The following is a 115343-nucleotide window of genomic DNA, read 5'->3' as shown; positions in this document are numbered from 1 at the left end:
TAAAACGGACTTCTAGTTTCGTTGGATGCACGTTGACATCAACTAAAATAGGATCCATCTTAATCGAAAGGACAACAATAGGTGACCTACCAATAGGTAATAACGTATGATAACCGCGAATAATAGCTTGTGATAATGGAATACTCTTAATATATCGTCCATTAATAATGGTAGAAATATAGTTACGGGATGCTCTTGTTACTTCAGGTTTAGCGATATACCCTTCAATCGAAAAATCTAATGTTTTATGTTTTATGGGAAGCATATTTTTAGCAACATTCATTCCATATACTTGTGAAATCACTTGTAGCATATCACCAGTACCAGCAGTTTTGAATAGTCCTTTTCCATTATGAGTTGCTTCAAATCGTATATTTGGATGTGATAGTGCAAGACGATTTAGTAGGTCTGTTATATGACCTAATTCCGTATGAATTGTTTTCATATATTTAAGACGTGCAGGTGTGTTGAAAAATAAATTGTCAACTGTTATTTCTGTACCTTTTCTCGCATCACTTTTCTTTTTTTCGATGATTTTTCCGCCTTCTAATAAAAGACTCGCTCCTGCTCCTATACCTTCAGAAGTTTTAATAGTTAACTTGCTTACGGAAGCAATACTAGCTAATGCCTCTCCACGAAATCCTAGTGTTTTCACATGAAATAAATCATTCTCATCTTTAATTTTACTTGTAGCATGAGGAAGAAAAGCCCGTTCACAATCTTCCTCACTCATTCCTTCTCCATTATCCGTTACTTTTATTTGTTCAAGTCCTGCTTCTGAAACATCAACTTTAATCCACGTACTGTTTGCATCAATACTATTTTCTACTAATTCTTTTACTACCGATGACGGCCGTTCAACAACCTCACCTGCTGCGATTTTATTAGCTAAAGCATCAGACATTTGAACAATTTTCATGCAAACAAAACCCTTTCCATTCTTAACCTTCTATTTTTTTGCCTCTTTTTGCAAACGATATAACTCATTCATTGCTTCCATAGGAGTCATATCAAATAAATTCAATTCTTTTAGTGATTGAAGGACCCCTGCCTTCGAATTAGTAACATTCTCTTTTTGTTTTTCATCTGGCTGCTCCTCTTCCACAAAAAAAGATAGCTGACCAGATTCTAATTTTTCTGTTGTCGGCTCTGCCTTATTTCCCGTTTCTAACTCTTGTAAGATTGTACTCGCTCGTTCAATTAATAAATCGGGAAGATTAGCCAGTTTTGCAACATGAATACCGTAACTTTTATCTGCTGCTCCTTCATTTATTTGGTGTAGGAAAACAACATTACCCTCATGTTCTTCTGCTCTAACATGAATATTTTTTAATCTTGGTAATGATTGTTCTAATGCTGTTAATTCATGATAGTGTGTTGAAAACAATGTTTTGGCATGTATGTTGTTGTGAATATACTCTACTATTGCTTGAGCTAATGCCATCCCATCATAGGTACTTGTCCCACGACCGATTTCATCTAGTAAAATTAAACTCTTATCTGTGGCATTAGATATTGCATGATTCGCTTCAAGCATTTCCACCATAAAAGTACTTTGTCCTGAAACCAAATCATCTGCAGCACCTATTCGAGTAAAAATCTGGTCAAAAATTATTAGTTCCGCTTCATCAGTCGGTATAAAACATCCGATTTGGGCCATTATCACTGTCAAAGCAAGTTGACGCATATACGTACTCTTACCAGACATATTTGGTCCGGTAATCAATAATATATTGTTATTTTCATCCAATGATATATCATTAGGAACATACAATCCATCTTTCATTACTTGCTCTACCACAGGATGACGGCCATTTTTAATATGAAGCTGTTTATCTCCAAAGGTTGGACGTTTATAGTTGTTCTTCTCACTAACTGTAGCAAATGCCTGTAATACATCAATTTGACTTACCACATCAGCAAGGTGTTGGAGCTCAGGAATATGTTCCTTAATTCTATCGCGTATCTCTATAAATAACTGGTATTCTAATTCCACACTCTTTTCTTCAGCTTCCAGAATTAATTGTTCCTTTTCTTTGAGTTCTGGAGTAATAAACCTTTCCGCGTTAGTTAAGGTTTGCTTACGCTCATACTTACCTTCAGGCAATAAATGTAAATTAGCTTTCGTCACTTCAATATAATAACCAAATACTCGATTATACCCAATTTTTAGTGATTTAATGTTTGTCTCTTGTTTTTCTTTTTGTTCTAATTCCGCAATCCATTTCTTTCCATTCCTAGAAGCATAACGGTAAGAATCCAATGTCTCATGATAACCATCTTTAATAATAGAACCTTCTTTAATGGAAGTTGGTGGGTCATCCACAATTCCTGCTTCAAGCAACTCCACGATATGTTCTGGATAAATTAAACTATCAGCTAATTCTTGAATCTCCTTCTGTTCGAATTGCTTTAAGATTATTTTTAACTCAGGAATTCTTTCCAAGGAATGTTTGAGTTGAATTAAGTCTCTCGCATTTACATTACCAAAAGCAATTCTCCCGGATAATCTCTCCAAATCATAAACTGATTTTAACGTTTCTCTAATGGAGTCTCTTTCCATAAAGCTTTGGTAAAGTCCTTCTACCATATCTAATCTGTCTTCAATACGCTGTCTATCTAATAATGGACGCTCCAGCCATTTTTTTAGCATTCTGGAGCCCATCGCTGTAACTGTTTGGTCAAGCACCCATAATAAACTTCCATGCTTCCCTTTTTTTATAATAGTTTCTGTTAACTCCAAATTGCGTTTGGAATACATGTCCAATGATAGATAGTCTTTTAACTCTATTACTTCCGCTTTCTTCAGGTGATCCAATGAACGCTTTTGTGTATATTGGATGTAGTTTAACAGTCGGCTGAATCCTTTCATTAAACGTTCATCATTTAAGTTCTCACTTAGATTGCGGTATTCTGCATTAAAAGTAATTTCATTCTGATAAGATAGTGTTACATTCAATCGATCCTTTAACTGTGTTTGCAAACTCTCCGGTAAATTAGAGGAAATAACAATTTCTCTAATTGGTTGATTGTATAACTCATGAATTACCGCATCCCAACCATGAGATATTAGCGCAATACGATTCTCACCAGTGGACAGGTCATTATAAACAATAACAAAACTCCCATCTTGAAAATGAGAAAGACTAGCAATATAGTTGTTTTCACTTTCACTCAGCATATTACTTTCCATTACCGTTCCTGGTGTAATAAGCTGTACAACTTCTCTTTTTACAACTCCTTTAGCCGTTTTAGGATCTTCTACCTGCTCACAAATAGCAACTTTATAACCTTTTTCAATTAACGTTTTAATGTAATTCTCTGCTGAATGATATGGTACCCCACACATTGGAATTGATTCACTATTACCATTTCCACGTTTTGTCAGTGTGATTTCTAATTCTCTTGCTGCTTTAATTGCATCATCATAAAACATTTCATAAAAATCACCTAAACGATAAAACAAAAAGGAATCCTTATAATCTGCTTTAATCTTCATATATTGTTCCATCATTGGTGTTAGCTTCGCCATTAAATAATCCTCCATTAGAAAACTCACATTCGCCCTCGTCTATGTCGAATGTGTTTAATAGATACTTAGTATTTATGTTTACCTTGTTATTCTACATTAACATCCTTAACGTGCAAAAATCGATAATTACTTATACAATTATAGCATATTTCAGTGGAGTTAGAGAAAGGGAGATTTTTTTATAAATAATTTAACATGTAGATTGAGATGTTTGTTGAATTGGCTCTTTTCTAATTGATTGTTGCTTTTTATAGTTAGGGTACATTTTATATAGACTCCTGATTAATTTAATTAAAGATAAATGTGTAATGTAGTGCGTTGTTGATTTCCGCTCCGGGCAGTCGCTTTCCGTAGCGGGTAATAGCACTATTCTTAATTACATATATCAACAGTTTCTATCAACTTCGACATAATTAAAAAGAAACAAAACGTGCGGTAAGAGCCATATATAATCAATCGTTTGTTCAGAACAAAAGTGCTGCATCCTGTACCTGCCTATTTTTTATATCGCAGACAAAATAAAAAATACGAGAGAATACTCCCTCGTATTTTTTGCTAATCTTTCTTGCCTAAGAAATTAGGTTTAACCCCTTCTAGTTCATCGTCTGTTACGTGATGATCCCACGCATCATCATCATCGTCATCATCGTAATCCCAATCTGGATCTACTCTCACAAATACTTTTGTCTCTCCAATTACTTGCACAATAAATTCTCTTTCAATTTCTACAACAATTTTATGACCGTTGCTTGCGATTTTGCATTCTAAGCAATTAGGCTGTTGAATTACTTTGGCAACAACATCGTATTCGTCGCTTATTGTATTTTTATCTTTAATAGCTAGTGGGATAACATCTGTATAATTCACTCTTTCAGTAACTACTTCCGTTTTCGTATTATCATTGTACGAATACCAAATATTGATATCGTAACTTCCACTAATTTCTACTGTATCTTCAGATTTCTTCTTTGCATTATATAAATGATTGATTACCCAGCATCCTAGAATACTTGAAGGTCTATGTGACGGTGTAATGGAATGAGAATCCTGTGCAAATTTACGGCCTTTCCCACAGACTGCTTTTGTGATGATTTCTCTATATTCTTTATCAAGAAAAGTCATAATTACTTTTACCTCCTCTTTTTTCATAGTCATTTTATGCAAGACAAATACCTAAAGTGCATAGCTATTTTTTTATCTCAATAATGAGCTTGAAATTGTACATATAAAATACTGCGAATCGATTAAGATTTACTATAGGTAAACGCGGATAATACATGATACGCTTTTAATTTTTAAGTGTGAACGAACTATAGTTAATTTTTTGTTATTATCCGAGGATAAATATAAAACGTATAAAGAAAAGAACCAGATAAGAAGTATCACTTCTTATCTGGTTCTAATATTAGTGTGAACAGCCTATTTTATTGCTCGATTTCGCTCCAGTTTCACCAGCTAAAACGTCTCCGCCAGTGGATTCAATAACACTATTAGTTACTTCCCTGGCAATAGTTCCAGAAACTAATTGTAAAACATCATTTACAACAACTTGCGTTTCCTTAAATTCCTGTACGACAGGTATTTCATCAATTTCATTTTGTAATCGATCGATTTCTTCATCCACTTTTTTTAGTGCTTCTTGCTTTCCATAAGCTTGAAAATTAACTGCTTGTTTTTGCAGTGTTTTTATTTTTTGTATTAATTTTTGAACCTTTTGATTTTCGTTTAATTTTGCTTCAACTTGTTTGAAACGATCTATTTCGTCTGTACCGGAGAGCATTTCTGCCAGTTTCTTCGCTTCTTCCAGCACGTCTTTACGTGTGTATTTAGCCATGTTAGTTCACCTCAATTGTATTTTCGACCATTGTACCATCTAAGGACCATGTTTTTGTTTCAGTTATCTTAACATCTACTATTTTTCCAATGGCAGATTTAGGTCCCTTAAAGTTTACTAGCTTATTCTTTTCAGTATAGCCTGCAAGAACATCTGGGTCTTTTTTACTTTCACCTTCAACCAATACTTTTACAACTTTATCTTTGTATTGTTTCATGGATTCAGCTGATTGCTTATTAACTAATTCATTTAAACGATAAAGCCGTTGTTTTTTTACTTCTTCAGGTACATCATCCTTCTTACGAGCTGCTGGTGTCCCCTCACGTGGAGAATAAATAAATGTGTATGCTGACTCAAAACCAACTTCTCTTACTAGAGACATGGTCTCTTCAAATTGTTCCTCGGTTTCATTTGGAAACCCTACAATGATATCAGTTGTAAGCGTAGCATTAGGAATCGCCTTCCGTATCTTACGCACTAATTCTAAAAAGTCTTCTCTCGTATATTTACGATTCATCTTCTTAAGAACTTCACTGCTTCCTGATTGTACCGGGAGATGTATATGGTCCAGTAAATTTCCACCTTTTGCTAAAACTTCAATTAGACGATCATCAAAGTCTCTAGGATGGGAGGTAGTAAATCGAACTCTCGGTATGTCAATCTTATGAATATCGTCCATTAAATCGCCAAATGTATAGTCCATATCCTCAAAGTCTTTGCCGTAAGCATTTACGTTTTGGCCAAGTAATGTTACTTCCTGATACCCTTCAGCAACCAAGTGTCTGACTTCTTGAATAATATCTTCTGGTCTGCGGCTTCTTTCTTTTCCTCGAGTCATAGGTACAATACAATAAGTACAGAATTTATCACAACCATACATAATATTAACCCATGCCTTAATTTTGCCCTTTCTGGCCTTAGGAAGGTTCTCTATGATATCGCCTTCTTTAGACCATACTTCAACTATCTGTTCTTTTCCAAACATCGCTTCTTTCACTAACTGGGGTAATCGATGGATATTATGCGTACCAAATATTAAATCAACATGTGGATGTTTCTTCATAATACGATTTACGACTGATTCTTCTTGTGACATACAACCGCATACACCAAGAATTAAATCCGGTTTTTCCAACTTAAGTGGTTTAAGGTGGCCAATTTCACCAAATACTTTGTTCTCAGCATTTTCACGGATAGCACACGTATTAAGTAAGATAATGTCCGCTTCATTCGTATCAGTTGTAGATTCATAACCTAATTCATTAAGTATACCGGCCATAACTTCTGTATCATGTTCATTCATTTGACATCCATATGTACGAATTAAAAACTTCTTCCCTTTCCCTATTGAGGCCATATCTTCAGGTATAGAAAAGTCATAATGAAATTTCACGTCTTCTTTGAAACGTTTTCTTGCCTTATTTATGTTAGGTGTTTGATTGCTTTGAAAATATTTTGTTATTAATTCATCACTGGAGGTGTTTTTTATTCGTTCCATATTTTCATTGTTATCATGAATAGAATCTACTTGTCTAATTTGTGCCTGCTCTTTACGCTGTTGTTCATTCATTTGCCAAACTCCTTCCTTAAGTTGCCTTATTAAAGGTTGTTCGCTTATTATGTCTGATTCCTTTACAATAAGGATCTTCGACTTAGCTAAGTGGTCCTATATCTGGATAAGAACACTCATTAATATGTATATAAGTTTACAATTTAACAGTATAACCCTTAATTATAAATTTAACAATAAAATGAAAGATGGGCAAATAAAAACCTTCCATCAATTAGGAAGGTTTCAAAACAAGATTAAAAATCTGATAGATAAGAACCATGAGGTCTATGTTGAATGAACAAGATAGTCTATCTAGGTTCAACAATCAATTTAATTGCTGTTCTTTCTTCGTTATCAATCATAATATCTGTGAAGGCAGGGATGCAAATTAAGTCTACTCCACTAGGTGCTACAAATCCTCTCGCTATAGCAACAGCTTTTACAGCCTGATTTAGCGCACCTGCCCCTATAGCCTGAATCTCCGCTGTACCACGTTCACGTAAAACATTCGCAAGTGCACCCGCTACTGAATTTGGACTTGATTTCGCTGAAACCTTTAATACTTCCATGACTAGTACCTCCTTCATTTGCTATTGTAGTTCTATTGCTACTATATTCTTGGAGATGTTAGCTTATTCCCTATTATGCATCAATTTTTCATAAGATTCAATTTAATCACCTTCATGAAGCCCTTTATAATAAATTTATGATAGATATTTTTTTACCCGAAGAATGGATGATCATCATTTATTAGTATTCTCTCAACCTTGGATGTCTGTCCAGTTTTATTATCAAGTGTCACTAGTATTGCTCCAAGCTGTGTTCTTCCGTTTTTGGTAACCTCAAATCGTACTGGTAATGAAGTTTTAAATTTTTTAATTACTGCATCTCGATCTACCCCAAGAATTCCATCATAGGGTCCTGTCATACCTACGTCAGTTATATATGCAGTTCCTTGAGGTAATATGCGTTCATCAGCTGTTTGAGTATGCGTATGTGTTCCAACAACCGCGCTCACACGACCGTCTAAATACCAGCCAATAGCTTGTTTTTCACTAGTTGTTTCTGCATGAAAATCCAGAAAAATAAGATTTGTACGTTTTTTTGCTTCCTCAACTAGTTCATCGGCCTTTAAAAAAGGATCATCAATTGCTGGAAGAAAAGTTCTTCCCTGCAAATTAATAATAGCTACTTCTACTCCATTAACATTTACATAGACAATTCCTTTTCCTGGCGTTCCTTCTGGGAAGTTAGCAGGACGAATCATGTATTTAGCATCATCAATAAATTCAAATATCTCTTTTTTGTCCCAAGTGTGGTTTCCCATTGTAATAACCTGGGCTCCCCATTCCATAAATTGCTTATATATCTTTTCGGTAATTCCTTTACCTGCTGCAGCATTTTCTCCATTAATGATAGTTAAATTGGGCCGATATTTTTCTTTTAGCTTTGGCAAATACTCTTTTACCATTTCTCTTCCAGGCGACCCAACAACATCACCAATAAATAATATTTTCATAAAAAATCATCCTATCTATTATAATACCTATAGTTTTTCATATAGTTTTTTTAATGTCAAAATTTAAGGAAACTCCGTATACCTTTAGCAATTATATCTTCTAAGTTGATAGCAACTCCTGATTTATTTCATTCAGAATAAATAACTAATGGAGCAATTCGTTAGCACCGCTACGGAAATACACTCCGCTTTCCGCGGGGAGCTTATGAGCCTCCTTCGTGCTGAAAGCGTTTGCGCCTGCGTCTTCCAGTAGTGCTTCGAAGCGGGCTTTCTCGGCGCAAGGGAACGAGGAAGATTATTCAAGTAGTTCCCTCACTACGTAGTCTCACCGATGCTCTTCTTCCCGCAGGACAAGGAACGCTTCGGCAGGTTACATCGCACGCAGAAAAAAGTGGTCTTCTTTTTTCAAGGAGTCTCCGTGTATTTCCTACGCTAAGTTCCTGCTCTACTTGTATTTAACTTCGAAAATTCTGTTTAAACAACGAACAACTACCTCAAACTTGACGTTATGGTCTATAGCCTTAAAGCTATCAAGAGCTTATAACATAGCGGAGGCAGAATACGAAGACTCCTCGAAAATGAAAAGCACATTTTCTTCGTGCGATGCTTCGCTGACGTAGTCTTCTTTGTCCTGCGGGAAAAGCACGTGTCCGAAGACCCCACAGCGAGGGTACTACTTGACGAAGCTTCTTTGGCCCTTGCGCCGAGGAATCCTACTTCGAAGCGTTACTAGTAGACGCAGGCGCAGGTATAGTCTTTCCGCGAGGAGGCTGAGGCCGTGCCCGCGTACCGCAAGTATTCTGCCGGAGCGAATGATCGCACAAATCAAACATAAGTGTGAGCGATAGCTACATTATTCTGAATTAAAGATATTACCAATCTATATATTTATGACATGAAAAAGTCTATCAAAAAAACAAAAGCAGTCATAGGACTGCTTTTGTTTGCTTATTTCGCATATTCAACTGATCTTGTTTCTCTGATTACTGTGACTTTTATGTGTCCTGGATAATCAAGTTCACCTTCAATCCGTTTGCGTATATCCCTTGCAACACGTACGGATTCTAAGTCATCTACTTCATCCGGTTTGACCATGATTCTAATTTCGCGGCCAGCCTGTATTGCGAATGATTTCTCAACACCTTCAAATGATTCAGAGATTTCCTCAAGTTTTTCTAATCTCTTGATATAGTTTTCAAGTGTTTCACTTCTTGCACCAGGTCTAGCAGCAGATAACGCATCCGCCGCAGCTACTAATACAGCAATAACGGAAGTAGCTTCTTCATCTCCATGGTGAGAAGCAATTGAATTTATAACAACTGGGTGTTCTTTATACTTCAAAGCTAACTCTTTACCAATTTCAACATGGCTGCCTTCTACTTCATGATCAATTGCTTTACCTATATCATGAAGCAAACCAGCTCTCCTTGCTAACGTTACATCTTCGCCTAATTCAGCAGCAAGTAAACCGGAAAGGTATGCAACCTCAGTAGAATGCTTCAGCACATTTTGACCATAGCTTGTACGATATTTCAAACGTCCAAGTATCTTCACTAAGTCTGGATGTAGACCATGTACACCAACCTCAAATGTTGTTTCTTCTCCCACTTCGCGTATATATTCATCAACCTCGCGTCTAGCCTTATCCACCATTTCTTCAATACGAGCAGGATGGATACGACCATCTTGAACAAGTTTTTCTAATGCAATACGAGCAATTTCTCTTCGAATTGGATCAAAACCAGATAATACAACTGCTTCAGGGGTATCATCAATAATTAGATCAATACCAGTTAACGTTTCCAGTGTACGTATATTACGACCTTCACGTCCAATGATTCGACCTTTCATCTCATCATTTGGAAGATTTACAACAGATACTGTTGTTTCAGCAACGTGGTCTGCAGCACAGCGCTGTAAAGCAAGTGATAGAATACTTTTTGCTTTTTTATCAGCTTCTTCTTTCACACGATTTTCTGCTTCTTTAATCATTACAGCAGAATCGTGTTTTACTTCGTTTTCGATACGTTCTAAAATAATCTGTTTTGCTTGGTCTGTAGTATAACCAGAAATGCGCTCAAGCTCCGTTTGCTGCTTTTCTTTCATAGCTTCCACTTTGCTTTTCATTTCTTCAATTTGTTGTTGTTTTTCTGCTAGTGATTGCTCTTTGTTCTCTAACAACAGTTCACGCTTGTCTAAGGTTTCACTTTTTCTGTCAAGACTCTCTTCTTTTTGCAACAGCCGATTTTCTTGCTTTTGTACTTCCATACGACGATCACGCAATTCATCTTCTGTTTGCTGACGAAGTTTATGATTTTCATCTTTCGCCTCAAGAAGCGCCTCCTTCTTGGAGGCTTCTGCATTTCGGCGTGCTTCATCCACAATCTGTTTTGCTAAGTTTTCCGCACTAGAAATTTTAGCTTCTGCAATAGATTTACGTATCAGATAACCAACAACAATACCGACGATCAGAGTAAGCAAAATGGAGATGACTACATAAATAATGTCCATAATTTCACCTCCTATTGCCATAGGTTTTCATTCATATTGTCGGCATGTAACATTTTAGGTGCATAATCTAACAATTAATCTTATAAAAATTATAAAATTATACAATATCAATTGTAATTGTCTGTATTACAAATGTCAAGAAATCGTCATAAGAACTGTCTAATATAATATCGATTATTTTTGAAAAAGAGGTTTCTTTTACAAGGAATCCCCGTGTATTTTCTCCACTAGTCTGTAACTATTCAACTATTTGCGTGAGTATTGTGAACATTGTTTGAATCAGTCTAAAGCCGTTCCTGCCGAAAGCGTAATATTCTTCTGTAACGAACGGAAGATGCTAACTCCAATAAAATAAGGGAGAGCACAGATGATAGGAATTCCAACTATGTCGCAGTTTCTATCAATCTCGAAACAAATATATAAAACTTTTGAAAGCAGTCTTTTGAGATGAAAAAGAGGCTGGGACAAAAGTATTTCCTCAAAGGAAAACCTGAACATGATTGGTGCGTAAATACCGCTCTGGAAATATACTTCGCTTTCCGCGGGCGGCTGATGAGCCTCCTTCGTGCTAACGCACTGCGGTGTCTCATCTAGGCCTATCATCCCGCAGGAGTCTACGTATATCTCCGCTAAGTAGCACATTGTTCGTTTCCTGAGTTAAAAACTTTAGTTATGTCCCAGCCTCAAATTGCGTCTTCAATTTATTTATACATCAAGTGTTTCTTGACCTGTTTTCTCGGTTTCTTCAGGTTCAGCATCTAAATTGTAACTTTCTCGTATTTTTTGGTGAATTTCATTCATAATTTCTGGATTCTCTCTAAGGAATTGTTTTGCATTCTCTCTTCCTTGTCCGACTCTTTCACCATTATATGAATACCATGCACCGCTCTTATCAACAATATCAAGGTCAGAACCGATGTCAATAAGTTCTCCTTCTTTAGAAATTCCCTTACCATACATAATATCTACTTCTGCTTGTTTAAATGGTGGTGCAACTTTATTCTTCACCACTTTAACTCTAGCTTTACTACCTACCACTTCATTACCCTGTTTTAATTGTTCGGCACGACGAACTTCGAGTCTAACTGAAGAATAGAATTTAAGTGCACGTCCACCTGGTGTTGTCTCTGGATTTCCGAACATAATACCAACTTTTTCACGAATCTGGTTAATGAAAATAGCAGTAGTTTTTGATTTGTTAATTGCACCAGAAAGTTTTCTTAATGCTTGTGACATGAGTCGCGCTTGCAATCCAACGTGCGCATCTCCCATATCACCTTCAATTTCTGCTTTTGGAACAAGTGCTGCAACGGAGTCAACCACAACGATATCGACTGCACCACTACGGACTAGTGCTTCAGCTATTTCTAAAGCTTGTTCTCCTGTATCTGGTTGTGATAACAGTAACTCATCTATATTTACACCTAACGCACGTGCATAGATTGGATCAAGCGCATGTTCAGCATCAATAAAAGCAGCTTGTCCACCTTGTCTTTGTGCCTCTGCGATGGCATGTAGTGCTACGGTTGTTTTACCCGAAGATTCTGGGCCATAGATTTCTATTACTCTACCTCTTGGATAACCACCAATTCCCAATGCAACATCTAGTGCTAGAGAGCCACTAGGAATCGTTGCGATTTTTTGTGCTTCTTGATCACCGAGTTTCATAATAGAACCTTTACCGAATTGTTTCTCTATTTGTCTTAAAGCCATATCTAAAGCTTGTTTTCTATCACCCAACGAGACTACCTCCTTAAATTAACTACTTCCATCATACATTGTTTTTGATCATTTGCCAAGAAAAAATCGAATAAACGTTCTTATATTTTAGACAAAGAAATACGTCAAAAACTTAATTTCAGACTAGTAATAGTGCAGATTTTTATATTTAAATAAATAATAGGCCCTGTTTTATGATTTTAGGAAATTAAAAATAATTTCTAATCCTTTTAGTGTTGCTCTATTACGTATTATATTTCGATTTCCCATAAACTCAAACCTCTGAACAAGTTGATATCCATCTTTAGAAATAAGGGCAATATATACTGTTCCAACTGGTTTCCCTTCCACTCGGTCAGGTCCTGCTACACCAGTAAAACTAATCCCAATATCTGAATCTAGCTTCTGAGAAACATTTTGTGCCATTTCAATAGCACACTCTTCACTTACCGTCCCCTTATTTTTTATAGTTTCTGGTGCTACACCTAGTATATTTTGTTTAACTTTTTTATCATAACTAACAATACCACCAGGGCATACACTGGATGCACCATTAACAGAGATAAGTTTATTTGTGAACATTCCGCCAGTAAGACTTTCAGCCGCTGCAATTTTTTTGTTCTGCTCTTGTAGAAGTCTTACTACTTCTTGTTCAATGGTCTGATCATTTTCCCCAAAAAAGTAATCTCCAACTTTAGCAAGAATTTGACTTTTGGTTTTATCCAACAGTTCATCTACATACTTCTCAGACTCTCCCTTCGCTGTAAGTCGTAAGAGAATACCATTATTTTGCGCTAGTGGAGCAATTGTTGGGTTTTGCTGTGATTGTATAAGACTTTTTAATTCATGTTCTAAAGCAGATTCGCCTATTCCGATAAATTTTAAGACAAGCGATTTAATTAATTCCTTATTACCAGTTTCTTCTTGTAAAAATGGCAAAACATCATGGGTTACTATATCTTTCATCTCTCCTGGTACACCTGGTAGAAAGATCCATGTATTGGACTCGTGTTTAACAATCATGCCTGGAGCCATTCCTACACGATTAAAGAGAACTTTACTCCCTTTAAAAACACGTGCTTGCCTTGAATTATTTGGTGTCATGTTTTGGTTGTGTCTGCTAAAGTAATTTTTTATTTTTTTCATGGATGGCGCATGTTCTGTCATCTCCAAGTTACTCATAAGTTGGAAGGCCTCTCTAGTTAGATCATCTTCCGTTGGCCCCAATCCCCCAGTCACTAGGATGATATCCGAACGATTTTGTGCCTGTTCAAAGACTTTTTTAATTCGTTGCAAGTTATCACCAACTACAGTGTGATGATAAATGTTAATTCCCTGTAGAGCGAGTTTTTCCGATAACCACTGAGCATTTGTATTTGCAATTTGCCCTAATAACAATTCTGTACCTACTGCAACAATTTCAGATTTTAATTGTTTTGTCATTTAGAATCCCTCATTATATGCCAATTTTTTATAAAATAATCAAAACCAGATAAAATCGTAAAAAATAGTGCTATATATAACATGATGCTCCCAAAAGGAAATCCAATATAAGAGAATGGAAAATGATGCAATAACAAAACCGCAATAGCAATCATTTGTGTAGCAGTTTTAATTTTCCCCATGTTTCCAGCTGCTAAGACCATTCCCTCACCAGCTGCAACTAATCGTAACCCGGTTACAGCAAATTCTCTACTTATAATAATGATAACAACCCATGCAGGTGCTAAACCTATTTCAATTAATAAAATTAATGCAGCTGATACTAATAATTTGTCAGCCAGTGGATCCAAAAACTTCCCAAGATTTGTCACTAAATTATATTTTCGGGCGTAGTAACCATCTACCCAATCTGTACCAGATGCAATAATAAAAATAAGAGCTGCTATAAAATGCGACACCGGTAAATCGGTATGCCCAATATTCCATGTCCCCCATTCAAATGGGATACTTAATAAAATAATAAATATAGGAATGAGTAAGATTCTTGAGATAGTGAGTTTATTGGGTAAATTCATGTTTTTAATTCCTTTCTGTTTTTGAATAAGATGCTTTTTTTACAGAGTTTATTTGCTGAATAGATAGAAATTCCATTCTAAGAAAAGATTCGGTCTTGAATAAAATAATATCAATAAACGTTACTAATTGCATTTCCAATATGATAAACCCTTCCACTTAAGCTATTAGGAAGGGTTTATCATAGGTTACTTTATCCGTCTTTTATTCATTTGCTTGTTTAATATTAATCGTTATTCCTTGGTGAACAAATTTTTCCGGATCAACTGGGTATTCCATTTCAACCCCATTAATCGTTATTTTTAAATCTGCTGCATTTCCTATATTAAGAAACATTTCACTTGTACCACTCAGATCTACTTCTAAAGGGGAATTTTCAGCAACGAATTTTTCACTAATGACGCTTGTACCCTCATCGTTAATAACATCAAGCCATGTTTCCCCGGCTGTTTCAAAAACAACCTCTATTTCTTCCCCTACGTTATTAAGTTCCAGTGTAGATTTTGGACTAGATCCTGTTCCTTCTTCTACTATCGTAAATTCAGGCTGAGTCTGTTCTTCTTCTGTATCTTCCTCAACTGTTTCTTCATCCGATGGTTGTTCGTCGGAAGACTCATCTTCATTCTCCGTTTCTTCTCCAGTAGTATTGGCGTCATCCCCGCCATTCGTCTCATCAGGATTGCTAATAATAATCTCATTATCATTAAGTCCTTCTTCTTGTACTTCATTTCCATTATTTGTTAAGCCATCTCTAAAGTACCAAAACACAAAGAAAATACCTATTATTAATAACACAACAATAATGGTAGGAAAGACTGAAAACACTTTTGAACTTTTTTCTACACTGTTATCTTTTCTAGACCGTTGCATTCGGCTATATTGGACTTCAGACTCATCTTCATTCTTTGGAATCTCTTCCTTATGCTCTTCCAAGAGTTCACTAGGATCAATACCTACAGCATTTGCGTATTCCTTTATAAAAGCTCTGGCATAAAATTTCCCTGGTAGAATCTCAAGTTTTCCTTCTTCAATTGCTGCCAAATACCGTTTTTGAATTTTTGTTTCTTCTTGTAGTTCTTCTAATGATAATCCCTTTGAAACTCTAGCCTCTTTAAGCCTAGCCCCAATATCCATTAAAAACACCTTCCGTTCTTAAAAAACTTAGACTTAGCTATGTTTTTAGCAAAGCCTTAGTCGTTACTTATGCAGGAATAAAGCATAACTTTTTTCTAACTCTGTTAGAAATCAAACATCGATAAACCACTCTCTCCACTGAATTGCTGCTGTTCAAATGTTTCATATGTAATCTCTTCCTCTTCAAAGTTCCGTAACTCGATAATATAATCAAAATCGTCCAAAGAATACTCAGTGGTTTGTACGAAAATATCAGGATGTTCGACAATTTTCACTGCAGGTAGCTGCATGATTTCACGAATTAATTGCCAGTGCTTCTCATTTGCACGTCTAGTGGATACAATCCCGTCCATTATGTACGTAGTATCAGCACCATATTCACCATCAATTAACTGGTTCCTAACTGTTTGCTTTAACATGGTACTAGAAACAAAAAGCCAACGCTTATTTGCACAAACACTAGCAGCAACTACTGATTCTGTTTTACCAACTCGTGGCATCCCGCGAATTCCTATTAATTTATGCCCATCCTGTTTAAACAATTCTGCCATGAAATCAACTAATAATCCTAATTCATCTCTTACGAAACGAAATGTTTTACGATCATCGACATCTGTATGAATATATTTTCCGTGACGCACCGCCAATTTATCTTTCAATTTCGGCTTGCGTATCTTGGTTATTTTTATCGTTTCCATCATCTGCAAAATGGTTTTAAATCGAATAATATTCTCATCAAATTCGGAAAGAAGAAGCATTCCTCTACGGGAATTTTCTACACCATTAATTGTAATAATATTTATAGACAGCATTCCTAATAAGGATGTAATTTCTCCCAGTAATCCAGGGCGATTCTTTTGAATTTCATACTCAAAGTACCATTCATTTTTCTCCATAATAAGCCCCTTTGTATATGCTAATTCATCCACAAACTTATTGCAATATAATTCTATCATAAATGATTTTTATGATAGTGAAAAGTAATATTATGAAACTTTTACCAATTTATTAAGAAAGTGACAAATCCTTATAGAATAAAAGAAGCTGTACCTCGTGGAGTATACAGCTTCTACAGGTCTAAAATTAATTGGAATTCCCTTGAACAAGCTTCACCATTGTACTTGCAATAGCTTGTTGCTCTTGCTCAGAAGCAGCATTCCAAAGTTCTTTTAAAACCGCTTCTTCTTTGTTTTTAGCATCTACATTCTGAGCTAAGTAATCCCCAACTTCTGACGCGATACTAGTTATAGTCTGCTGATCCATCCCTTGCGATTGAGCTTGTTGCAAACGATTGGATAAGAACCCTTTCCATGTGTCAAAATTATCAAGAACTGACATACATCTGCCTCCTTGGAATTAGTACATGCCTAGTATTTGATTTTATTGATTGTTTATACATAAAAAGGATAGAATTTTTTACCAACCGCCTGTTAGGTTAATTATTTCTCCTTGTATATAGTTTGATCTCTTATCCATCAAAAAGCTTACAGTATGTGCAACTTCTTCCGGTGAGCCAGCCCGATTCATTGGGATTTCAGAAAAGAGAGATTCTTTTTCTTCCATCGATAAATGCTTATTCATTTTAGTGTCGATAAACCCTGGGCTAACAGCATTTACTGATATTCCACTCGGCGCAACCTCTTTAGCCAAAGCCTTAACAAAGCTATTCTGTGCACCTTTCACTGAAGAATAGACAACTTCATAACTTGCACCAACTTCCCCCCAGATAGAGGTTACAAAAATTATTTTTCCATATTGTTGCTGAATCATCCCCGGCAAGACATGTTTGGTTATTTTCCAAGGAGCTTTTACATGTAGATGGAGCATTTGATCCATCACAAGGCTAGATGTTTCCTGAAATAAACCAAATTGAGCTTTTCCACCAGCAAATATGATCCCATCTACTTGAAAGACAAATTGCTTAATAAAATCATCTAATTCGGTATCTTTACTTAAGTCAGCTTGAAGGACACTTAGAATACCTTTATCTGAAATTTCATTCCTTAAGTCACTAATAGCTTTACTATTGTTATTATAATGTAAGATGATTTGGTAACCTTCTTTAGACAACCTTTTAACTATAGCCTGCCCAATATCTCCACTTGCGCCTATAATTAGTACATTTTTCCCCATAATTATCTCCTTATTCGGCAGCTATCGTACAAATAGCTAATCGCTCTTCTTCAATCCAATTTTGAATAAAGCTATTTGCTTCATTTAAATGCAGTGATTGAATAGTTGGGATTATATCAAATAAATTGATTCCAGAGGTATGGTAGTGTATATACTTGTTCGCGATATATTCCAAAGAATTCATGGACCGTAATAATTGCCCTATTTTCTTTTTCTTCATCCTATTGAATTCTTCTTCCGTTAAACTTGTATTAGAGGTAGAAATTAATTGCTCCATGACTTTTTTGGAGAACTTATCCGGATTTTCCGTATTGCTTCCGATTAACGTGTAACCGAAGTTTTTGTCTAAAGTAGTTTCAAAATAAAAACTACCATCAATTAGTTTATCTTGATACAATTCTTGATAAAAAGAACCACCTTTTGAGTAATAATGATCGAGAACCATATTTTGTAACAAGTCTTTTTTTAAAAATTCATCCCCGTGTAATTCACTAGACGATTCTTTAATCCCGATTGTACACTTTGGTATCGAAATAGGCATATTAATTTTATGTTCTTTTATCGCAACTTCTTTTGGTTCCTCTGGAAAATCACGTTTTAACTCTTCCATCTTTTCGAATTTTTTTGATTCTTGATTTGCTTTAATTAGTTCCATCATCTTTTCTACTTCGAAGTTACCTGTTATGAATAGTGTCATATTCTCCGGGTGATAAAAAGTGTTATAACATGTATATAAATCATCTTTCGTAATTTGAGTGATTGATTCAATAGTTCCAGCAATATCGATATTTACTGGATGGTTTTTAAACATCGCTTTGATGGTACCCATAAAAGCTTGCCAATCAGGCTGATCATCATACATCTTAATTTCTTGACTAATAATCCCTTTTTCTTTCTCAACTGATTGTTCAGAAAAATAAGGGTCTTGTACAAAATCGATTAATGTTTTAACATTTTTTTCAATATGATTGGTTGCTGAAAAAAGATATGCTGTCTTAGTAAAAGATGTGAAAGCGTTGGCAGATGCTCCTTGTTTTCCGAAGTCGGTAAACACATCATGGTCTTCCTTCTCAAAAAGTTTATGCTCCAAAAAATGAGCAATCCCTTCAGGAACGGTAATTTTCTCTTTTTGTCCAATAGGTACAAATGTTTGATCAATGGACCCATAATTAGTTGAAAAAATGCCATATGTTTTTGCCATTTCATTCTTTGGAAGTAAGAAGACTGTTAAACCGTTATCTAGCTTCTCCGTATAAAGTGTCTCGGCAAATTCATTATATGTTTGTTTATTCATTTGCTTGGCCTCCTTCACTCGTTAGTAAATAAACAGTGTCTTCCTTAATCTTCTGGGCCACTTCAATTACCTGTTCTTTTGTGACATGTTTAATATTATTTAGTAATTCGTTTGGTGACATTTCTTTTTCACCTAATACCTGTTGATATAACAGTTCAATTAATCCCTGTGGATGATCCATAGTCTCGAGCAATTGGTTCGTAATTAAATCTTTTGTTTCAGATAATGCATCATCTTTAATATCTCCATTTTTCATAGCCGTCATTTGTTCTCTAATAATGTCTCTTGCCTTTTCAAAATCAGTTGGAGCAATACCACTGAACACAAAAAGCAAGCCTTTATGACTTTCCATACGAGAAGATGCGTAATATGCTAAGCTATTTTTTTCTCTAACATTGATAAATAACTTGGAGCTAGGGAATCCTCCGAATACACCATTAAAAACCTGAAGTGCTGCATAATCATCGTCTTTATATGTTATATTTGTTCGATAGCCAATATGCAGTTTTGCTTGTTGAACATTTTGCTTTTCTATTACTTCATTTGGTTCTCTGTCTTTATGAACTGGATATTCTACAGTTCTATTTGCTGTTTTTATGCTGTCTCGCTTCATTAACAAAGTAATATGATCACGCATTTTTTGCTCATCAAAATCTCCAAGCACATAAAGATCGAACTGATTATCGTTTAACAGTGTTTGATAGTAATTATATAAACTTTCTGGTGTGATACTGTTAAAATCTTCTTCATACCCATGTACGTGAAGAGCATATGCTTCCCCTTCACACATTTCATCAATAAGTCTCATATTTGCATATTGCATTTTATCATCTTTTATGGAATTTATTTTCTGCTTTAATGTATCTTTCTCACGGTCAATAATTTTTTCATCGAATGCATTATTTATTGCATACGGATGAAACAAGAATTCTCCAAATAAATCTATCCCCTCTTCTATGATAGAGGTTTCTTCAGGAATGAATTTAGGGTTTGCTAACTCCATTCTATAAGTTAAGATATGATTTTCTCCTTTTTTACCACTGTCGATTGAAAGAATCGCACCGTATAAATCATCCAGTTTCAGTTGTAAGTCCTTTCTAGAAGGATGGTTTTTTGTACCTTGTTTTAAAACGTAAGGAAGCAGAGCCCTTTTTGTTACTGTCTCTCTTTCTAATGGAGCTTTCAATTTTGCAATAAAATTTATGGTTTTATACTTTTTACTTTGAATAAAATGTATATTAATCCCATGTTCATTCAAACGTTTTTCAGTTATTTGCTGCATGAATGATCCTCCCAGACAAAATAGTTTATTACTATAATATATTGCACAATTTTACCATTTATCATCCATTATACGTTAAAAAAAACAGACGTGCTATGATAACAAGTCTGTTTTTGTATTATTGACTATTTTTTTATTTTTGTAGGAGTTTATAGAAAGTGATATTAGTTACGCCGGATTATAAACAAAAATGAAATAGGGCTGCAAAAAAACTTGTATAAGAGTTTCCTTGTTACAAATTCGACATAAAGAAAGCAATAGAGCTAGATTGTATAGCTCTACTGCATTTTATAGTTTATATATTTAGATATATTAAGATGTTTTTTCCTCTTTTGGCTGTGACACAAGAACTGTTCTTGGTTTACTTCCTTCATATGGTCCTACAATACCTCTATCTTCCATTGCATCAATTAAGCGTGCTGCCCTGGTATAGCCAATTCGGAATCTCCGCTGAAGCATAGAAACACTGGCACTTTGCATCTCTATTATCAATTGAACAGCATCATCGTATAGATCGTCATCAACTTCTGTATGAACTTCATCATTCTCTTCAGGAATCATTTCTTCCTGATACGTAGCTTTTTGCTGATCTATACAATGGTCAACAATTCGCTCGACTTCATCATCTGATAAAAATGCGCCTTGGACACGTTTCGGTTTGGATGCACCGACTGGTAAAAATAGCATATCCCCTTTTCCTAACAGTTTTTCTGCTCCACCAGAGTCAAGAATAGTCCTTGAATCCGTTTGAGATGAAACGCTAAAAGCAATACGCGAAGGTATATTGGCTTTTATCACCCCTGTAATGACATCAACGGATGGCCTTTGTGTAGCAATTATAATATGGATTCCTGCCGCCCTTGCCATCTGAGCCAGTCTTGTTATAGCATCCTCTACATCGCTGGAAGCAACCATCATAAGGTCCGCTAATTCATCAACTATCACAACTATATATGGTAGGTGGGGCTGGGACTCTTCTGATGTTACATTATATTTTCGGATATATTCATTATACCCCTCGATATTTCTTGTTCCGGTTTCTGAAAATAGATCGTATCTTCTTTCCATTTCAGCAACTACTTTTTTCAATGCTCTTGATGCTTTCTTAGGATCGGTAACGACTGGAGCTAATAGATGTGGAATCCCATTGTAAACATTTAATTCAACTTTTTTCGGATCAATCATCATCATTTTAACTTCGTGTGGTTTTGCTCGCATCAAAATAGTAGTAATAATTCCATTTACACAAACACTTTTACCACTGCCGGTAGCACCAGCAATTAATAGATGTGGCATTTTGTTTAACTCTGCAACTACTGCATCTCCAGAAATATCTCTTCCTAATGCAACGAGTAATTTGGAAGTTTTATTAGTCCAGGTACTGTCCAATACTTCTCGAATCGATACCATAGCAACTTCTTGATTAGGAACCTCAATACCAACAGCAGACTTTCCTGGTATTGGTGCTTCAATTCGTAAGTCTTTTGCAGCAAGAGCCAGCGCTAAGTCATCGTGTAAATTAACAATCTTACTTACTTTCACACCTGATTCTGGAGAAATTTCATATTTTGTTACAGCTGGACCTACATTTACCTTTGTTACTCTCGCACGAACTCCAAAGCTCTTAAAAGTACGTTCTAATTTTCTAACGGTAGCTTGAATCTGAGACTTTTCATGTTGTTGGGTGTTATGAGCAGGTTCCGATAGTATATCTGGTGAAGGGAGAATATATTCGTAATTCTCGGGCTCTGTCATTGGCATAGGATATTCAAGTTCATCACTTTCTGTATTTTCCTCTTCGGAGACCGTTTTTTCTGTTTCCAATTCTGGTTCTTCATTTTGAATATCCGGAACAGTATAGGCAACATCTGAAAAGTCATTAATCAGTGGCTCCTCAGCTGGAACTTCATCCATAGCTATTTCTGGTTCTTCCATCAAATCAAGCTCTTTTTCTTTCCGATTTATTCTAGTATTCTTTAAACCTTCACCGACACGCTGAAATACTGCTTTTGTTTTTTTCAGTATCTTTGCAAAGATGTCTCCAATTGAAATCTCTGTGATATAGATAATTCCAATAATCATTGAGAAAACAGCCACAATCTTAGCTCCTGCTATGGAAAATAAATAGTTAGTAAAAGTAAGTAAAATACCTCCTAGCATTCCTCCACCTGTTTGAACAGATGTTCCCTGCCCACTAATAAAGGAAATAAAATGGTTCCATGTTGAACCTATTACAGAGACATCTTGAATTAATAGTCTTTCATAAGTCTGAATATGGGTTATAAGTAAAATGCCTGAGAACAAAATATAAAAACCAACTAATTTTTTATTTGAAAAGTCTGGGTACCTTCTTTTTACTAATAGGATAATTCCTGTAACTAGTAAAAAAACAGAGGCTACAAAATACCAGATTCCTAGAAAAAATCGAAATAAATATTCTAATCCACCTGGGATGGCACCGTCACTTATAGCACTTGCTCCACTTCCAAATATAGCTAAAGCAATAAATAACAAACCAAGCAATTCATTTTTTAATTGCTTTGACTTCTTGGTGTTTTTTCTTTTTTTACGTTTCTTTGCCATGTTTTCACCTCTATTTCCCCTTTTATTTTAGGCAATAGAAATCAATAAGATTTTTTCGGTAGTTATTTCCAATTATTACCCTCTTTGTCATGATTATAGTAGAAAGCTAGAGGATATCCAAGTTTTTCTATAATATTGGCTCTTTTCGTATATTTTGTTGCTATTTAAACAAACATCATAGTTGATAGAAACTCCTGATTTATTTAATTAAGAAATACTAAATTAAGAGTAGTGCTTTATATCCGCTACGGAAATACACTACGCTTTCCGTGGGCGCTGATGAGCCTGCTCCGAGCTATCGCTCTCCGTAGTCTCACCTAGGCTTTTCTTAACACAGGAGTCTCCGTGTATTTCCTCTGCTATATTGTCTGCTCTACTTGTATGAACAAGATATATGCTGTTTATTAGAATAATAATAAACTTAAACGTGATTTCATGAGCTATAATCTCAAAAATAAAAGGCAGTTTTATTCGTGTGATACAATGCTGATGTAGCCTTCCTTTTCCTGCAATACTATTCTGAATTAAATATATCAATAGTCTATACAATATATGAATCAATATTATGTTTCAAAAAGCAACAATCTTTTAGAAGGGAGCTTTAATATTAGACCTACTGCTCACGGGTTAATATATTATAGAAAAGGAAACCCCTGCCAAAATTGGCAAGGGTATCTACATTATTTCTATTATATCATACTTAAGAGAAAGTTAATCAAGATAATATGGAACCAGGTAAATATTTTTCATTCAAAAAGTCTTGTGGATCTGTTGACATTAACTGAACCAATTGAAAAGTTCCGTCGTTGTTCTTGTCTGCAATCATTAATTTCCCATCATAAGAAATACATTGTCTATTTTCGTATGCATTATCTGTGTGTGGAAAAATGTCACTTTCTGATAAAGGGGTATAGAGTATCATTGGATCACCTGATTTTCTGTGTTTTTATTATTATTAATAAGCTCGTTTAATTTCTTCATAGCTTCATTTACCCCACCAACCTCATTAATAAGACCATAATCAACAGCATCTGCCCCAACTACATTTGTGCCTATATCTCGAGTCAAGTTTCCTTTAGCAAACATCAAATCTTTGAATTTTTCCTCTTTAATATTTGAATGACCTATTACAAATTGTATAACCCTTTCTTGCATCTTATCTAAGTATTCAAATGTTTGTGGTACCCCAATAACTAAACCAGTCAATCGTACAGGATGAATAGTCATCGTTGCTGTTGGGACGATGAACGAATAATCAGTAGAAACTGCGATTGGTACGCCTATAGAATGACCGCCACCTAAAACAATAGACACCGTTGGCTTAGACATTGAGGATATCATTTCTGATAGTGCCAGACCTGCTTCTACATCTCCTCCTACTGTATTTAGTAAAATTATCACGCCTTCAATTTTAGGGTTTTGTTCAATGGCGATTAATTGAGGCAAAAGATGTTCATATTTAGTTGTTTTATTTTGAGGGGGAAGCTGCATGTGCCCTTCAACTTGCCCAATAATTGATAGAACATGTATATTCGAATCAGGAGCTTGTGGCACATTGGTTTGTCCTAAAGCCTGGATTTTTTGAACTAATGAAGACGAATTAGATTGGTCTTCTTTCTTTTCTTCTTCTTTTTTCATTTACGTTCACTCCTTAAAATGGTCATCAGTCATGATTAGTATGAACGAAAATAAGATTACAATGCAGAAAAAGGTATCATAAATTTTATAGAAAAAGCATGAAAAAATATCGACCAAACTTAGCCGATATTTTTTCATGCTAATCTTTACGTGTTTATAACAGTTTAACTATGCCTTTTCCTTTTTATGACTATCTACTAGAGTCTATCTTATTCAGGTTGTTCAGGGTAAACACATTGTGTAAGGCATTTACTGCTGTTTTTAAATCTTTTTCATGCACAAGTACCCATATGGTTGTATGACTGTCAGCTGACTGTAGTATTTGAACCCCGTTATCAGTCAATGCTTGAACAATCTTCGCAGCAACACCTGGTACTCCGGTCATTCCCGCTCCAACTGCAGAAACTTTAGCACATTTCTCTGTTATTTCTGGATGAAATCCTAACGTTTCAAGAACGTGCACAGCTTTATTAGCTAAATGATCTGGAACAGTATATATAACACCTGCTGGAGATATATTGATGAAATCAACGGAAATTCCAGACTCCGCCATTGCTTTAAATACATCCGATTGAAGTCGGTAGGAATCTTCCTTTGTTTGCACTTTTATTTGAGTTACTTGCGACATATGAGCAATACCCGTTATTAGTCTATCTGGTATATCTACTCCCATCTCCCGTTCTCTAGACGAAGTTACTAACGTGCCTGGTTCTAGAGAATATGTCGAACGGACTCGCATGGGAATTTTCGCTTGCATAGCGATTTCAACCGCTCTCGGATGGACTACTTTTGCTCCTTGGTATGCTAGATTACATATTTCTGTATAGGTAACGATATCTAAAGACCTGGCATTTTCTACCATTCTTGGGTCAGCGGTCATTATGCCATTCACATCCGTAAATATTTCTATGGTTTCGGCTTGTAATGCTGCTCCAAGTGCAGCAGCTGTTGTATCACTGCCACCACGTCCAATGGTTGTAATTTCTCCTGATTCCGATTGACCCTGAAATCCTGCAACTACTACCACATCATGTGACTCTAATTCTTTGTATACACGATCAGGCTTCACTTGTTTGATTTTAGCTTGAGTGAAATCCTCAGTTGTGACAAATCCAGCTTGAGCACCAGTTAAAGTAGTTGCAGCTATATGATTATTTTGTAATTCATTCGATAATACAACGGAAGAAATAATCTCTCCGCAAGACATGAGTAAATCAATTTCACGATTCGTATTACTATTTGCTGGAAAATTTACTAAGTCTAAAAGTGTATCCGTTGCATATGGGTCTGGTTTCCTTCCTAATGCAGAAACAACTACAACCAGTTTGTAGTTTTTTACTAAAGCATTTTTTATATGTTTAATTACATGTTGTCTATTTTCTTCTGACTGCACAGAAGTACCACCAAATTTTTGAACTAGGATTTGCATCATAACACCTCTGAATTATTAACCTTGCAACCAATTATTTTTAATCAATGATTGAGCAATTTGTACGGTATTCCAAGCAGCACCTTTAAGAAGATTATCGGAAACAATCCATAAATGGAAGCCTTTATCATTATCTAAATCCTTTCGTACTCGACCAACAAATACTTCTTCTTTATTAGCAGCACTTAATGGAGTAGGGTAGGATTGCGTAGATGGATCATCTTCTAATATAATTCCTTCAGCATTCCTTAATTCCTTCCATACATCTTCTACAGTTACTCCTTCTTTATCCACTTCAATATATACACTTTCTGCATGAGATGTGAAGAATGGTAATCTTACACATGTTGCAATAACAGATAACTCTGGATCATGCATTATTTTCTTTGTTTCATTTATCATTTTCATTTCTTCAAATGTATATCCATTATCTTGGAAAACATCGATTTGTGGTAATGCATTAAACGCAATTGGATAATGTTTTTTATCTCCTTTAACTGGTAAAATATTAGCTTCTAATTCTTCGTTATTCAAAAACTGCTGTGATTGATTTTCCAACTCATTTACAGCATTTACACCTGCTCCAGAAACCGCTTGATAGGTTGATACAATAATACGTGATAATCCATAGGCATCTTTAATTGGTTTTAATCCTGCAACCATTTGAATAGTAGAACAGTTAGGATTTGCAATAATTCCATTATGCTTTTGGATATCTTCATTGTTAACTTCTGGAACTACTAATGGAACATTTTCAGCCATTCGATAAGCACTCGTATTATCTACTACCACTGCTCCGCGCTTCACAGCTTCTGGTGCAAGTTGTTTGGAAACTGATCCTCCTGCAGAGAATAAAGCAATATCAATTCCTTCAAAACTTTCTGGTTTCGCCTCTTCGACTATAATTGTTTTACCATTAAACACTAGTTCTTTTCCTGCAGAATTGATAGATGATAATAGTTTTAATTTATTAATAGGAAATTCCTTTTCCTCTAATATTTTCATAATTTTTTGTCCTACTGCTCCTGTTGCTCCAACTATTGCTACATTATAAACTTTTTTTTCTGTCATGTTAAGTTCTCCCCTCACAAGTAAAAATAATTCTCTTAGTTTGATATTGTAACATACTTTAATCAGTAAAAGGAATAATAACAGGCTGAAGTTGTTCTCCTGTTAAAGCAGATTTAATGGAATCCTCTAACAGATCTAAATTTGCAACTAATGAATTTGGTTTTTTGGCAGGATTATCCTGACCGAAAGGAATAAAGTAAATATGCTTACTGTTCATTAAACGCATTAAATTAACACCATTTAAACCTAAAGCATCGTTTGTTGTTACCCCTAAAACTACTGGACTTTGATTTCTTATTGTAGATTTCGCTGCCATTAAAACAGGATTATCCGTAATCCCATTTGCCATTTTTGCTAAAGAGTTCCCAGTTAATGGAGCAATAACCATACAATCCAATGGAATTTGTGGGCCGAATGGTTCTGCTTCCGGCATACTTGTAATTACTTTGTTACTCGTAATGGATTCTAACTTTTCTAGATGTTCTCTTGCTGTACCAAATTTTGTATCTGTATTTTGTACGGTATATGAAACGATTGGGATAACTTCCACATTTTTCTCCACTAAGGATTCTATTTGCGTAAAGACTTTACTAAAAGTATGATGCGAACCAGTTAAGCCAATTCCTATTCGTTTTCCTTCCAAAATCATGATAAACTCCCCTCATTACGTAAAATTTGCTTAATAACATCTGCCAGTATTTTGCCAGCAGTCTTTGGTGCAACAATGCTAGGCAAACTACCGGTTAGAATAGCTTGAATTCCACGTTTTTTAGCATAATCAAAATCTGTTCCTCCAGGTCTTGAGGCAAGGTCAATTATAATAGCATTTGCAGGCAAATTCTGTATAGCCTTTTCATCGACTACCAAAGCTGGTACAGTATTTATTATTATGTCACTTTGTTCCGTGTGTTCGTAAAGTTTATCAATTGGAATAGCAGGAAATCCCATTTCTGTTATTCTTGCTAATTCAGTCGTATTGTTCGCACTAACAGATACCTTTGCTCCCAGTGCTGCGAATCTTCTTGCAACCGTTTGGCCGATTCTTCCGAAACCTGTAACAATTAATCTTGATGAATGAATCGTATAATCTGTATGTTCAATTGCCATCATAATTGCCCCTTCTGCAGTGGGAATAGAATTATATATGGCTACATCATCTCGATTTAATAAAGGAATTAATGAAATACCTGCCTCTCTAGCCACTTGATTCAAATAGTCATTGGTAATTCCAGTAAATACTTTTACTGATTTATTTAAATGGTTAAACCACTCATTTGTAAGTTTTATTTTTTGGTCAGAGAATACTGTTTCTACATTTCCTTCTAGATCTGTTCCGGTAATTGGTAAAATAACACAATCTAACTTATCTAAATCTAACTCATGAAATTCCGTTTGTTTTAATCCTGTAAAACCTTGTTCTAAGTGATCGAATCCAACAAGAATTATTGTAGTTTCAGGCACTAATTGTAATTGCCTAATTAATTCCAAATATCTTGCATCGCCACCAATTACTGCAATCGTTTGATTCATGGTTGTTTTTAACCCCCAGACATACTGTTGCTAAATCTGCTCTTTATAGCTTATGATTTTCTACTATGGGAGTGATTCGTTCATGAAAAAACCATGAAAAAGGACTAATATCACGGGGGATATTAGCCCTAAACCATCTATTTAAAATTTGTCCATTTCCACCATAATCATATCTTCTCCTATCTTTTTCACAGCTTTCCATCGAATTTTTGTAAGATCGCCTTCTTTTTTTAATCCAAACCATTTATAGGTAGGGATGATAAATGCTTCAATTTGCCCCGTCTTTTCATCAATTTCTAAGTCCGTTTGCCCAATTACCCCCAGTCTCATGCCTTCATTAATATTGACAATTTCCTTTCCACTAATATCCTTAAATCTCATTTTATGTACCCCCTATAAATGTAGATAGTACATATATATGTGAATTAGAAATAAGTATAACCTTTTGTAGGACTGTCAGAGTTTCAGAACTTACCACAAGACTCTTTATTAATGGCTCTTTTTGTATAGATTGTTGCTTTTTGAAGTTTTACAGTTGATAGAGATTGTTGATTTATTTAATTAAGAATAAATAACTAATGGAGCGATTCGTTAACACCGCTACGGAAATACACTCCGCTTTCCGCGGGGAGCTGGTGAGCCTTCTTCGTGCTGACGCACAAAGCAGTCTCACCGATGCTCTTCTTCCCGCAGCGGTGGTTTTTTCGCGAGGAGGCTGAGGCCGTGCCCGCGAACCGCAAGTATTCTGCCAGAGCGAATGACCGCATAAATCAAACATAAGTGTGAGCGAGAGCTACACTACTCTGAATTAAAGATATCAACAATCTATACAAATATAATGTAAAGTCATGTTAAAAAGTGATCCATTAAAAACACGCATGGATTAATTAGCAAATCCATGCGTATCTTTGTATGATTGTTATTCGCAAACTCATCTATTACGATAATTTTGGTGCTATTAAAGCAGTTGATGGTGAGCTGTTAAAGGTTGTATCAATGACATTTCTGATTTTCTCATGATTCACTCCATCAATCTCTTTAATCATATCATCTAATGTTCGATGACGTTTCAATAAGAGCTCATTTCTGCCATTCCTACTCATACGACTATTAGTGCTTTCAAGGCTTAGCATTAGACCTCCTTTTAGCTGTTCTTTACTATTTTTCAGTTCCTTATCAGTTAAACCGTCTTTAATCAGTAATTCAAGCGTATTATTTATGGTATCTTGCAGTATTGGCAATTGTTCTTTACCAGTTCCTGCATATATCGTTAATAACCCATTATCTAAGAAAGATGAATGATAAGAGAAAACAGAATAAGCTAAGCCCTGCTTTTCTCGAACATCCTGGAAGAGTCTAGAACTCATACTGCCACCAAGGACATTATTCATGACAACTAAGCTATACGTATTCTCATCTCCAACTTTTAAGCCATTATATCCAAGGCATAAATGAGCTTGTTCCGTGTCTTTATTACGTTCTATATTTTCGGCTAAAAAAGCAGGTTTGCTAATATTACCTTTTTCCTTCTCTGCTTGATAAGAGCCGAAAAGACTTTCCACATCTTTTATAAATGAGTCATCTACATTACCTGCAACAGAAATTACAACATTGTTAGGTGTGTATCGTTCTTTTATGTATGTTCTTAGAGTATCAGGAGTGAATGATTTCAAATGTTCCTCTGTACCCAGAATTGGATAGCCAAGTGGATGTTCTCCAAAAGATGCCCTTGCTAGTAAATCGTGGACAATATCGTCAGGTGTATCTTCGTACATTTTTATTTCTTCATATACTACTTTTTTCTCCCGCTCCATTTCTTCCTCATCAAAGGAAGAATTAAAGAACATGTCTGCCAAAATTTCCAGCGCATAGTTCTTATGAGTATCTAATACCTTGGCATAATAACAAGTATATTCTTTTGAAGTAAACGCATTTATCTGGCCGCCAATGGAATCAAACGCTTCAGCAATTTCTTGGGCTGTTTTTGTCTTCGTACCTTTAAAAAACATATGCTCTAAAAAGTGGGAAATCCCATTATTTTTATCGGTTTCGTTTCTGGATCCTGTTAAAACCCAAATACCGATTGTTACTGATCGAACAGCGGGGATATTTTCTAGAACTACTCTTAATCCGTTTTCACAAGTATGTCTTTGTATCAAAGTATGTCCTCCTACTAAGTTATTTGATGCTCTACAACACTAAAAATGTAATGAAGGTATGCGTTAACGCTCTTCACTTAACAATTTTTCTATTGTCCCGATTTGATACCCATTTTCCTTTATATTTTTTATCAAACCATCCATTCCTTTTGCAATTGCAGAAGTGGGATGCATTAAAATGGTAGCACCTGGGTGAATTTTACCATTTACTCGGTTTATCATAACATTAACAGATGGATTCTTCCAATCAATCGTGTCTACAGTCCATAGTATTGTTTCCATTTGTAGGTTACTCGCAGTTTGGACAACTTGTTCGCTATAGTTACCACTTGGCGGTGCAAACCATTTAGGAGTTTTATCTGTTATCGCTGTTAAAATTTCATTTGTTTGTGATATTTGCTCCACTATCTTCTGATTAGATAGTCTTGACATATCTGGATGATTATAGGCGTGATTTCCGATAATATGTCCTTGTTCATCTATCATTTTTACCAATTCCGCATTATCTTTAGCCCATTTTCCTTCAATAAAGAAAGTTGCTTTTACATTATTATCATGTAACGCTTTTAAAATATCGGGAATATATTCTGTCCCCCATGAGACATTAATTAAAAATGCTACCATCTTTTTATCAGGGTGGCCACGATATATTGGTGCTGCGGGCAAATCTTCCATTTTAATATCAGGAGGAATTTGTTTATATACTATTAGTGATTCATCAAAGTTCCCATTTTTTTTCATTTTTACATAAGATTTCTCAATATCCACATCTAATCCATTTCTGCCTGGTGTTTTTTTCCACACTTCATCTATGTAAGCATTCTCAGGAGGTTCCTGAAAATCTATGCTTTTTTTCTCAATTTCCTGATATAATTCATCTTCTTTCTTTATTGCTTGTGAGAGCGTTGTGGTTACCTCGTGATTAATTTCTATCGGATTATGAACAGTGCTGTAAGATAGTAACACAATAATAATAAATAAGCATAAATTTATATATTTTTTATAATGATACATCCTCACCCCTCCTCCTTATACAACTGTATGCAGGAGTGGGACAAGGTATGACCTATTGACAGCTAGTGAATAAAAGAAAATCAATAGGAGAAGGACAAATTCACCTTTAAAAATTTGGCTCTTTTCTAAAAAATTGTAGCTTTTAGCATGACCTTACCTTGTATTTTATATAGATTGTTAATATCTTTAATTCAGAATAATGTAGCTATCGCTTACACTTATGATTGATTTGTGCGATTATTCGCTCTGGCAGAATACTTGCGGTTCGCGGGCACGGCCTCAGCCTCCTCGGAAGAAAACCACTTCCTGCTCAGGTCTGGACACGTGCTATTCCCACAGGACAAGGAAGGCTTCGTCAGCATTACATCGCACGAAGAAAATTGCCTTTTATTTTCGAGGAGTCTTCGTATTCTGCCTCCGCTATGTTACATACTCTAAAAATTTCTAAAACTATAGTCCATAATGTCACGTTTGGGGGAGTTTTCCCGTAACAAGAGATATTTCCTAGTTAAAATCAAGCATAGCAGGAACTAAGCGTAGTGTATTTCCGCAGCGAAAGTTAAGCACATTACTCTGAATTCAGATTATCAACAGTTTCTATCAAATGTCAAACTTCAAAAAGCAACAAACTATAAAGTAGAGCCAAAATTTATTACATAAAAAAAGAAACTGTTTGTACAGCTTCTTTCTCATAAATTATTGTTTAGCTTTTTCCTGTCTTTCCTTTTCTTCCTTTATTACGGCTTTTCTGGAAAGATTTACTCTTCCTTGGCGATCAATTTCCTTAACCTTCACTAGAATTTCATCCCCAATGGATACTACATCTTCTACTTTGTTCGTTCGCTCCTCAGCTAGTTCAGAAATATGAACTAATCCATCTTTTCCTTTAAACAGTTCAACGAATGCACCAAATTTTTCAATTCGCTTTACTTTACCAAGATAGATTTGTCCTACTTCTACTTCACGAACAATATCTTCTATAATTTTTTTAGCTTTGTCATTCATTTCAGGGTCAGTGGAGGAAATAAAGATACTTCCATCCTGTTCAATATCAATCTTAACACCAGTTTCATCAATGATTTCATTGATTTGTTTACCGCTTGGCCCAATGACTGAACGAATCTTGTCTGGGTTGATGGACATAGTCAGGATTTTAGGTGCATATCTTGAAAGCCCATCTCTTGGCGTATTGATAGTTGCTAACATAGAGTCTAAAATTTGCATACGACCTTTTTTCGCCTGTGTTAATGCTTCTTCTAATATTTCTCTTGAAAGCCCATCAATTTTTATATCCATCTGAAGTGCAGTTACACCTTTTTCAGTACCAGCTACCTTAAAGTCCATATCTCCAAGAGCATCTTCCATCCCTTGAATATCCGTTAAAATCGTGTAATGTTCTCCTGATTTAACAAGTCCCATCGCAATTCCAGCTACTGGTGATTTAATAGGAACTCCTGCATCCATCATTGCTAAGGTACTTGCACAAATACTAGCTTGCGAGGTTGAACCGTTAGATTCAAGAACTTCAGATACTAATCGGATTGTATAAGGAAATTCTTTTTCCGATGGAACTACTTTTTCAAGGGCACGTTCTCCTAATGCTCCATGACCTATTTCACGACGGCCAGGTCCTCTAATTGGGCCAGTTTCCCCAACACTGTATTGTGGGAAATTATAATGATGCATAAAGCGTTTGGATTCTTCCAAATCTAATCCATCTAAAATTTGAACATCACCTAATGCGCCTAACGTACAAACACTTAAAGCTTGGGTTTGTCCACGAGTAAATAAACCAGAGCCATGTGTCCGAGGAAGCACGTTAACACGTGAAGATAAAGGGCGGATTTCATCTACTTGTCTTCCATCAGGGCGGATTTTTTCAACTGTAATCAATCGTCTGACTTCAGCTTTTACCATCTTGTCCAAGATAGATTTTACTTGACTGATTACTTCTGTTTCTTCTTCTTCATACTCTTGAAGAACTTCATCTTTCACTTGTTGAATAGCTTCTTCACGAGCATGTTTTTCTTTTACTTGAATTGCAGCAACTAATCTTTCTTTAGCATCAGCTTCTACTTTATTTGTTAAATCTTCATCGTTTTCTAGAAGTTTAAATTCTGATTTTTCTACTCCAATTGCTTGAATAATCTCTTCTTGAAAAGCAACAAGACGCTTTATTTCTTCATGCCCAAACATAATTGCTTCAAGCATTGTCTCCTCTGGAACTTCATTCGCCCCTGCTTCAACCATGTTAATAGCATCTTTTGTTCCTGCAACAGTTAAATCGATATCGCTTAGTTCATCTTGTTCAATAGTTGGATTGATAACGAACTCTCCATTAATCCTTCCAACATGAACACCTGCTATTGGCTGTTCAAAGGGAATATCTGATACACATAGTGCAATAGATGATCCGACCATAGCCGCAATTTCAGTTGAACAGTCTTGGTCAACACTCATTACAGTGCTGATAACTTGAACTTCATTTCTGAATCCATCAGGAAACATCGGTCGAATTGGACGGTCAATTAGTCTGGAAGTTAGAATGGCCTTCTCACTTGGTCTTCCTTCCCGTTTAATAAAGCCACCAGGGATTTTCCCGACTGCATATAAGCGTTCTTCGTAATTTACTGTTAATGGGAAGAACGGTAAATCTTTTGGTTCTTTTGATGCTGTTGCTACGGCCAATACAGAGGTATCACCATAATGTACCATACATGCACCATTGGCTTGCTTTGCTAATTCTCCAATTTCTACGGTGAATTTCTTACCGGAAATTTCAGTGGAGAAAACTTGTTTTTCTTCTGCCATTCGATAAAGTGCTCCTTTCATACTACATTCTACCTTACATTTTATAGTTTATAGTCATAATTGTAAATTTTATCCCCTTTAAAACACGGAGAAAAGCTTATATTTATATCAGGGATAGGATCAATAAGTTTGTACTCCTGATATTCCTACATTTATGTATAGTTTGTTTAGATAATAGAAGAAGCAGGATTTCTCCTGCTTCTTTCAACATCATTATCGACGTAAACCAAGTTTTTTAATTAATTCACGGTAACGAGTAACGTCTTTGTTACGTAGGTAATTAAGTAAGTTACGACGTTTACCAACCATTTTTAATAAACCACGACGTGAATGATGATCTTTCTTATGAACGCGTAAATGTTCATTTAACGTATTGATTTCTTCTGTAAGGACAGCGATCTGTACTTCTGGAGACCCAGTATCCGTTTCATGAACTTTATATTCATTGATAACTTCATTCTTACGTTCTTGTGTAATAGCCATTCGGCACACCTCCTATAGAAATTTCAGTATCCCCAATCTCCTAGCAATCGTCGGAGTTTCGTATTGCCAAGGGACGGTTTCACGATTACTAGCATAACGCTTTTAAGGTAAAAATGCAAGAACAAATTATACTATCTTTCAGCAAAATAGTTTCGTATATTTTTCTCGTCCATATCGATTTGATCAATCAATTCTTGAACACTGTCGAACTTTTCTTCATCTCGCATAAATTTATACCATTCTACTGTTAATTCTTCCCCATACAATTCTTTTTTATAATCAAGAATATTAACTTCTACGGACAAATCTTCTTTATCTTCTGTAAAAGTTGGATTAGTACCGATGTTGGCCATTCCATTAAGGATTTCATTATTATATAAAACTTTGACTGCATAAATTCCTTGTTTTGGTAATAATAAATCTGGATCCACTTTAAGATTAGCAGTAGGGTACCCTATTTCCCTACCACGCTGATCCCCTTTAATAACCAATCCATCTAATCTAAAAGGACGATTTAAAAGATAGTTTGCTTCTTCTACTTCTCCATCTTCTAATAGCTTTCTAATCCTTGTAGAACTAACTTTGTCATTTTCAGACATAACTTTAGCAATCGTTGTATATGTAAAAGCTTCTCTTGAATAATTTGATATATTCATCATATTACCACTGCCTTTATGCCCAAATGTATAGTCAAAGCCAGCTACAAGATGTTTTATGTTTAATCCGATAATAAAATGATCGATAAATTCTTGTGGTGACAACTTAGAAAGCTCTTTACTAAATTCGATTATATATAGTCGGTCGACCCCTAATTCTTTTATAATTCTAGTTTTCTCTTTCATGGTTGTAATATATTTTACTTGATGGTTACCTTTTCTTAGAACAACAGAAGGATGTGGGTGAAAGGTTATTACTGCGCTCTCCATCTTTCTTTCTTTCGCTTCCATAATTGCGGACTTTATTACTTTTTGGTGCCCTCTATGTACTCCATCAAAGAATCCTATAGCAGTAACCGTTTCTGGGATATTCATTACTTCTAAGTTATGTGGATAGGTTAACTCAAATGTTCTCATATTCATTCACCTGCACTTTTTCAACTATTAAAAACTCGAATCGGTTTAATTTGTTCCTTGTTTTCGGGATGGATTTGGTAAATTGCAAGAAGTTGTTCTTCATGTATGACTGCAAATGGATCTGGTTTCACTATCTCTTCAGGTCTAGAAAGTTTTTGTCCATTTAAAATCTGAGCCTTCGTTTTTTCATCAACTTTTAATCTACCTAAATGCTCTACTCCTTTTACTATTGGAAAAAGTAATTGATTTTGGTTATTTACTTTTACCGCCTCTTCTATAGTAGCAAAATCTACTGAATTTTTCTCTGAAAAAGAAGCAGTTTCTATTCTTGTTAAATCGGACATATGAGCAGGATACCCTAATTTTTTTCCGATATCAACACAAAGTGTACGTATATATGTACCTTTTGAACAAACAACTTTCAAACGAAAACTATCTATTCCCAGTGACAGCAACTCTATCTCATAAATAGTTACCTGACGCTTGGGTCGCTCCACGGTTTTATTTTCCCGAGCATATTCATATAATTTTTTTCCATTTACTTTAACGGCAGAATACATCGGTGGAATCTGCGTAATTGTCCCTGTGAAATCTTCCAGTACTTCGCGAATCACTTCATCAGAAGGTAATTGACAAACTTTTTTTTCATCAATTACAGAACCTTGAGCATCTTCCGTGTCGGTCGCTGTACCTAACTTCACTTCCGTTATATAAGTTTTCTTTGTATTTGTCAAAAAAGGAACTATCTTGGTAGCTTGACCAATACAAATCGGCAGTACACCTTCAACTTCAGGATCCAATGTACCAGTATGACCAACTTTCTTCGTCTTAAATAGTCGTCTGCACTTCATAACACAATCGTGTGATGTCATTCCTCTTGGTTTCCATAATGGCAATATTCCATCCAACTTGATTCAACTCCATTTGAAGATATTACTATTCTATATTACTAAATCAAGGTCGTTTATATAAAGCATGGAAAAAATCTGACTCGCTAAATACGAGTCAGATTATTCCTTTAAGCTCCAGCATACGTAGTTAGTATACTAAAGATTTTTGTTTATTTGTTTAAATCTCGTAAAATTGCTTCGATGTGGTTTCCATATGCATATGCTTCATCGAATTCAAATGAGAGTTCAGGTGTTTTTCTCAATCGGATTCTTTTTCCAATTTCAGATCTGATAAAGCCTTTAGCTTTTGCCAGTCCGAGCAACGTGTCTTTCTTCTGTTTCTCATCACCCAAAACGGAGATGTAGACAGAAGCCTGTTGTAAATCTCCAGTAACCTCTACATCAGTTACAGTGACAAAACCTACTCGTGGGTCCTTTATCTTTCTAGTAAGTATTTCACCTAACTCTTTTTTCATTTGTTCTGCTACGCGATTTGCTCGTAATTCAGCCATTATATTCACCTCGTAAATACTATAATGTAAGAAGTGATACTTTAAATTCTTTCGACATCCGTAACTGTACGTTCCAGTTCAGGAAACGTGTCAATTACACGTAGCACCTCTTGAATAACTTGTTCAGCATGAGTTAGATTGGTTGAAATTGTAACAATCCCCAACTTTGTACGCTGCCATAAGTCATGATAGTCCAATTCCGTAATAGCTACATTAAAGTCATTCTTTAACCTGGCCATTAATCGTTTAATAATCGAGCGCTTGAACTTTAATGAATGTCCTTCATACATCATACACTCAACCTCGGCATAGACTATCATGATCGAGCAATTTCCTCCATAACGAATGCTTCAATGATGTCTCCAACCTTAATATCATTAAAGTTTGTAATTGTTATACCACATTCATAATTTTGTGCCACTTCTTTAACATCATCTTTAAATCGTTTAAGTGTATCAATTTCACCTTCAAATAATACAACACCATCACGAATGACTCGAACACCAGCATTACGAGTGATTTTACCATCAGTCACATAACTACCGGCAATCGTACCTATTTTAGATACTTTAAATGTTTCACGTACCTCTGCTTGACCGATTACTTTTTCTTCAAATTCAGGATCTAATAAGCCTTTCATCGCTGCTTCGATTTCCTCAATTGCTTTATAAATCACTCGATGAAGACGAACATCTACTTTTTCTCTATCTGCTGAGTTCTTCGTATTTGCGTCCGGACGAACATTAAATCCGATGACAATCGCATTAGATGCAGAGGCCAGGATGATATCTGATTCCGTAATCGCACCGACTCCTGTATGAATAATATTTATTTTAACACCCTCAACATCTATTTTTTGTAAAGAGGAAGACATTGCTTCAGCAGAACCTTGTACATCCGCCTTAATGATGATATTTAGTTCTTTCATCTCGCCTTGTTTAATCTGTTCGAATAAATCATCCAGACTTACTTTTGTTTGTTCACTTCGATTTTGAACAATGGCATCTTGCTGACGAGCCTCACCTATTTGACGAGCTTTCTTCTCATCATTAAAGACTAAGAATTGATCCCCAGCTTGCGGTACATCATGCAAACCTGTGATTTCAACCGGCATAGAAGGTCCAGCTTCTGTCACACGAGCACCAGTATCATTAATCATCGCTCGAACACGACCAAATGTGTTTCCAACCACAATGGAATCGCCGACCCGAAGTGTTCCATTTTGAACGAGTAAAGTCGCAACACTTCCACGGCCTTTATCTAACTCTGCTTCAATCACAGTACCAAATGCATTTGCCTTTGGATTTGCTTTTAATTCTTCTACTTCTGCAACTAAAAGAATCATCTCTAATAGGTCATCAATACCTTCATTTTTGATTGCTGACATATTTACAAAAATTGTACTGCCGCCCCAATCTTCCGGTATAAGTTCATATTCCGTCAGTTCTTGCATTACTCGATCAGGATTTGCAGCTTCTTTATCCATTTTATTGACTGCAACAATTATAGGAACTTCTGCAGCTTTGGCATGATTTATTGCTTCTACAGTCTGCGGCATTACTCCATCATCAGCTGCTACAACAAGAATTGCAATATCAGTAACTTGGGCACCTCGAGAACGCATACTAGTAAACGCCGCATGTCCTGGTGTGTCTAAGAAAGTTATTTTCTTTCCTTCAACTTCTGCTTGATATGCACCAATATGCTGGGTAATCCCCCCTGCTTCACCGGCTGTTACCTTCGTATGACGAATAGAATCAAGCAAAGTAGTTTTACCATGGTCTACGTGACCCATAATAGTCACTACTGCTGGCCTTTCGATTAAATCTTCTTTATTATCTTCTACTACATATTTATCAAAATCAGTATCTTCTAAAATAATTTCTTTTTCAACTTCTACATTGAACTCACCACAGATTAATTCAATTGCATCGTCATCTAAGTCTTGGTTTTTGGTAGCCATTACTCCAAGAAACATTAGCTTTTTAATAATTTCTGCAGGCTCCTTATTTAGTTTTTCTGCTAAGCCACTAACTGTAAGTGTATCACTATAAGTGATTTTTTCAGGTGTTTCTTTTTTTACAACTGGTTGTTGTTGTTTCTGGTTAGGAGCCTTTCCTTTATTTCCTTTTTTAGGACCTTTTTGATTTTTATTTTTATTCCTATTATCCGTGTGGTTTTTGGTTTTAGATCGATTGGTGTTCCCTTTTTTATCTTGTGACTTCTTATTGGAATTTGTATGATTTGCTTCTTGTTTAGCTTTTGGTTGACTATTTTCTTTTTTATTAGCTTTCGCATTAAACTTTTTATTTAATGCTTCTACTGTATCTTTTGAAATGGTGGACATGTGATTAGATACTTCCACATTTATCTCATTTAGATAGTTAATTACATCTTTACTTGTTGTATTATTTTGTTTTGCATATTCATATACACGCATTTTGCTCATACGTTCACCCCCGAAATTAATTACCCGAGTAACGATTTAATCTTATTAGCGAAACCATTATCTAATATAGCTACAGCTACTCTTTGGGATTTTCCAATTGCACTAGATAATGTCTCACGATCATCTACTATTACAAATGGTACATTATAAAACTTACACTTGTCAGTTAATCTTTTTTTCGTTTGTGGACCGACATCATTTGCTAGAAGAACTAATTTTGCTCTATTTTTCTGAATATCTTTTATGATGGTTTCTTCTCCTAAAGAGCATTTTCTAGCTCGGTATGCCAAACCAATCATATTTAAGTAATTATTTTTCATTGGCCTTACCAACAATCATCTTTTTCAAATCCTCATATACGGAAGGACTAACTTCTGTATTTAAATGTCTATTGAGAACATTAGATTTTTCTGCTTGCAGAATAACATCCATATCTCTTGAAAGATATGCCCCCCGGCCATTTTTCTTTCCGGTTGGATCAACAAATACTTCCCCTTCCTTGTTACGAACAATTCGTATAAGGTCTTTTTTGGGCTTCATTTCATTTGTTATAATGCATTTGCGTTCAGGTACTTTTCGTTTTTTCACCACTACCATACCCTCCCTATTCGAACAAATCTTCCTCATCGTAAGAATAAGTTTCTTGGCCTTCTTCTAATAATCCCTCTTCCCTAGCTTCTGACTCACTCTTTATATCAATTTTCCAACCTGTTAGTTTAGCAGCGAGTCTTGCGTTTTGGCCTCGTTTTCCTATTGCTAGTGATAGTTGATAATCGGGTACTACAACTGTTGTTGCCTTATCTTCCTCATCTACCAGTACTTCTACCACTTTAGAAGGACTCAGGGCATTAGAAACATAGACTTTTGGATCCTCAGACCATTCCACAATGTCAATTTTTTCCCCTTTTAATTCATTGACAATCGTTTGAACTCGTTGACCTTTTTGTCCCACACATGAACCTACTGGGTCCACATCAGGGTCTGGAGCATGAACAGAAATTTTTGAACGGTCTCCAGCTTCTCTTGCAACTGACTTTATTTCAACTGTTCCATCATATATTTCTGGAACTTCCATTTCAAACAAACGTTTTAATAAACCAGGATGAGATCTGGAAATAAAGATTTGTGGTCCTTTACTTGTGTTTTCAACTTTCGTTACATAGACTTTGATTCGGTCATGGATATGATATTCTTCCGTGGGCATTTGTTCTGCCTCTGCCAACTTAGCTTCTACTTTTCCTAAATTAACATAAACAAACCGAGAATCCTTACGCTGAATAATCCCAGTCATTACATCCTCTTCTCTATCTATGTACTCAGAGAAAATCACACCTCGCTCGGCCTCTCTGACACGTTGTGTAACAACCTGTTTTGCAGCCTGAGCAGCAATCCGCCCAAAATCTTTTGGTGTTACTTCTACTTCAATAATATCATCAACTTCATGATTTGGGTTCAATTCTCTTGCTTCATCTAAAGAAATTTCCTGTTGTGAATCATCTACTTCTTCTACTACTGCTTTTCTAGAAAAAACACTCATTCTTCCTGTTTCCTCATCAAGCTCTACTCTTACATTGGAAGCAGATTTAAAATTCTTTTTATATGCGGAAATTAGAGCAGCTTCTAAAGCTTCTAAGAGAATTTCCTTTTCAATTCCTTTTTCTTTTGACAAATTGTCTAACGCGTCAAATAATTGACTGCTCAATTTTCTTATCCCCCTTTTAGAAAACATTCGTCCGTTACGAATGTATTATTTTAATAAGATTTATCCTTGAACCTGATATGGTTCAAATGCAGCAACTTTTATACTGTCACCGTGTTAAAACACTACCGCAAGTCTTGCTTTAGCAATTTTCTCAAAAGGTATTTCAACTTGTTTCGTTCGTGTTTTTTCTTTGTACTCTATTGTCAGCATATCATTGTTAAATTCTTTAAGAATTCCTTCATACTCTTTATTACCATTAATTTGTTCGTAGAGTTTAAGATAAACATTTTGATTAATATTTTTTTCAAAGTCTTCCTTTGACTTTAATGGTCTCTCAACACCTGGAGAGGAAACCTCTAAAAAATATGGATCTTTTATCGGATCAGCTTTATCCAATTTATCACTTAATTGTTCAGATACTTCGCCACACTCTGTTATATCAACACCACCAGGTTTATCAATATACACACGCAGAAACCAGTTTTTTCCTTCTTTTACATATTCAATATCGACTAATTCCAAATCCTTCCCTTCTAGAATTGGTTGGACTAATTTTTCAGCCGTTTCTGTAACTTGAGAACTCATCATAATCCTCCTTTGTCAAAAGATGTATTTGTTTGATTATGTTGTTCAAAGCTCCTATTCCTGTTAACTAATACAAATTTCAAGTCTTTAGCGAAATATTATCAAAAATCATAACTTCAAGCTACCAGATACTCCGAATGTAGTTTGTACGTCGCTGCCTAAACGCATCGCTTTCTTTCTTATTATGAACCAAGCTGACAAATACTATCTATTCAATATAAAACCCCTGCCTAAATTGATGGCAAGGGAGAAGCACAGTTCATGAAGGATAGGTATGAAGAAAGAGTGGGCAAAAACCCACTCTTTTAACAATTCGTATCATTGCTTACCAATAAAAATATATCATAAAATAGTATTCGTTGCAACAATTTCCATTTTTAAGTGCTCTACAGCAAAAACTACTAGTTAAAGGTTGTAGATTCACTTGGCAAAAGTAACAATATATGTATGTGTTTTCTTCACTTGGTTTTTCTTATGTTTTTTATTACTTATCTGAGATGATATAATCTTTCAAAGCTTGCTGTAATGTAGCTCTTACCTCTGCTTTCCCCTTAAATGATGTATCTATGTTTACAATATTTTTTACAACATCTGGACGGATTCCTGTTAAGATTGTTTTACAACCCATCATTGAGATTCCATCTAATAATTTAGTAAAGAGATGCACTGCTTCGTCATCCATCCTTGCAATGCCCGACAAATCCATAATAAGAGTTTGAATACCTTTTTCTCCAATTTCCAATAATACCTTTTCTTCCATAGTATTTGCACGCAATTCATCCATTTTTCCAATCAATGGTAAGATACTTTCTTTAGAAGATATGGGAATTATGGGAACGGAAAGGTTTTCTACCAACTTTCTTTGCGTTTCCAGTAATTCATCTTTAAAATTAGAATAACTAATAAAAAATCCTTTGAAGAATTCATCCATTAGACGGTTCGTTTCTTTAGTCATCATAAAAAAATCTTTACTATTTATGCTTTTATCACTTAATTTGTCATATTCATATAAAAACTTCCATAACGTAGTTCGGATTGCTTGTATCCACTCCAGCTTAAACGCAAGGGTTAAGTTGTGCTTAGCCCATGCAATTCCCTCTTGTTTGCCAAAGGATATAACTTCTGCTTCTCTGTTATCAACTACGTACAATACAACTTTATGAGCATTTTCCAATAAATTAATATTCCCTAATAATTTAATTTCTTCTATCTTATCTTTTACATTTATAGCTTCATTTAACAGTTCATCTTCAAATGCCCATTGATTTTCTATTAAAAATTGTTTAACTCCGTTATCTGCATTAAAACTTAACTTCAAAATATCCACTCTCCTAACTAGGCTGACATAAAATCATTTGTTTAAAAAATGCAAATAATTGCTAGATTATATATTATAGCACAAGTTGATAAATACAAAAATTTTTATCCCTTATTTTTCCATCTATACATATAAGAAAAAAGCAAGCGATCACGCTTGCTTTTTAGAGGACTTGATCAAAAAGGCGTTGCCACAGGACGGACAATTGTAATCTGTATCTCCCGATTCGAACTAACCTAAAACAAGGATAATTGATTTTTTTCTGCCATACCTTCCAGACATCCGAGATTATCAAGATATTCTAACACTGTTTTCGAAATCCTGCTTCGTTCTCTTAAGTCTTCTTTGGATAGGAATTCTCCATCCTCACGTGCTTTTACAATATTAATGGCAGCATTAGTACCTAAACCATCAACTGCATTAAATGGAGGGATTAAACTGTCGCCATCCACAATAAAGTCGGTTGCGCTAGATTTATAAAGGTCTACTTTTTTAAATGAAAATCCACGTTCACACATTTCAAGTGCAACTTCTAGCACGGTCATTAAGTTCTTTTCTTTTGGTGAAGCATCATTTCCTTTTGCTGCTATACCTTCAATTCTATTCCTAATTGCTTGAGAACCTTTTGCCATCGTTTCTAAATCGAAATCGTCTGCTCTAACGGAAAAATAGGTTGCATAAAATAGGATCGGATGATGTACTTTGAAATAAGCAATACGAATTGCCATTAATACATATGCAGCTGCATGGGCTTTTGGAAACATGTACTTAATTTTTTTACAAGATTCAATATACCAATCTGGTACATCATGCTTTTTCATCTCAACAATCCATTCATCTTGCAGACCCTTTCCTTTACGGACGAATTCCATAATTTTAAATGCAAGTGAAGGTTCTAGTCCTTTATGCATTAAATAAACCATAATATCATCACGGCAACCAATTACATCTGCTAATTCACAAATTCCTTGATCAATTAATTCTTGAGCATTTCCTAGCCACACATCTGTTCCATGGGACAAACCTGAAATAATTAGTAACTCAGAAAACGTAGAAGGTTTTGTGTCTTCTAGCATCTGTCTTACAAATTTCGTTCCGAACTCAGGAACCCCTAATGTCCCTGTTTTACAATTGATTTGATCAGCTGAGACACCTAATGCTTCTGGACCTGAAAATATTTTCATAACCTCTTTATCATCTGTAGGAATCGTTAATGGATCTATTCCGCTTAAATCCTGTAACATCCTTATAACCGTTGGATCATCGTGACCCAGTATATCTAGTTTTAAAAGATTATCATGAATAGAATGGAAATCAAAATGGGTAGTTCTCCATTCACTATTGCGATCATCTGCTGGAAACTGAATTGGTGTAAAATCATATATTTCCTTATCTTCTGGAACTACGATGATACCTCCCGGATGTTGTCCAGTGGTTCGCTTTACTCCTGTACACCCTTTTACTAAACGATCTACTTCAGTATTCTTGTATACAAAATTATTATCAGATGCATATCCCTTCACATAGCCATAAGCAGTCTTTTCAGCAACAGTACCAATCGTTCCAGCACGATATACATAATCGATACCAAACAGTTCTTTCGTATAATTATGTGCCCTTGGCTGGTAAGCACCTGAGAAGTTTAAATCAATATCAGGTACTTTATCCCCTTTAAACCCAAGGAATGTTTCAAATGGAATGTCTTGTCCATCTTTCGTTAATGATGTTCCACATTCCGGACATGCCTTATCAGGTAAATCAAATCCGCTCCCTACTGAACCATCGTTAATAAATTCATTATAGTGGCATTCCATACACACATAATGTGGGGGTAGTGGATTTACTTCTGTAATTTCCGTCATCGTTGCGACTAATGATGAACCTACTGATCCACGGGAACCTACGAGGTAACCATCTTCTAATGATTTTTTTACTAGCTTTTGCGAAATTAAGTAGATAACAGCAAATCCATTACCGATAATACTATCCAACTCTTTTTCTAAACGATCACTAACAATTTTTGGAACTGGATCTCCATAAATACTCATCGCCCGATTATAAGAGAGGTCTCTTATTTCTTGTTCAGCACCATCAATGGTTGGTGTAAATAATCCATCCTTAACTGGGGCTATTTCATCAATTTGTTCGACTATCTCATTCGTATTTTTTACAACAATTTCTTTTGCCTTTTGCTCACCTAGAAAGCTAAAGCAATCCAGCATTTCATTTGTAGTACGGAATGGAGTATCGGGTAATGTTTGACGATTTAGCGGATTACCTGCCTGTGATTTAATTAATATTTGTCGATATATTTTATCATGTTCATCAATGTAATGAACATTCCCTGTGGCTACTACAGGCTTATTCATTCGATCTCCTAAGTCAACTAGCTTCGTTAATATATCATAGATTTGTGCTTCGTTTTGCACCAATTCTTTCTCAATTAAATGAACATAGTTGGCTGGTGGCTGGACTTCAATATAATCATAGAACTCAGCAACTTTTTCTGCCTCTTCTGCAGACTTTTGCATCATGGTTTCAAAGACTTCCCCTTTATCACAAGCTGTGCCTACCAAGATACCTTCCCGATATTTTCGTAACAAAGAACGCGGTATTCTTGGTACACGATAAAAATAATCAATATGGGCATGTGATACAAGCTTATAGAGGTTCTTTAATCCTACTTCTGTTTTTGCTAACAATGTACAATGGAATGGTCTGGAACGCTGATATGCATTCCCTTCCCCCATATGATTATTCAATTGATTGTGATTGATGATATTCATGGATAGTAACTTCTTAACTTGTTTCCAAAGAATATACCCAGTTGCCTCCGCATCATAGATAGCTCGGTGGTGCTGTGTTAGTTCAACATCCAAATGTTTGCTTAACGTATTCAGACGATGGTTTTTCAACTCAGGATACAGAAATCGTGCAAGTTCTAATGTATCAATAACTGGATTACTTGCTTTTTCATAATCAATTTTTTTGAAACCTTGATTGAGGAACCCCATATCAAAACTTGCATTATGTGCTACTAGTATGGAGTCTTCCATCCAAGCATGGAAATCCTTTAATACTTCCTCTACTTCTGGAGCATTTTGTACCATATCATCTGTTATTCCGGTTAAGTCAATAGTGGTTTGTGATAAAGGATGATGTGGGTTTGCAAAGGCTTCAAAACGATCAACAATATCCCCTTTATGAATTTTCACCGCTGCTAATTCAATAATTGTATCATAAACCGCGGACAGTCCAGTGGTTTCAACGTCAAATACAACATAGGTTGCAGACTCTAAATCAACATCATGTTCGTTATAGGCAATTGGTACACCATCATCAACCAAATTCGCTTCAACACCATATAATACTTTAATATTATTTTTCTTACCTGCTGCAAAAGCTTCTGGGTAACCTTGTACACCAGCATGGTCAGTAATAGCGACAGCTTTATGCCCCCATTTTGCTGCTTGAGAAATTAAAGCTTCTGGGGAAACCACTGCATCCATCTGGCTCATTGTAGTATGTGCGTGTAATTCTACTCGTTTTTCATCTTCTGGAGATACGTCTTTTCTCGACTCTACTTTAACTTCATGAATGTCATTTGCCATCATGGATAATTCGTTTGTGTACATGTCTGTCTGGATACTACCTCTGGCCTTAATCCACATACCTTCTTTAGCTGACTTAAATTTCGCCGCGTCTTCATCACCTTTAGAAAACATTTTAATTGTTAAAGAATCTGTATAATCTGTGGCTTTTAAAATTAATAAACTTCTACCTGAACGCAATTCTCTAATTTCTGAAGAGAATATATATCCTTGTACAACAACACGACGTTCTTCTTCTAGAATATTTTCCATTTGAATAGCTTCGTCTTGAATCTTGTATCCAAGCATTAATGGTTTATTATCATCATGACTTGCTTTTTCTTTATCTCTTTTCTCCTTTTCCTGTACTGTTTTTAATACTTTCTGTTGATCTTCCATTGCTGTTTGCTCTTTAAATTTCTCTAGCACTGCCATATCTGGTTTTGCTTCAATTTCCAAAGGATAAGACAGCATCCCAACCTTTTTACAATACACTTTAAAACTATCTTCTAACCTTTTTTTCAGAGCACTTGCTTCTGCATCATTTCTCGCAGTTAACATAATCTTATTATTTGCAACCTTTGGTGTCTGATTGTGAACTAAATCCTTATATGCTGGAGAAAGGTTCGGTATAGAAGCTATAAAATTTTGCCAATAACCAATAATTGTTTCTTCTTCACATACATTGTTTTCTACATCTATTGACAATTCAACTTGAGCTATAGGTTCGAATGTTTCTTTTAGTTTTGAGGTAAATAAAAGATATATAGTTGGTGGTAACACTTGTTTAAGATGAATATAAAAATGCCATTTTTTCGTCTTTTTGTATACTTCTAACTTATCAAGGTAACTTTCAGAGAAATATTTAAGTATATCTTCTTCAGGTATTTTCAATTGCTCTAGCAATAAACCCATTTTTTCTTTTTTCGTAATATCCATTTATTTAATATCCCCCTAGAAAAGGTGTTTCTTATAGTAGTATCTCTGATTATATGATGAAAAGTAAAGGATTAATTATTACCAAAAATAGCTTATAATCATGGAGAACCCTTGCCACTGTCGACAAGGGTTCTTCTAACCGTTATTTCATATAATCCTTACAGGAATAAACGTTGAATATCATTCCACGTAACAACAATCATTAATAACATGAGAAAGGCAAATCCAATAAAGTGAAAAATTCCTTCCTTTTCTGGTGGAACTGGTTTACCACGTAACTTTTCAACTCCGACAAATAGTAAACGACCACCATCTAGCGCGGGTAATGGAACTAAATTCACTATACCTAAGTTTACACTTAACATTGCAGTCCACATAATTAAGTTCATAAAGCCAGATTGAACTACTTCATCTGTTGCATCATAAATCCCAACAGGACCTGACAAAATTTCAAGTGGTACCTGACCAGTAATTAACATACCTAAATTAGTTAATACCATTCTGGTAATTTGGTAAGTCTGCTCAAATCCATATTGTAATGTACCAAGTATTGATTTCTCGAAGCCTTGGTATACGCCAATTTGACCAACTAGAATGGTTTCACCTTGCTGATTCATCGCTTCTACTTCTCTGGGAACGACCGTGATTGCCTCTTCTTTTCCATCTCTAAGTACCGTCATATCCAGTTCTTGACCTGGATTATCACGAACAATGGAAGTAAATTCCTCCCAGGTTGAAATAGAATTGTCCCCTATTCTTATAACCTCATCGTTTGCCATCATACCAGCCTCTTCAGCTGGTGTATCAGGTTGAATTTCACCCATTTTTGCTTCATCTACTGGAATACCTTGTACAATTCCTAAAATCACAAAAAGGAAAATAGCGAGTACAAAGTTCATTAATGGACCAGCAAATAATTGCATAGCCTTTTGTCCTGCTGTCTTTGAGGCAAATTGGCGATCATATGGAGCTATTTGTGTTTCCCGTTCATCCATGATAAAAAAGGCTTTAGAATCCACTTCAAAGCGAAGTCTCTCATCTTCATCATCAATCTCATAGCCTTCGATGATTAAATCATGATCCAAATCTACATGTTCCACTTCTATCACTCTTGCATTTGGATGCTTTGATTTATTATTAACTATAATTTTATCTACTTTTCCAAATTCATTAAATTCTAGCCCTACATGATGGCCCGGTTTTAATTCAATTATCTCCGGATCTTCTCCTGCCACTCGAACGTAACCACCAGCAGGAATTAGACGAATCGTGTATAAGGTTTCATTTCTGGTAAATGAAAAAACTTTTGGACCAAAACCAATTGCAAACTCTCGTACAAGCATTCCAGCACGCTTTGCAAATATCATATGTCCCCACTCATGAACAAACACAAGTAAGCCAAACATAAATATAAACGCAATAACAGTGGTCAAAAAAAGCACATCCTTTACTGGTAAGATACTAAATGAAATATCGAAACTAACATGACATTTTTAGTTAAGTTTAACCTGTCTATAATTATTTGTTCAAGTTTAAAACACGTAATGAAAAAATTAATTGTCTTCTTAACCAGAAAAAAACTGGATAATATGTAACAACGGAAGAACAAATAATACACTATCAAAGCGATCTAGGATTCCTCCATGACCTGGCAATATTTTACCAGAGTCCTTCACACCATAGTTACGTTTCAAGGCCGATTCGACCAAATCACCTATTTGTCCAAATATAGATGCAACAATCGTAACTACTACAACTATTAATAAATGATGTGGAAAGGGATTAATCAGATGAAATATAAATGTCACAACACATGCTAGTATTATTCCACCTATAGCGCCCTCTATCGTTTTATTTGGACTTATGGTTGGCCATAATTTCCTCTTACCAAAGGCTCGTCCGAAAAGATATGCTCCAGTATCTGTTGACCAAACAATTAGAAAAGCAAAGAAAATATTTTTCAAACCTTCAGCTGCTGAACCATCTCTGGTTTCCAGTAAATAAAAAAATCCTATTCCAACATAGAAGGTTGACAAAAGAATGAACCCTACATGATCAAACGTAAATTTATTTTTAACTAATACAGTATAAGCCAGTAGCAAAAGAATTATGAGAGTTACCCATTCAAACTTAGGATAGTTGGATAAAAACGCAGCATCACGGATTAATATTATCCATAACATGAGAACAGCTAAAATTGTTGGAAACAAATAACCTTCCGTTTTTCTCATATGAATTAATTCTAACAATCCTATCGTTGCAATAAGATAAATAAACAACTCAAATGGCCAGTCCCCGATAATAACAAAAGGAATGAAGATAATTAGTGCTACTAATGCTGTAATTGTCCGTTCTTTCATACACTAATCACCATCCTATAATCCACCATATCGTCTTTTTCGCTGTTCAAATTCATGCAATGCTTCCCATAATACATTCTCATCAAAATCTGGCCATAAAACATCTGTAAACCAAAATTCTGTATAAGCAGATTGCCAAAGTAAAAAGTTACTTAAACGCTGTTCACCACTCGTACGTATTAATAAATCTGGATCCTGTAACCCATCTGTATATAAATACCTGGAAAACAGGTTTTCATCCAACGAATCCATTGCTATTTTGGAACAATCAATGTCGTTTACAATGTGTTTGATTGCTCGCACAATTTCAGATCGCCCTCCATAATTTAAAGCAAAGTTTAATAACATCCCATCATTATTCTTCGTCTTGTCAATAGCATACTGTACTGCCTCTTTCGTATGTTGTGGTAAATCATCGAATTCACCAATTGTTTCTATTTTTACATTGTTCTCCATTATTTCTGGTAAGTAAACATGCAAAAATTCCTTTGGCAGTTTCATAAGAAAATCTATCTCTGTCTTGGGACGCCTCCAATTTTCTGTAGAAAATGCAAACAAAGTAAGCACTTCAACGTTCGCTTTTGCAGCTGCTCTAACAACCCTATTAACGGCATGTACACCTTCTTTATGCCCTGCTACACGAGGTAATCCTTTACTCTCAGCCCAGCGGCCATTCCCATCCATAATAATAGCGACATGTCTTGGTATATTTTCTAGTTCACTCTGGTTTTCTTCTTTTTGTTTCTTTTTTAAAAAAGGAATCTTCATAGACATAATTTGTCCTCCGAATATTGTTATTGCATACATTCCTTTTACTAATATTATGAGGGAAAAAGGAAATATATTACGTACCTTTTATAATGTATGTTAGCAATCATTCATTTTGACTATATTATAACTTTATATTGCTACGAATACAAAAGCCCCCTTATAGAAGAGGGCTTTTACTTATTTTACACTTTAATTCTGTATAAATAAAGATACTACAAGAAAAAATTAAACTTCCATTATTTCGTCTTCTTTATTTTTGCTCAGTTGGTCAATCTTATTAATGTGATTATTTGTTTCTTTTTGAACTTCATCTTGAAGATTTCTTAACTCATCTTCAGTGATATCACCGTTCTTTTCTGCCTTTTTCAGTTGATCATTCGCATCTCTGCGGACATTTCTAACCTGAATACGGTATTCTTCAGCATACTTCCCAACTACTTTAACTAAATCTTTCCGTCTTTCTTCCGTTAACGGTGGAATGCTGATACGTATTATATTTCCATCATTTGATGGTGATAGACCTAAGTCCGCTTTTTGGATCGCTTTTTCAATATCTGAAAGTGCCGATTTATCATATGGAGTAATAACTAACATTCTTGCTTCTGGTGCAGAAACGTTTGCTAGCTGGTTAAGTGGTGTAGACGCACCATAATAATCCACATAAACACTATCAAGTAAATTCGGATTCGCACGTCCTGCTCTTACCGTTGCTAAACTTTTCGAGTAAGCCTGGACAGCTTGAGCCATTTTTTCACGCATTGATTTTAAAATTGCTTCTGACATCTTTTATTTCCCCCTTATAACTGTTCCTATGTTATCGCCTTGAACAACCTTTTTAATATTTCCTTCTTCTGTAATAGAAAAGACAATTAACGGAATATCATTATCCATACACAGGGAAGAAGCGGTAGAATCCATTACACCGAGACCCTCATTCAACATTTCCATATAAGATAGGCTTTCATATTTTTCAGCATCTTTATTCAACTTAGGATCATCCGTATAAACGCCATCAACATTATTTTTAGCCATCAAGATCACTTCTGCTTCCACTTCAGCTGCTCTTAATGCTGCCGTAGTATCTGTTGAGAAATATGGATTCCCTGTACCAGCTGCAAATATAACCACACGTTTCTTCTCAAGATGACGTATAGCTTTCCTTCTTATGTATGGTTCTGCAACTTGACGCATTTCAATTGATGTTTGGACACGAGTTGGTATCCCAATTGTTTCTAAACCATCTTGAAGCGCAAGTGAGTTCATAACCGTTGCTAGCATTCCCATATAATCAGCAGTAGCACGATCCATTCCCATTTGACTTCCGACTTTTCCACGCCATATGTTGCCACCACCGACAACTACGACTACTTCAACTCCTAATTCAACAACTTCTTTCACTTGACTAGCTATTGACTGGATTACTTTAGGATCTATACCATACCCTTGGTCTCCGCTTAATGCTTCTCCACTTAATTTTAACACAATTCGACGGTATCGTGCTGATGTCATAATAACCTCCAAGAATTTGATATATTTATGTTGTATGCTTACATGAGGAAATAGGGAACAAAACACATGTTCCCTATCAACTATTTATTATTTTTTAATTTGACTCATTACTTCATCCGCAAAGTTTTCTTCACGTTTTTCTAGGCCTTCGCCAACTTCATAACGAACAAAACCTTTCACAGATGCACCTTTATCTGCAACATATTTTTTAACTTTTTGATCAGGGTCTTTAACAAAGTCCTGCTCTAATAAACAAATTTCTTGGAAGAATTTGCCTAAACGACCTTCAACCATTTTTTCAACAATTTTCTCTGGTTTTCCTTCATTTAATGCTTGTTGTTTTAACACTTCGCGCTCATGACTTACTTCTTCCTCACTTACAGCATCACGAGAAACATAACGTGGGTTTACTGCAGCTACGTGCATAGCTATATCTTTTCCAAGTTGCTCATCATTTGTGCCTTCAAGTAAAGTCAATACACCAATGCGGCCACCCATATGTAAGTAAGCACCAAATGCATCATTATCTGTTTTTGTAAAGATAGTAAAACGTCTTAAAGTAATTTTTTCGCCAATTTTAGAAACAGCAGTATTAATATAAGATTCTAACGTGTCTCCATCTCCATGAAGTTTTTGTTGTAATGCTTCTTCTACGTTAGCTGGCTGTTGTTTAACCAAATGCTTACCTAGTTCAGATAATAATTCTTTGAACTGATCATTTTTAGTAACAAAGTCTGTTTCACAGTTTACTTCAAGTAAAACTGCATTATTATTATCAACTTCTATATGTGTAAGTCCTTCTGCAGCGATACGATCTGCTTTTTTCGCAGCTTTCGCAATTCCTTTTTCACGTAGGAAATCTACTGCTTTTTCCATATCACCATCAGTTTCTTGAAGTGCTTTTTTACAGTCCATCATACCTGCACCAGTTTTTTCACGTAGTTCTTTAACCATTTTTGCAGTAATTGCCATGATATTTCCTCCTTATATTGTACGTATAAATATTCTTTTAAAAAAGGTGATAAAAGGCTCATATCCTCTTATCACCCTCACCTTTTTAAAATTACTCTTGATTTGCAACTGCCTCTTCAGCAGGTTGTTCTGATTGAACTTCTTCAGTAACTTCCCCTTGTTTCACTTCTAAAATAGCATCTGCCATTTTTGAAGTCAAAAGTTTAACAGCACGGATTGCATCATCATTTGCTGGAATTACATAATCAATTTCATCAGGATCACAGTTAGTATCCACAATTCCGATAATTGGAATGTTTAATTTATGTGCTTCAGCTATTGCAATACGTTCTTTACGTGGGTCAATAACAAATAAAGCATCTGGAAGACTCTTCATTTCTTTAATTCCACCTAGGAATTTAACAAGACGTTCTTTCTCTTTTAGTAAGTTTACCACTTCTTTTTTAGGTAAAACTTCAAATGTACCGTCTTCTTCCATACGCTCAATGTCCTTTAGACGATTAATACGTTTGCGAATTGTTTGGAAGTTAGTAAGCGTTCCACCTAACCAACGTTGGTTTACATAGAACATACCTGAACGTGTTGCTTCATCGCGAACAGAGTCTTGTGCTTGTTTTTTCGTACCGACAAAAAGAATAGAACCACCATTTGCCGCGATATCTTTTACGAAATTATAAGCTTCATCAACCTTCTTAACTGTTTTTTGTAGGTCAATGATATAAATACCGTTACGTTCTGTGAAAATGTATTTTTTCATTTTCGGATTCCAACGGCGTGTCTGATGTCCAAAATGCACACCAGCTTCTAAAAGTTGCTTCATAGAAATTGCTGACATAAATATTTCCTCCTAATTGGTTTTTTTCCTCCGTTTAGATCATTTTTATATAGAGACCATATTAAAATAAACACAGCACCGACCATATAAATCACTAAACGTGTGTTTTTAATCTCACTTTTTCGTATCTACAAAACATGAGCATTTACACCAAAAATTAATATAACATATCAAGGTTATGGAATCAAGCTTATTTAGAAACTTTTTTATGTAATCTAATAATAAGATCTGCTTCTGTTTTTCCACAATTAAGTTTTTTAGCTATTTCTGTTACGCTTTTCCCCTCATGATAAAGTTGTAAGACCTTTGCTTCTAGAGAGGCTTCGATTGAATCTTCCATATCGTCGACTTTTAAGTATGGTTCATGTAAAGGCATAGATTTATACTTAGTATTCATATCTAACTCATTTTCTTTCGTATCATGCGGTTCTGCTATATCTACTTTTTGACCTTTCTGGATTTCTTTTTGTAGTCGAAGATTCTCTTCTTGAATTTCTTGTATAAATTCTTCAAAAATCTTTGTAATTTCCCTCACGTCATTTTGTTTATTCGTTTGATGTTGTTTATATAAGAAGAAAACAGCATAAAGTGTTATTATATGCAGTAAAAAACTTATAATTAATAAAAAAGATACCATAACCTCATCCTTTCTATTCGTTAGAGTTAATGGACCTACGTCATAGAACGATGGCGATATTATTTTTGAAGTAGTTCTTTTGGTAAGTTGTTTATAATCACCAATGCATTTAGAAACTCCAAACTTATTCCATGATAGGTTCCATGGTGATTTCGTTCTTTATAAGCCTAAGTTGTACGTAGTAATTATCTTCATTGATAAATCGTTTATACTTCCCGAATGTTACGAACACATTTTGATAAATTTTATCCCTGACGATTAATTTAGATTGATTCATATCTCCCATTTGAGAATTTAACGTATTTATTATCGTGTTAACCTTATCCAGTTGTACTTGCGTATTTTGAAAGGAATTTTTTATTCGAAGCAAAGTGATACGAACCTTGTGGTTTTCAGCAGGTTTTTGTTCTTTTAATTTTTCTTCCAATAAAGTCAATTTTTTTAGTGTTTCTATAAGTTCCTGTTTTTTGGTTAATAATAACTTTTTATTTTCAAGTTTGCTTTTATCAAATCCGAAAGATATTTCTGTCTTAATGTTTAATGGATTCCCAACATTATTTACTTCCATCGACGCTCCAGCAGAAATTTTGCCTCCTATAATACTGCCTTTTTTGACAAGTACATGATTATTTGCGACACACTCACTATGTAAGATAGAACCTTCTACTATTAAGTCCTTTCCCGCATGTACATAACCTTGATTGATATAGCCGATCGTGATATTTTCATTTGCCTTTATATAACCTGTTCTTTGTCCAGCTAATCCTTTAGATATATAGACAGATCCTAAAGATATAATTTTAGCACCTTCAACCATTCCGAAAACTGAAATATCTCCTTCAGCCTTTACTACATAACCAGTTGGGACATCCCCGTGAATTACAATGTTCCCTGTAAAATCTAAATTACCTTCTTTCATTGATAAAGTTTCATTAACTTCAAAAACTGGATAGATATGAATAAAATTTCCCTTGATACAAAGTTGACCATTTGCAGTAGCAAAAAAAGCCATTTTGTCTTTAGCAAATTCTACATTTTCCCCAGGGTGTATTGTGACAGTTTTACCAGGTTTGGGCTGAAGTATATTTCCATGAATGTTAATACCAGGAGTTCCCTTTGTTGGATTCGAGATAGTTATTATCTTTTGACCGACCTGTACATTTGGAATTCTCATTACATCGCGGAAATTCCGATTATTAGTACGTTCTAATTTAGAACTGGTATTTAGCTCGTAATTTATGGTACCGTCTTTACCATGTATAGCAGGCTGACCATTGGCAATAGTTATAGGAAAATCTTCTTTTTTTATCTTCTTGTTTATAATAAGCTTTATTTTATCAAAATTTATTCCATAGATAACTTTATTTTTTTCTAGTAAGATTGTAAACAAATCTAGATTCCAGTCTTCATTCCTAATGCTCGAAAATGTATACGTATCTGTACAGTGGATTTGTGCTGACATTTTATCTTTAGCAATTACAATATAAAAGAAAGTCTCTAGTTGTTCCATTCTATAACCCCCTTTACTAGACTTTAGGAAATATTTTGTATCTTCAACAATGTTTCCCGCAATTTTACTATTGCTCGTTTATGAATCTGGGATATACGAGAAGTTGTTAAGTTTAAAACTTTTCCAATTTCTGTTAATGTTAATTCATCAAAATAAAACAAGCTAACTACCATTTGTTCATTCTCGTTTAAATCTTTTATCGCTTCTGTTAATTCACCCTCGAGTTCCATTTGCATAATTTTTGCTTCCGGAATAACTGATTTATTACCAGCAATGGTATAGCCGATACCTTCTTTATCTATTTTATCACTATCTTTCGATTTATCTTCTATAGAAAGTACATTAGCAAAAAGGGAATCTTTGATGGTTGATTCTACTTCCTGAATAGTCATTCCTACATCTTGAGCTATTTCTGCTGCAGTAGGTGTACGATGGTATATTTGTTCAAGGGTTTGGTGACTCTTTTCTATCTTTTTTACCTTGCCTCTCATTGATCTTGGCAACCAATCTTCTTTTCGTAGGCCATCCATAATTGCTCCACGAACACGGATTGAAGCGTATGTATCAAACTTTAAATCACGACTTGGATCATATTTCTTAAGAGCATCGTACAGGCCAAGTAGACCAAGACTCTTTAAATCTTCTTTATGAACATTGTTTGGGAGATGAATGGAAATTCTTTCGACATGAAAATTAACTAAATACATATAGTTAGTAATTAACTCGTTTGCAGCATCATTACTATTATCTTCTATCCAATCATTCCAAAGCTCTTGTTCAAGAGGAGAATGAATCTTTGACATATGAACCGGACTCCTCCTTTTCTTAAAATAGAGCGAATGTAAACTTCAACATTGCCAACGTCTAATATTATTTTAAATCTAGTTACTTTTCTAATAGATTGTTGCTTTTATAGTTATGTCACATTTTTATTTAGACTATTGATTACTTTAATTAACAATAGTATTGCTCTCGCTCACACTGGTGATTATTTTGTGCAGTCATTCGCTCCGGCAGCATACTTATTATTTTTATAAACAGCAAATTTGCTGTTTATACAAGAAGAGCAGATACACAGCGGAGGAAATACACGGAGACTCCTTGAAAAAAGAAAACCACTTTTTTCTGCGTGCGATGTAACCCTGCCGAAGCGTTCCTTGTCCTGCGGGAAGAAAAGCCTAGGTGAGACTACGGATAGCGTTAGCTCGGAGTAGGCTCAGCAGCGCCCGCGGAAAGCGTAGTGTATTTCCGTAGCGGATGTAAAGCACTATTCTTAATTAAATATATCAGGAGTTTCTATCAACTTCGACATAGTTAAAAAGCAACAATACTTACGAAAGAACCTAAATATAAATTTCTTCTTGGTTAATTTTTCGTACTTTTAATTGACATGTTATGGGATCAAATTCAATGGTTCTTCCAACATTGCCACCCACATCGGAAGATACAATCGGTATATGAAACTCATTCAATTGGTTTCTCACTGCCTCAATATTACGTGCGCCAATCCTAATAGAATCAGATGAAGATGTAAATTGGAACATTTGCGCCCCTCCTGCTAGCTTTGCCTTAAGAGCAAATCTCCGCCCTCCATTTACTAGCAATTCATTTATAAGTATAGAGACGGCTGTGTCTGCATATTTATGTCGATTAAAATTCTCTTGCTTGGTTGATTTAGAATCAGGGAGCAATACATGGGCAAGTCCAGCAACCTTTTTTATACTATCATAAATAACCACACCAACACATGAACCAAGACCAGAAGTACGTATCACATCTGGAGGTGTCACTATTTTTAAATCCGCAATACCTACTTTGACAACTGTTTTATCCTTACACATGATCGTTAATACCTAACGCATCAAATAATTTATCTAACGACTTTGGCTCTGGCGCTAAAAAGAAATGACCGTGTATTCTCTCATTAAGCCCACTGGAAATACTTGTATCAATGATAATTGCATAATCCGATACTTGAGATATTTCCAGTAGTCCTGCTGTTAAAATCGCTCCCGCCATATCGATGCTTAAATACGGAACAGACGGTTGCATGTTAACACCAGTAAAATCAGATAGAGCAGATAAGTATGATCCTGTAACAATATTACCTAACTCTTGTAATGCTGAAATTGCAATCTCGTTCGTATTTTCGTCAGCTGATAAAGAAAAATTATTATCTTGGGTGATTTTCTGTATAAGATTTTCAGCTTCTTCAATAGACAATATAAAATAAACGGTACTGGCAGCATCACCTTTTATTCGAAAGAGCATGGCAACGATTAATTCTTCTGGTCCACCTATTAGGTCCATCATTTCATCAAAGCTGACAATTCTAACAGAAGGAACTTGCATATCTATTTGTCTATCAATCAATTTTGACATAGAAGTTGCCGCATTCCCTGCACCTATATTTCCTATTTCTCGTAATACATCCAATTGCATACTTGATAATTTCATATAATCCATAACTTTACCCTTCCGCGAGTTCTTCCAATTTTTCTTGATATAAAACTTTTGATATATCTAGCAATATTAGTAGTCGATTATCTATTTTTGCTACTCCCTCCAAGTAATCATCCTTCACAGAACCAATAACCTCTGGTGTCGATTCAATCATATCCATTGGTATATCTAGAACATCATTTGCTGAATCAACTATTAGTCCAACATTCATCTCTTCTATACGAACAATAATAATGCGGGTACTATCATTTATCTCTAGTGCTCCTAATCCAAATCGTTGCTGTAAATCTATGACCGGTATTATGACTCCACGAAGATTTATGACACCTTTAATGAAATTAGAGACTTGTGGAACTCTTGTAATAGGCACCATTCTCTCGATAGATCCAACTTGTTGAACATCTATCGCATATTCTTCTTCTCTCAGCTGAAAAACGATTACTTTTCGACTATTTAATCCATTATTCATCATTTGCAAGGACCCCTTTTATCCTATTTTAATCACTACCATATGATAATGATAGGCATATTTTCTAAAACATTGTTACAGTTTAATACAGAATTTATTTAGACTATTGATTACTTTAATTAACAATAGTATTGCTCTCGCTCACACTGGTGATTATTTTTGTGCAGTCATTCGCTCCGGCAGCATACTTCGCTTTCCGCGGGCACGGCCTCAGCCTCGGAAGAAAACCACTTCCTGCGGGGTCTTCGGACACGTGCTATTCCCACAGGAGTCTTCGTATTCTGCCTCCGCTAAGAAAGATGCATAAGATATTTTTGAGATGAATGGTTCTTGAAATCACGTTTAAGACCATTATTATTCTTGAAAAAAGCCTATTTTTTATTTATACAAGTAGAGCAGACACACAGCGAAGGAAATACACGGAGACTCCTTGAAAAAAGAAAACCACTTTTTTCTGCGTGCGATGTAACCCTGCCGAAGCGTTCCTTGTCCTGCGGGAAGAAGAGCATCGGTGAGACTACGTAGTGAGGGAACTACTTGAATAACCTCCCTTGCGCCGAGAAAGCCCGCTTCGAAGCATTACTGGAAGACACAGGCGCACACGCTTTTCAGCACGAAGGAGGCTCACCAGCTCCCCGCGGAAAGCGTAGTGTATTTCCGCAGCGAGAGTTAAGCACATTACTCTGAATTCAGAATTATCAGGAGTTCCTATCAACTCTGAATTTGAAAAGCTGAAAAATGTAAATATATTTAATTTCTTTTTAATAGATGCCCAAGCTTTTTACCGATTTGATAGATAGGAAAAATGTAGTCAACATAAGTTGTATGAATAGCTGCTTTTGGCATGCCGTTTACAATAGCTGTTTCCTGAGATTCGGCTATTACTGTAGTACCGTTATCACAATGCTTTAATGTATTGATTCCTTCTGAACCATCATTTCCCATACCGGTGAGAACAACAGCGATCTTTTTATAGCCTAGTAGATTCGATACAGATTCAAAAAGTATATCCACAGAAGGTCTATGTCCATTTCTAGGCTGTTCATTTGATAAACTTATATACAAATGTTGTTTCTTTCTTTTAACTCTCATATGGTTATTTCCTGGAGCAACATATATAGTATAATTTTTGACTATTTCTCCATCTTCTGCTTCTTTTACATGCAGGTCATTTATAGAATTTAACCTTTCTGCAAGCGATTTCGTAAAACCTTCAGGCATATGCTGTACAATAAAAATAGGGGAAGAAAAATTATCCGGCAAATCACTTATTATTCGATGCAGAGCTCTTGGGCCACCTGTTGAGGCACCAACAACCACAATAGTTTGGTATTGTACACACTTTTTACCATCATAGATTGAAAGAGCAGCCTTTTCTTTCATGTAACTTTCCTTATTCAGTCTAACAGTGGATGCAGCAATTACCTTATGAATAATTTCTCTCCTAATAGACTCAAGATTAAGAGAGATGGGTCCAGAAGGCTTTTGTATAAAGTCAACCGCCCCTTTGGACATCGCCTCAACGGTCTTTACTTTTCCTTCTTCTGTTAGACCGCTTAGCATTATTACTGGTAACGGCTTATTTTTCATAATCCATTCTAACGTATTAATTCCATCCATAACTGGCATATGAATATCCAAGGTAACTACGTCAGGAGAATATAGTCGTATTTTTTCTAATCCTTCCCTACCGTTTTTAGCTGTACAAATAACCTCCATTCGATCATGACTTTGTAAAATATCCGTTATTACTTTTCGCATAAATGCAGAGTCATCTATAACAATTACCCGAATACGTCCCATGATGATTACCTCTCTGTTAGTAGTTGTTTTAATTTCTGTATAAAAGTGGTTGGCGTATTAGTTGATTCAAAATCTGTTATGTTATGAAGATAATTTGAAGTTATTTGCTTCATAGCTTTTGTTATAGTAGCTTTTTCATTAAATATATATGGCACCTGATTAATTACTGCAGTGTTTACAGCTTTATCCTCTGGTAGAATTCCCATCTTCAGTATGTCCACCTGTAAAAATTGGTGAACTACTTGTTTAAATCTTTCCAATGTTTGTTCCCCATTTTTTTGAGAGAAAGATCTATTCATGATTACTTGAATAGGCATGTCTTCTTTGTTATTCACTATATGCTTAATTGCACTATAAGCATCCGTGATAGAAGTTGGTTCAGGGGTAGTTACAACAATACATTCATCTGCAGCTAGTACAAAAAAGAGGCTGTCACTATGCAATCCTGCACCCATATCAAAAATAATATAATCATATAAATTAGTTAATTCACTAAATTGATTCAAGAAATATTCTCTTTTTGTATCATCCATTAATAAAAATTCATTCAGTCCAGAACCAGCTGCTATATAGGCTAGACCATAATTTGTTACTTCAATAATATTATGTATAGACTCGTCGTCATTTAACATATTTAAAATTGTTTTATTGGCATTAAGGCCAAGTAATATATCAATGTTCCCCATACCAACATCTAAGTCTAGCAGTAAGACCTTTTTGTTTTTATTCATTAATTCTAAAGAAAAATTCAAGGCGATGTTTGACTTACCGACACCACCTTTTCCACTTATTACACAAAGTGTTTTAGCATGCTTGGGGTTTTTAGCCATTTCAATTTTTCTTCTTAATCTAGCAGCTTGATCATTCATCGACTATATCACCTACGATAAGATTAGCAATTTGTTCAGGGGTTGCCTTTACAATATCATTTGGAACATCTTGCCCATTTGTTAAATATGCAATACCCACTTGCTTTTCCAAACAGGTATTTAGAATACTGCCATACTGTCTTGTTTCATCAATTTTAGTAAATATGACCTCTTTTATAGCTACATGGTGAAATTGATCGTAAATTTCGGATATATCTTGTGGTTTAGATGTAAGAGATAAGACAAGATAGGTCACTATATTTATATTCGAATCCAGACCTTCTAATAAATCTTTCACATATTTTTCTTCCCTAAAATTTCTTCCAGCTGTATCCACAAGAATTAAGTCATATCTTTGAAACTTTTCTATGGCTTTCATATAATCACTTGTTGTATACACAACCTCTAAAGGTACATTTAAAATTCTTGCATATGTTTTTAATTGCTCAACTGCTGCAATTCGATACGTATCAGTGGTAATAAAGGCAACATTTTTTTTATCATTTAAAATACAGTTAGATGCGATTTTTGCAATGGTAGTCGTCTTACCTACACCTGTAGGACCAACAAATTGAATTACTTTATTTTTATAATTAATTCCTTCATATGAACAATCTCTTAATCTCTCTGCTATTTGGGCTTTTATTTTGTGCAAAATATCATTGGTACTTACAGACTCTTCATTGAATATGGGTGCATCTAAAATCTCCTGAATTATTTGCTTAGCAATAGTCTGGTTTACTTCCTGGTCAAGTAATTGCTGATACGCCAGATTCACTTCCACTGGATAATTATTAGATGATTGATTCGATTGTACTTCCATTAATTTCTTTAATTGTTTTATTTCCTTTAAAATATCATCTTGAGAATTAGTTTTTTGCTTACCTTTCATACCATCAGTTAGAGAACTTTCACTTATCTTTTCTGATTTGGTTGGAAGTGGATGTGGGTCTAATGCCGCAACGACTTCTATTTTTTTCTTTTTAAATAAACCCAGAAACCCACCTTGCTGAATTTGTTTGGAATTTAGAATTACGGCATCTGAACCTAACTCTCTCCGAATTTGTTTCATTGCTTCGGGCATGGTTGGTGCTATATATTTTTTTATTTTCATTCTACATTCACCACTCCAACACTTTGAACTTGAACATTTGGTTCTAACTCGTTATAAGATAATACGACAACTTGAGGTAAAAAGCGATCTAACAATTGCTTCAGATACATTCGGATAGCTGGAGAACAAAGAACAATCGCTGTTTCCTCTTGAAGGGATAATTTCTCTACCTGTTCATGAATAGATGTAATAATTGTTTGCTGTGTTTCTGGATCTAATGCTAAATAATTTCCATGTTCGGTTTGTTTGACATTTTCGGCTATTAGTTTTTCCACTTTACCAGAAACAGTTGCTACGTGGATGGACATATCTCCTTTAGCAAATTGCTTGGTAATCTGAGCTGATAACGCTTGTCTTACATACTCACCTAATAACTCCGTGTCATTAGTAAGTTTTGAAAAATCTGCTAACGTTTCAAAGATAACCGGCAAATTTCTGATAGATATATTTTCTCGTAAAAGTTTTCCAAGTACTTTTTGAACATCTCCAATAGCTAATGGTTCTGGGGTAACCTCTTCTACTAAAATTGGATAGTTTTCTTTTAAATGATCAATAAGCTGTTTTGTCTCTTGTCTCCCAAGTAAAGTATGTGCATGATTTTTTATCACTTCTGTTATGTGGGTAGACACAACCGATGGTGGATCAACTACTGTGTAACCAGATAATTCAGCTTCGTCTTTCATTTCTTCACTAATCCATTTGGCAGGTAATCCAAATGCGGGTTCTTTTGTATCAATGCCTTCTATATCATCATCTTCGTCCATTCCTGGTGCCATGGCCAAATAGTGATCTAATAAAATCTCTCCCGCTGCAACTTCATTCCCTTTTATCAATAAACGGTAATTATTCGGTCCTAACTGAATATTGTCACGAATTCGTACTACCGGAATTACTATTCCAAGTTCTAAGGCTAATTGTCTACGTATCATCACAATTCTGTCCAATAAATCTCCGCCTTGATTCGCATCTGCTAAAGGTATCAGTGCATACCCAAATTCAAATTCAATTTGATCCATACTCAGAAGATTAATCACATTTTCCGGTGATTTCATCTGAGAACTTTCTGTTTGTACTTCATCTTCTGTATCCGGAATTTCTGTAACCTTCGTTTGATTTTGAAGATAATATCCACTTGCAACTAACAATAAAGCAATCACAGTGGTAAGTACAAAATTAATCGGTGTAAATCCTAAAAAGAAAATAGTTGCAGCTGCAATATAAAGTAATTTTGGGTATTGCAGAAGCTGATTCGTTACATCTGAACCTAGGTTTTCATTTCCGCTTGAGCGTGTCACAACTATTCCTGTCGCTGTTGAAATTAACAGAGCAGGAATTTGACTAACTAAACCATCCCCAACCGTTAATCGGGTAAATGTATTAATAGCGTCATTAAATGGCATTCCCATTTGTACCATACCAATAATAATTCCAAAAAGAATATTAATCAGAACGATAATAATACCTGCGATAGCGTCACCTTTTACAAATTTACTTGCACCATCCATGGAACCATGAAAATCAGCTTCATTTTCAACTTTTTCTCGTCTTTCTTTTGCTTCTTTTTCAGAAATCAAACCAGCATTTAGATCTGCATCAATACTCATTTGTTTACCAGGCATTGCGTCAAGAGAAAAACGAGCAGCTACTTCTGACACACGCTCAGATCCTTTTGTAATAACTAGAAAGTTAATTATAACCAGGATGATGAAAACAACAAATCCAACTAGTGGATTATCTCCTATAACAAATGAGCCAAAGGTTTCTACCACTCCACCGGCACTTCCTTCAGAAAGAATAGATCTTGTTGTAGAAACATTTAATGCCAGACGGAATAATGTTAACAATAACAAAAGCGTTGGAAAAACAGAAAAATCTAATGCATCATTTGTATTCATTGCTACTAAAATAACAAGTAAAGCTAGGGAAATATTTAATAAGAGAAGTATACTTAAAAGACCCCCTGGTAATGGGACTACAAGCATAACAATTATAATAATAACACCTATAAGAACTGATAAATCACGTGCTTTCATGGGGGTCTCTCCTCAAATTACTAAACATTTTTTTCTAAACGGTAAACATATGCCAATATTTCTGCAATGGCTTGATAAAACTCCTCTGGAATCGAGTCTCCAATATTAATAGCTTGATATAAAGATCTGGCTAGGGGTTTATTTTCTACCATATAAATATCATGAGCTTTTGCAACTTCTTTCATTTTCTGTGCAGTATAGTCAGTTCCTTTTGCGAGAACATAAGGTGCCGGGGCAACTGTCTCATCATATTTAATTGCAATTGCGAAGTGGGTTGGATTGGTGATAACTACATCCGCATTGGGCACTTCACTCATCATACGGCGAGTTGCAATCTCCTTTTGCCTAGCTTTCCTTTTAGATTTTATTAAGGGATCACCCTCCATATTTTTATATTCATCTTTAATATCCTGTTTTGACATTTTCATGTTTTTTTCAAAATCATAGCGTTGATAAGCATAATCAAAAACAGATAAAAATAATAAAATAAAAATGGCGACAATTCCCATAATCATTGTAGTATTAGAAAAGAAATCGAACGCATTTTCTGCATTTGTGAAAGCGGTCATTAACATCTCATCTTTATACATCCAAATAATGATAAAAGTAACTGCTCCTACCAATACAATCTTAAATAGGGATTTCAATAATTCTACTAACGCCCTCAATGAAAATATTCGTTTCGCACCTTGAATTGGATCAATACGTTTTAAATCAAACTTTAATGATTCAGTTGTGAACAAAAATCCAACTTGCAATAAATTGGATGCCAATCCTCCAATAATTGCTAATATCATAACAGGAGCTAGCATTTTCGCTGTGTCCCATAAAACCTCATGAACTATTTGTTTCAATGTATTCTCTGTTATTTGCCAATGTATGAACTCTGTGAAACTATGTTCATAAAGTTTAATCATCGAATTTAATATAAAGTCTCCAAATACAATGAGAGCGCCCATGCTAAATAAAAGAAGAATGGCTGTATTAACATCCTGGCTTTTGGCAACTTTTCCTTTTTTTCGTTCATCTTGTCGTTTTTTCGGAGTGGCTTTTTCTGTTTTTTCTCCTGCAAAAAACTGCAAATCCAGTTTAAGTTGTAATTTAACCACCTCCAAATAACTGCATTAGTTCTCTCATTGCAAGAAACATTGATTCAAACAATTTCTGTGCTAGTGTCATATAAAGACTTAAAAAAACGAATATCGCTAAAAAACTTACAAGTATTTTCAACGGCAGACCAACTACAAATACATTCATCTGTGGTACCGTCCTTGCAATTATTCCTAAAGCAACATCTACTAGAAACAGGCAACCTACAATAGGAACAGACATTTGGAAAGCTATTAAAAACATATGATTAAAGCTATTTATTATAAAATCTGCTATGGATCTATTTTCAAAGGGAATAAATCGATCTAATTCAATGAAATGATAACTATTCACTATACCGTCAATAATGATATGGTGCCCATCAACTGTTAATAAAAATAATAAAGATATCATGTAAAAAAACTGACCTGTCATCGGGCTTTGCGCCCCAGTCTGAGGATCCATTACGTTAGCAATAGCAAACCCCATCTGAAAGTCAATAAATCCTCCAGCCACTTGAATAGCTGACACAATGATAAAAGCAATAAGACCTATTAATAGACCGACCAATATTTCTTTTGCAAGCAAGAAGAAATATATTTCATTAAAGACCAATCCACTGCTATCTACGGTATTAAACATGATAAGAGCGACAAAAAAACTTAATCCTATCTTAAATGGCATTGGAATGGTTCGATAGGAAAATAAGGGCATGGTGACAAAAAAAGCTAGGACTCTAACGAATATCAACAAGAAAACAGGAAGACTGTTTATATATATAGCATCTAACATAAACTTTACCCTACAAACTGATTAATATTTTGAAAAATATTGGTGGTAAATTCGACAATTGTTGTTAGCATCCATGGTCCTAAAAATACTAACCCCACTAGTACCGCAATAATCTTTGGTACAAAGGCTAATGTTTGTTCTTGTATTTGCGTAGTTGCTTGAAAGATACTAATAATTAGCCCTACAGCAACAGCCAAGATAAGTAAAGGTCCTGTTACAAGGAGTAAAGTATAGATAGAACTCTCAGCTAAAGCTAATACATTTTCACTGTTCATAAACGATGCCTCTTTCTAAGTTCAAAATCCTTGTAATAAAGAATTGGTAATGAGATACCAGCCATCAACTAATACAAATAATAAAATTTTAAATGGTAGTGAAATCATAACAGGTGGCAACATCATCATTCCCATAGACATCAAGATACTAGCTACTGCCATATCGATGATTAGAAAAGGGATAAAAATCATAAACCCCATTTGAAAAGCCGTTTTTAATTCACTAATAGCAAATGCCGGAACCAACGTTGTCAGGGGAACATCTTCTAAACTTTCAGGTCTTTCTATCTGTGTGTAGTTTAAGAATAGAGCTAAGTCCTTTTGTCTGGTATGACTAGCCATAAACTCTTTTAATGGACTACTTGCCCTGTCATAAGCTTCATCTAATGTAATCTCCTCGGCAAACAAAGGTTCCAACGCTTCATCATACACTTGACTAAATGTTGGTGCCATAATAAAAAAGGTCAAAAATAATGCTAAACCAATTAATACTTGATTTGGTGGCATTTGTTGTGTTGCAAGTGATGTTCTTACAAATGATAGTACAATGATAATTCTTGTAAAACTTGTCATTAAAATTAGGATTCCAGGAGCTAAGGATAAAACAGTAAGTAATAATAACAACTTCACAGAAGTGGCGACATTAGTTGGATCTGAACTCGAAAACATGTTTACAAAATCATTCATTGTGATCTTCCTTCTGATTATTGTTTATCAAATTCTTTCTTGTCTGTTTTAATTTAGCTAATTCACTGGAGAATAAATGCTTAAACTCCTTATTATCATCTGCATTATCGCTTTTAGTTGGAATAAATGAGGATAGTAAGGAATTAGGATTGTTATTGTTCCTATCTAATATTTCCTTTTTCACTGTTTCGTCCGCAAGCTCTTGAAGTAATTCGACATTTTCTCCTACCCCGATTAAATAAAATTTAGAACCAATACGAATGATTTGAATGGACTTATTCTGACCCAGTGAGATTCCACCTAAATTTTCCATAGCCTTCACTTGTTGTGATAACTTGTTCCTTTTATTTAAGAATTTCAAAAGAATATATATAAGTGCAAGAACTAAAACTAATGCAAAAAACAACTTAATAATACTAAACAAAAGTGAACGATTTTGGCTTGTGTCTGCAACTATATCATCTTCACTATTATCTAATTCAATTCCCTGTTTACTAGTTTCTTCACAGTTTTGTTCGTCTTCCAGACAATCTATTACATTTGCTGGTGCAGAAAGAACATCTGCTGCCAGAAAATGAAAAGAAAAAAGTATAAGGACTATAGGTGTAAAGTAAAGAATTTTTTTAAACAACATGCTCACTCGTTTCTAATTTAAAACCTTTTGAATAGCTTCTATGACCCTATCAGCTTGAAAGGGCTTGACAATAAAATCTTTTGCTCCTGCCTGAATTGCATCGATAACCATAGCCTGTTGTCCCATTGCGGAACACATAATGATTTTTGCTTCAGGACTAACCTGTTTAATTTGTTTTAAGGATGTAATTCCATCCATTTCTGGCATGGTAATATCCATCGTAACTAAATCAGGATCTAATTCTTTAAATTTCTCAACGGCCTGCGCTCCATCTGCTGCTTCTCCAACTACTTCATATCCATTTTTCGTTAAAATATCTTTAATCATCATTCGCATAAATGCTGCATCATCTACAATTAAAACACGTTTCCCCATTATTATTCCTCCTATACTTTTACTTATTTTAATTTCAATAGTCGGTCCGATTTGCTAATAATATCAGTAACCCTAACACCAAAATTCTCATCAATGACAACTACTTCACCAGTAGCTATTAGCTTACTGTTTACTAAGATATCCACTGGTTCTCCAGCTAACTTATCTAGTTCAATGATAGAGCCAGCACTGAAGTCAAGAATATCCTTAATCGGTCGTTTGGTACGACCTAGTTCAACTGTTACATTTAGCGGAATATCCAACAGCATGTCTAGATTTCGTTGTTCATTACTTTTAAGTGGCACTTTTTCAAAATTGGAAAAGGAAGCATCTTGGACTTCGTCTTGATGTTGTATATTCTTGTTTCCAATAAATTGAGGGTTCTGCTGCTGTTCATTTCTCGGATAGTCATGAAGCATATCCGGATTATCTAAACTGGTTTCTGTGCCTGCCTGTTCTAATGCTGCAGTCACCTCAGATTCTGCTTGTCGTTCGTCTGTTCCGCCATTAAGCAAATCATCAACGACTTGTTTGGCAAAACTTATTGGCATTAATTGCATCATATTCGAATCTATTAAATCCCCTACCCTTAATCGAAAGGATATCTTTACATAATTCTCTTCATCAAGTACATTTTCACTGTTCTCTGTAGTTTCAATAATAGAAGGTGGTGATATATCAACTTTTTTATTAAAAATTGTAGACATACTAGTAGCTGCAGAACCCATCATTTGATTCATAGCCTCTTGAACAGCGCTCAAATGAATGTCACTTAATTGATTATCCGGACTAGCACCGTTACCACCAAGCATGATGTCAGCAATAACTGCAGCATCACTTGCTTTAATAATAAATACATTTTTCCCGGTAAACCCTTGTACATAATTCACCTGAATGCTTACTGGTTCAAATGTAAAGTCTAGTTCTTTTTTTTCAATGACATTAACTTCGGGTACTGTGATATCAACTTTTTGATTGAGCAAAGTTGATAAAGTTGTAGCTGAACTACCAAAAGAGATATTACCAATCTCTCCCAATGTATCAATTTCAATGTTTGATAAGAGTTCTTCACCCTCCGGCTCAGGGGTATCTGTGTCTTCTGTTCCTATATTTAATAGAGCATCAATTTCTTCTTGTGATAGCATACCATCATCATTCGTCATCATCTTTCACCCCTTTAATTTCATCGAGAATTTGTACAGACATTTTATTTTTAAATTTCCCCGGCTGTACGATAAATTTCGGTTTACTATTAATTACTAAAGGTAATGGGTCTTCAATGGATTGTGTCAATGAGATAACATCATTCTTTTGTAATTTTAAAAACTCATTTATTGTAATATCAGCCTGACCTAGCATTGCTTTTATCTCTACATCCGCTTCCTTTAGATGTTTGGAAATCATATTATACGATTGATAGTCTCTTTCTTTTTTGGTAGATTGCATCCAATAGTGCGCAGACAACTTTGGAATAATCGGTTCCAGAATGACATGGGGAATGCAAATATTAATTACCCCACTAGTTTCTCCAATAGTGGTTGTTAAGGACACGACTACCACCGTTTCATTAGGCGAGACCATTTGAATAAACTGAGGATTCTCCTCAAACTCTTCTAGAATGGGATTAATGTCAACTACAGAAGACCATGCCTCTATTAAACAATCAATTCCTTTTTCGAATATTTGAGTTAACAGTAGTTTTTCAATTTCCGTTAGACTATTGGTTTTTGCTAAACTATTTCCTTTTCCACCCAAAATACGATCGATTAAGGCATATGCAATATTAGGGTTGATTTCCATGATAAGTCTACCGTCTAAAGGAGAAACACTATATATATTCAATACCGTAAGTTTCGGTATAGAGCGAATAAATTCCTCATATGGTATTTGATCTACAGAAGTAACAGCAATATTCACAAAGGTTCTCAATTGGGATGAGAAAAATGTGGTTAGTTGCCTTGCATAATTCTCGTGTATTCTTGAAATACTCCTTATCTGATCCTTTGAGAATCTAAGTGCTCGCTTGAAGTCATACACACGTACTTTCTTCTCTGTTTCTTCTTTTTTCAGTTCTTCGGCATCCATTTCTCCTGATGTTATAGCAGACAGCAATGCATCTATTTCATTTTGTGAGAGTACTTCATCCATTGTAAATATTCACCTCCATACCGGAGCCCCTATCTCATTGCAAAATCTTTTCAATTGTATAGACGTCCTCTATTTTCCCTTCAACCATAACCTGATTTAATCTTTCTTTTACTACCTCTTCTAAATTAGATAAACCAGATTTGAAATCTTCCTCATTCATGGTTGCAAGTTCTTTAATAAGTATGTTCTTTAATTGAAAATCGCGTTTGCTTATTTCTTTTTTAGCATCTTTACTATTGGTAATTATTTGAAACTGTATTCGTACAAAACTTCCGTCTTCTAGGTCTGTTGTTATTTCAGGTGACTGATAGGAATATTCAATTATATCATCAATCTTTCCTTCTTCAGCTTGTCTATTATCATCCGTAACATTCAAAATAACAACTAAAGCAGCAATTGTCACAATCAATAATACCGCTAAAGAAGTTAACATTGATTTGACTAATCTACTCATCTAAATCACCTATTTCCTTATGTATCATTTGAAGACCAATTTTGCGATAATAGTCTGTAATAGACCTCAAAACTTCAAATTTACTATCTTTGACAACTATCTTCTTCCCATTAATAAGCGTTATAGTTGTATCAGGCCTGGACTCAATTTGTTCGATTAAAACAGCATTTAGAAAATACTGTTCACCATTTAGACGTGTTAACTGAATCATATTAAAATTGGCGGGAGTGAATTATTTTCATTCACTCCCTACCTCCCTTTTATCGTTTTAAGTTTACAAGCTCTTGTAAAATTTCATCTGAAGTTGTAATGATTCTAGTGTTTGCTTGAAAACCCCGTTGAGCAGTAATCATTTCCGTAAACTCTTCAGCTAGATCAACGTTAGACATTTCTACAGATCCACTAACTATTGATCCAGTACTATTTATTTCTCCTGGAAATATTCCGTTATATCCAGCATTTTCACTATTTAAGAAAAGGTTATTTCCTACCTTTTGAAGTCCAGCTGTGTTGGAAAAACTTGCTATACCAACTCTTCCAGCTACTTGAGTACTACCGTTTGAAGCAATGTAATTGACCGTTCCATTTGTTTGCACACTAAAGCTCTGTGCATTACTTGGTATATTAATAGGGCTGAATAAATAGTCATATTCAAAGTCATCACCGTCTGGTGTATCTGGCGTATCATCGACTTTACTTAAAATAATCTGAGTTGAATCTATTTCATCATCACCAACAGAAAGATTTCCAGCGTCATCAGCCTCAACTTCCAAAACATTACCTTCATAGTCTACATATTGAACTTCGTAAAGATTACCATCTCGATCAACAGAGTATAATTCACCATTGTTTCCTAAAACAATTGCATCGCCATCAATATCTGCTTTATTACCTATTAGATATAGCCCCTGAGAATTAACTATATTTCCTCCGTCATCTAAGTAAAAATTACCCGATCTAGTATAAGATAAACTCGATTCTCCCAGTTCAACACTGGACTCTACTAATGATCCAAGGCCGTCTGGACTCTCTTCATCTTGGTATACTAGATTACTAGCTACCACAAACATCCCATCTCCCTCTATAGAAAAGTCTAAAGGATTATTGGTAGTTTGACGAAATCCCTCCGTTTGAATATTTGAGATAGACCCTAACTGTGAACCTAGTCCAACTTGAGATGCATTAACCCCACCTTTGGTTTCAGTAGCTCCTTGAGCGGGTGAAGTGGTCTGACTCATCATTTCTTGAAAGGTAACAGTACTCTTTTTAAAACCTGATGTATTCACATTGGCAATATTATTACCAATAACATCTAACTTTGTTTGAAAATTTTTCATCCCTGAGATTCCTGCATACATTGAACGTAACATTAGTACATTCCCCTTTATTGGTTAATTATTGCTGCTTCTGTCATTCCACAGCTTAGTTGGCCTCCCAAAAGGGTCCAGCCTATTCGTTGATTAAAATGGTTCCATTTATATTAGTAAATATCTTACTTGAAGCCTCATTTATATCCATCGCAGTTACTACTGTATTATTTTTAGCACTGACTAAAAGTGCTGCCTCATTTAATACAACTAACGAATCTGTAATTCCCTTTTTCTTAGCTTCTTGCATTTTTTCTTCAATGGTTTGCCATTGTTTCTCATTTATTTCAATATTTCTTTCATTGAGTCGTGAGGTTGCATGCTTGCTGATTTTTAACTTACTTTGTTCTGCCAGTAAGTCTTTAAAAGCTATCGATTTGTCATTTTTAGTTACATTCTTGTCTCTCGGTAACTGTAACGAATACTGTTGTGCTACTTGTTGGATTGGTTGACTCACTAACGTTCACTTCCTTTACTCAGTACCATTTGCTTCTATACTTGAGTGACCTATTTTTGTAACAGCATCTGCATAAATTTTTTCACCATTATCCAACTCAAAAATAGCTAAACCCTCTTTTTGACTAACCGCTACAACATTTCCTTTGACAGTATTCTTTTCGCTTTCCGCTTGATCATCCGATTGCTGATACATCACTTCTTTGCCAATCATATGACTATACTGAATCACTGGAGATACTACTTGACTCTGAACGAGTGTTTCAATGGCACTGGACATATTCATCACTTGTTCTAATGAAGTAAGAGTAGCCATTTGCTCCACCATAGCATTATCATCCATTGGATCTGTTGGATCCTGATTTTGTAATTGCGTCATAAGTATCTTTAAAAATCCATCCTTATCTAAGGTAGGGCTAGGTTCTCTTGTTATTTTTTGATTCGATAAGTAAAACGATGGGTCAATGGTATTCACCTTTATCACCTAAACTTTCTCATTCAGTATTTCACGAAACTGTGCTTGAAATTCTTCATCTGAAGGTTGATTTTGCTCTTGATCCGAATGACTGGAATCTTCACGATTAGTATCGTCTTTCCATTGGTGACCATTATGGTCCTTTTGATAAAACTGATTATGTTGCGAATTAGTTTCTTGCTTCTCTATTACTACTTGCTGTGGTGAAAACATGTTCCTTAGCTGGTTAATATTAGTTTCAAGCATTTCTTTCGCTGCTTGGGTGGTAACAGTTATTTTAACTGTCATTTCACCGTTTATTTGAATAAGACGAACCATCATTTCCCCTAAGTTATTAGGGTTTAAAGTAATTGATAGTTGATTATTTCCATTTGGCAAAGATAAGAACTTACTAGACTTTACAATAGACTGGAATTGTTCCATTAGTTGCTGGCTAGTTGTTGCTGCGTTCTGTGTTTTGTTAATATAAATTGAATATTGTTCTAACTTAGATAGGGGCTCCCCGGTATGTAAATCAATAGGTGCTTTTTCAGATAAAATCATCCGATGTTTATTCAATGCCTTTTCTATCCAGTTCGTAATGTCTTTGTTGGTAACTTCCGCATCCATCGCATACTGCTGTTTAATAGTTAACTGATTTCTCTTTTGAAAGGATTGAACTAAGTCCTTCCATACTATATGTTCTTCCCTATTTCCTTTTTGAAAAGTTTGAAGTACTCTCCCTAAATCATTAGGTTGTCTATTATCCTTTCCAGCAACATTTGTCCATTGCTGAAGGAGTTCTAATATTTTAGGTGCATTTTTTTGAATATCTTTGTTTGTTTTCATTTGGGTTACTAATGCGTCAAACTTAGCGATAATATCTTTGTATAGATTCATAGATACATTACCTTCAGCCTGAATATTTTTATTGAACGACCCCAACCCACTAGATAGGTCACCTGAGTGTTTTATAAACAACCCCAATGATAAAACCTCATCCGAAACAGTATTCGTATTTAGTTGAAGTGAAGATAAATGTTGTCCATGTATCAGGTCATTAGGGGGCTTGCTTTCATTACCTAGTTCCGTTAATCCAGTTAGAACACTTTTCATCTCTTCCGGAAGTGCATCTAGTTCTTCTTGCTGTTTCAGATTATTAACATACCTATCTACTATTTGTGTAACATTAGTGGCCATTGACTGCTTATCTTCATCAAGCTGTCCATGTAAAATTTGTTTAAAATTACTAAGAATGTCTTCTTGTTTTAAACTGTTCATTCCAGATAACTCTGTTTCCACCTGATTTAGCGGTAGTGCCATCCCAATTCCGTTCATTTTGATTCACCCCCTCTCAAGTACATTTAATAATTTCAATCTGTAGTAGAAAGTAATCTAAGGGTTAAATCCGCAGCAGTTTCAGGATTCATTTCCTGTAAGATTTCTCCACGGACCTCATTCGATAGCTTATTAAGAATAGAAACAACCGAAGTCCGATCTTCCATACTTTCAAGGATGAGCGCTGCTTGTTCACTGTCCATTTCTTCATAAGTTTTGGCTATTGTTTTTGCTAAATCATGCTGTTCTGTACTTTCTTCTTCACTGGCACTTTGTTCATTTTGCTCTAGTACCAAGATTTCCTGTTCCAAATCACGAATTACTGATTCTAATTCAGACACATTTTGTGATAGTTGATCGATTTCCATATTTTTAGTTTCTATGGTTTCCTGTAACCGACGTTCCATATCCTCTACTTCCACTGTCTCTCCTTCATCTGTTAGAACATTCGCAACTACTGGTATGTTTTTTCCTTTTTGTGCTGCCCAGTCCACAATATCAAAGCCAGCAACATTCAAAATTATCATAACTAATGAAACAACAATAGCCATTGGTATAGCAATTGCAAATAAAAACCATAGAAATGGGTTAGACTTTTTCTTTCTATCCTTTATTTTTTCTGTCATATCTTTCACCTGGTTTCGTGGCTTGAAAATTGGTTGATAGAAATTTCATCCATGAAGGCTTTTTCCATTCTACTCTGATGATCTTTTTCCCAATTAATACGATTTTCTATCAATTTTTCAAACTTTTTTACTTCAATATGCGCCTCTGACAATTTGGATTGTTTCATTTCCATTACATGTCTAGCACTATTCACTTTTTCTTGTAATTCTACTATTTTATTGTTCAATATCTCAATATAAGATGTAAGTTGTTTCAACTGATTTATTGGAACTGACGATTGTAAGAATTGTTCATAGGAAGCTTCAGCATTTTCTTTTTTCTTTAGTAATGTATAAAAATCAGTAGCCACTTTCTCAAAATCATTCATTGACTGATGAAAATCCTTCTGAGCAATTTTCTTTTCATTCTCTCGCACGTATAATATTTTTGATAAAGTCAATGTTTCTGCCATTATTTTATTCCTCCATTTAGCAAGGTTCTCATCATATTAATGGACTCATCAAATGTCGTATATTCAAAAACACCTTGCTTTAAAAATGCCTGTACTTGTGGATAGAAGGCAATTGCTTTGTCAATTTCTTTATTCGTCCCTCGTTTATAAGCTCCAATGTTAATGAGTTCTACATTTTCCTCATATTTAGATAGTAATGATCGAATATCATTTGCAAGTTTCTGGTGTTCAGGTGTTGTCACCTGATTCATTACTCTACTCACTGATTTCAATACGTTTATAGCTGGAAATTGACCGCGTTCTGCTATTTTTCGATCCATTACAAAATGTCCATCTAATATCCCTCTAACAGCATCAGCAATTGGTTCATTCATATCATCCCCATCTACTAATACAGTATAGAATGCAGTAATTGTCCCGAAGTCATTTGTTCCCGTTCGCTCCAATAGTTTAGGTAGAATGGAAAAGACAGATGGCGTGTAACCCTTAGTCGTTGGTGGTTCACCAACGGCAAGACCGATTTCTCGTTGCGCCATAGCAACACGTGTTACTGAATCCATCATTAAGTTTACTTGATAACCTAAATCACGGAAGTATTCACTAATTGCTGTTGCCGTATAAGCACCCTTCATCCGCATTAATGCAGGTTGATCAGATGTAGCTACTACAATGATAGACTTCTTAACGCCTTCTTCTCCTAAATCCTTTTCAATAAATTCTCTTACTTCCCGACCCCGTTCACCAATTAATGCTATAACGTTTATATCTGCTCCACTATTTCTAGCAATCATTCCAAGTAATGTACTTTTACCAACACCACTCCCTGCAAAGATACCAACTCGTTGTCCTTTTCCTACAGTCAGGAGTGTATCAATTGCCCTTACACCAACTTGAATTGCTTGGGATATGGATGGGCGCAACATAGGATTTGGTGGAGATTGATTGGTCGGAATACCAGTTAATCCTTTCGGTAATGGTGATAGGTCTAATGGTTTCCCAAGAGAATCAATCACTTTTCCAATCAAACCATGGCCAACTTTTATTTTTAAAGGTTTCCCAGTAGATTCAACGAGACATCCAGCACCTATTTCGGTCACTTCTGAATATGGCATTAGAATAATTTTCTCATGATTAAAACCTACCACTTCTGACAGGATGGGATCCTTATCTTTTTTGGAAGAATGTATATAGCATACATCTCCTATGTTTGCTTGTGGTCCTTGTGATTCGACCATCAACCCAACCACCCTTAAGACTTTCCCATAATACTTAAAGGTATCAGCTTGATTAATGACGTCATAATAGTTTTCCAGATTCATCTTTTAACTCTCCTGAGCTATATCCAATAAAATATCGTAGACTTGTTTCAGTTGGGTATCAACACTAGCATCGATTCGACCAAAAGGATGTTCAATGACGCATGCATTCTCATGAAGATCTTCCTTTACATATAATTCCAATCGCATATCGCTTGGCATTGTTCGTGATAGCTCTTCCTTCTGCTCAAGAACATAATGATAATTAGATGGATGCAAGTAAATCGAAACCATTGATTGATCTTTTAACTCTTTGATGGCTTGTTTTACGATATGAATGAATTTTGCCGGATCTTCATCCAATTTAACATTGAGTATTCTTTCTGCTGTATGGATTGCCAATAGTAAAATAGCTTCATTACTTTTTTCAACAGCTGCGTGATATTCTTCCGTTGCTGTCTGTACAATAACATTTACTTTCTCAATAAGTTCTTTATACTGAAGCAGTCCTTCTTCTTTACCAGAGGAAAACCCAGCAGTATATCCCTCATCCTTAGCCTGTTGCACCAAACTTAGCTTTTCTTTTTCCCAATTCTTTTTTTCTGTTTCAATTTCCATTTTTGTAGTTTGCAATAACTTTTCTCTTTGATTTTTAAGTTGTTCCAACTGCTTACTTGCTAAAGTAATTTCACTTTGAATACTTTCCATTTCTTTGACTTCTTCAGACACAAGATTCTTACTGGATTTTTCGTTATAAAAGTAATTAGGTGACTTGATCTGTATAATCTTTTTAGATGGAATAGAATGATTATTAGACAATGATATCGTCCCCTCCACCACGGGCAATTACAATTTCCCCAATATCTTCTAATCTGCGGATTGTTGCTACAATTCGTGTTTGTGCCTCCTCAACATCCAGCAATCGAACAGGGCCCATATATTCCATTTCCTCTTTAAACGTTTCTGCCATCCGTTGAGACATATTGGAAAAAATAATATTCTTCACTTCTTCACTTGCTACCTTCAAAGCAAGTCGTAGGTCTTCGTTTTCAACTTCTCGAATAACACGCTGAATCGCACGATTATCTAAAATAACTATATCTTCAAATACAAACATTCGTTTCTTAATTTCATCCGCTAACTCTGGATCTTGGATTTCCAAAGCATCGAGAATCGTTCTCTCCGTACTTCTATCTACTCCGTTTAGTACCTCTACAACAGCAGAAATACCGCCAGTCTTGGTAAAATCTTCCGTTAATGCAGTTGAGAGATTTCTTTCTAATACTTGCTCCACTTGGCTAATAATTTCAGGTGACGTTGAATCCATGGTTGCTATACGCTTAGCAACATCAGCTTGCATCTCTTGTGGTAGTGCAGACATTATTTGTCCAGCTTGTTCAGCATCTAAATAGGAAAGAACCAATGCAATTGTTTGTGGGTGTTCACCTTGGATAAAATTAAGGAGTTGCTGGGGATCAGCTTTTCTTGCAAAGTCGAAAGGTCTTACTTGTAAAGAGGAGGTAAGTCGATTGATAATATTTGAAGCTTCCTGTTTACCGAACGCCTTCTCTAGAACAGTTTTTGCATATCCAATCCCACCTTGAGATATATAATCCTGTGCAACGACTATTTGATGGAACTGCTCTAATACATCTTCTTTTAAGCTTGCATCTACTTTTTTTACGGAAGAAATCTCTAAACTTAAACTTTCAATTTCTTCATCAGATAAATGCTTATAAACTTGCGCTGAAACATCTGGACCTAGAGCAATTAATAGAATTGCTGCTTTTTGTTTCCCAGTTAAAGCAGACTTTTGTCTCACCAATGTTTATCCCCCCTTAATCTTCACCAATCCAACTTCGTAACAGTTTCGCAAAGTCCTCTGGTTTTTCTTTTGCCACTTTCTCTAATTGTTTTCTACGTATGACAGACTCTGAATCATCATTATCAATATCAGGAATCTCTTGTATTGGTTCTGATGTAATCTCTTCTTCCTTAACTACTTCCTGAGTATTTTTCTTCTTATTTCTAAGAAGCAGTACAACCAATAGGAGGATGACTAGCAATAAAATACCACCTGTTACAAACATCCAGGTAGGAATTACCGGTTTCCCTTGATAATTGGTCATCTGACTACTACTAAATTCTTGAAATACGATAGAAACCTTTTCTTCCGGATTGATTTCTCCGTATTCACTATCAACAGACGTACTAACCATTGAATTCAGAATAGAAGATATTCCGTCTTCCACGGTAGCTTGTTCCTGCTGTGATAAATATTCTGCCTCTCCTGATAAATCTCTTAAGTTATTAACAGCAACTTGTATACCTAAGTCACGAACTTTATAAGGGCTTTCGACAATTTCACGGCGAATTCTATTAAATTCATAGTTAATTGTTTCTTTATCAAGCTCGTAATCACCATTTTCTCCATCTCCAGCCGCTGGGTAATTGGTAACATCGTTATCAGCAGTCCCCCCAACTTCACCAGCTGCTTGTTCACCAGAATACGACTCCTGTATGGTTTCCAGACTAATAGGCAAACCTTCCATATTTTCTACATCAATTGGCTCAACAAGCTCCTCTGTTCGATTTTCTTGAGTGAAGTCAATATCTGCCGTTACGGATACAATTACATTATCCTTACCAACCATCGTACCGAGCATTTGCTGTAAACGTCTTTGTATATCGCGTTCAACATCCTGTTTTACTGTTTGCTGATAAGAGTGTGCATTTTGCGTTCCATACTGTGAATTATTGTTTAAATCATAGTACTCAAAGTATTGATTCATAATCACTAAATTCTCTTCGGATAAGTTAGGAACTGCTCGAGAAACTAAATGGTATAACGACTTTATTTGGTTACCTTGGAACTGATAACCAGGCTGCGTATTCAATACAATAGATGCACTAGCTTCACCAGTCGCCTCATTAGCAAAGACCGGTTCTTCTGGAATATTAATCATAACTTGAGCATCATCAATACCTTCCATACCTTTTATTAGGTTAGCCAGTTCTGTTTGCATAGCATCCAGTTTCATCATGTCAAATTCATTATCCGTGATTCCCCAAGATGAGTTTTCACTAAAAAATGAATAATCGATATTCCCACTATTCGGTATCCCTTGCCCTGCTAATTCAACAAGTAATGTATTAACGTGCTCTTCGGGTACTGCAATGGTAGTTCCGCCATCCGTCAACTCATAAGGGATACTTCTTGAATCTAGTTCTGTTTTTATTTGATTTACTTCCTGTAAGGATAAGCCATTGTACAACGTAACAAAATGGGACTGCGACGTAAGAAAAACCGTACCAATTATTATCAAAAAGAAGAATAGAATCGAACCAATTATCATCCCTCTTTGATTTTTGGAACGGTTTGTCCAAAAAGAAACGGTCTTATCCTTCCATTTAGTTAACTTTTCATTCATAAAGTCCCCCACCACAATGTGCTATAAAAATTGTTATTACTATTTTATTAAAGCGATAAAATTCTTCCTTGCCACAAATAATATTACACCTGCATTCTCATTATCTCGTTATAAGCATCAATTACTTTTTTTTGAACTTGTACGGTAGTTTCTAACGTAATACTTGCTTTTTGAGCAGTAATCATTACATCATGCAAGTTATCAACATCACCTTTAGCAAGTGCTTCCGTTTTTCTATCAGATTCTAGCTGGATGTCATTTAAATTTTCCATTGCACCTTTTAATGTGTCGGTAAAATTTGATTGAACCTTATCTGATGAACCTTTTAGATATGATTCTGTTGTATGTAAATTAGTTCCTTGTGCAGCATTCACAATAGGATTCATACTAAAAACTCCTTATTACGTTATTTTCCTATTTCTAAAGCCTTCATTAAGAGACTCTTACTAGCATTTAACGATGTTACGTTTGCCTCATAGGACCTAGTTGAACTCATCATATCAACCATTTCCTGTAGAGGATCGACATTCGGCATTTGAACATAACCATTTTCATCTGAATCTGGATGGTTTGGGTTGTAAACCACTTTAAAAGGCTCGTCATCTTCCATAATTGCCGATGCTTTAACACCTGATCCAGATTTATCCTCTCCAGATGCCTGTTTTAAAAACCTTTGAAAACCGTTGTTTTCAGATTCCAATACGACCATTTTTCTTCTATATGGCTCATATTCTCCATTCTCATTAATAGTTGCACGAGTCGTCTCCGCATTCGCAATATTTGAAGAAACTACATCCATTCTGAGTCTTTGAACTGTTAAAGCACTAGCACTTGTATTAATAGAATCAAAAATAGACATTACTAATTCCCTCCTCTTATTACCGTTTGAAGACTACCAAACTTACCATTCATTCGTTCGACTAAGCTATTGTAATAGATTTGATTCTTAGCCAAGTCAGCCATCTCCTTATCAATATCTACATTATTCCCGTTGTGATTGTAGGCAGTCTGTTGATTACTTGTAACACGAAGAACAGAACTATCTGTTTCATTAAAAGAGATATGTTTACTGTGTGTCTTTTGAGCCTGTACAGTAGAATCCATGGCATTACTCAAAACATTCTTAAAGGAAACACCTTTAGCTTTATAATTTGGTGTATCTACATTCGCTACATTATCTGAGATAACACGATTTTTAGTCGCAGCATAGTCTAGTGAATTTTGTAATGTATGAATAGTTCCTCCAAATAAAACCAACATTTATCCTCCTATTAAAAAAATCATTCTAATACCGTCACATAAATTAACAAGCCTACGAATATTGTAATTTAATCGTTCGACAAAGTCTATCACTTTACGACAATTTCTTCGTTCAATGCATAAAATTAGTTAATACAAACTAGGACTTAATGACTAAAACTAATCCAAGAATACACTATAACTTATATTTTAACCTATTTGTAAGCGTTTGTGTTATTCTTTTGTCGAATTATCTGTAATTTTGTCTGGAAGAATCGGTTATATTTACCTATATCCAAGAGGGCGTGAACACTAATCGGGATATTTCAAGTGTGACTTGATTATATAAACAAGGAGCTAATAAGAAAGGGATGACTTGAAAACTGCTAACCCTATATGTGTTGTATTTTATATAGACTGTTGATATCTGTAATTCAGAATAGTGTAGCTCTCGCTCACATTTATGTTTGATTTGTGCGATCATTCGCTCCGGCAGAATACTTGCGGTTCGCGTGCACGGCCTCAGCCTCCTCGCGAAAAAACATACCTGCGCCTGCGTCTACTAGTATCGCTCCGAAGTAGGCTTCCTCGGCGCAAGGGCCAAAGTAGCTTATTCAAGTAGTTCCCTCGCTGCTCAGGTCTGGACACGCGCTATCCCCGCAGGACAAGGAAGGCTACGTCAGCGAAGCATCGCACGAAGAAAATGTGCTCTTTCATTTTCGAGGAGTCTCCGTATTCTTCCTCCGCTAAAATAGGCGCTCAAGATTACTTTGGGCTTTAGCTTTAGAATTTACGTTTGAAAACCGTTAAAATCCTTTAAACAGCATATTTCTTTTTTATACAAATAGAGCAGACGTATAGCGGAGGAAATACACGGAGACTCCTGCGGGAAGAAGAGCATCGGTGAGACTACGTAGTGCTTCAGCACGAAGGAGGCTCACCAGCTCCCCGCGGAAAGCGGAGTGTATTTCCGTAGCGGTGTTAACGAATCGCTTCATTAGTTATTTATTCTTAATTAAATAGATCAAGAATTCCTATCAATTACGATAAAAGTCACGGGAACTTTAAAAAATAAGCTATCACCAGTTATGTGGTGATAGCTTATTTTGAACTAATCGTTATAAGAAATATGAGCCTGACCCTGATAACAAGTAAAAAAACTAGGGGATTTTCCCTAGTTTTTTTTATCTTGAACGTAATTTGTCTAATTCTACTAGGAATTTATCATTTAATACTTTAATGTAAGTACCTTTCATTCCTAATGAACGTGACTCAATTACGCCAGCACTTTCAAGTTTTCTTAGTGCATTTACAATAACAGAACGTGTAATTCCTACTCTATCAGCAATTTTACTTGCAACTAGCAATCCTTCGTGTCCATTCAACTCTTCGAAGATATGATCAATAGCTTCTAACTCGCTGTAGGATAATGAACTAATTGCCATTTGTACAACAGCCTTGCTTCTTGCTTCCATTTCAATCTCTTCTGTTTTCTCATGAAGAATTTCCATTCCTACAACAGTTGCTCCATATTCCGCTAATAGTAGATCATCATCGCTAAAGCTTTCATTAACTCTTCCTAGAATTAATGTTCCTAAACGATCTCCACCACCAATGATAGGAACAATCGTTGTTAAGCCACTCTTAAATAAATCTTTGTTTTCAACAGGAAATACAGAATATTGATCATCAACATCTATATTTGCTGTTGTTTCATGGAAGTTAAATAATCCTTGTGTATATTCTTCAGGAAATTGTCTTTCCTCCAGCATGTTCTTCATACGTTCATTTTCTATTTCCTGGTTAATTGCAAATCCCAATAATTTTCCTCTTCTACTTAAAATGTAAACATTACCGCCGATAACATCTCTTAGGGATGCCGACATATCATTAAAGTTTACTGACTTACCTGTCGCCTTTTGTAACATTGCATTAATTTTTCTAGCTCGATCTAATAGTTTCATGATGATCCTCCTGTTTCTTTTAACATTATAGTATAAATTGACTTAAATCTCGATTTTGAGCAATAGATTTAAGTTTATCATCGACATAACTTGGAGTAATTTTTATCTCTTCCATTGTTACGTCTGGTGCTTCAAACGATAAATCCTCTAATAGTTTCTCTAGAATAGTGTGAAGTCTTCTCGCCCCAATATTGTCCGTTTCCTGATTTACTTGATATGCAATTTCTGCCAGTCTAACTATAGCATCGTCAGTAAATACAACATTTATACCTTCCGTTTTCAATAAAGCCTGATATTGTTTCAACAAAGCATTTGAAGGCTCCATTAAAATTCGTTTAAAATCATCCACAGATAATTTCTCTAACTCTACTCGAATTGGAAATCTACCTTGTAATTCCGGAATTAAATCCGATGGTTTTGCCATATGGAATGCACCAGCGGCTACAAAGAGCATGTGATCGGTCTTAACTGCACCATGTTTAGTCATAATAGTTGAACCTTCCACAATCGGTAATATATCGCGCTGAACACCTTCTCTCGAAACATTTGCAGAATTGTTGTCTTTTCCCACTACCTTATCGATTTCATCAATAAAAACAATTCCTGATTGTTCCGCAAGTTCTATTGCTTCTTGGGCTACTTCTTCCATTTCGACTAGCTTTTGAGCTTCTTGTGCTGTTAGTATTTTTCTAGCCTCCGACACTGGTAACTTTCTTTTCTTTTTCTTTGTAGGCATAAACTGACCGAATACATCTTGCATATTCATCCCCATATGTTCCATACCCGAACCTTGAAGCATATCAAACATAGATGGTGGGACTTCATCAATTTCAACTGTTACCATATGATCTTCCAGTTCACCTAGAGCAAGCTTCTGTTCTAATTGCCTTCTTTTATTTTTTGTTTCTTCATCTTTTTCAACGGAATTGTCATCCTCTTCTGTTGTTTGGTTAGCAAACAACATTTCAAAAGGATTTTTCACACTTGTTTGTTTTTTGGTTTGAGGAAGCAGTAATTTAACAAGCTTTCGATTTGCTTCTTTCTCAGCCTGATCTTTTACTTCGTTCATTTTTTCTTCCTTCACCATTCTTACGGCCATTTCTACTAAGTCACGAATCATTGACTCCACATCGCGTCCGACATAGCCTACCTCTGTAAACTTTGTTGCCTCTACCTTAACAAATGGAGCACCAACCATTTTTGCTAACCTTCTGGCAATTTCTGTTTTTCCTACGCCTGTTGGACCCATCATTAATATATTTTTGGGTATTATCTCATCTTTCATAGAATCCTCAAGCTGCATTCTTCGATACCTGTTCCTTAACGCTACAGCTACAGATTTCTTCGCTTTTTTCTGTCCCACAATATATTTATCTAATTGGTCCACTATTTGTCTCGGAGTATAACTTATACTCATGCTTTAGAAAGACCTCCTTTTATTCAAGTACCTCTAAAGTAATTTGATCATTCGTGTAAACACAAATTTCACCAGCAATTTCTAATGCTGCCTGTGCAATTTCTTTAGCAGATAACTCTCCTGAGTGTCTAACTAAAGCTCTTCCCGCACTAAGAGCATAATTACCACCTGACCCTATCGCAAGGATTCCATCGTCAGGTTCAATAACTTCTCCTGTACCAGATACTAGGTACATTTGCTCTTTATTCATTACGATAAGCATTGCTTCTAGTTTTCGCAATACTTTATCGCTTCTCCATTCTTTCGCTAATTCAACAGAAGCACGTGTCAAGTTACCATTAAACGATTGTAATTTCCCTTCAAACTTTTCAAAAAGAGTGAAAGCATCTGCAACTGACCCAGCAAACCCAGCTAATACCTGCCCATTAAACAACCGCCTGACTTTCTTGGCTTTATGTTTCATGACTACAGCGTTCCCTAGTGTCACTTGTCCATCGCCACTCATCGCACTTCCGCCATTATGCTGAACTGCAAATATCGTTGTTGCATGCATTTCATTTGTCATACGTCTCACCCCAATACATTAATTTAATCCTTCGCACGCGGATGACTTTTTAAATATACGTCACGTAAATAATCTTTCGTTACATGTGTATAAATCTGCGTGGAAGACAAATTCTCATGGCCGAGCAATTCTTGGACAATTCTTAAATCTGCACCTTCATTCAACATATGAGTTGCAAATGTGTGACGCAATTTATGTGGATGAACATGTACAGTTATAGCAGCGTCCTCTACCATTTTGTTTAATATCGTGCTTATTCCTCTTTCAGTCAGCGGTTTACCTCTTGCATTTAAAAAAACAGCATCTGTCTTATCATTCACTTTGTCTAAAAGTTCTGCTCTTCCTTCATTTATGTAAGTCTCTAAAGCAATTTCGGCAAATCTGCCAAAAGGAACATACCGTTCTTTCCGACCCTTCCCTCTAATGAACATCGTACCGATGGAAAAATCGATATCTCCTAAGCGAAGGCCTCTACATTCACTCACTCGAATGCCAGTTCCATATAGTGTTTCGATTAGTGCCTGATTTCTTTGCCCTAATGGTTTGGTCGTATCACTTACGTCAAATAGCTTCTCTAACTCTTCTTTATATAAAAAAGTAGGGACCGGTTTATTTGTTTTTGGCAATGTTAGTTGAACAAACGGGTTACCTTCTGTAATCCCTTCTCTTTCCATAAACTTATAAAAACTACGTAGCGATGATATCTTTCGTGAGACAGACCTTCTGCTGAGTTGTTCATCATACAGATTGGTAAGGAACACACGTACAACTCTCGAATCCACATCATTTAAATCCTGAACCAATTCCTGCTTTAAAAAGGCAAAAAAAATTTCAAGATCTTTTTGATAAAATTGAATAGTGTACGGGGAAACATTCTTTTCTATTTGCAAATATTCCATGAACAACTTAGAATATTCAGCGAAATGACGCATTAAAACATCCCCTATCAATCAGCGAATAAATCATAACACACAAAATTCTTGTTTGCAATATATTTAACGCAATTGCAACAAAATTCTGAATCGTATCTACTCACATAAATTATATCATAATTATTTGACTTGTCATGCAATTTGTTAATTTATGTATTAAACAATTATTTACCTAACAATGCGTAATTATATCGATTTTAAATTATGAAGTCAATGAATTATTATTCAATTTATTTCAGAAAAAATACTTCGTGAATATTTTGTGAATAAAACTGTTGCAGTGCGGTACGAGGCAGTTAGAATTAAGTATTAAATTCACCAATTTTACATGACCAATGCCTTCTTCTGTTAATAATTTATTGCCATAATTAATTGGAGATATTCATCTTTTCTAAAAATTTTTAACTTATTAATTCAACTGTTTGCATTTTAATAGCTGCTTATCAACAGACAAGCAGCTTAGGATTAGCTTTGAACTTCTTCTTTATAGTCACAATCCGTACATTGAACCTGTGTGCCTTTCTTGCTTTTCTTCTCTACAAGTAGTGAGTCACACTTTGGACATGGTCTTGCAATTGGTTTATCCCAGGAGACAAAGTCACAATCAGGAAATTGGTCACAACCATAAAAAGTTCTTCTTTTTTTGGACTTTCGTTCTACAACATTTCCCTCTTTACATTTCGGACATTTTACCCCAATCTCTTTAAGGATTGGCTTTGTATTCCTACAGTCTGGAAAATTGGAACAAGCTAAGAACTTCCCATATCTTCCCATTTTATAAACCATTTCATGACCACATTCTTCACAGTCAATTCCAGCAGGTTCATCTTTAATCTCAATCTTTTCCATTTCCTTTTCTGCTATTTCTAGTCTCTTATGGAAATCTTGGTAAAAGTCATCGATTATGGTAACCCAATTTCGTTTACCTTCTTCAATCGAATCTAAGTCATCCTCCATTTTGGCTGTAAATTCCACATCAATTATCTCAGGAAAGAATTCTTGTACCAATTCTGTAACAATTGTACCCAGCTCAGTAGGTATGAATCGTTTATTGTCTAACGTAACATATCCACGTCTTTGTATAGTATCTAAAGTAGGTGCATATGTTGAAGGTCTGCCTATTCCTAATTCTTCCATCGTTCGTACTAATCTAGCTTCTGTATATCTTGGAGGGGGCTGAGTGAAATGCTGATTCGGTATAATTTCCTTGGAATCAACTATCATCCCTTCCGTTAAATTAGGAAGCATTTTATCCTCGACTTTTTTATTGTCATCTGTTCCTTCGATATACACTTTCATAAAACCTTTAAACTTTATTTTTGAACCCGTAGCACGAAATTCAATGCCGTTATTCATTAGGTGTACGGTCATCGTATCCATAACCGCTGGCGCCATTTGGCTTGAAAGCGTACGCTCCCAAATCAATTTATAAAGTCGGTACTGGTCCCTCGTTAAACTATCTTTTAATGACTTAGGATCTCTGTTGATGGATGTTGGTCGAATTGCTTCGTGTGCATCTTGCGCACCCTCTTTATTTTTTTGGGGTTTGCTCTTACCTAAATATTCCTCACCATAATTTTCCACAATATAATCATGTGCTTCCGTTTTTGCAGTATCCGATAATCTAGTAGAATCGGTACGCATATAGGTGATTAAACCGGTTATCCCGCCAGCTTTTCTCCCTAAATCAATACCTTCATATAATTGTTGGGCAACCATCATCGTTTTTCTTGCTCTAAAATTGAGTTTTCTTGCAGCTTCTTGCTGTAGCGAAGAAGTAATAAATGGTTGAGCTGGATTTCTTTTTCTTTCGCGTTTCGTTACTTTATCAGTGGAAAATTGCTTGTCTAACTTATTTATAATTTCTTTAACTTCACTTTCTTGCTTAAGATTCTGCTTTTTCCCATCCAATCCGTAAAAGGAGCCTTCGAAAACGGTTTTATCTTTTTCAAATTCTGCTTCAATGGTCCAATACTCTTCGGGTTCAAAATTATTAATTTCCTTCTCCCGGTCGATAATCATTTTCATAGCCACAGATTGTACCCGTCCAGCACTTAATCCTCTTTTAACTTTCTTCCATAGTAATGGACTAATATTATAGCCAACCAGACGGTCTAAAACGCGTCTTGCCTGTTGCGCATCAACTAAATTGATATCAATGGTACGTGGATTTTTAAATGATTCTTTAATAGCATCTTTTGTTATCTCATTAAAGACGACACGGCACTGTGAATCCTCATCCACATTTAAAGCATGAGCTAAGTGCCAAGCTATCGCTTCTCCTTCTCTATCCGGGTCGGCTGCAAGATAGACTTTTTTTGCTTTTTTTGCGGATTTTCGAAGGTCCTTTAACACATCACCTTTTCCACGTATAGTAATATATTTTGGTTTATAGTTTTCCTCTACATTTACAGCCATTTGACTTTTTGGTAAGTCGATAACATGGCCCATTGATGCTTTTACTTCATATTTTTTTCCTAAATATCGTTCAATTGTCTTTGCCTTCGCTGGCGATTCTACGATTACTAGATAATCTTTCATGTAAGTTTCCTCCTAAAATGAGGTTAGCAATTTTTAGAATAACTAATATTTGTGTTAAGTATTGTGCTACTCCAATAATCATGCAACAAAAGCAGCAACGGCTGTTATTAGCTACCTAATACTAAATACGTATACGTTTTATGTTATTACAGTTCTATTAAGAAATTTGCTTCCCAATGAAAATTAGAAATCTTCACTAATACTAAATATATACACCTCATTTGTCAAACATACTGTTACAATTATTCTGTAAACATTACTTTATCGACAAGAAACTTTGACCTGTGTTTACCCAATCCTCATTTATATCTTCTGGACTGTAAACTAGTTTTGCCCCTTCTTGAATCATACGATGACACCCTTTTGTTTGCGGAATCAAAGGTGACCCAGGAACAGCATATACTTCCCTACCTTGATCCAGTGCTTGATCTACAGTAATTAAAGTTCCACTTTTTTCAGTGGCTTCTATTACCAATGTTCCAAACGTTAAACCACTAATAATCCGATTTCTTTCAGGGAAATGAAATTTTGCTGGAGGAGTATCGGGTGGGTATTCGGATAATATTAACCCTTGCTCTGCTATTTGATGAAATAAAGAGGTATTCTGTTTAGGGTAAACATGATTAAGACCACTGCCAATAACAGCAATTGTTTTTCCTTGATTACCTAATGCAACTCTATGCGCAAAACTATCGATTCCTTTTGCTAGTCCACTAACTATTAACCAATTTTCCTTCACTAATGGTTTTACGATTGATATCGTTTTCTCCATCGCTTCCTTTGACGGATTCCTTGTTCCAATAACACTTAATGCTTGTTTATAATCTAATAATGACAAATCCCCTCTAGCATACAATACAAGAGGTGCATCTTTTATTGTATTTAACACACGAGGATAGTTTCCGTCAACTATAGTGACGATTTTATACTTATTTAAATCTTGCTTTAACTTCTTCCTTACACTTACATTATGAAGGTCAGAATGGAATAATGATGCGTTTTTTAATGGGAGGGTGTATATTTTTGATATGTCTGAAGGTGATAACTGATAGATCTTAGTCAACGAAGAATCAAATACGAGGATTTTTTGAATCATTCGTCTTGTAATACCACGGCATCTTGTTAGATGCATTAATCGAATACGGACTCTTTCCAATAGAATACTTCCTTTCCAATGTGTATACAAATAGAACCTAAAAGATGTTTTCCCTTTTAGGTTCTATTAAACATATAATTATTTATTAAATCCGGATTTTATCAATCTTTAGTGGGTTTTACATTTTTCAGCTAAGCCTTTTTCTTGAAGGAGTTTAATCATGGTTTCTCCAATAACAGCCGGTGTATCTGCAACAGCTATTCCACACTCTTCCATTACACGTATTTTTTCAGATGCAGTACCTTGTCCACCTGAAATAATCGCACCAGCATGCCCCATTCGTTTTCCTGGAGGTGCTGTAGCCCCACCGATAAACCCAACTACGGGTTTTTTCATATTTGCTTTTACCCATTCAGCCGCTTCTTCCTCGGCAGTACCACCGATCTCGCCAATCATTACTACAGCTTCTGTTTCTGGATCTTCATTAAATGCATCAAGCACATCAATAAAATTCGTTCCATTAACTGGGTCCCCACCAATTCCTACTGCGGAAGTTTGGCCATAGCCAGCCTCAGACAATTGATGTACAGCTTCATAAGTTAATGTACCAGAACGTGAAACAACTCCGATATGACCTTTTTTATGAATATATCCTGGCATGATACCAACTTTGCATTCTTCTGCAGTAATGACGCCAGGGCAATTAGGTCCAACTAACCTTGTTTTCTTTCCTTCCATGTAACGTTTTACTTTTACCATATCAAGTACTGGAATATGTTCTGTTATACAAATAGCTAAATCAAGTTCAGCATCTACTGCTTCTATTATTGCATCAGCAGCAAATGGAGCTGGTACATAGATTACAGAAACAGTTGCGCCGGTCTCATTTACCGCTTCTTGAAGCGTGTTAAACACTGGAACACCTTCTACTTCCGTACCGCCTTTCTTAGGAGTCACACCTCCAACAATTTTTGTACCATATTCAAGCATTTGCTTAGTATGGAATCTGGCTGTTCCACCGGTAATACCTTGGACAATTACTTTTGTATCTTTATTTAAATATACACCCATTTTCGTCCGTCCTTTCCTCTTGTTATTTCACCATAGAAACGATTTTTTGAGCGCCGTCAGCCATTGAGTCAGCCGAGGTTATATTAAGACCAGATTTGTTTAATATTTTCTTCCCTAAATCTACATTTGTACCTTCTAAACGCACAACTAATGGAATCTCTAAGCCTACCTGTTTAGTAGCTTCAACTACTCCTTCTGCAATAACATCACATTTCATGATTCCACCGAAAATATTGACGAAAATGCCTTTTACATTTGGATCAGACAGGATAATTTTAAACGCTTCCGTAACTTTCTCTGCTGTAGCACCGCCTCCAACATCAAGGAAGTTTGCAGGTTCACCGCCAAAATATTTAATGATATCCATAGTAGACATCGCTAAACCTGCACCATTTACCATGCATCCGATATTTCCATCCAATGCAACGTAACTAAGGTCATATTTAGATGCTTGAATTTCTTTTTCGTCTTCTTCATCTAAATCACGATATTCCATAATCTCAGGATGACGATACATAGCATTATCATCAAAATTCAGTTTAGCATCTAATGCTAGAACCTCTCCATCACCGGTTGTAACTAGAGGATTAATCTCTGCAATAGAACAATCCTTTGAAACAAAGGCTTCATAAAGTCCTGTCATGAATTTGGCTGCTTTACCTAATAATTCTTCTGGTATGTTAATATTAAATGCTAATCTGCGAGCTTGATAAGGTGCTAGTCCAATTACAGGGTCAATAACTTCTTTAAAGATTTTCTCTGGTGTTTCTGCAGCTACCTCTTCAATTTCCGTTCCACCTTCTTCAGAAGCCATCATAACTACGCGGGATGTTGCACGATCCAGTACGACCCCCACATAATATTCTTTTTTAATATCGCACCCTTCCTCGATAAGAAGTCGTTTTACCTCTTTACCTTCTGGACCAGTTTGGTGAGTTACCAATGTTTTCCCTAGAATTTCTTCGGCATATGTACGAACTTCATCTAGATTTTTTGCAACTTTAACACCGCCGGCTTTTCCGCGTCCTCCAGCATGGATTTGGGCCTTGACAACGGTTACAGCTGTACCTAAGTTTTTTGCAGCTTCTACAGCTTCATCCACTGTATACGCAACAAGACCATTAGGGACTTTAACGCCATATTCACGCAGAACTTCCTTACCCTGGTATTCGTGAATGTTCATTATTCATCCTCCTAACAAATTTACTGCAATTTCATTGTATTAAAAAAAAACAGAATTAACAACAGAAAAGTCCGATAATCCTCACAAAATTGTCATATTTCGTTATTTAGTTCTTTATCTGCATGATAAATGAACGCAAAAACTTCTGCTACTGCCTGATATAATTCTTCTGGAATTGCTTCATTTATATTTAATTCCGCTAATAAGTTTACTAGATTTGGATCCTCCACAATAGGTATTTGGTTTGTCTTCGCTAACGCTATCATTTCTTCAGCAATAAGATTTTTCCCTGACGCTGACAAAATAGGCGCCGAATTACTTTCACTGTCATAACTTAATGCAGCAGCTTTCTTTTGGTTATTTTTCATATTCTATAATCTACTCCTTGATAGGAAAATGTTTTTTCTGAAAATGGGTTTGTTTTTCTCTCTTGTTGAATTGGTTTATAATTAATATTGGTTAAATAATAATCTAATTTCTCCAGCCCTTCCTTTAACAAAGGCTGATATCGTTTTGCCAGAATACTTAAGTTATCAGTATTATTGTATATGGTAATTGATACTGCCCTCTGCTGAATGTGCATTTCAATCGTTGTTTCCTTAAGATGAGCTAATTCCAAGAAAAAGTAAATTCTGCAATAGTCGGAGTTCATTTCTCCATTCTTTCTCTTTCTACTCTTAAACTGCATGGTAAAATCCTTCGTTAATCCTATCTTTTCACCAGGTATTTGAATGTTAAAATGAATAAAATTATCTGTTTCATTAATGGATTGTAATTGGACACCATTTAAATACTGTAGCAGTTTTAAAGCTGTTTCATGTGTGGATCCATCTTTTTTAACAATATATTCCAACAACAAACTCTTTATTGTTTTTCTTTGATTTAATTGATTAAAGAGTCTATATTCGAAATCCAAACCAGCAAATTGAAAATACTTTTGAACATGTTGAATGAACTGATTTTTAGGATCTGCTATCACAGAGACTTTATCCGAACCAACTACTTCAGCTAACAGATGTTGTAATTCATTAATTGAATTATTCTGGATTGGCTCCCTTAGCAGTCTGTTCATTAATTCTGTTTGACTTAAATTTCTATTTATTAGTAGTGATTCCAATATATCTTTGGAAATAGGGTATCTATATACTATCATTTCTTTTAATACATCCATAGTCTGCGGATTCTTTTTATTCTCCTGCAATAGATGAAATGCATGAAGTAATTCCTTCTTCTGAAAAGGAATTCCTTCATCCATAAGGAGCTGAATGAAGGTAGTATTTATTCTTGATGCTTTGATCCCTAGGCTTTGCAATAAGGCTGAAATATCTTGTTTTGGTTGATTTTTAAGCTTATCACCAATGACTTTTAAATACAGCGTATGATTGGAAATATGTACTTGAAAATGATATTTCCCACCAACCACTAAAGGTGTTTCTAATCTCGCAGTAATTGATTGACTATTTAATTGAATTAGTGCTTTATTATTTGGATAAAGCTTCTTTACTTGACCTTTTACAATCTGATCATTTCTAAATGCCTGATTAGATGGTGGCATTATCTTAGCCATTTGACCACCAGATATTTTATAACTATTCAGTTGCAGTAACCCCCTTATCTAATACAATGTTCCGTACTGGCGCAAACGTCTTACGATGATAAGGAGTTACACCAAATTCTGCGAGTTTTTCTATATGGTGCTTCGTACCGTATCCCATATTAGAAGCAAAGTCATATTCTGGGTACTCTATATGTATTTCTTTCATCAAGCGATCTCTTGTTACTTTAGCTAATATACTAGCTGCCGCTATTGAAATACTTCTAGCATCACCTTTAATGATAGATTCTGAAGAACAAGGTAAATCAGTTAAGTTCACTGCATCAATTAATAGATGATCAGGATGCGTTTCAAGCGTTTCTATAGCTTGGCGCATTGCTAACTTAGTCGCTTCAAATATATTGATTTCGTCGATTTTCTGACTATCAATTATCGCTATCCCATAACTGATTGCTTTTTCTTTTATAATAGAAAAATAGTTTTCTCTACGTTCTTCATTCAGTTGCTTCGAGTCGTTTAAACCAAGTAGTTTAAAATCCGAAGGCAAAATAACAGCTGCAGCGACTACTGGCCCCGCAAGCGGTCCCCTGCCAGCCTCATCAATCCCTGCTATAAATTGCTTCCCATTATCAAATGCTCGTTGTTCATACTGACACATTTCCTTGAATTTCATTTCCAATATATGTTCTTTTTGTTGTTGTCTTTCATACGATTTAATCAGTTGCTGTACACCTTTTCTTTCATCATGCTTTAATTCATTCATCATTTCATCATTTATATCCCCATTAGTAAATAGTTGCTTCAACACTGAAATTGATTGTTTCTCCATTATGACACCTATCTTTCTGAATTTCTCTTTTCTCCATGATTATTGCCTCTACCCATATATACTAGGGCAACGTTTGTACATCTTGCAGGAATATTAAGTTAGACGTAAAGCAAAGGTAAAAAATGACATCCATCCTTAGATGCATGTCATCTTGCCCCAGGGGCTTCAAGTGTAATTTTACCAATCCTGCCTGTTCGTAAATCGCGAAGAAAGATATCTGATACTCTGTCAAAGTTAACATTACCCCCACTTTCCAGGGCGCCTCTTTGTTTTCCAATTGTAACAAATATTTCCCACATATCTTCCATTTCACTATCTATTTGAAAACGTTCATGCAGCAAATACGGATAATGGTCTTGCATATATCTAATTACAAAGGCAACTATATCTTGTAAAGATAATAATTGGTCTTTTATTGTTCCAATGGCGGCCAATCGATAAGCAACATCCTGGTCTTCAAATTTGGGCCAGAGTATCCCCGGTGTATCTAATAACTCAAAATCTTTTTTCACCTTAATCCAAAGCTGTTGTTTCGTTATACCAGGTCTGTCTCCTGTTTTAGCAATTTTTTTATTAGCTAATCGATTAATAAGAGTTGATTTCCCGACATTCGGAATTCCTATTATCATGGCACGACTCGCTCGCGGTTTTATACCCTTTTTCTCAAGCTTTTTCATTTTTTCTTGTCCTAGTTCTTTTGCTAACTGAATCACTCGTTTGATATCAGCTTTATCATTTACATCAACAGCAATAGCTGGTACTTCTTTGTCCTGAAAATAACTCAACCATTTTTCGGTTATGTGATGGTCTGCAAGATCTTTTTTCATAAGAACAATCATTTTTGATTTATTTTGAAGTACTTGTTGTAACATGGGATTTTGTGATGAAATCGGTGCTCTTGCATCAACTAATTCAATAACAAAATCAACTAATTTTAACTTTTCTTCAACTTCTCGTTTTGCTTTAGCCATATGACCTGGAAACCACTGTATTGTCATAACTAATAACCTACTCTCCTACAAATTGCATTCTATCTAACGGCCAATAAATCAAACTTGCTTTGCCTACTATCTGATCTATTGGAATGACACCTAGCATCCGACTGTCTGTTGAATTCCCACGGTTGTCACCTAATACTAGAACATGTCCTTCAGGAACTACTTCATACTCTCCAGGTAATTCCTCGAGAGCAAAGTCATTGGTAATTGTTTGATAAGACTTCATATTCTCTTTTTGTTCTGTTAAGAAAGACTCTTCCACAGATTCACCATTTATGTACAATACTTCATCTATAAATTCTACATGCTCACCTGGCAAACCAATGATTCGTTTTATAAAATCTTTTTGTGCAGATGCATGAAAAACAACGATATCAAATCGGTCGGGTTTTCTAATTTTATAAGTAATTTTATTTACAATCATTTGATCTTGGTCATGTAATGTTGGTAACATAGATGGGCCATCGACGACAATGGGTGAAAAAAGAAACATGCGAACAATAAAAGCTAACCCCAATGCAAATAATAGTGCCTTTAGCCAATCAAACCATTCATTCTTCTTCTTAGCCATTTGTTCTCCTCCAGGCCCTTTAAAATCTCTCTTTTTAAATAGTTTATCATATCCTTGAAAATTAATGAGAGAATAAATAAAAAAAATCTGTTCTTTTTTTACACCGTCCATCACTTTGCTTTAACAGGGATTAGATTAAGCACTATATAAAGAAAAGCTCCTAGTACATACTTCGTGCTAAATTTATATAGAATGTCTGTAATTCAGAATAGTGTAGCTCTCGCTCACATTTATGTTTGATTTGTGCGATCATTCGCTCCGGCAGAATACTTGCGGTTCGTGGGCACGGCCTCAGCCTCCCTCGCGGAAAGCGGAGTGTATTTCCGTAGCGGTGTTAACGAATCGCTTCATTAGTTATTTATTCTTAATTAAATAGATCAGGAGTTCCTATCGAATTGTAACAACGAACATACATCCAGAAAGAGCCTTGTTTTAAGAAATAAAAAAGGAGCTTGTGCAAATGCCCAAGTTCCTTTTTTATTACTATGAATTTCTTTTCATTATCGACGTTCTTTAATACGTGCTGCTTTACCACGTAGATTACGTAAGTAGTATAATTTCGCACGACGTACTACACCACGACGAGTTACTTCGATCTTGTCAACACGAGGTGAATGTACAGGGAATGTACGTTCAACACCTACACCATAAGAAATTTTTCTTACAGTAAATGTTTCACTAATTCCACCGTTTTGGCGTTTAATTACTACACCTTCAAAAACCTGGATACGCTCACGAGTTCCTTCAACAACCTTAACGTGTACTTTTACAGTGTCACCAGCGCGAAACTCAGGATGATCCGTGCGTAATTGATCTTTCGTAATGTCTGCAATTAATTGTTGCATCTTACTTCACTCCTTCCAAACTAATGCTCATCATTCTCTAAACGGAACAGCGGAACATCGTTTTACGGCTTAACGTACTTAAGCACAATAATTAATATAACATAATGAATTTATTAGTTCAACTATAAATTAAGGCTCTTTTCGTATATTTTGTTGCTTAATGAACGTTGTAGTTGATAGAAACTCCTCATAAAACTTAAATTCATCATTTTATGGCTACCTTACACAAATAAGTGCGTTGTTGATTTCCGCTCCAATCAACACTGTTTTCTAGAGGGAGACTATTTTTTCACTAATATCAGAATCACTACCATTTATTCATTTGTTTAAAATACCCAATTATATAAGAAAATTAAACAGCACTAATCAGCGAAGGAAATACACGGAGACTCCTTGAAAAAAGAAAACCACTTTTTTCTGCGTGCGATGTAACCCTGCCGAAGCGTTCCTTGTCCTGCGGGATGAAAAGCCTAGGTGAGACTTACGTAGAGTAGGCACAGCAGCGCCCGCGGAAAGCGGAGTGTATTTCCGTAGCAGTTATATAGCAATATTCTTAATTATACTAATCCACAGTCTATATAAAATATGAAATATAGTCATGTTGCACAAGCGACAAACTTTTAGAAAAGAGCCTAAATTAATTCTCATTACTTACCTTTTATTCTATTTAACAGTTGCTTCTCTTCTTCTGATAGATCTGAAGAGGAGAGTAAGTCCTTCCTGCGTTCATACGTTCTTTTTAATGATTGTTCTTTTCTCCACGTTTCAATCTTTGCATGATTACCAGATAACAAAACATCTGGCACCTTCATTCCACGAAAATCTGCCGGACGAGTATAATGAGGATGCTCTAACAGCCCTGTTGAGAACGAATCTTGTGGTGCTGAATCCTTATTTCCGAGTACATCCGGAAGTAGTCTAACAACACTATCAACAACAACCATAGCCCCCAATTCTCCACCCGTTAATACGTAATCACCGATAGAAATTTCATCCGTTACCAAATTCTCTCTTATTCTTTCATCATAACCTTCATAATGTCCACATATAAAAATGAGGTGATCCTCTTTAGCAAGCTCTTCTGCTTTTGTTTGGGAATACGTTTCTCCTTGAGGACACATAAGAACGATACGTGGTTTTTTCGTATTTTCACTGGTAATAGATTCAACCGCATCAAAGACAGGTTGTGGCGACAATACCATGCCTGCACCACCACCATATGGATAATCATCCACTTTATTATGCTTATTGTCTGTGTAATCTCTAAAATTAACAAGATTGTAACTAAACTTCCCGCGTTCCGTAGCTTTTCTTAAAATAGAAGATTGAAATACACCAGTAAACATCTCCGGAAATAATGTCAGGACATCGATATGCATTATTCAAACAGTCCTTCCATTGGTTCAATGATGATTTTCTTATTATCGATGTCCACTTCTTTTACGACATCTTTTATGTAAGGAATTAAAATATCTCTCCCTTTCTTTTGTTTTACCACCCAAACATCATTTGCACCAGGGGATAAGATTTCTTTGACCTCCCCAATGTTTTGCTTGTCAATTGTAAACACTTCGCATCCGATAATCTCATAATAGTAAAATTCGTTCTCCTCTAATTCGGTCAGTTGGTCTTTTGATATTTTTAAGTTATGTCCTTTAAAATCCTCTACATCATTAATATTGTTGTACCCCTCAAACTGAAGAAGGTCATAACCTTTATGTACACGATGTCCTTCTATAACTAGTTGTATATTTTCTCCATTATCTTTTACTAAACAAACCTTTTTACCAGGTTGAAAACGGTCTTCAAAATCACTTATACGCAACACTTTAACTTCCCCGCGGATTCCATGCGTGTTAATCACTTTGCCAATATTAAATAATTCCTGGTTCATGTTAATCACCTGCTTTTTCTCTATTTATCGATTCGAACAACAATTCCATCTTTAATAACAATAGATTGCTCTTTCATAATATCATCCCAATGCGTACCTTCTGTTACTTCAACAAGAGCTTCAACCTCTTTTTCAACAATTTCACTGCCTAGTTCAAGCATATCCAATTGCTCTGTCTTAAAATCAATTAATTTTATTTTTTCCTGACGTTTATTCAGTTCTTTTTGAAAACGGCGAGAAATATCTTGTCTAGATACTCCTGACTTATTTTGTAACTTTCTTTTTTCAAATAACAATTGTTGACACTCTTGTTCAAGTCGCATTTTCTGATCGTAAAAGTTATCTCTTAGTTTCGCTTTACTATTTTCGGTTACGATTTGTTTAATAAGGACTTTCTTCATTATTTTCATAACTTCTCCCCACTCTCACCGAAATGTTTATAATCCATAATAATCATTATAATAAGATGATTTGATTGCTCTATTATATTAGAAAAGGGAAAGAAAACCAAATGGTTCCTTCCCCTTTTACTACATAATATCCAAGTAAATGCGTTTTTCCCCATCTGTTTTAGCTGCATAAACAACTGTACGAATCGATTTTGCTATACGACCATTCTTACCAATCACCTTGCCAACATCATCTTGATTAACAGTGAGATGATACACAACTTTAGTATCTTCTTCTGACCTCGTTACAACAATATCTTCCGGGTGATCAACAAGTGGTGTCACAATTGATTCAATCAGGGCTTTCATGATATCACACTACTTTACTATTAGTTTTTTGATTCGTGGAATTTTTTCATGATGCCTTGTTTTGAGAATAGGTTGCGAACAGTATCACTTGGTTTCGCGCCTTTTTTCATCCAATCAAGTGCTTTTTCCTCATCTATTTTAACTTCAACTGGACTAACAACAGGGTTGTAAGTTCCAATCTGTTCAATATTACGTCCATCACGAGGAGAACGTGAGTCAGCTACTACGATACGGTAAAATGGATTTCTTTTTGAACCCATACGTTTCATACGAATTTTTACTGCCATTATTATTGCACCTCCATAAAATGTTTTTCACAAGAATTGATTCTAACAGATATTTTCATGTCTGTAAAGTGTTTTTACATTACATAACAATAAAAGCCTTCTATGCGATAAAAAAAGCATCATAAAACAGCCGATTCCAATCTACATAAATGGAAAATTCATGCCACCTTTGCCTTTTTTGCCTTTTTGCATATTTGACATTTGCTTCATCATTTTTTTCATATCTGTAAATTGCTTTAATAATCGATTGACTTGGGATACAGAAGTTCCAGACCCTTTCGCAATACGCTTTTTACGACTTGCATTTATAATGCCTGGTTCCTGTCTCTCTTTCTTGGTCATCGACTGTATGATTGCTTCAACATGTACCAGTTGTTTTTCATCAAGTTGTGCATTCTTTAAGCCTTTCATTTTGTTGGCTCCAGGAATCATATTGATTAATTCATCTAATGGTCCCATATTTTTCACTTGACCCATTTGTTCTAAAAAGTCGTCAAAAGTGAAGGACATTGTTCGCATTTTTTCTTCCAGTTCTTTTGCTTGCTTTTCATCTACGTTAGCTTGTGCTTTTTCTATAAGGGAAAGCACATCCCCCATTCCAAGAATTCTAGACGCCATTCGTTCTGGGTGGAAGGCTTCTAGCTGATCAAGTTTCTCACCCATACCTGCAAATTTAATTGGTTTATTGGTTACTGCTTTTATAGACAGTGCAGCACCACCACGAGTATCTCCATCAAGCTTGGTTAACACAACACCTGATATGTCTAGTTGTTCATTAAAACTTTCAGCCACATTAACAGCATCTTGACCTGTCATAGCATCAACAACCAAGAAAATCTCATCTGGTTTTAAATTGGTTTTGATTTGATCCAGTTCGTCCATTAACTCTGAATCTACATGCAAACGTCCTGCCGTATCGATAATAACATAGTCATTATGATCCTCTTTCGCTTTTTCAATTGCTTTTGAGGCTATTTCCACAGGGTTCACATCAGTTCCCATAGAAAACACCGGCATATCTAATTGTTCCCCTAATGTTTCTAACTGCTTAATCGCTGCTGGACGATATACATCACAGGCAACTAAAAGAGGATTTCGATTATGTTTTTTTCGAAGTAAATTTGCAAGTTTACCTGTAGTAGTTGTCTTACCAGCACCTTGCAAACCAACCATCATAATTACAGTTGGCGGGCGGTCTGCAACAGCTATTTTACTTTGCTCACCACCCATTAAAGCAGTTAGTTCTTCTTTCACTACCTTAATGACTTGTTGCCCAGGTGTTAAACTTTCCATTACTTCCTGTCCGATTGCTCGTTCTTTTATACGTTTGATTAAATCTTTAACGACCTTAAAATTTACATCCGCCTCTAACAGCGCAAGCCTTACTTCACGGGTCATTTCTTTAACATCTTGTTCTGATACTTTTCCTTTGCCTGTGATTTTTTTTATCGTACTTTGCAGGCGGTCGGCCAATCCTTCAAATGCCATAGAAGGTGTCCCCCTAATCTATTTCTTTTAGTTGTTGTATCAAAGATAATAAGTTTTTGTCAGTAATCTCCATTTCCAATTGTTTGATAATAGAAGCTTGTTTTAGATATTTATCATATAACCGCAGCTTATCTTCATACGATTCAAGCATGTTTTCGGTTCGTTTAATATTGTCATATACTGCCTGACGAGATACTTGATACAACTCGGAAATCTCACCTAGCGAATAATCTTCTAAATAATACAATTCCATATAATTGCGTTGCTTAGATGTCAATAATGCTTGGTAAAAGTCAAATAAATAATTCATACGGGTTGTTTTCTCTATCAAGACATCACCCCTTTGTTAAGTGAATCGCCTTTACATTATATCATACCTGAAACTGCTTGTCTGTCAAAGTGTGCTCACATTCTATTTGGATAGTTGTATGTTGCTTATTCGTCTTCCGTTTCATCTAGCATATCAGCAAATAATCCATATACAAATGCATGTGCATCAAATTGTTGTAGATCATCTATTTTTTCTCCTAGACCCACATACTTAACAGGAACATTTAATTCATGGCGAATGGCTAGAACAATTCCACCTTTTGCAGTGCCATCCAATTTTGTAAGCACAATACCAGTTACATCTGTAGCTTCTGAGAAAGTTTTCGCTTGGCTAAGTGCATTTTGTCCAGTTGTAGCATCTAGTACTAACAATACTTCATGAGGAGCATCAGGTATCTCACGCTCAATAACCCGTTTCACTTTGGAAAGTTCATTCATGAGATTTACTTTATTTTGTAGTCTACCTGCAGTATCACAAATTAACACATCTGCTTCTCTGGACTTAGCTGCTTTAATCCCATCAAAAATAACCGCAGCAGGGTCACTTCCAGCACTGTGTTTTATCACATCAACGCCAGCTCTTTCCCCCCATACTTCAAGCTGCTCAATAGCACCGGCACGGAATGTATCTCCTGCAGCTAAAACTACATTTTTTCCTTGTTTCTTTAATTGATGAGCTAATTTACCAATGGAAGTTGTTTTACCTACACCATTAACACCAACAACCAATATGACAGATAACTCATTTTCTTTCATATTTATTGCTTCGATTTCCTCATCATCGTCACCATAATAAATTTCCACTAGTTTTTCAGAAATAACATTCTTAACTTCTTTAGTATCTTTAATATTTTGGCGTTTGACTTCCATTTTTAACTCATCTATCAGATCCATCACAGTCATAACACCTACGTCTGCTGATATAAGAACCTCTTCAAGTTCCTCAAAGAAATCCTCATCAACCTTACGATACCTTGCGATTAAATCATTAATTTTTCCAGAAAAAGTATTACGACTTTTTTTCATCCCTGCTTTATACTTTTCACTAACTTCTTCTGTCTCTTTATTTTGGGTAAATTTATTTTTTAATTTGTCCATAAATCCCATACTAACTCTACCTCCTTAGGAATTTACTAAGTCCTTTGTATCTTCCAATCTTACTGATACCAACCGAGATACACCTGATTCCTGCATTGTCACCCCATAAAGTACATCTGCTTCTTCCATTGTACCTTTACGATGCGTAATTACAATAAACTGTGTGTTTCCGCTATATAATTTTATATATTTAGCGAAACGGACAACATTGGCTTCATCAAGTGCTGCTTCCACTTCATCTAAAATACAAAACGGCACAGGACGCACCCTTAATATAGCAAACAGAAGTGCAATTGCCGTTAAAGCACGTTCACCACCTGAAAGTAATCCTAAATTTTGAAGTTTCTTTCCAGGAGGCTGGGCAATAATATCGATACCTGTGTCCAGCAAATGTTTAGGGTCTGTTAATTTCAGTTCTGCATGTCCACCACCAAATAACTGTTTAAAGACATCTTCAAACTCCTCTTTAATTTTATGAAAAGTAGAATCAAAGCGTTTAATCATTTCATCATCCATTTCAGAAATAACTTTGAAAAGAGTTGTTTTCGCTTCAACCAAATCATCTCTTTGCTCAGAGAGAAATTCGAACCGTTCTGAAATTCTATCATACTCATCAATTGCTCCAAGATTAACTGTCCCAAGACGATCAATACGATTTTTCAGTTGATGGACAATTTCTTTTGATTGGTTAATATCCGCAGATTTCTGATAGGTTTCAGAAGCTCGTTCATAAGTGATGGTATATTCTGTTTGTAAATGACTTAATCGATTTTCCAAATCAACATCCAGTCGATTTGCCTGAACTTCTTCTTGCTGAATGGTTTGTAAAAATACTTGATGTTTTCTGGACTCTTCCTTTAATTCCCTATCGATACTTTGTATGTTTTTTGTTATGCGTTCACGCTCGTAACGTTTCTCTTGTATAAGATTAGTAATTTCTGTCTTTTTAGCTTTATTAGAATTCAAGGTGTGTTCTATCTCTTCTTCAGATTCCTCTATATAATCCATTTCTAACAAAGTATTTAATTCTTTCTCATAGGAATCATATTGATTTTCCAGGTCATTCATTTGTACTTCAACTACTCTTACTTTTTCTTTCTGGCTCTTGACTCGTTCTTCTTGCTCAGCTAATGAGACTTGATATTGATGTAGTTGATTTTGAAGCATCTCTTGATTTTCTTTAAACTCCGCTTCTTGGTTTGTCAACAAGTTAATTTCCTTCTGAACTTCTTCCAACTTTTGCTTAATATTTTCTAATTTAGCTGTTAGTTGCTTATCTCGGGATTGCAATGAGTCACTGTCTTCAGTAAATTGTTTTTGATCCTGATCATATATATATAAATTTTCATTTAAAGAATCTAGTTTTAATTCGATTTCCTTACTTTCTGATTGTAAATTTTGTAGAGTTTGCTGTTCCAATGACAAAGTCTCTTCTTCTGACCGTAGTCGTTCTTCTGTTTCAGCAATATGTCGTTTTTGTTTTTGCACATTTTGTTCAAAGTTAATAATTCTCTCTTGATAATTATTAACTTTGGCCGTTAATTCTTGAATGTCTTTTTCTCTTGAGAATAAAGATTGGTTCGTTTTTTTCTGTGCTCCACCTGACATGGACCCACCAGGATTCACCACATCCCCATCAAGTGTGACGACACGAAACCTACGATGTACAACTTGAGCTATTTCATTCGCATCTTTTAGGTTTTTTGCAATAATAACATGACCCATTAAATGGTTAACTGCTTTTTGATACGTTACTCTTGTTTGAACCAAATTTGCTGCGACACCTATAAATCCGGGGTGATTTTCGATTCGGTGCAGCAAGTCTTTAGATATGAAGCGCTCCTGAATGGACTGTAGTGGTAAAAAGGTTGCACGACCATTATTGGTTTTTTTGAGCCATTGAATCGCTTTTCTTGCTGCTAAATCATTTTCTACAACAATATGCTGGGCCTGTCCCCCCAAAACGGTTTCAATCGCCGTAATGTACTCTTTAGGAACATCAACTAATTCAATAACTGCACCATATATATGATCAAGATTATTTTGTTCCCTAGCTTTTAATACAGCCTTTACTCCCTGGAAAAAGCCTTGAAAGTCTTCTTTCATTTCCTCAAGCATTTCCTTTTTTGACTTCAATTTTTCAATATATTGATAACCTTTATATAGCTTGGTTTGTGAGTCTTGAAAAGCATTCCTATCATTCTCAAGCGCCTTCTTTAAATCCTTAATTATGGATTGTTTTTCCTTATAACGTGTCTCTTGTGTTTCAAGTTCCATTTCTATTTGTTCTTTCTTATTAGTAAGGTCTTCCCGTAAGTGTAATAAATCTTGAAACTTCGATGCTTGTCTATCCTTTTTCCCTAAAATCTGCTGCTTTTGCTGCTGAATCGATTGCCTTTCGTTTCGCAAAGCTGCTTGCTTGTTTAAGTACTCGATATAATCTGATTTCAATTCTTCAATTTGATCAGATATCGATTCTTCGCTCCAGGAAAGTTTCTCTGCTAATTGCTTCACCTTTTGTTTTGTTTCCTGTCTAACTTTCCTTATTTCAGATAGCTTTTTCTGTTCCCCCACAAGTTCGTCATGAAGTCTTCCAATATTTTCAGCAGTTGTACTTTTTTGCTTCTCAAGCTTCTGTTTATTATTATCAAAATGCTTAGTTCGTTCACTTAAAAGTTGTTTCTTTCCTTCGTATTTCTCTAATTTTTCTGTTGTATTCAATAGCTGTTCCTGAAGCTTTTCTAATTGTTTATCCAATTCATCCAATTTTGCACGATGATTTTCTAAAGTTGCTTCTTTTCTCTGAATAGATGCTTTCATTTGCGTTTCTTTAGACCTACTATTATTTATCGTCTCAAGCATTGCTTTCCATTCAGTATGTAACTTCTCTATTTCGGCAACTAACAAGGAAATTTCTTCGTCTTTAAGCTCTTCCTTTAGTTCCATATACTTCTTAGCTGTTTCCGCTTGTTCCTGAAGTGGAAGCATTTGCTGTTCAATTTCATGGATAATATCTTCCACACGGTTTAAATTTTCTTGTGTTTCTGCTAATTTATATTCAGCTTTTTTCTTTCGCTGTTTATATTTGAGGACACCTGCTGCTTCTTCAAAAATTGAACGTCTCTCTTCAGCCTTAGAACTTAAGATTTCCTCTACTTTTCCCTGACTGATAATAGAAAAAGCTTCTCTCCCTAAACCAGAGTCCATAAATAAATCTATAATATCTTTCAAGCGACAAGATTGTTTGTTTATATAAAATTCGCTATCTCCAGAACGATACACTCGTCTAGTTACACTAACCTCATCGTAATCCAAAGGCAATGACTGATTTTCATTATCCAATACGAGTGTTACTTCGGCAACATTCAACGGTTTTCTTGTATCACTCCCCTGGAAGATAATATCCTCCATTTTGGACCCACGCAAAGATTTAGCTGATTGTTCACCTAGTACCCAACGAATAGCATCCGTAATATTACTCTTTCCACTCCCATTCGGACCAACTACAGCCGTAACTCCGGGAACAAAATCAACACTAATGCGTTCAGCAAATGATTTAAAGCCCATACTTTCTAACCGTTTTAAATACATAGACATTCTCCTAATACATATAAAGGCTCTGCAATAAAAAGAGCCATTTAAATAAAAAATCATTTGGCTTTTTACCGCATTTATTTTATCATAAACTTATAAACAAAAGAAGTACATTAGTAAACTTAGGCTTAATACCACCTTTTTGGTAATAGCCTTCGAAACATTTTATATACTAGGTACATTTAAAAATTTCAATTTCGTCGAATGTAAACATAGCTGAAATTTTTAATTACCAACGAATCTGATACATAACAGATAGATATTGGAAATGTACCGAAAAGGAGGGGAAGCATGATGGAAACTGCAACACAGGAGAACCTGAAAAAGTTACTTGACGAGTTAGGTGATCGGCTTAACGTTGTTAACCGTGGATTATTAGACGCAGAAGATTACGATTTAGCTAAATATGATGATCTCAAAATGATGTATGACATCGTTGTACAAAAAGGTCGACTTAGCACTTCTGAAACACAAGCTTTCGTCGAAGAACTAGCTACAATTAGAAAAAAATAAAGAAAAGCGGCTGTTCCATGGACAGCCGCTTTTTCATGCGTGAAATTTATCTAATGCTTTTTTAGCCGCACGTTGCTCCGCTTCTTTTTTGGTTCTGCCAATTCCTTCGCCGGTAATTTCATCGTTAATACGTACATTTGCTATAAATTCTTTGTTGTGAGAAGGACCTTTTTCATCAACAATTTTATATTCTATACTGCCATTCTTATACTGCTGAATATATTCCTGCAACTGACTTTTATAATCCATCGCATGCGAAAAAGTACCAGATTTTATTTTAGGGAATACATGTTCTTCCAGAAATTGAAGAGCCTGTTCAAATCCTTGATCAAGGTATAGCGCACCGAGAAATGCTTCAAAAACATCTGCTAAAATAGCAGGACGCTCTCTACCACCTGTTTGTTCTTCCCCTTTTCCGAGCAATAAATATTTACCAAAGTGTAAATCTTGGGCAAAATTCATTAAAGAAGGTTCGCAAACAATTGCTGCTCGAAGTTTTGTCATTTCTCCTTCTGGCATTTTCTTATTTTTACGGAATAAATACTGGGAAACACCTAATTCAAGGACAGCATCTCCTAAAAATTCCAAGCGCTCATTATCTGAAAAAACTTCCTTCCGATGCTCATTCACATAAGATGAATGGGTAAAAGCCTGTTTAATTAATTCATGATTATTAAATGAAAGGTTTAATTGTTGCTCCAGTTGTTCTACGTCCATACCTGTCACCTCTCTATTAAAGATACGGAAAGTCTCGCTAACGCGAGACTTTCTCTATTTTTAGGATTGTTTACTGTTTATGTAATTAACAGCATCCCCTACTGTATTAATTTTTTCAGCTTCCTCATCGGCGATTTCCATATCAAATTCATCTTCAAGCTCCATAACAAGCTCAACCACATCTAGAGAATCTGCTTCAAGGTCATCTTTAAAAGAGGCTTCAAGTGTAATTTTTTCTTCTTCTACATCTAAACGATCTACAATAATAGCTTTTACACGGTCGAATACATCTGCCATCCTTCATCACCTCCCTTCAAGTAGTATAGTAAATTTTTTGGAAAAGTACTAGTAAAAACTTAATAAGAATACTATACATTTCTATTTGCGTTTTTAGTTAGAAGACTTTTTCTAAAAATGATTGATACATTTACGACATGAAAGACTGCATGATATTAGTATAAATTCATCATTACATCACCATGCCACCATCGATGTGAATAGTTTGTCCAGTGATATAATTTGCGTCTTCAGATGCAAGGAAACGGACTACTCTTGCTACATCTTCAGGTTGTCCCAATTTTGCTAATGGTATCATTTCGAGCATAGCTTTTTTTTGTTCTTCTGACAGTTCTTCTGTCATATCTGTTGAAATAAAACCAGGTGCTACAGCGTTCACTAAGATATTTCGTGATGCAAATTCTTTTGCTGTAGTTTTCGTTAAGCCAATAACCCCTGCTTTAGCTGCTACATAGTTTGCTTGGCCTGGATTTCCGGCAACGCCCACAATAGAAGCAATATTTATAATTCGTCCGGCCCTTTGCTTCATCATTTGTCTTGATACCGCTTTGGTACAAGTAAATACTCCTTTAAGGTTCGTGTTAATAACTTGGTCAAATTCATCCTCTTTCATTCGCATGATTAAATTATCACGAGTAATACCTGCATTATTTACTAGTATATCCAGACTGCCAAATTCTGAAGTGACTTCTTTAACCATCGCTTTCACTTCAGATTCGTTCGCAACATTAGCTTGTATCTTAAATGTTTTCACACCCAAAGCTTTGATTTCTTCAACTACTGTTTGCGCCTTTGCTTCACTACCTGCATAATTCACAACCACATTGGCACCTTTACTGGCTAGCTCAATTGCTATTGCTCTTCCAATTCCACGTGATGCTCCAGTCACTAAAGCATTTTTCCCTTGTAACATTAATTTTCCTCCCTATACCATGCGATGAATTTATTCATGGATTCGATATCTTGCACCGCAAAAGATGGTATACGTCTATTAATTTTTTTAAGTAAACCAGTAAGAACTTTTCCATTACCAACTTCTACAAATGCATCTACACCTTCATCTATCATGTTTCGAACAGATTCTTCAAATCTAACAGGTGAATACAATTGTTTAATTAGAAGATCCTTAATTTCTTCTTTATGCGTTACACGATTAGCTGATACATTTGCAAAAACAGGTGTTTTGGCATCCTTAATTTCTATTTGATTCAAATATCTAGAAAACTCTTCATTCGCTGCCTTCATCAATCGGGAATGAAATGGACCACTAACATTAAGTGGAAGTACACGTTTTGCACCATTTTCCTTTAATAAATCTTTTGCTTGGTTTATCCCTTCTCTTGTTCCAGAAATAACTACTTGACCGGGACAATTCAAATTAGCAATATCAACTATTTCGTCGGTGATTGATTCTATCGTACTCTTTATGTCGTCTGCCTTTAGCCCTAGTACAGCTGCCATCGTACCTTGACCTTTTGGAAATGCCTCTTCCATCAGTCTTCCTCTTGTTGCAACTAATGGCAGTGCATTTTCTATTTTAATAGCCTCAGATGCGACAAGTGCACTATACTCCCCTAAACTATGACCAACTGTCATTGCTGGTTCAACACCATTGTTAATCAATAACTGGTGGATGGCGATACTAGACAGCAACAATGCAGGCTGGGCATTCTCTGTCTCAGTCAGTGTTTCTTTTGGACCTTCAAACATTACTTTAGTAATATCCACATCCAGTAATTCATTCCCGCGTTCAAAAAGCTCTTTAACTTCTGGAAAAGAATCATAAAATTCTTTCCCCATTCCTATGTCCTGTGAACCCTGACCTGGAAACATAAATGCTACGCGTTTCATACACTCACTCCTTCTCTAATTCCATACTTTCAACCGTCGTCTTAATCGTATTGGTCACATCATGATCTACCATATATTTAGCCTGTTTAATCGCACTAACAATAGCCCGGCGATTCGATGATCCGTGTGCTTTGATTACAGGTGCAGCCAACCCAAATAGCCCTGCTCCACCATACTCAGAATAATCAAGTTTGCCCTTTAATCCTTTTAAGTCATTTTTTAATAAAATTGCACCAAATTTTGTCTTCATGGAGGACATCATCGTCTCTTTTAAGATACTAAATAGTGCACCAGCTGTACCTTCAATAGTTTTGAGAGCAATATTTCCACTAAAACCATCCGTAACAACAACATCAGCAACACCATCTAACAAATCACGAGCTTCCACATTTCCAACGAAGTTAATCGGAGCATCTTTCAGTAATTTAAAAGCTTTTTTTGTTAGCTCACTGCCTTTGCCATCTTCCGTTCCAACGTTTAATAAACCAACCGTTGGATTATGGATGGAACGAACATTCTCCGTATAAATCGAGCCCATAATGGCGTATTGCAGAAGATGTTGTGGTTTGGCGTCTACATTTGCTCCTACATCTAATAGTAAGAACCCTTTTCCATCAATAGTAGGCAAAGTTGGACTTAAAGCAGGTCTATCGATACCAGGTATTCTTCCAACTACAAATAATCCTGCACTCATTAATGCCCCAGTATTACCTGCCGAAATACAAGCATCAACGCGCCCCTCTTTCACCTCTTTAGCAGTCAGAACAAGAGAGGCGTTTTTTTTACGTCGCACAGCACGAACAGGTTCATCCTCCCCTGTAATAACATCTTCTGTATGAATTACATCTATATTTTTGGACGACTTAAGCAATGGGGTAATTTGTTTCTCGTCACCTACTAACGTTATATGTAAATCATTTATTTCAGAGACAGCTTCCACAGCACCCATGACAATTTCTGTAGGCGCGTGGTCCCCTCCCATCGCATCAATTGCTAATTTCATGATTGTCTTCTCCTTTTTCTTCGTTGGAACGATACATATGAAAAGTACCCGCAAATACTTTTTCGCTTCCTACGAAACTATTAACTTTTACAATAGTTAAACCTTTTTCATTACCTTCCACATTTGCTTTAGCAATAACCCGCTCTCCTTCTTTTACCTGACGGGTAAATTTAATGTCTGCTTTAGCAGTTAAAGCTAGTTCATCATTGATCACTGCAACAGCCAAAGAATTAGCCTGTGCGAACAAATGATGACCACGGGCAATTTTATTTCTTGAAAAAACTAAATCAGAATGTATGTCTAGAATGGAAATGGCACGCTTGTCCAACTCAAGATCAATTACTTCACCTATTACCTCTTCCAATGGCAATGCTTTTACTGTTTCATTCCAATGGTTGGTGGCAACATATTTAATACGTTCTCTTAATTCTGGTATAGAAAGCTCCATACGATCAAGTCGAATAGTTTGGATACTAACAGAGAAAAAATCCGCTAGCTGTTCATCCGTTATAAATGGAGTTTCTTCTATTTTTTCTTTTAATAATCTTTGTCGTTCTGTCTTAGATCGTTTCATGTTATCACGCACCATCCGTAGCTTTTCTCAATTTTCTATGCGTACAGTGCCCCAAAGTTTAGGACAACCTAGCATGTACAAACATCATTCAAATTCCAAATTAATAGTTATGACTTGGTACTAATAGTAATATATAATACCATGCTGTTTTATGCAAGTAATGATATTAATCTAATGTTGAGGAAAATGCTGAGTCAGACAATAGTAATTGCTTTAACTGGAAAAATTCTTCGTCATTGTCTAATAAATTCTTCTCAATAATTTCCTGAGCGTCCGCTCTTGCAGTTTCGAGAGCTCTATAATCGTGAACCATATCAGCAACTTTGAATTCTGGAACCCCACTTTGCTTTTTGCCAAAAAAATCACCTGGGCCTCGCAGTTTTAAATCTTGCTCCGACAATTCGAAACCATTTGTGGTTTCTGTCATTATTCGCATTCTTTCCTTCCCAACATCACCTTTCGGGTCAGCAATTAATATACAGTAGCTTTGTTTACTGCCTCGACCAACTCTTCCGCGTAATTGATGTAATTGAGAAAGCCCGAATCGCTCTGCATCATAAATGACCATGATCGTTGCATTGGGAACATTAACTCCAACTTCTACAACGGTAGTAGACACAAGGACTTGAATTTCATTATCTGCGAATTGTTTCATTACCAGTTCTTTTTCATCTGATTTAAGTCTGCCATGCATTAATCCTACTCTTACTTCGGATGGGAAAATATCGACTAATTTTTGATGTAAATCAACAGCATCCTGTATATCTAATTTATCCGATTCCTCAATCAAGGGACAAATAACATACGCTTGTTCACCAGCAGCAACATGGTTCTCAATCATACCCAATATTCTCTCCAACATATTTTCCTTAGCCCAATATGTCTCAATCTCTTTTCTTCCTTTAGGCATCTCATCAATTACAGAAACATCCATATCTCCAAAGGCTGTTATAGCTAGCGTCCTAGGAATAGGAGTTGCTGTCATAAATAAGACATCGGGGTGAAGACCTTTATCTTTAAGCGTGCGTCTTTGTTCAACACCAAAGCGGTGCTGTTCATCAACAATTACAAATCCTAAATCAGCAAAATAAACATCATCCTGAATCAGTGCATGGGTACCAACCACAATATCAATCGTATGGTTTTCAACTCCCTCTACTATTTCCCTCCGTTTCTTCCCTTTTACTGAACCAGTTAAAAGGGCGATATTAGCTCTGTCAGAAAATAATTCCTGTAAGGACTCATAATGCTGCTCTGCTAGAATCTCTGTTGGCACCATCAGTGCTCCTTGTTTTCCTGCGGTTATCGAAGCAAATAAACCAATAGCAGCAACAGCTGTTTTTCCAGACCCAACATCACCTTGTAATAATCGATTCATTCGATAAGGAGATTTCATATCTACTAGAATCTCATTTAAAGATTTTTTTTGAGCATTTGTTAATGTAAAAGGAAAACTCTGAATAAATTCCTGCAGTTTCATCGAATCGTATTGCTGTGTGTTTCCTTGAGTAGCTTCACGTTTCAATTTTCGCAGTAATTGCATTTTCAATTGAAACAGCAAAAATTCTTCAAATATAAACCTTCTTCTTGCGTGTTTTAGAGCGATGCGATTAGGTGGGAAATGCATCGTTTTAATCGCTGTCTGTCGGTTGGGGATTTTATAGGATTTTAAATACCTTTCTGGTAAAATTTCAACCACTGCTCCTAAATACTTGTCTATAGCTTGCTGTATTGTTTTCGTTAACTTGATATTATTTATATTTCCCTTTAACGAGTACATAGGTTGAATTTTTGTTTGGGCTTCTGCCGGACCTATCTTATAGTTGCTTACAGTAATTTGCAGACGGTGTGCATCCCATTTTCCTGTTAAAGTAATTGTTGAATCCTTGTGAATTTGTTTTTTTGCAAATGCTCGATTGAACATAACTGCTTTCACCGCAACACCTTCTACCTCTACTGTAAAAGTGAGTCTTGATTTTCTCTTCCCATAAAATTGGAGGGAGGGCTCATAGATCACCCTACCCTCAATGGTTACTTTGTCATCATGGATTAATTCAGCGAGGGGTTTAATTTCAAAAACATCATAACGATAAGGAAAATAATTTAATAAATCCTCTATTGTATATATATTAAGCAATGCAAGATCTTCTTCGTATTTTTCTCCTACGCCTGTTAAATTATTTACCGGTTTCTGAAGCACTGTAATCACTCTTTCTATACGGACATTCCAAATATTTTCTCTTTCAATAGTCGGCCTGTAGGTGTATCGGCCAGCCCACCTTCACCTGTTTCACGAAGAGCAGATGGCATTTGTTTTCCTATACGATACATCGCTCCAATAACCTCATCACACGGAATTCTACTAGTAACCCCCGCTAATGCAAGGTCCGCCGATACAATTGCTTGTGATGAACCTAACGCATTTCTTTTTACACAAGGTACTTCAACGAGTCCCGCAACTGGGTCACAGACTAAACCAAGCATATTTTTCAACGTAATAGCAAATGCTTCAGCAGATTGTTGTGGCGTTCCACCGGCCATTTCAACAATAGCCGCTGCTGCCATAGCTCCAGCTGATCCTACTTCTGCTTGGCATCCTCCAGCGGCTCCAGATATAAAAGCATTGTTAGCAACTACTAATCCAAATGCTCC

General features: G+C 35.5%; 112 protein-coding genes (2 of these 112 only partly in view). 1 reads left to right on the top strand and 111 read right to left on the bottom strand.

The features are described from left to right. From mutL to smc, 103 genes are all read right to left on the bottom strand, one after another. A protein-coding gene (mutL, locus tag D8M06_RS01745; protein ID WP_121202635.1) for a DNA mismatch repair endonuclease MutL crosses the window boundary here: on the bottom strand, window positions 1-919 show its beginning. Its footprint begins 935 nt before the window's first position; only the first 919 of its 1854 coding nucleotides appear in the window; the start codon lies at window positions 917-919; the stop codon falls past the left edge of the window. Between the two features lie 30 nt (window positions 920-949). Continuing rightward, window positions 950-3532 (bottom strand): DNA mismatch repair protein MutS, encoded by a 2583-nt coding sequence (mutS, locus tag D8M06_RS01740; RefSeq protein WP_121202634.1) that lies wholly within the window; start codon window positions 3530-3532, stop codon window positions 950-952. A 555-nt stretch (window positions 3533-4087) separates the two neighbouring features. Further along, on the bottom strand, window positions 4088-4654 hold the full coding sequence (locus D8M06_RS01735; RefSeq protein ID WP_121202633.1) for an outer spore coat protein CotE: 567 nt from the start codon (window positions 4652-4654) through the stop codon (window positions 4088-4090). A gap of 283 nt (window positions 4655-4937) precedes the next feature. Next, window positions 4938-5366: a YlbF/YmcA family competence regulator gene (locus D8M06_RS01730; RefSeq protein WP_121202632.1), complete on the bottom strand. Its 429-nt coding sequence runs from the start codon at window positions 5364-5366 to the stop codon at window positions 4938-4940. A 1-nt stretch (window position 5367) separates the two neighbouring features. After that, a complete protein-coding gene (miaB, locus tag D8M06_RS01725; RefSeq protein ID WP_121202631.1) occupies window positions 5368-6936 on the bottom strand; it encodes a tRNA (N6-isopentenyl adenosine(37)-C2)-methylthiotransferase MiaB in 1569 nt (522 codons plus the stop codon). Between the two features lie 290 nt (window positions 6937-7226). Continuing rightward, window positions 7227-7487, bottom strand: coding sequence for a stage V sporulation protein SpoVS (gene spoVS / locus D8M06_RS01715; RefSeq protein WP_047186108.1), 261 nt, complete (start codon window positions 7485-7487; stop codon window positions 7227-7229). A gap of 152 nt (window positions 7488-7639) precedes the next feature. Beyond that, window positions 7640-8437: a TIGR00282 family metallophosphoesterase gene (locus D8M06_RS01710; RefSeq protein ID WP_121202629.1), complete on the bottom strand. Its 798-nt coding sequence runs from the start codon at window positions 8435-8437 to the stop codon at window positions 7640-7642. Between the two features lie 948 nt (window positions 8438-9385). After that, entirely contained in the window at window positions 9386-10948 is a 1563-nt protein-coding gene (rny, locus tag D8M06_RS01705; protein WP_121202628.1) for a ribonuclease Y, read from the bottom strand. 705 nt (window positions 10949-11653) lie between these two features. Beyond that, window positions 11654-12688 (bottom strand): recombinase RecA, encoded by a 1035-nt coding sequence (gene recA, locus D8M06_RS01695; protein ID WP_121202626.1) that lies wholly within the window; start codon window positions 12686-12688, stop codon window positions 11654-11656. Window positions 12689-12859: 171 nt separating this feature from the next. Then, window positions 12860-14110 carry a competence/damage-inducible protein A gene (locus D8M06_RS01690; RefSeq protein ID WP_121202625.1) on the bottom strand — a complete coding sequence of 417 codons (1251 nt, stop codon included), beginning with the start codon at window positions 14108-14110 and terminating at the stop codon, window positions 12860-12862. Further along, the gene (pgsA, locus tag D8M06_RS01685; RefSeq protein WP_121202624.1) at window positions 14107-14685 is read right to left on the bottom strand and encodes a CDP-diacylglycerol--glycerol-3-phosphate 3-phosphatidyltransferase; all 579 of its coding nucleotides are present in this window, start codon (window positions 14683-14685) and stop codon (window positions 14107-14109) included. Before pgsA ends, D8M06_RS01690 begins: the two co-directional genes overlap by 4 nt. 202 nt (window positions 14686-14887) lie before the next feature. After that, window positions 14888-15817 carry a helix-turn-helix domain-containing protein gene (locus D8M06_RS01680; protein WP_121202623.1) on the bottom strand — a complete coding sequence of 310 codons (930 nt, stop codon included), beginning with the start codon at window positions 15815-15817 and terminating at the stop codon, window positions 14888-14890. A 104-nt stretch (window positions 15818-15921) separates the two neighbouring features. After that, window positions 15922-16713 (bottom strand): YmfK family protein, encoded by a 792-nt coding sequence (locus tag D8M06_RS01675; protein ID WP_121202622.1) that lies wholly within the window; start codon window positions 16711-16713, stop codon window positions 15922-15924. 187 nt (window positions 16714-16900) lie between these two features. Continuing rightward, window positions 16901-17155, bottom strand: a complete 255-nt coding sequence (locus D8M06_RS01670) for a DUF3243 domain-containing protein (RefSeq protein WP_121202621.1) — start codon at window positions 17153-17155, stop codon at window positions 16901-16903. 78 nt (window positions 17156-17233) lie between these two features. Next, window positions 17234-17950: an elongation factor P 5-aminopentanone reductase gene (gene ymfI, locus D8M06_RS01665; protein ID WP_121202620.1), complete on the bottom strand. Its 717-nt coding sequence runs from the start codon at window positions 17948-17950 to the stop codon at window positions 17234-17236. Between the two features lie 10 nt (window positions 17951-17960). Further along, on the bottom strand, window positions 17961-19244 hold the full coding sequence (gene yfmH / locus D8M06_RS01660; protein WP_121202619.1) for an EF-P 5-aminopentanol modification-associated protein YfmH: 1284 nt from the start codon (window positions 19242-19244) through the stop codon (window positions 17961-17963). Continuing rightward, entirely contained in the window at window positions 19237-20526 is a 1290-nt protein-coding gene (yfmF, locus tag D8M06_RS01655; RefSeq protein WP_121202618.1) for an EF-P 5-aminopentanol modification-associated protein YfmF, read from the bottom strand. Before yfmF ends, yfmH begins: the two co-directional genes overlap by 8 nt. Before the next feature lie 312 nt (window positions 20527-20838). Continuing rightward, on the bottom strand, window positions 20839-23109 hold the full coding sequence (locus D8M06_RS01650) for a DNA translocase FtsK (protein ID WP_121202617.1): 2271 nt from the start codon (window positions 23107-23109) through the stop codon (window positions 20839-20841). 715 nt (window positions 23110-23824) lie between these two features. Beyond that, window positions 23825-24031, bottom strand: a complete 207-nt coding sequence (locus D8M06_RS01645) for a YlzJ-like family protein (RefSeq protein WP_121202616.1) — start codon at window positions 24029-24031, stop codon at window positions 23825-23827. Further along, on the bottom strand, window positions 24028-24747 hold the full coding sequence (locus tag D8M06_RS01640) for a ClpP family protease (protein WP_121202615.1): 720 nt from the start codon (window positions 24745-24747) through the stop codon (window positions 24028-24030). The genes D8M06_RS01645 and D8M06_RS01640 overlap by 4 nt, the downstream gene beginning before the upstream one ends. Before the next feature lie 190 nt (window positions 24748-24937). After that, entirely contained in the window at window positions 24938-26176 is a 1239-nt protein-coding gene (gene dapG / locus D8M06_RS01635) for an aspartate kinase (protein WP_121202614.1), read from the bottom strand. 18 nt (window positions 26177-26194) lie between these two features. Further along, on the bottom strand, window positions 26195-27247 hold the full coding sequence (gene asd, locus D8M06_RS01630; RefSeq protein WP_121202613.1) for an aspartate-semialdehyde dehydrogenase: 1053 nt from the start codon (window positions 27245-27247) through the stop codon (window positions 26195-26197). 58 nt (window positions 27248-27305) lie between these two features. Then, window positions 27306-27896, bottom strand: a complete 591-nt coding sequence (gene dpaB / locus D8M06_RS01625; protein ID WP_121202612.1) for a dipicolinate synthase subunit B — start codon at window positions 27894-27896, stop codon at window positions 27306-27308. Next, window positions 27893-28777, bottom strand: coding sequence for a dipicolinic acid synthetase subunit A (gene dpaA / locus D8M06_RS01620; RefSeq protein WP_121202611.1), 885 nt, complete (start codon window positions 28775-28777; stop codon window positions 27893-27895). Before dpaA ends, dpaB begins: the two co-directional genes overlap by 4 nt. A gap of 141 nt (window positions 28778-28918) precedes the next feature. Next, a complete protein-coding gene (locus tag D8M06_RS01615) occupies window positions 28919-29158 on the bottom strand; it encodes a YlmC/YmxH family sporulation protein (protein ID WP_121202610.1) in 240 nt (79 codons plus the stop codon). Window positions 29159-29715: 557 nt separating this feature from the next. Continuing rightward, window positions 29716-30936 carry a M16 family metallopeptidase gene (locus D8M06_RS01610; protein WP_121202609.1) on the bottom strand — a complete coding sequence of 407 codons (1221 nt, stop codon included), beginning with the start codon at window positions 30934-30936 and terminating at the stop codon, window positions 29716-29718. A 63-nt stretch (window positions 30937-30999) separates the two neighbouring features. Beyond that, a complete protein-coding gene (locus tag D8M06_RS01605) occupies window positions 31000-31950 on the bottom strand; it encodes a polysaccharide deacetylase family protein (RefSeq protein ID WP_121202608.1) in 951 nt (316 codons plus the stop codon). Between the two features lie 696 nt (window positions 31951-32646). Then, the gene (gene pnp / locus D8M06_RS01600) at window positions 32647-34761 is read right to left on the bottom strand and encodes a polyribonucleotide nucleotidyltransferase (RefSeq protein ID WP_121203072.1); all 2115 of its coding nucleotides are present in this window, start codon (window positions 34759-34761) and stop codon (window positions 32647-32649) included. A 213-nt stretch (window positions 34762-34974) separates the two neighbouring features. Then, a complete protein-coding gene (rpsO, locus tag D8M06_RS01595) occupies window positions 34975-35244 on the bottom strand; it encodes a 30S ribosomal protein S15 (RefSeq protein ID WP_121202607.1) in 270 nt (89 codons plus the stop codon). Window positions 35245-35375: 131 nt separating this feature from the next. Continuing rightward, the gene (locus D8M06_RS01590) at window positions 35376-36317 is read right to left on the bottom strand and encodes a bifunctional riboflavin kinase/FAD synthetase (RefSeq protein WP_121202606.1); all 942 of its coding nucleotides are present in this window, start codon (window positions 36315-36317) and stop codon (window positions 35376-35378) included. Between the two features lie 20 nt (window positions 36318-36337). Then, window positions 36338-37225, bottom strand: a complete 888-nt coding sequence (gene truB / locus D8M06_RS01585; RefSeq protein ID WP_121202605.1) for a tRNA pseudouridine(55) synthase TruB — start codon at window positions 37223-37225, stop codon at window positions 36338-36340. Window positions 37226-37377: 152 nt separating this feature from the next. Then, entirely contained in the window at window positions 37378-37719 is a 342-nt protein-coding gene (rbfA, locus tag D8M06_RS01580) for a 30S ribosome-binding factor RbfA (protein WP_121202604.1), read from the bottom strand. Window positions 37720-37760: 41 nt separating this feature from the next. Next, on the bottom strand, window positions 37761-38039 hold the full coding sequence (locus tag D8M06_RS01575) for a DUF503 domain-containing protein (protein WP_121202603.1): 279 nt from the start codon (window positions 38037-38039) through the stop codon (window positions 37761-37763). Further along, window positions 38036-40168 carry a translation initiation factor IF-2 gene (gene infB, locus D8M06_RS01570; RefSeq protein WP_121202602.1) on the bottom strand — a complete coding sequence of 711 codons (2133 nt, stop codon included), beginning with the start codon at window positions 40166-40168 and terminating at the stop codon, window positions 38036-38038. The genes D8M06_RS01575 and infB overlap by 4 nt, the downstream gene beginning before the upstream one ends. A 20-nt stretch (window positions 40169-40188) precedes the next feature. After that, the gene (locus D8M06_RS01565; protein ID WP_121202601.1) at window positions 40189-40488 is read right to left on the bottom strand and encodes a YlxQ family RNA-binding protein; all 300 of its coding nucleotides are present in this window, start codon (window positions 40486-40488) and stop codon (window positions 40189-40191) included. Beyond that, entirely contained in the window at window positions 40478-40765 is a 288-nt protein-coding gene (gene rnpM, locus D8M06_RS01560; RefSeq protein ID WP_421904012.1) for an RNase P modulator RnpM, read from the bottom strand. The genes D8M06_RS01565 and rnpM overlap by 11 nt, the downstream gene beginning before the upstream one ends. Before the next feature lie 7 nt (window positions 40766-40772). Next, on the bottom strand, window positions 40773-41870 hold the full coding sequence (gene nusA / locus D8M06_RS01555; RefSeq protein WP_121202599.1) for a transcription termination factor NusA: 1098 nt from the start codon (window positions 41868-41870) through the stop codon (window positions 40773-40775). 114 nt (window positions 41871-41984) lie between these two features. Next, a complete protein-coding gene (gene rimP / locus D8M06_RS01550; RefSeq protein WP_121202598.1) occupies window positions 41985-42455 on the bottom strand; it encodes a ribosome maturation factor RimP in 471 nt (156 codons plus the stop codon). Window positions 42456-42939: 484 nt separating this feature from the next. Next, entirely contained in the window at window positions 42940-43773 is an 834-nt protein-coding gene (locus D8M06_RS01545; RefSeq protein WP_121202597.1) for an STAS domain-containing protein, read from the bottom strand. Window positions 43774-44009: 236 nt separating this feature from the next. Further along, window positions 44010-48302, bottom strand: coding sequence for a PolC-type DNA polymerase III (locus tag D8M06_RS01540; protein ID WP_121202596.1), 4293 nt, complete (start codon window positions 48300-48302; stop codon window positions 44010-44012). 158 nt (window positions 48303-48460) lie between these two features. Further along, window positions 48461-49735, bottom strand: coding sequence for an RIP metalloprotease RseP (gene rseP / locus D8M06_RS01535; protein WP_121202595.1), 1275 nt, complete (start codon window positions 49733-49735; stop codon window positions 48461-48463). 132 nt (window positions 49736-49867) lie between these two features. After that, window positions 49868-50662: a phosphatidate cytidylyltransferase gene (locus D8M06_RS01530; RefSeq protein WP_121202594.1), complete on the bottom strand. Its 795-nt coding sequence runs from the start codon at window positions 50660-50662 to the stop codon at window positions 49868-49870. 15 nt (window positions 50663-50677) lie between these two features. Continuing rightward, window positions 50678-51436 carry an isoprenyl transferase gene (locus D8M06_RS01525; RefSeq protein ID WP_121202593.1) on the bottom strand — a complete coding sequence of 253 codons (759 nt, stop codon included), beginning with the start codon at window positions 51434-51436 and terminating at the stop codon, window positions 50678-50680. A 222-nt stretch (window positions 51437-51658) separates the two neighbouring features. After that, window positions 51659-52216: a ribosome recycling factor gene (gene frr, locus D8M06_RS01520; protein ID WP_121202592.1), complete on the bottom strand. Its 558-nt coding sequence runs from the start codon at window positions 52214-52216 to the stop codon at window positions 51659-51661. 3 nt (window positions 52217-52219) lie between these two features. Continuing rightward, window positions 52220-52942, bottom strand: coding sequence for a UMP kinase (gene pyrH / locus D8M06_RS01515; protein WP_121202591.1), 723 nt, complete (start codon window positions 52940-52942; stop codon window positions 52220-52222). A gap of 87 nt (window positions 52943-53029) precedes the next feature. Then, entirely contained in the window at window positions 53030-53914 is an 885-nt protein-coding gene (gene tsf, locus D8M06_RS01510) for a translation elongation factor Ts (protein ID WP_121202590.1), read from the bottom strand. Window positions 53915-54005: 91 nt separating this feature from the next. Then, window positions 54006-54749, bottom strand: coding sequence for a 30S ribosomal protein S2 (gene rpsB / locus D8M06_RS01505; protein WP_121202589.1), 744 nt, complete (start codon window positions 54747-54749; stop codon window positions 54006-54008). 190 nt (window positions 54750-54939) lie between these two features. Further along, entirely contained in the window at window positions 54940-55386 is a 447-nt protein-coding gene (locus tag D8M06_RS01500) for a DUF6115 domain-containing protein (RefSeq protein ID WP_121202588.1), read from the bottom strand. A 124-nt stretch (window positions 55387-55510) separates the two neighbouring features. Next, window positions 55511-56896, bottom strand: coding sequence for a DUF342 domain-containing protein (locus D8M06_RS01495; protein WP_121202587.1), 1386 nt, complete (start codon window positions 56894-56896; stop codon window positions 55511-55513). A 23-nt stretch (window positions 56897-56919) separates the two neighbouring features. After that, window positions 56920-57699 carry a FliA/WhiG family RNA polymerase sigma factor gene (locus D8M06_RS01490; protein WP_121202586.1) on the bottom strand — a complete coding sequence of 260 codons (780 nt, stop codon included), beginning with the start codon at window positions 57697-57699 and terminating at the stop codon, window positions 56920-56922. A gap of 540 nt (window positions 57700-58239) precedes the next feature. Then, window positions 58240-58737, bottom strand: coding sequence for a chemotaxis protein CheD (locus D8M06_RS01485; RefSeq protein ID WP_121202585.1), 498 nt, complete (start codon window positions 58735-58737; stop codon window positions 58240-58242). Next, the gene (locus tag D8M06_RS01480) at window positions 58730-59362 is read right to left on the bottom strand and encodes a chemotaxis protein CheC (RefSeq protein WP_121202584.1); all 633 of its coding nucleotides are present in this window, start codon (window positions 59360-59362) and stop codon (window positions 58730-58732) included. The genes D8M06_RS01485 and D8M06_RS01480 overlap by 8 nt, the downstream gene beginning before the upstream one ends. Window positions 59363-59366: 4 nt before the next feature. After that, on the bottom strand, window positions 59367-59831 hold the full coding sequence (locus tag D8M06_RS01475; RefSeq protein ID WP_421904005.1) for a chemotaxis protein CheW: 465 nt from the start codon (window positions 59829-59831) through the stop codon (window positions 59367-59369). A 747-nt stretch (window positions 59832-60578) separates the two neighbouring features. After that, entirely contained in the window at window positions 60579-61631 is a 1053-nt protein-coding gene (locus tag D8M06_RS01470; RefSeq protein ID WP_121202583.1) for a protein-glutamate methylesterase/protein-glutamine glutaminase, read from the bottom strand. 5 nt (window positions 61632-61636) lie between these two features. After that, the gene (locus tag D8M06_RS01465; RefSeq protein ID WP_121202582.1) at window positions 61637-62500 is read right to left on the bottom strand and encodes a MinD/ParA family protein; all 864 of its coding nucleotides are present in this window, start codon (window positions 62498-62500) and stop codon (window positions 61637-61639) included. Continuing rightward, on the bottom strand, window positions 62493-63614 hold the full coding sequence (flhF, locus tag D8M06_RS01460) for a flagellar biosynthesis GTPase FlhF (protein WP_121202581.1): 1122 nt from the start codon (window positions 63612-63614) through the stop codon (window positions 62493-62495). Before flhF ends, D8M06_RS01465 begins: the two co-directional genes overlap by 8 nt. Further along, the gene (gene flhA, locus D8M06_RS01455) at window positions 63611-65647 is read right to left on the bottom strand and encodes a flagellar biosynthesis protein FlhA (protein WP_121202580.1); all 2037 of its coding nucleotides are present in this window, start codon (window positions 65645-65647) and stop codon (window positions 63611-63613) included. Before flhA ends, flhF begins: the two co-directional genes overlap by 4 nt. Before the next feature lie 20 nt (window positions 65648-65667). Beyond that, window positions 65668-66756 (bottom strand): flagellar biosynthesis protein FlhB, encoded by a 1089-nt coding sequence (gene flhB, locus D8M06_RS01450; RefSeq protein ID WP_121203070.1) that lies wholly within the window; start codon window positions 66754-66756, stop codon window positions 65668-65670. Continuing rightward, entirely contained in the window at window positions 66749-67528 is a 780-nt protein-coding gene (fliR, locus tag D8M06_RS01445; protein ID WP_121202579.1) for a flagellar biosynthetic protein FliR, read from the bottom strand. The genes flhB and fliR overlap by 8 nt, the downstream gene beginning before the upstream one ends. 5 nt (window positions 67529-67533) lie before the next feature. Then, window positions 67534-67803, bottom strand: a complete 270-nt coding sequence (gene fliQ / locus D8M06_RS01440; protein ID WP_121202578.1) for a flagellar biosynthesis protein FliQ — start codon at window positions 67801-67803, stop codon at window positions 67534-67536. A gap of 21 nt (window positions 67804-67824) precedes the next feature. Beyond that, window positions 67825-68490 carry a flagellar type III secretion system pore protein FliP gene (gene fliP, locus D8M06_RS01435; protein WP_121202577.1) on the bottom strand — a complete coding sequence of 222 codons (666 nt, stop codon included), beginning with the start codon at window positions 68488-68490 and terminating at the stop codon, window positions 67825-67827. Beyond that, window positions 68483-69121 carry a flagellar biosynthetic protein FliO gene (locus D8M06_RS01430; protein WP_158591719.1) on the bottom strand — a complete coding sequence of 213 codons (639 nt, stop codon included), beginning with the start codon at window positions 69119-69121 and terminating at the stop codon, window positions 68483-68485. The genes fliP and D8M06_RS01430 overlap by 8 nt, the downstream gene beginning before the upstream one ends. 15 nt (window positions 69122-69136) lie before the next feature. Beyond that, on the bottom strand, window positions 69137-69499 hold the full coding sequence (locus D8M06_RS01425) for a response regulator (protein ID WP_121202575.1): 363 nt from the start codon (window positions 69497-69499) through the stop codon (window positions 69137-69139). Window positions 69500-69522: 23 nt separating this feature from the next. Further along, on the bottom strand, window positions 69523-70665 hold the full coding sequence (gene fliY, locus D8M06_RS01420) for a flagellar motor switch phosphatase FliY (protein ID WP_121202574.1): 1143 nt from the start codon (window positions 70663-70665) through the stop codon (window positions 69523-69525). Further along, entirely contained in the window at window positions 70652-71647 is a 996-nt protein-coding gene (gene fliM, locus D8M06_RS01415) for a flagellar motor switch protein FliM (protein ID WP_121202573.1), read from the bottom strand. The genes fliY and fliM overlap by 14 nt, the downstream gene beginning before the upstream one ends. A 34-nt stretch (window positions 71648-71681) precedes the next feature. Continuing rightward, on the bottom strand, window positions 71682-72101 hold the full coding sequence (gene fliL / locus D8M06_RS01410; RefSeq protein ID WP_121202572.1) for a flagellar basal body-associated protein FliL: 420 nt from the start codon (window positions 72099-72101) through the stop codon (window positions 71682-71684). Continuing rightward, complete coding sequence (locus D8M06_RS01405; protein ID WP_121202571.1) at window positions 72094-72312, bottom strand: flagellar FlbD family protein; 219 nt, start codon at window positions 72310-72312, stop codon at window positions 72094-72096. Before D8M06_RS01405 ends, fliL begins: the two co-directional genes overlap by 8 nt. A 49-nt stretch (window positions 72313-72361) precedes the next feature. After that, complete coding sequence (locus tag D8M06_RS01400; RefSeq protein WP_121202570.1) at window positions 72362-73471, bottom strand: flagellar hook-basal body complex protein; 1110 nt, start codon at window positions 73469-73471, stop codon at window positions 72362-72364. Between the two features lie 79 nt (window positions 73472-73550). After that, window positions 73551-73925, bottom strand: a complete 375-nt coding sequence (locus D8M06_RS01395) for a TIGR02530 family flagellar biosynthesis protein (protein WP_121202569.1) — start codon at window positions 73923-73925, stop codon at window positions 73551-73553. Window positions 73926-73940: 15 nt separating this feature from the next. Then, window positions 73941-74408, bottom strand: coding sequence for a flagellar hook assembly protein FlgD (gene flgD / locus D8M06_RS01390; protein ID WP_338322940.1), 468 nt, complete (start codon window positions 74406-74408; stop codon window positions 73941-73943). Continuing rightward, window positions 74409-75716: a flagellar hook-length control protein FliK gene (locus D8M06_RS01385; protein ID WP_121202568.1), complete on the bottom strand. Its 1308-nt coding sequence runs from the start codon at window positions 75714-75716 to the stop codon at window positions 74409-74411. Between the two features lie 35 nt (window positions 75717-75751). After that, a complete protein-coding gene (locus D8M06_RS01380; RefSeq protein ID WP_121202567.1) occupies window positions 75752-76342 on the bottom strand; it encodes a MotE family protein in 591 nt (196 codons plus the stop codon). A 5-nt stretch (window positions 76343-76347) separates the two neighbouring features. After that, window positions 76348-76794, bottom strand: a complete 447-nt coding sequence (fliJ, locus tag D8M06_RS01375; protein ID WP_121202566.1) for a flagellar export protein FliJ — start codon at window positions 76792-76794, stop codon at window positions 76348-76350. Continuing rightward, window positions 76794-78113 carry a flagellar protein export ATPase FliI gene (gene fliI / locus D8M06_RS01370; RefSeq protein ID WP_121202565.1) on the bottom strand — a complete coding sequence of 440 codons (1320 nt, stop codon included), beginning with the start codon at window positions 78111-78113 and terminating at the stop codon, window positions 76794-76796. The genes fliJ and fliI overlap by 1 nt, the downstream gene beginning before the upstream one ends. 3 nt (window positions 78114-78116) lie before the next feature. Then, window positions 78117-78869: a flagellar assembly protein FliH gene (gene fliH, locus D8M06_RS01365; RefSeq protein ID WP_158591718.1), complete on the bottom strand. Its 753-nt coding sequence runs from the start codon at window positions 78867-78869 to the stop codon at window positions 78117-78119. Further along, entirely contained in the window at window positions 78862-79875 is a 1014-nt protein-coding gene (fliG, locus tag D8M06_RS01360; RefSeq protein ID WP_121202563.1) for a flagellar motor switch protein FliG, read from the bottom strand. Before fliG ends, fliH begins: the two co-directional genes overlap by 8 nt. Window positions 79876-79888: 13 nt before the next feature. Continuing rightward, window positions 79889-81481: a flagellar basal-body MS-ring/collar protein FliF gene (fliF, locus tag D8M06_RS01355; protein ID WP_121202562.1), complete on the bottom strand. Its 1593-nt coding sequence runs from the start codon at window positions 81479-81481 to the stop codon at window positions 79889-79891. Window positions 81482-81564: 83 nt separating this feature from the next. Then, window positions 81565-81867: a flagellar hook-basal body complex protein FliE gene (gene fliE, locus D8M06_RS01350; RefSeq protein ID WP_121202561.1), complete on the bottom strand. Its 303-nt coding sequence runs from the start codon at window positions 81865-81867 to the stop codon at window positions 81565-81567. A gap of 20 nt (window positions 81868-81887) precedes the next feature. Then, the gene (flgC, locus tag D8M06_RS01345) at window positions 81888-82340 is read right to left on the bottom strand and encodes a flagellar basal body rod protein FlgC (RefSeq protein ID WP_121202560.1); all 453 of its coding nucleotides are present in this window, start codon (window positions 82338-82340) and stop codon (window positions 81888-81890) included. A 2-nt stretch (window positions 82341-82342) separates the two neighbouring features. Next, window positions 82343-82738 carry a flagellar basal body rod protein FlgB gene (flgB, locus tag D8M06_RS01340; RefSeq protein WP_121202559.1) on the bottom strand — a complete coding sequence of 132 codons (396 nt, stop codon included), beginning with the start codon at window positions 82736-82738 and terminating at the stop codon, window positions 82343-82345. Window positions 82739-83904: 1166 nt separating this feature from the next. Beyond that, window positions 83905-84684: a GTP-sensing pleiotropic transcriptional regulator CodY gene (codY, locus tag D8M06_RS01335; RefSeq protein ID WP_121202558.1), complete on the bottom strand. Its 780-nt coding sequence runs from the start codon at window positions 84682-84684 to the stop codon at window positions 83905-83907. 25 nt (window positions 84685-84709) lie between these two features. Next, window positions 84710-86101, bottom strand: coding sequence for an HslU--HslV peptidase ATPase subunit (gene hslU / locus D8M06_RS01330; protein ID WP_121202557.1), 1392 nt, complete (start codon window positions 86099-86101; stop codon window positions 84710-84712). 19 nt (window positions 86102-86120) lie between these two features. Further along, a complete protein-coding gene (gene hslV, locus D8M06_RS01325; RefSeq protein ID WP_121202556.1) occupies window positions 86121-86666 on the bottom strand; it encodes an ATP-dependent protease subunit HslV in 546 nt (181 codons plus the stop codon). Between the two features lie 23 nt (window positions 86667-86689). Next, window positions 86690-87598 (bottom strand): tyrosine recombinase XerC, encoded by a 909-nt coding sequence (gene xerC, locus D8M06_RS01320; RefSeq protein ID WP_121202555.1) that lies wholly within the window; start codon window positions 87596-87598, stop codon window positions 86690-86692. Window positions 87599-88063: 465 nt separating this feature from the next. Further along, window positions 88064-90139: a type I DNA topoisomerase gene (gene topA / locus D8M06_RS01315; RefSeq protein ID WP_121202554.1), complete on the bottom strand. Its 2076-nt coding sequence runs from the start codon at window positions 90137-90139 to the stop codon at window positions 88064-88066. Between the two features lie 256 nt (window positions 90140-90395). Beyond that, a complete protein-coding gene (dprA, locus tag D8M06_RS01310; protein ID WP_121202553.1) occupies window positions 90396-91295 on the bottom strand; it encodes a DNA-processing protein DprA in 900 nt (299 codons plus the stop codon). Window positions 91296-91403: 108 nt separating this feature from the next. Then, window positions 91404-92306 (bottom strand): succinate--CoA ligase subunit alpha, encoded by a 903-nt coding sequence (gene sucD / locus D8M06_RS01305; RefSeq protein ID WP_121202552.1) that lies wholly within the window; start codon window positions 92304-92306, stop codon window positions 91404-91406. 22 nt (window positions 92307-92328) lie between these two features. Beyond that, window positions 92329-93489, bottom strand: a complete 1161-nt coding sequence (gene sucC, locus D8M06_RS01300) for an ADP-forming succinate--CoA ligase subunit beta (protein WP_121202551.1) — start codon at window positions 93487-93489, stop codon at window positions 92329-92331. 92 nt (window positions 93490-93581) lie between these two features. Further along, the gene (locus tag D8M06_RS01295) at window positions 93582-93857 is read right to left on the bottom strand and encodes an EscU/YscU/HrcU family type III secretion system export apparatus switch protein (protein ID WP_121202550.1); all 276 of its coding nucleotides are present in this window, start codon (window positions 93855-93857) and stop codon (window positions 93582-93584) included. Then, the gene (locus D8M06_RS01290) at window positions 93854-95056 is read right to left on the bottom strand and encodes a hypothetical protein (protein WP_121202549.1); all 1203 of its coding nucleotides are present in this window, start codon (window positions 95054-95056) and stop codon (window positions 93854-93856) included. The genes D8M06_RS01295 and D8M06_RS01290 overlap by 4 nt, the downstream gene beginning before the upstream one ends. Before the next feature lie 22 nt (window positions 95057-95078). Further along, window positions 95079-95873 carry a ribonuclease HII gene (locus tag D8M06_RS01285; protein ID WP_121202548.1) on the bottom strand — a complete coding sequence of 265 codons (795 nt, stop codon included), beginning with the start codon at window positions 95871-95873 and terminating at the stop codon, window positions 95079-95081. Between the two features lie 146 nt (window positions 95874-96019). Next, window positions 96020-96871: a ribosome biogenesis GTPase YlqF gene (gene ylqF, locus D8M06_RS01280; RefSeq protein ID WP_121202547.1), complete on the bottom strand. Its 852-nt coding sequence runs from the start codon at window positions 96869-96871 to the stop codon at window positions 96020-96022. Window positions 96872-96881: 10 nt separating this feature from the next. Then, window positions 96882-97442, bottom strand: a complete 561-nt coding sequence (gene lepB, locus D8M06_RS01275; protein WP_121202546.1) for a signal peptidase I — start codon at window positions 97440-97442, stop codon at window positions 96882-96884. A gap of 500 nt (window positions 97443-97942) precedes the next feature. Beyond that, entirely contained in the window at window positions 97943-98287 is a 345-nt protein-coding gene (gene rplS / locus D8M06_RS01270) for a 50S ribosomal protein L19 (protein WP_121202545.1), read from the bottom strand. 647 nt (window positions 98288-98934) lie between these two features. Beyond that, a complete protein-coding gene (trmD, locus tag D8M06_RS01265; RefSeq protein ID WP_121202544.1) occupies window positions 98935-99666 on the bottom strand; it encodes a tRNA (guanosine(37)-N1)-methyltransferase TrmD in 732 nt (243 codons plus the stop codon). Further along, window positions 99666-100181: a ribosome maturation factor RimM gene (rimM, locus tag D8M06_RS01260; protein ID WP_121202543.1), complete on the bottom strand. Its 516-nt coding sequence runs from the start codon at window positions 100179-100181 to the stop codon at window positions 99666-99668. The genes trmD and rimM overlap by 1 nt, the downstream gene beginning before the upstream one ends. 20 nt (window positions 100182-100201) lie before the next feature. Further along, window positions 100202-100582, bottom strand: coding sequence for a YlqD family protein (locus D8M06_RS01255; RefSeq protein WP_338322939.1), 381 nt, complete (start codon window positions 100580-100582; stop codon window positions 100202-100204). Window positions 100583-100711: 129 nt separating this feature from the next. Continuing rightward, window positions 100712-100939 (bottom strand): KH domain-containing protein, encoded by a 228-nt coding sequence (locus D8M06_RS01250; protein ID WP_121202541.1) that lies wholly within the window; start codon window positions 100937-100939, stop codon window positions 100712-100714. A gap of 20 nt (window positions 100940-100959) precedes the next feature. Next, window positions 100960-101226: a 30S ribosomal protein S16 gene (rpsP, locus tag D8M06_RS01245; protein ID WP_121202540.1), complete on the bottom strand. Its 267-nt coding sequence runs from the start codon at window positions 101224-101226 to the stop codon at window positions 100960-100962. A gap of 141 nt (window positions 101227-101367) precedes the next feature. Beyond that, window positions 101368-102714: a signal recognition particle protein gene (gene ffh, locus D8M06_RS01240; RefSeq protein ID WP_121202539.1), complete on the bottom strand. Its 1347-nt coding sequence runs from the start codon at window positions 102712-102714 to the stop codon at window positions 101368-101370. A 13-nt stretch (window positions 102715-102727) separates the two neighbouring features. Further along, window positions 102728-103045 (bottom strand): putative DNA-binding protein, encoded by a 318-nt coding sequence (locus D8M06_RS01235; RefSeq protein WP_121202538.1) that lies wholly within the window; start codon window positions 103043-103045, stop codon window positions 102728-102730. A gap of 104 nt (window positions 103046-103149) precedes the next feature. Beyond that, the gene (ftsY, locus tag D8M06_RS01230; protein WP_121202537.1) at window positions 103150-104151 is read right to left on the bottom strand and encodes a signal recognition particle-docking protein FtsY; all 1002 of its coding nucleotides are present in this window, start codon (window positions 104149-104151) and stop codon (window positions 103150-103152) included. Window positions 104152-104166: 15 nt separating this feature from the next. Further along, window positions 104167-107733 carry a chromosome segregation protein SMC gene (smc, locus tag D8M06_RS01225; protein ID WP_121202536.1) on the bottom strand — a complete coding sequence of 1189 codons (3567 nt, stop codon included), beginning with the start codon at window positions 107731-107733 and terminating at the stop codon, window positions 104167-104169. A gap of 297 nt (window positions 107734-108030) precedes the next feature. Between smc and D8M06_RS01220 the strand changes: the two genes are divergently transcribed. Further along, window positions 108031-108249 (top strand): DUF1128 domain-containing protein, encoded by a 219-nt coding sequence (locus D8M06_RS01220; protein ID WP_241558785.1) that lies wholly within the window; start codon window positions 108031-108033, stop codon window positions 108247-108249. Between the two features lie 33 nt (window positions 108250-108282). Here the strand turns inward: D8M06_RS01220 and rnc are convergent, their stop codons facing one another. From rnc to sdaAA, 8 genes are all read right to left on the bottom strand, one after another. Beyond that, a complete protein-coding gene (rnc, locus tag D8M06_RS01215; protein ID WP_121202534.1) occupies window positions 108283-108966 on the bottom strand; it encodes a ribonuclease III in 684 nt (227 codons plus the stop codon). A gap of 60 nt (window positions 108967-109026) precedes the next feature. After that, complete coding sequence (gene acpP, locus D8M06_RS01210) at window positions 109027-109263, bottom strand: acyl carrier protein (RefSeq protein WP_121202533.1); 237 nt, start codon at window positions 109261-109263, stop codon at window positions 109027-109029. Between the two features lie 172 nt (window positions 109264-109435). Continuing rightward, the gene (gene fabG / locus D8M06_RS01205) at window positions 109436-110176 is read right to left on the bottom strand and encodes a 3-oxoacyl-[acyl-carrier-protein] reductase (RefSeq protein ID WP_121202532.1); all 741 of its coding nucleotides are present in this window, start codon (window positions 110174-110176) and stop codon (window positions 109436-109438) included. Further along, window positions 110176-111114, bottom strand: a complete 939-nt coding sequence (gene fabD, locus D8M06_RS01200) for an ACP S-malonyltransferase (RefSeq protein ID WP_121202531.1) — start codon at window positions 111112-111114, stop codon at window positions 110176-110178. Before fabD ends, fabG begins: the two co-directional genes overlap by 1 nt. A 4-nt stretch (window positions 111115-111118) precedes the next feature. Beyond that, window positions 111119-112117, bottom strand: coding sequence for a phosphate acyltransferase PlsX (gene plsX / locus D8M06_RS01195; RefSeq protein WP_121202530.1), 999 nt, complete (start codon window positions 112115-112117; stop codon window positions 111119-111121). Further along, entirely contained in the window at window positions 112101-112691 is a 591-nt protein-coding gene (gene fapR, locus D8M06_RS01190) for a transcription factor FapR (RefSeq protein WP_121202529.1), read from the bottom strand. The genes plsX and fapR overlap by 17 nt, the downstream gene beginning before the upstream one ends. Window positions 112692-112857: 166 nt before the next feature. Continuing rightward, window positions 112858-114891: an ATP-dependent DNA helicase RecG gene (gene recG / locus D8M06_RS01185; protein WP_121202528.1), complete on the bottom strand. Its 2034-nt coding sequence runs from the start codon at window positions 114889-114891 to the stop codon at window positions 112858-112860. A gap of 14 nt (window positions 114892-114905) precedes the next feature. Beyond that, window positions 114906-115343, bottom strand: partial view of an L-serine ammonia-lyase, iron-sulfur-dependent, subunit alpha gene (gene sdaAA / locus D8M06_RS01180; RefSeq protein ID WP_121202527.1) — the end only. The gene runs 441 nt beyond the window's last position; 438 of the gene's 879 nt are visible here — the last part of the coding sequence; the start codon falls outside the window, past its right edge; the stop codon is at window positions 114906-114908.

Origin of the sequence: Oceanobacillus halophilus (assembly GCF_003628505.1) — a bacterium.
Lineage (GTDB): Bacteria > Bacillota > Bacilli > Bacillales > Amphibacillaceae > Oceanobacillus > Oceanobacillus halophilus.
This window is presented reverse-complemented; position numbering and strand designations above follow the sequence as displayed.

Coding starts and splice junctions, on each gene's coding strand:
- mutS (WP_121202634.1), bottom strand. CDS start 3,532: ATGGCGAAGCTAACACCAATGATGGAACAATATATGAAGATTAAAGCA.
- D8M06_RS01735 (WP_121202633.1), bottom strand. CDS start 4,654: ATGACTTTTCTTGATAAAGAATATAGAGAAATCATCACAAAAGCAGTC.
- D8M06_RS01730 (WP_121202632.1), bottom strand. CDS start 5,366: ATGGCTAAATACACACGTAAAGACGTGCTGGAAGAAGCGAAGAAACTG.
- miaB (WP_121202631.1), bottom strand. CDS start 6,936: ATGAATGAACAACAGCGTAAAGAGCAGGCACAAATTAGACAAGTAGAT.
- spoVS (WP_047186108.1), bottom strand. CDS start 7,487: ATGGAAGTATTAAAGGTTTCAGCGAAATCAAGTCCAAATTCAGTAGCG.
- D8M06_RS01710 (WP_121202629.1), bottom strand. CDS start 8,437: ATGAAAATATTATTTATTGGTGATGTTGTTGGGTCGCCTGGAAGAGAA.
- rny (WP_121202628.1), bottom strand. CDS start 10,948: ATGGACATTATTTATGTAGTCATCTCCATTTTGCTTACTCTGATCGTC.
- D8M06_RS01690 (WP_121202625.1), bottom strand. CDS start 14,110: ATGACAAAACAATTAAAATCTGAAATTGTTGCAGTAGGTACAGAATTG.
- pgsA (WP_121202624.1), bottom strand. CDS start 14,685: ATGAATTTACCCAATAAACTCACTATCTCAAGAATCTTACTCATTCCT.
- D8M06_RS01680 (WP_121202623.1), bottom strand. CDS start 15,817: ATGGATATTGGGGCTAGGCTTAAAGAGGCTAGAGTTTCAAAGGGATTA.
- D8M06_RS01675 (WP_121202622.1), bottom strand. CDS start 16,713: ATGGAGAAAAATGAATGGTACTTTGAGTATGAAATTCAAAAGAATCGC.
- D8M06_RS01670 (WP_121202621.1), bottom strand. CDS start 17,155: ATGTCAGTTCTTGATAATTTTGACACATGGAAAGGGTTCTTATCCAAT.
- ymfI (WP_121202620.1), bottom strand. CDS start 17,950: ATGGGGAAAAATGTACTAATTATAGGCGCAAGTGGAGATATTGGGCAG.
- yfmH (WP_121202619.1), bottom strand. CDS start 19,244: ATGAATAAACAAACATATAATGAATTTGCCGAGACACTTTATACGGAG.
- yfmF (WP_121202618.1), bottom strand. CDS start 20,526: ATGCAGCAAATAACTGAAAAACGTTTGAATGAACATGGGATTAATATA.
- D8M06_RS01650 (WP_121202617.1), bottom strand. CDS start 23,109: ATGGCAAAGAAACGTAAAAAAAGAAAAAACACCAAGAAGTCAAAGCAA.
- D8M06_RS01645 (WP_121202616.1), bottom strand. CDS start 24,031: ATGATACTCTATACCCCTTTATCAGAAAGTGACATTTTTCCACACACA.
- D8M06_RS01640 (WP_121202615.1), bottom strand. CDS start 24,747: ATGAAAAAAGAAGAAGAAAAGAAAGAAGACCAATCTAATTCGTCTTCA.
- dapG (WP_121202614.1), bottom strand. CDS start 26,176: ATGCAAATCCTAGTTCAAAAATTTGGTGGTACTTCTGTGCAGTCAGAA.
- asd (WP_121202613.1), bottom strand. CDS start 27,247: ATGACAGAAAAAAAAGTTTATAATGTAGCAATAGTTGGAGCAACAGGA.
- dpaB (WP_121202612.1), bottom strand. CDS start 27,896: ATGATTTTGGAAGGAAAACGAATAGGAATTGGCTTAACTGGTTCGCAT.
- dpaA (WP_121202611.1), bottom strand. CDS start 28,777: ATGAATCAAACGATTGCAGTAATTGGTGGCGATGCAAGATATTTGGAA.
- D8M06_RS01615 (WP_121202610.1), bottom strand. CDS start 29,158: ATGAGATTTAAGGATATTAGTGGAAAGGAAATTGTCAATATTAATGAA.
- D8M06_RS01605 (WP_121202608.1), bottom strand. CDS start 31,950: ATGTATCATTATAAAAAATATATAAATTTATGCTTATTTATTATTATT.
- pnp (WP_121203072.1), bottom strand. CDS start 34,761: ATGGCAGAAGAAAAACAAGTTTTCTCCACTGAAATTTCCGGTAAGAAA.
- rpsO (WP_121202607.1), bottom strand. CDS start 35,244: ATGGCTATTACACAAGAACGTAAGAATGAAGTTATCAATGAATATAAA.
- D8M06_RS01590 (WP_121202606.1), bottom strand. CDS start 36,317: ATGAGAACATTTGAGTTAACCTATCCACATAACTTAGAAGTAATGAAT.
- rbfA (WP_121202604.1), bottom strand. CDS start 37,719: ATGGCTGAATTACGAGCAAATCGCGTAGCAGAACAAATGAAAAAAGAG.
- D8M06_RS01575 (WP_121202603.1), bottom strand. CDS start 38,039: ATGATAGTCTATGCCGAGGTTGAGTGTATGATGTATGAAGGACATTCA.
- infB (WP_121202602.1), bottom strand. CDS start 40,168: ATGAGCAAAATGCGTGTATATGAATATGCAAAACAAAATAATACAACA.
- D8M06_RS01565 (WP_121202601.1), bottom strand. CDS start 40,488: ATGAAAAATAATTACTTAAATATGATTGGTTTGGCATACCGAGCTAGA.
- rnpM (WP_421904012.1), bottom strand. CDS start 40,765: ATGGTAGTGGTGAAAAAACGAAAAGTACCTGAACGCAAATGCATTATA.
- rimP (WP_121202598.1), bottom strand. CDS start 42,455: ATGAGTTCTCAAGTTACAGAAACGGCTGAAAAATTAGTCCAACCAATT.
- D8M06_RS01540 (WP_121202596.1), bottom strand. CDS start 48,302: ATGGATATTACGAAAAAAGAAAAAATGGGTTTATTGCTAGAGCAATTG.
- D8M06_RS01530 (WP_121202594.1), bottom strand. CDS start 50,662: ATGAAAGAACGGACAATTACAGCATTAGTAGCACTAATTATCTTCATT.
- D8M06_RS01525 (WP_121202593.1), bottom strand. CDS start 51,436: ATGTCTATGAAGATTCCTTTTTTAAAAAAGAAACAAAAAGAAGAAAAC.
- frr (WP_121202592.1), bottom strand. CDS start 52,216: ATGTCAGAAGCAATTTTAAAATCAATGCGTGAAAAAATGGCTCAAGCT.
- pyrH (WP_121202591.1), bottom strand. CDS start 52,942: ATGACATCAGCACGATACCGTCGAATTGTGTTAAAATTAAGTGGAGAA.
- tsf (WP_121202590.1), bottom strand. CDS start 53,914: ATGGCAATTACTGCAAAAATGGTTAAAGAACTACGTGAAAAAACTGGT.
- rpsB (WP_121202589.1), bottom strand. CDS start 54,749: ATGTCAGCAATTTCTATGAAGCAACTTTTAGAAGCTGGTGTGCATTTT.
- D8M06_RS01500 (WP_121202588.1), bottom strand. CDS start 55,386: ATGGTATCTTTTTTATTAATTATAAGTTTTTTACTGCATATAATAACA.
- D8M06_RS01495 (WP_121202587.1), bottom strand. CDS start 56,896: ATGGAACAACTAGAGACTTTCTTTTATATTGTAATTGCTAAAGATAAA.
- D8M06_RS01490 (WP_121202586.1), bottom strand. CDS start 57,699: ATGTCAAAGATTCATTCTCCTCTTGAACAAGAGCTTTGGAATGATTGG.
- D8M06_RS01485 (WP_121202585.1), bottom strand. CDS start 58,737: ATGTGTAAGGATAAAACAGTTGTCAAAGTAGGTATTGCGGATTTAAAA.
- D8M06_RS01480 (WP_121202584.1), bottom strand. CDS start 59,362: ATGGATTATATGAAATTATCAAGTATGCAATTGGATGTATTACGAGAA.
- D8M06_RS01475 (WP_421904005.1), bottom strand. CDS start 59,831: ATGATGAATAATGGATTAAATAGTCGAAAAGTAATCGTTTTTCAGCTG.
- D8M06_RS01470 (WP_121202583.1), bottom strand. CDS start 61,631: ATGGGACGTATTCGGGTAATTGTTATAGATGACTCTGCATTTATGCGA.
- D8M06_RS01465 (WP_121202582.1), bottom strand. CDS start 62,500: ATGAATGATCAAGCTGCTAGATTAAGAAGAAAAATTGAAATGGCTAAA.
- flhF (WP_121202581.1), bottom strand. CDS start 63,614: ATGAAAATAAAAAAATATATAGCACCAACCATGCCCGAAGCAATGAAA.
- flhA (WP_121202580.1), bottom strand. CDS start 65,647: ATGAAAGCACGTGATTTATCAGTTCTTATAGGTGTTATTATTATAATT.
- fliR (WP_121202579.1), bottom strand. CDS start 67,528: ATGTTAGATGCTATATATATAAACAGTCTTCCTGTTTTCTTGTTGATA.
- fliQ (WP_121202578.1), bottom strand. CDS start 67,803: ATGAACAGTGAAAATGTATTAGCTTTAGCTGAGAGTTCTATCTATACT.
- fliP (WP_121202577.1), bottom strand. CDS start 68,490: ATGAATGATTTTGTAAACATGTTTTCGAGTTCAGATCCAACTAATGTC.
- D8M06_RS01425 (WP_121202575.1), bottom strand. CDS start 69,499: ATGGGGAAACGTGTTTTAATTGTAGATGATGCAGCATTTATGCGAATG.
- fliY (WP_121202574.1), bottom strand. CDS start 70,665: ATGATGACGAATGATGATGGTATGCTATCACAAGAAGAAATTGATGCT.
- fliM (WP_121202573.1), bottom strand. CDS start 71,647: ATGGATGAAGTACTCTCACAAAATGAAATAGATGCATTGCTGTCTGCT.
- fliL (WP_121202572.1), bottom strand. CDS start 72,101: ATGAGTAGATTAGTCAAATCAATGTTAACTTCTTTAGCGGTATTATTG.
- D8M06_RS01405 (WP_121202571.1), bottom strand. CDS start 72,312: ATGATTCAGTTAACACGTCTAAATGGTGAACAGTATTTTCTAAATGCT.
- D8M06_RS01400 (WP_121202570.1), bottom strand. CDS start 73,471: ATGTTACGTTCAATGTATGCAGGAATCTCAGGGATGAAAAATTTTCAA.
- D8M06_RS01385 (WP_121202568.1), bottom strand. CDS start 75,716: ATGAACGGAATTGGGATGGCACTACCGCTAAATCAGGTGGAAACAGAG.
- D8M06_RS01380 (WP_121202567.1), bottom strand. CDS start 76,342: ATGACAGAAAAAATAAAGGATAGAAAGAAAAAGTCTAACCCATTTCTA.
- fliJ (WP_121202566.1), bottom strand. CDS start 76,794: ATGGCAGAAACATTGACTTTATCAAAAATATTATACGTGCGAGAGAAT.
- fliI (WP_121202565.1), bottom strand. CDS start 78,113: ATGAATCTGGAAAACTATTATGACGTCATTAATCAAGCTGATACCTTT.
- fliF (WP_121202562.1), bottom strand. CDS start 81,481: ATGAATGAAAAGTTAACTAAATGGAAGGATAAGACCGTTTCTTTTTGG.
- fliE (WP_121202561.1), bottom strand. CDS start 81,867: ATGAATCCTATTGTGAATGCTGCACAAGGAACTAATTTACATACAACA.
- flgC (WP_121202560.1), bottom strand. CDS start 82,340: ATGTCTATTTTTGATTCTATTAATACAAGTGCTAGTGCTTTAACAGTT.
- codY (WP_121202558.1), bottom strand. CDS start 84,684: ATGAAACTATTAGATCGAGCTAGAAAAATTAATGCAATGTTACAAAAG.
- hslU (WP_121202557.1), bottom strand. CDS start 86,101: ATGAGTATAAGTTATACTCCGAGACAAATAGTGGACCAATTAGATAAA.
- hslV (WP_121202556.1), bottom strand. CDS start 86,666: ATGACAAATGAAATGCATGCAACAACGATATTTGCAGTTCAGCATAAT.
- xerC (WP_121202555.1), bottom strand. CDS start 87,598: ATGCGTCATTTCGCTGAATATTCTAAGTTGTTCATGGAATATTTGCAA.
- topA (WP_121202554.1), bottom strand. CDS start 90,139: ATGAAAGATTATCTAGTAATCGTAGAATCGCCAGCGAAGGCAAAGACA.
- sucD (WP_121202552.1), bottom strand. CDS start 92,306: ATGGGTGTATATTTAAATAAAGATACAAAAGTAATTGTCCAAGGTATT.
- sucC (WP_121202551.1), bottom strand. CDS start 93,489: ATGAACATTCACGAATACCAGGGTAAGGAAGTTCTGCGTGAATATGGC.
- D8M06_RS01295 (WP_121202550.1), bottom strand. CDS start 93,857: ATGAAAAATAACCAAAAGAAAGCTGCTGCATTAAGTTATGACAGTGAA.
- D8M06_RS01290 (WP_121202549.1), bottom strand. CDS start 95,056: ATGGCTAAGATAATGCCACCATCTAATCAGGCATTTAGAAATGATCAG.
- D8M06_RS01285 (WP_121202548.1), bottom strand. CDS start 95,873: ATGGAGAAACAATCAATTTCAGTGTTGAAGCAACTATTTACTAATGGG.
- ylqF (WP_121202547.1), bottom strand. CDS start 96,871: ATGACAATACAGTGGTTTCCAGGTCATATGGCTAAAGCAAAACGAGAA.
- lepB (WP_121202546.1), bottom strand. CDS start 97,442: ATGGCTAAGAAGAAGAATGAATGGTTTGATTGGCTAAAGGCACTATTA.
- rplS (WP_121202545.1), bottom strand. CDS start 98,287: ATGCAACAATTAATTGCAGACATTACGAAAGATCAATTACGCACGGAT.
- trmD (WP_121202544.1), bottom strand. CDS start 99,666: ATGCATATCGATGTCCTGACATTATTTCCGGAGATGTTTACTGGTGTA.
- rimM (WP_121202543.1), bottom strand. CDS start 100,181: ATGAACCAGGAATTATTTAATATTGGCAAAGTGATTAACACGCATGGA.
- D8M06_RS01255 (WP_338322939.1), bottom strand. CDS start 100,582: ATGAAGAAAGTCCTTATTAAACAAATCGTAACCGAAAATAGTAAAGCG.
- D8M06_RS01250 (WP_121202541.1), bottom strand. CDS start 100,939: ATGAAAGCCCTGATTGAATCAATTGTGACACCACTTGTTGATCACCCG.
- rpsP (WP_121202540.1), bottom strand. CDS start 101,226: ATGGCAGTAAAAATTCGTATGAAACGTATGGGTTCAAAAAGAAATCCA.
- ffh (WP_121202539.1), bottom strand. CDS start 102,714: ATGGCATTTGAAGGATTGGCCGACCGCCTGCAAAGTACGATAAAAAAA.
- ftsY (WP_121202537.1), bottom strand. CDS start 104,151: ATGGGATTTATGGACAAATTAAAAAATAAATTTACCCAAAATAAAGAG.
- smc (WP_121202536.1), bottom strand. CDS start 107,733: ATGTATTTAAAACGGTTAGAAAGTATGGGCTTTAAATCATTTGCTGAA.
- D8M06_RS01220 (WP_241558785.1), top strand. CDS start 108,031: ATGGAAACTGCAACACAGGAGAACCTGAAAAAGTTACTTGACGAGTTA.
- rnc (WP_121202534.1), bottom strand. CDS start 108,966: ATGGACGTAGAACAACTGGAGCAACAATTAAACCTTTCATTTAATAAT.
- acpP (WP_121202533.1), bottom strand. CDS start 109,263: ATGGCAGATGTATTCGACCGTGTAAAAGCTATTATTGTAGATCGTTTA.
- fabG (WP_121202532.1), bottom strand. CDS start 110,176: ATGTTACAAGGGAAAAATGCTTTAGTGACTGGAGCATCACGTGGAATT.
- fabD (WP_121202531.1), bottom strand. CDS start 111,114: ATGAAACGCGTAGCATTTATGTTTCCAGGTCAGGGTTCACAGGACATA.
- plsX (WP_121202530.1), bottom strand. CDS start 112,117: ATGAAATTAGCAATTGATGCGATGGGAGGGGACCACGCGCCTACAGAA.
- fapR (WP_121202529.1), bottom strand. CDS start 112,691: ATGAAACGATCTAAGACAGAACGACAAAGATTATTAAAAGAAAAAATA.